This window comes from Ruegeria atlantica, from assembly GCF_013033965.1.
Taxonomy (GTDB): domain Bacteria; phylum Pseudomonadota; class Alphaproteobacteria; order Rhodobacterales; family Rhodobacteraceae; genus Ruegeria; species Ruegeria atlantica_D.
In genome coordinates this window covers 57,672-159,661 of sequence record NZ_WQFE01000013.1, presented here as the reverse complement: position 1 = coordinate 159,661, position 101,990 = coordinate 57,672, and the positions used below count along the sequence as shown (strand labels likewise).

The window sequence follows — 101,990 nt, the reverse complement described above, 5'->3', positions numbered from 1 at the left end:
TCGACCTATATCTCAGTTGCTGCAGTAGCAGCTCGCATAGTCGACGTTCGCCGCGGCTGCAAAATCAGATGCTAGGCAAATTCACACCTCGCGGACTTTGCAGGCATCGGGATACCTCAACATAATTGAACAGGACCACCGTTTCACTAAAAGGCGAACCCCGCCCGATGCTCGGTATCAAAAGCTTCGCTGCGGTGGCAGCAACCTTGGCGGGTATCGAGACCGCTGACATGATCCGCAAAGGACAGCCTGGATTCTCGTCAAGCGAGTTCCGTCAATTTGCGATGCTCGCTGGATAAACCCAACAAATTTGAGCGATAGCTTCGGTTAATACTCGAGTTTGCGACATATCCCCTGCATTACCATGAATGCTGACATCGGCTTTTAGGGGGATGTCAACGCAATGATTGTCGTTTCACCGGGTCGGATTTCCGCTTCGACACCCTCCTGTGTTCCTTCAACCTCGACGAGATATCGCCCCGGTGGAAGGGACAGATCCGGTGCGCCGATGAGGGTTGTGAACACTTCGCCATCATGGGCGGTCACTCGAACCGCAGGGCGGGCTGCCTGTTCAAGCGCATGTGCCAGATTGTCAGCACCATCGGCATCCCAATATTCGCCGCCGCCAGCCTTTGCCCAAGCTTCAAATTGCGCAGAAAGAACGGGATCATCTATTTGGAAGCCAATGATGTCGATACGGGTAGTAATGCCTTCTGAACGCAATCGGGCGATGATGGCACCCGGATCCCCATCACAGGTTTCTTCACCATCCGACAGTACAACGATCCTTTTGACTGAGTCGAAATCTGCCAAGTCCTCGGCGGCGGCTTCCAACGCCATCGCGATCGGTGTGCGCGCCAGGTTTTGCGGCCTAATCCCGTTTATTGCACCCAATGTTGCCTGTGGCGACCCCGGGGGGGCGACAAGCGCGGTTTCGCACTGATCCGGTGTCATGCCAAACAGCCGCAGACCGACCGAAACGCGGCTTTGTTGCAATCCACTTAGCAGGGTTTCAAGGGCTGATTGAGCGATCTGGTAGCGCGGGCGCCCATCAAGACGTTTCAGCATGGAGCCGGAGTTATCGAGCAGGATCATCAGCGCATTGCCAGAGGGTGCCGCTGACTCGCTGGTGTTTTCCTGCACCAACTCGACCCGCAGCACACCCGGCTCCAGAGGTTGGGCGGCTTCCAGCATGACGCGCAGGCGGTAAGGCTTGGCGACTTGCAGTCGCGCCCGCGCCCGTTCGAAAGCCGCGCTGAAATCGCCTTGCGAGGACACATAATCATAGTTGCCCCCGGCGATCATCGCCCAGGTTTCCATCAGGTCGCGTTCGCGCGAAGCCGAGGAATTGGCGTCTGCGCTTGCCGGGATTGCCATCGCTACAACAAACGGATGTGCAGCGGCCAGTCTGGACCAAAGCGACGGGTCCCGGTCTGTTGCAGCGTCGGTCATAAGAATGACGGCGCGGGCTCCATCATGGCTGGCAAGAATATCGGCGGCCTGAGCCAGAGTGGTCTCGGCCGCGCTGCTTTCGGCAATATCCGTGTAAGACGTTAGCCGCCTGAGCAACTCCTCCGGATTTCCGGTCAGATCACCCCCCAAAAGCGCTCCACCGAAGGGGAGAAATCCGACGAGGTCGCGCGAGGGGTCAGCCGCCTCGGCAATATCGAACAGCGCACGGCGCAATTGTGCTCGGTAAGGTTGGGTCGAGCCGCTGGTGTCATAGGCGACCACCAGCGCCTGACGTGGCTCGTAAATCCGCAGCAGATAGGTGCCGAGTGTTTCCAGTCGAGCGGTGAACTGGCCCGGTGTTTTGTCATCTCGCAGTACATCGAGAACGGCCCCATCCGGCGTTTTCAATTCGGGCCGCACGCCACCGCGACCAAAGGTATCCAGATCAAAGTGCACCAGCGCCGGGGCCTGTTCCACCGAAATCGCCCACCAATCGTCACGCTGGCCGCGCTGCACCGAAGAGCCCTGCCAAACGTCGGCTGGTAAAGGTCGGGCCGCATCCGGTGCCGCGCCTCCGGTGGCACGAGAAATGGGCGGGGCCCCGCTTCCCGTTGTAGCACTGACGCTGAATTCGCCCCATTCCCCCAGAACAGAAGGCATTTCCTTGCTGGACGGGGCCTCCCAGACCATCACTTTGTCCGGCAGATGCAAAGGAAGCGTACCATCGCCGCCTTTGATCGTCAGACGGAGGTAACGCGCGCTGAGCGGCTGCGAAAACGCCAGCCTACCCTGATGTCCCGCAGGCGTTTGAGGCGAAAACTGCCAGTTCCCGGCATCGAGCCAGGGGCCAAGCGGCCCCTCAAGGCTGATCGCGGCGGAAAGTTCAGTCGGAGACGCCAGACTGCCAGGCTCGGCAGCGGCCGAGAATTCCCAACCCAATGCCGTCAGACGCGCAGCGCGGGCGTGGTGAAACCCCAAGACAATGGTTGCTTCGGACACAGCGCGCAGGCTGTCGGGCTTATCATCCCCTCCGACCAGAAGATCCTGATCCCAGGGTCCATCGACATCCAGTTCCGGGCGAGTCCAGACAACATGCCCGCCGAGTCGGGGATCGGCCAGGTTGAACTCCGATAGGTTTGACGGAACAAAGCCGGGTTGCGCAACGGCCCGCAGCTCGGAAAGATGTATCCTGCCATCGTCTCGCCCACCCATCCGCCAGGCCGAAAGGGGGATCAGCCGCAGGTATTTGACCATGACCGGCGGTTTCAAAACAAAAGGTTGCTCGTCGGCGGTCGGGCTGAGTTGATCTGAGATCAATGGTGAAAAATTCTGGCCATCCAGTGAATGCTCGACCCTGAAATCGCGCAGCGTTCCCGTCTTGTTCAACCCGTTGCGGGCGGTCAGGATTAATCCGGCCAGCGGAACGGGATCGTCTCCGGCAAGGTTCACGGTCGCTCCGCTTTCAAAGGCTTCCGTGCCAAAGGAAAACGTCTCGATCGCTGGGGCTTCGCCGTCGATCAGAGCGTTTTGCATGCGCAATCCCGGAGCATTGTCCGGCAACGGATTGCCGGTGCCGTCGACCAACTGCCCACCCAATGCCGACGCGGCCAGGTTCAAACCGCCCCGAAGCGCAGGCGGAAGCGGAAAATCGGGCTGAGGCGCAACAGCGGGTGCTTGCGTGTCCGGTGTCAGAGTCATGCTGATCTTTCCGCGATTGCGACCCCAGTCCAGCCGCAGCCATAAGCGGACCTGTTCGGGCGGCAGATCGGGCGGCGCGACCAGTTCGGCGTGAAGCTGATTTGTGGTGCTATCGTGAGCGGGCGGACCTGCGAGACGCCATCCCGGTGCAGAGCTGTGCAGAGTGAGTTCGGGAGGGTTCTGCGCGTCAACGGTTTGCGACAGCGACAACGTAATGGGCAGGTGCTGGCTTTGGCCGGGCAGGAAGGCACGCGGCGAAGGCGGGGCCTGACCGATACTCAGTTCGATGTCCTCGGTGGGCTCTGCAACCGCCTGAGGCGGCCGAGAGCTGATGTTGGGTTGCAAATCGTAGCTGACCGCCACACCCGCGTCGCGCGCCTTTCCGGTCGGTGTTATTGCAATCAGATAGCTGTCGGCGGATGAGAGGGTGAAACTGTTGCAGGTCTCGTCGCCATCGTTCTCGCTGGTGGCGCGCAATTGCCCGTCAACTGCCGAGACCGCCACCGCAACGGTGTCCGGCATACCACAAAACCGCAGAGTGGTCGGTGCATTATCAATAACCAGACCATATAGGTCGATGCCCCCTCCGCCACCGACGTTTCCTTTCAGCCGGTTGTCCTTGGGCCAGTTCCAGATGATTGAGTCAGGCGTATCGTTCGGTTCTTGATCAAGCGCATCGGGAAATGGGTCCGCCGGTGACAGCATCAACCTGTAGTCATCCAACCCCGGCTGCGAACCTTTTGACGTCATTTCCACAAGGTAATCACCGGGATGGAACAGCGCCGTGTAATCCAGACGGTTTTTCCCGCCCGTCAGTTCTCGCTGCCACAAGGGGCCACCCGGGCCGATCAGACGGACCGAGATCGGCTCGGTAAAAGGCGGATCCAGTTCGATCCGCAACCGTTCGGGCGCACGAAGCGAAAATCGGAACCGGTCGGTATCCCCGGGTTCCAGAATGCCGCGCCTGCCGGTTCCAACCTCCAACAGATTCTCGGAACCGGTCTCGGCATTCGGTTCGACCTCGCTGCCCGGCAGCCGCGACCCTTGCGGCAATAGCCGCAGCGTATAGCGGCCTTGCCCGGCCAGTTCGATGAAGTAAGGACCGGGCGTGAGATACAGTGACGAAATTCGAAGCCGCGATGCGTGATCGGCCTGCCGCTCGGCAAAGACCTCGCCTCCGGCTGAATGGACTTTGAGGGTTCGCAAAGACAATCCATCCGCCTGAACGCGCCAAAGTTGCGCTGGTCCGGGGATGTCCACCGCAAAGAAATCCCGATCCCCGTACGGCAGTTTGCCGCTGCCCACGGTGTCCATCGCCAAGGGCGATGCAATCCCGGCCCGGTCATTGGGCTCGTGTTCAGCGCCGAAACGAGCAGCCTCTAACGTCAGACGTCTGACGGTGTATTGGGTCACTCCGTTTGCCGAAAGTTGCAGCATCAAAGGCGTCTCACCGGTCAGCGGCAAAAGCTTCTGACTGCCTCGGAAACTGCCTTGCTTCAAACTGGTGCCTTTGCCATCGGTCAGCTTCCAGTCGATCACAGCCTTGTGGTCTGACCTGATTTCCAGCGCAAAGTCGTTACCACTCTGCCCCAGATCGATCCAATCGCGATCCGGGTTGGCACCACGGCGGGTCAGATCGCCCGCAAGGAATCTGTTATCGATCAGCGGTTTCGCCTGTTCATGCTCATCGTTCGGCTCCTGCTCGCCGAACTCCAGCGGCGCGGGAACAAGCGAAGCGGCAATCGGGGTATCCTTGCCACGCAGGCAAAGGCGATAAGCGCCAGCGGGCAGGCCCTCCATCCGCCAGAGCGGAGCGATTTCGCCGCGCGCCAGAAGCTGGTCATCCTTGCGGTTCAGCAAGCGCAGCGGCGTCCAGGCCTTATGCGGTGCGTGAAGCGTCAGCCGGGACCGAGCTTCTGTTTCGAAATCGTGGCATGTTTCATCATTGCCTGCAGTAAGCCGCCACAGTTTTCCCGCACCCAGCGCTGCAGGCTCTGCACCACCGGTTTCTACGCGGAAGTTCACTTCATATTGCCCCAGGCCCGCTTTGTATGGGGCAATGCCAACAATGTACTCTCCGGGCAGCAGCATGCGCTCTGGCATGTCCGCGCTCTGGTCGCTCAGCATCGGCAAAAGGGCTGCGTCGCCAAGGTCGACGCGGCTGGTGATCCGCTGTTCCTCATCGCGGGTGATTGCGATCAACTGCAGTCGGGCACCGCTGTCTTCGGCACCGGACAGAGTTGCGGAAATGAGCGGCACGCTGCCGTCCGGAATGATCAATCGCCAGACATCCTGCCGACCATCCGCCATATCACCGATCAGTTGCTGAGAGACTGGGTCCAGATGGGGCGCGGCCAAAAGATAGGGGTCATCTTCAGATTGAGCCCGGATTGGGCTAACATGCGAAAACAGCATTACAGCTGAGATGGCAGCGATGAGTTTCTTCAAAAACATGTTTTCAAACCGGATCTGCGCTCTGGCCAAGCGTATCACAGGTTGGATTACGATCGCAGCGTTGATCACGTCCGCGCCGTCGGCGCTTGCAAACCCTGATTGGGGGCCCGACACAGACGCCAAGCAAAAACTACCGCCTGTGGTGGAACGCCCGGCCTCTGTTGAATATTCGCAGGTACTGGCCGGAATAGCGACGATCATGGAGAAGATGGCAGAACCGGAGACAGATCTGGTCACCCTTGGCCTGTCTCTTGGCAGCGACCCCGACGCCGCTTTCGAGTTTGCGCGGGACCGGTTGCGTACCGAGCCCTACACGGGCAGTTTGCGTGGGCCTCAGGCGGTGCTGGCAGCAGGCGGCGGCAATCCGCAGGACAAAGCTGAATTCCTGATGCACCTGCTTGAGACGATGGGTTTCGACGCCCGTATCGCCTCGGCCGAATTGCCTGTCGAGCTGGCGGCGCGCCGATTCTCGAGCGTCTGTCGTGATCGGACCTATTCACCCTGGCCAGCCCGAATGGCGGGATTGCAGGATCAGGCGGTGGCGCGGTTGCAGGCCCGGGCCAAGCGTGACTTCGACGCGCTAGAGACGGCACTTGCGGGCATCGTGCCCAGTTCGGTCGCGTCGACCATGTCATCGCATTCTCACTACTGGGTGCAAATGCGCGATGGTGAGGGATGGTGGGATTACGATCCGAGTTTCTCCGAAGCCCGCCCTGGCGAAGCTTTCGTTCAGCCAGTGGCGCTTTCACGCGGCGGCAAGAATCCTCATCGCGTGCGGATCTCGGTCAAGGTCGAGAGTTTGCGCAACGGGCAACTCAGAGAGACCTCGGTATTGTCGCAGGAATTTACTGCGCGCCAGATTGCGGGTGCCGCAATGCATCTCGGATTTGGCCCAGAGGCACCTGGCACCGGTGGTCTGGTCGCGGATAAACTGTCCGCCAGCCTTGGGATGCAGGCGGCGATGCGTCCGATTCTGCTGGTCGATGGTGAGCAGTTTCGCGGCAGTACCTTTGCGGCTCCCGGTCCTGCGGAACCCGGGCTGTTCGGGGAAAACCTACCGCCGCCAGTTACGGCGGTCTGGCTGGAACTGGAAAGCATCACGCCGGATGCTGCCCCACGAAAGGCACGGCGAATGATCGTCGATCTGGTCCCCGCATCGAGACGCGCCCTCGGCACTGTTCCAACGCCGGATGAACTGCTGACACCGGCGCCCGGGATACGCTACCCCGCCGCGCTTGAAAGCGTGCGGGATATCGTGGTTTCCCATGGCGGCCTTGATCCCCGGGCGACGGCTGAGCGTATGGCCCGAAGCATGCTGGCCTTGCCGGGTTTGATCGAGGATGCTGAACGCGGCCACCCCGATCCCATGCTATCACTCTGGATGGGATGGGTAAGAGCCGAGAGCTTTGCGGTGGCGTCTGAGGCTCTGACCCGCGCCTACCCCGCGGGCGAGGAATGCGCTTTTGTTGGCTGGCCTCGCGTGTTTCTGACCACGTTGGGGGTTGGCAATGCCGACGGTGGCGCAACGGGATCGCTTGACTGGGCGCTGGACGGGATTGATGTTGCGGGCCCGCAGGGGGAGCCTGATCCGGTCGCCGCCTGGCGGCTGAGACTTTGGCACGGCACTGTCCAATCGGCGCTGGAAACCACGATCGGCGAAATACTCACTCCGGATAGCGAAGCGGTGGTCCAAAGTACCAGCCTGTTGCTGGAAGGCCCATTGATGGCCCTGGATTCCGAGGCCGCCGGGCAGTTGGCCGGGCAAAGCTTTGCCGCTGCCCGGGATCTGGCAGACGGACGCATTCTGGTATCGGACAACGGATCGCAACACCCGCCGGTCTGGTGGCGCGTTGACCCGCAAAGCGGGGCAGCCGATGCGCGAATGGGTGAAGGCGGGAATGTCTACAACTGGGCCACCGGACACAGCGGAGCGGCCTATTCCCGGATGGGCATCTACTATCTCGACGAAGCATCGTTGCGATCTTGGCGGCTCAACCCGCGCGGCGACATAGATGCCCAGATACGGCGGATTGAACGAATGCTGGCCCGAGAACGCGCCGCCGCCCGTAATGCGCAGGCCGCCCAGAGCAAGGCAAACAACGAGTATTCGCTGCTTCTTAGATTGGTGGCAATTCCGATATCCTTCATGACCGGCTACGTGGTCGGCAGTTCCGTGCTTCAGGGCGTCCATCTGGCGCTTTACGGAGAGGTGTATAATCCATGAATGGCAGGCGAACCTGAGGCAATCTTTCGGCCAAAGACGCTCATTCCACCGTCAGGGAAATGTCTAACATTTTTTCAAACCGAGGGTCGGTTCATGAATTCTTTCAAAAGCGCACAATACACTGCGGGCTTGGCCAACACGCAGGGCCGTTGAGCTTGCCATATTCGATTACATCAATGGCTTCTATAATCCACGACGACACTCAGCACTCGGTTGGAAAAGCCCGGTCGCAAGCGAACGGAAAGTGGCCTAAAAGAGCACTTGGAGCAGCACTGAAACGGGCCAGGTCCAAAAACGCTCGACGCAGGGCACGGAGTTCGCTGAGAGTTCTGTTCTCATCCACCTTTATCTGGACCGAGTAGTTGACTGCATCTGCCGAGAGTACGGCGGAAAGTCTGCGGTCTCCATTCATGTCTATTCGTAACGCATAAAAGGCAACGTGGAGAAGACATCTTATTTTTGGAAACTTCGCACGAACTTTGACCAGCCGCTTTGTCCGTAGCCTGTGAATCTGAGTAATAATTCTTGCCGCGAATGCATGAACGGTCGATTTCCACACGGCATAGCGGCGAGGTAATTGATGCAGTCTAGTAGATTTTATTGGTACTTGTAACGGCACGCCAGTTTTCCGTTGGTGGCCTGTCCAATAGGCTTTGGGCACGGACCATCATTGCGGCGGAGGCGGGATCCCCGTTGCGCGCCTGGTTTGCGGCCTCGAATGAGGCTACAGCCTTTTCGAACCGCCCAGCCCGATAATGTGCAAGACCCTGTTCATAGAGCTCTATCCAAGCGAGGGATCCAACAAACCCATCCTCCATTGCGATCAGCTCATAAACCACCAGTTCTTCGGTACGTCCAAACACAGTAAGCGTGTCCAGCTCGCGGACTACTATCGAGCCGGCCGCCTGGCGCCGCGTCTCCGACCCGATCAGGATCACTGTGCCATAGTCTTTGTTGGCGCCTTCCAGTCGGCTGGCAACGTTCACAACATCGCCAATCGCGGTGTAATTCAACCGCTGCTCTGAACCGATATTTCCAACCAAAGCCTCACCGCTGTTCAACCCGATCCTGACGCGTAGGGGGTTGCCAGCCTCATCTGTAATACCGGACGCGCCCAGAGCGGCGACAAGGTCCAACGCCGCACGGCAGGCGTTTTCAGCGTGGTTGGTATCTTTACGCGGCGCGCCCCAAAACGCCATCACAGCATCGCCAATGAATTTATCGATCGTCCCACCGTTTTGTGTAATGGCCGCGGAGGAAGCGCTGAAGAAAGGCTCCATCAATTGGATAATCTTAGGGCCAAGTTTTTCCGACAGACCAGTGAAACCCGTAACATCGCAAAACAAAACGGAGATCTGTTTCAATTCTCCACCCGGCTGTATCTTGATGCCCTCAGCGACCAGCATACGAACCAGATCAGTGGGCACGTATTTCCGGAATGCGGACAGACCGGCCGCCATATTGGCCGTTGCCGCAGAAAGATTGGCAAGCTCAGACAGTTTGGAGGGTCTGCGTTCAATCTGTTCGACGTCAAAGCGCTCAATTTTACCAAGGTCTTCAGCGATGTGCGCCAACGGATTTGCCACAACTCTGCGGATCAGCCAGATTGCCAATCCGGTTGCGATAACCACCGCAACGATCAAAATGTAGATCAGGTTAACCAGAGTTTCATCGATGCCCGAGAGAAAGGCCGCTTCAGGTATGACCGTGGCAACGCGCCAGCCGTAAAACCCTAGGGGCGTCAGCGCCACCGCATAAGGCACACCGTCAATGACGATACGTTTCGTCAAAGTGCCCGGGGCGTTCCCTTCTGGGTCAGCCAACAGCTTTTCACCTGAGATCATGGCAACTTCATAAAGCTTGCCCTCACCCATGCGCGCAGGGGTAATCTCATCCGCTTCGGCGTCAGGTACCGCAATGACCTTTCCATCGGCGTTCAGAATAAATGCCGCTCCGAATTCGCCGGGTGCAAGCGTGGCAAGAAAGCGTGACAAACGATCCGTTTCGATCGCAACAGCCAGTACGCCTTGCCGCGTTCGGTTAACGTCAATCGGACCGACGAAGGCGTAAACGGTTTTTTCGCTTTCCGGAAGCTCGCGCGCTTCAATCCATCCGGAGGAGTTGAGGTCTATAAAGTTATTAAACCAGGCATGTTCGCGTGGATCATAGGATGTTTCGGTAAAGGATCGCTCTTCGAACTGGATGTCCCCGGGAATGAAGATGTAGCGGTCTTTCCGCAGCATTCGATCCCGGATATCTTCGTCGATTTCAATCATCTCAAGCCCGCCGTCGCCCAAACGATGTGATGCGAAGAAATCCCCGTCGGGCCAGCCGAAGAAAATCCAAGAGATATTCGGCTGCGCCTGTAATTGTGACAGAAAGACAAATTCTCGCTTGTCCGCCTGTCGAGTGGCGATGACGTTCTGAACAAAGATCGTGCGAACCGCTGCCCAAGCGGCTTCGGCCGATCTGAGGGTCACACCCACCTCAGTGCGGACGGTGTTTGCGATCTGGCCGTTGATTTCAGCCGCAAGCATACGGCTATTGGCGCGCGCTGTTGTCCACCACAGGGAATGGACGATAAATGTCGACACCCCGATAGACACAGCCACCAGAATTGACACAGCGATGCCCACGCTAAATCTCAACTAAATCTCCGACAACAAAGTCATTTACTGCAGTTTGAATTGAGATTGCCGTAAGGGCAAAGCTTTCTTGGTTTCAGTCCCGAATCTCACGTATCTGTTAGGTGCAAGCCAAGGGCGCCACGGGCCTGAAAAGACATTTCCGACACACGCGCGAGGTTCTGTTGCAATGATTTGGGCACGCCGAGCAGTTTCAGCAATCGCTCGGGAGTTAGGCTGCGAGCTCAGCGAACTGCCGAGAGGGACAGAGTCCGGGCGTGAATTGCCCCTTGCGGATCATGTGCGCAATCTCGGTGCCTGCTAGCGTTGCCGATGCTGAGACGAAAGTCTTGACACCCAGCATCCCCGCGAAGAACTTTGTCGCAGCCGGTTTGTTCGGCGCTGGGAAGGCATGAAATCAAGCGTTTTGCCGTATTTGTCGACTGCTCGATAGGGATAAACCGACGAGCCCTTCACCTTGATATAAGTTTCATCCATTCGCCAGGATCGGTCACACGATCCCTTCCGTCTGCGTGCCGTATCAGCAATGGCACCGGAGTATCGTGTCACCCAACGGTTCAGCGTGGTGTGATCTACAGATATGCCTCGTTCACCCATAATCTCTTCCAGGTCTCGGTATGAAACTCCATAGCGCAGATAGAAGAAGACAGCATGTAGGATCACATCCTTTGGGAAGTGCGCACCTTGGAAAGAAACCATCTTCTCTGCACTCCCAAGTTGCAACTCGGGTCGCCGATATCACAAGGGCTTAAACTCAAACAGAGAGCTCAGGAAATTTGCAACAGAGCCTTCAGAACTTATGCGACATAACTGATTGACGCCCCATTCGGCTCGACCGCTCATTCAGCGGTCTGAATGCAAAGGCCGCGGCGGCAAAAAAGGTCGGGCGGTGGCGGGATTCGAAAGCTTCGATGAGTGCAAATTTCAACAAAGCGGCGGGTGGGAAACAAATTGTGATTAGAAATTAAACAATTACGGACCAGTTTTATGGTAGACTAGGATGAACTTAGCGCGCTGGGACGAAGGAGTACGAAACCTAGAGGAATTGTTGAGATGGAGATTTTCGAGCAGTTTGCAGAAGAGTATGGGCGGACCAAGCTCATCGAAATGACATTGCAGGACTATTTGCTGGAATGTCGAGAAGACCCAACGATGCGGGCTACCGCAGCCGAACGGATGGTCGCTGCGATTGGTGAGCCAGAGCTTATCGATACCAGTCAGGAAGCTCGGCTTAGTCGCATATTTCTTAATCGAACAATTAAGCAATACGAACCCTTCCAGGACATATACGGCGTCGAGGAAACTATCGAGCGTATCGTTGGCTTTTTCCGCCATGCCAGCCAGGGCCTCGAGGAACGCAAGCAAATCCTCTATCTGCTGGGGCCGGTTGGCGGAGGCAAGTCAACGCTGGCCGAGATACTCAAAAACCTGATGGAGCGGCAGCCGATCTATGTGCTGCGGGCCGGTGACGAGCTTAGCCCAATCTTTGAATCGCCGCTTGGCCTATTTGACCGCGCGCGGATGGGAGATTTGCTGGAGAGCAAGTACAATATCCCCAAACGGCTGTTGAACGGGTTGATTTCGCCTTGGGCCGTCAAGCGTTTACAAGAGTTTGACGGCGATATTTCCAAGTTTTCGGTTGTCAAACTCTATCCGTCGAAATTGCGCCAGATTTGCGTTGCGAAGACTGAACCAGGCGATGAGAACAACCAGGATATTTCTTCGCTTGTCGGGAAGCTGGACATACGCAAGCTGGAGGAATTCAGCCAGAACGACCCGGACGCTTATTCTTATTCCGGTGCTTTGAATCGCACCACGCAGGGATTGATGGAGTTCGTGGAGATGTTCAAGGCGCCGATCAAGGTGCTGCATCCGCTGCTGACCGCCACACAGGAGGGGTCATATGCGGGCACAGAGAACATCGGTGCCTTCCCCTTCCAGGGTGTCATCGTTGCGCATTCGAACGAAGCGGAATGGCAGCAGTTCAAGAACAACAAGAACAACGAGGCTTTCCTGGACCGGATCAGTCTGGTCAAGGTGCCCTATTGCCTGCGTGCCTCGGATGAAACCCGTATTTACGAGAAGTTGCTTGAGGAAAGCAGTCTGGGCGAATCCCCATGTGCGCCGGAAACGCTGTCCATCCTGAGCCAGTTCAGCGTTCTGACGCGGTTGAAAGAGCATGAAAACTCGCCGACATTTTCCAAGCTCCGCGTCTATGATGGTGAAACCCTGAAGGATACCGATCCCAAGGCGCGGTCAGTGCAGGAATATCGGGATGCCGCCGGAGTGGACGAAGGGATGACGGGCACATCTACCCGCTTTGCGTTTAAGGTACTGTCCGAGACCTTCAACCACGATACCGAAGAAGTCGGTGCCGATCCTGTTCATCTGCTCTATGTTCTTGAGCAGGCGGTGAAACGCGAACAATTCCCCGACGAGGTTGAAAGCCGGTACCTGTCTTTCATGAAAGACGATTTGGCACCGCGCTATGCGGATTTCATCGGCAATGAGGTCCAAAAAGCCTATCTGGAATCTTATTCTGACTTTGGCCAGAACCTTTTCGACAGATACATTGCCTACGCTGATGCCTGGATTGAAGATCAGGATTTCAAGGATCCAGATACCGGCCAGATCCTCAATCGCGGTGTTCTGGAACAGGAACTTGAAAAGATCGAAAAACCGGCCGGGATTTCCAACCCCAAGGATTTCCGAAACGAAGTAGTCAAATTTGTGCTGCGCGCGCGGGCTAACAATCGCGGTCGTAACCCTGACTGGCGCAAGTATGAAAAGCTGAGACGCGTGATTGAAAAGCGCATGTTCGGTCAGATTCAGGACCTTCTGCCTGTCATCAGCTTTGGTGCCAAGCGGGACAAGGAAACCGAAGCCAAGCATAACGAGTTTATTGATCGCATGATCGGCCGCGGCTACACGCGCCGTCAGGTCAGGCGCCTGGTTGAATGGTACATGCGGGTCAACAAGGCAGGATGAGGAGTCTATGCTCAAATGGCCCATTTCATCGATCGAAGGCTAAACCCCAAGGATAAGAACCTTGGGAACCGAAGGCGGTTTCTGCGCCGGGTTCGCTCTGCCGTCAAAAAGGCGGTTGACGAAAGCGTCCGGCGCCGGAAAATCGCCGATGTCGGCCAGCAGGAGAACGTCTCAGTACCGTCAGATGGGATCGGAGAACCGCATTTTCAGCATGATAGCAAAGGTGGCTTCAGACACCGGGTTCTAACCGGAAATAAGACGTTCAAAGCGGGTGACCGGCTCAAGAAACCTCCATTGGGTCAGGGCGGTCAGGGTGGACGAGAAGGGGCGCCCGACGGGGAGGGCGAGGACGAGTTTATGTTCGTTTTGTCGCGGGACGAATTTCTTTCCCTGTTCTTTGAGGATCTCGAACTGCCCGACATGGTCAAACGCAGTCTGAAAGAGGTTCCCGTCTCTAAACCGCATCGCATGGGCTATACTGCCGCCGGGACGCCCGCCAACCTCAGCGTATCGCGAACGATGCGCAATGCGTTCGGGCGACGTCTTGCAATGCGGCGCCCAACAAACACTGAGATACAGGCTCTTACACAACAGGTTGCAGAGCTTGAGGCGCTTGAAAATCCAGATGAGGCGCGAAAGGCCGAAAGGCAGTTGCTGCGCGAGCAGCTCGACAAGTTGCTACGGCGCCGCAAGATCATTCCCTACATTGACCCGCTGGACGTGCGTTACAAGTATTTTGAGATGCGCCCCGAGCCAGCGGCAAATGCGGTGATGTTTTGCCTGATGGATGTTTCGGCCTCGATGGGAGAGCGAGAGAAGAGCCTTGCCAAGCAGTTCTTCGTACTGCTGCATCTTTTCCTCAAGCAACGCTACGACAAGATCGAGCTTGTATTCATCCGCCACACCCAGGTTGCCGCTGAAGTTGATGAAGACACCTTTTTTCACTCCCGCCAAACCGGCGGCACGGTCGTGAGCAGCGCGCTCAACGAGATGAAAAAGATTATCGAAGCCCGCTATCCGGCTGCACTGTGGAATATCTATGCCGCGCAAGCATCAGATGGTGAGAACTTCAGCGGAGATTCGCAACTGTGCGCCGACCTCTTGAACAGTGAACTGATGAAGTGTTGCCAATATTTCGCCTATACGGAAATCGTCGACGAGACCGAAGCCAATCTGATGAACAGCGAAGATAATGGCATGGAACTGTGGCGCTCGTACCGGCAGGTCGCAGAGGCCTGGCCGAACTTCGCCATGAAACGGATCGCGCGTGCCAGTGATATCTACCCGGTTCTGCACGAACTGTTTGCACGCAAAACGAACGGAGTTTCCAATGGCTGATCGGGCCGAAGCGACCGTGCCACTGTTTGACGGTGCGGAATGGGATTTCGATACCATCCAGCGCAGCTATGACGCGATCGAGCGCGTGGCGATTGATGATCTCGAACTTGACGTCTACCCGAACCAGATCGAAATCATCTCGTATCAGCAAATGCTGGATGCTTATTCGTCGACCGGGATGCCGCTCATGTATCGGCACTGGTCTTTTGGGAAGCGTTTCGTTCACGAAGAAAAAGCCTACCGCAAAGGCGCAAACGGTCTTGCCTATGAGATCGTAATCAATTCCGACCCCTGTATCTCGTACTGTCTCGAAGACAATACGATGGCACTGCAGGTCCTTGTGATCGCTCATGCGGCCTTTGGGCATAATCATTTCTTCAAGAACAATCACCTGTTTCGCCAGTGGAGCGATGCGCAGGGTATTCTCGACTACCTCGACTACGCACGTGGATTTATTGCCCAATGCGAAGAACAGCACGGGGAACGCGAGGTTGAGAAATTACTCGACGCGGCGCACGCGCTCATGCCGTCGAGCGTTTTCCGGCACCGGCGTCCACCCCACTCATCGCTCACGGATGAGAGAACCCGACAGCGTGAGCGGCGCATCGAAGAGGAACGAGCGGTACATTACCTGTGGGACGCCTTTGATCATCCTACACAGTCGTCGAAAACTGACGAAGAGGCGCGGAAACGCAAGCGTGAAATGGGGTTGCCGGAAGAAAACCTGCTCTATTTCGTCGAACGTCACAGCCCGGTTCTGGAATCCTGGCAGCGTGAAGTTCTGCGCATCGTCCGTAACATCGCGCAGTATTTCTACCCGCAGCGCCAGACCAAAGTGATGAACGAAGGGTGCGCCTGCTTTGTCCACTATTACATCACCAACCAATTGCACCGCTCTGGCCTGCTCACGGATGGCGCTATGCTCGAAATATTGCACAGTCATACAAATGTGTTGACGCAGCCCGACTTTGACGCCCCGAACGCAATGGGGATCAACCCTTATGCGCTGGGTTTCGCGATGATGCAGGATATTAAGCGCATCTGCACCGACCCAACCGAGGAGGACCGGGAATGGTTCCCCGACATAGCCGGCAGCGGCGCGTGGCGTGAAATATTAAAGGATGCCTGGGCCAATTATCGGGACGAGAGTTTCGTTCAGCAGTACCTCAGCCCCAATATCATGCGCCGGTTCCGCATGTTTTCGTTGACCGATGACGGGGGAAAGCCCTTCTACACAGTTGACGCAATTCATGACGAGCGCGGATATCACCAGGTACGTGACACCCTGGCGCGGGGTTTCGACGTTGCGGAACACGATCCCGATATTCAGATCGTCGATGTGGACTTGATGGGGGATCGCCACCTCAGGCTGCATCACTCTCTGCGCAATGGTGTGCCGCTGGACAAAATAGCCAGTGATGCGACTTTAGGACATCTGCGGCAAATCTGGGGCTTCGACGCGGCGTTCGAAGACTAGCAACGATTGTGTCGGGCCGTGTTGCATAGGCCAGAATTGAGGCGGTATTGCCCTATATTTGCAGTGCTTGAACGATGATACCGGGTCAGTGAAACCGCCCCGGTTTTTCTTCGATTTATAAATGTTAACTTTTTGCCAACTCCGGCGCCTTAAACGCATGCGGAGTGTTATATGAGTTCAGATCGATCTGAGATCCAGATACAGTTCATCGCCTTCGATAGCACAAACCCTGAGTTCATCCAAAAACTCGATGCAGTTCGAGATTTGCTGACCGCGAATGGCGGCTTCTGAAACCCGAAGCCGCATATCCGTATCGTCGCCTCTAGAGCCCTGAGATATCCACGTAGACTACGTAATCAGCCACTTTACCCTCTTTTAGGCCAAGGCGTGTAGCAAACGGGACTTCATGCTCACTGTTATCTTTGCGTGTGTAGTGGACTGTTCCGTCACAGAATACCGTGTTGCCGCTCGACCAGATGCCGGTGATTGTGTGCCGCATGGCCAAGATGGTTTGAAAGAACGCTTTGTTGGCCTGATGGACAGGTTCGCGCCCCAAAATCGGATCGAAATTCCCGAGGCGGAATGTGACATCTTCGGCTACAAATCCGACAACGTCGTCTGCGTTCATTGCATCGACGGCTGTATAGAGTTCGGCAACCAGTGTGGCGTGTGGTGAGTTGCGTTCATTGGTGATCTGCATTTTTGTTCTCCTTGACAGATGTTTTGTGTGTTGTGACGTTTATTGGCATTCCGGCCTGCGTTTTGAGAGAAAGACGCCGGAGTTGGTCAAAGCGGATGTGCCCGTTGGTGATGGCCAGCCCAAGAAAGAGAACCGCGAGCGCTACAACCAACGTGAGGCGGATTGGTTCACCAAAGGCCAAAGCCCCGAAGCCAATCCCGAAAAGAGTGGCGAAGTATCCAACCTGGGCAAATCTGACGCCATCCGTGCGCCGCTGCACCTCGAAGGTCAGCACGTAGCTGAGTGCGGTGATCAGTCCGATTCCGATGATAGCAACAATCGGGCCAAGACCTAACAAGCCGGGCGAGATCTGACCGCTGACAAGGACCGGCAAACCGATCACCAGCAGTTGCAGACCCAGAGTTCCGGTCGCCAGCGCCGTGGGATCACCGTCCGGCGGGTAGGCACGGCTGCGAAAGACATTGCCCATTGCCAGCAGAAGCGGGCCGGCCATCGCAACAGCAATCCAGTGCGGCGCGACACCCGACAGGTCGAAGCCGCTATGAGTAGCAAAGCTGATGCCAACCAGCCCGATCAGAATCCCGACTAGGCGATATGTCGGCAACATCCGCTTTTCGACCAAAGCCGTGATCGTAAATGTGAAGAGGGGTGAGAGCGTGACCAGTGCCGAATAGAAACCGGTGGATACGTATCCCAGCACAGTATAGCCAATCAGGGCTGGCCCGCTGATGCCAAGGATGCCTGCCCCCAAGTAATAGGCCAGATACCTGCGATGCAGCACGGGATGTTTGCCGGTGACCATCCCGATGGTGAACAGAACCAGACTTGCGACCAAGAGCTGCCAGAACAAGGCAAGTTGTGGCGCGATGCCCGCAATTGCCACAAACTTGGTCAAGGTAAAACTAACCCCGACAAGTGCGCCGATGGCAATGATCAGCGCTGTCGGTGGAAGAACTCTGACAAAGCGGGGCATCATGCGGCTCCTTTTGTTGGTGCCGCAATGATGAAGTCTGGTTCTGGCCCGACCGGGATGATGCCGCTTGGGTTGATGTGACGATGGCTGAGAAAGTAATGCGCGCGAATATGCTGCATATCGATCGTTTCAATCACGCCAGGAAGTTGAGCGAAATCCGTCAGGTAGCGCGAAAGGACCGGGTAATCGATGATCCGTTTCCGGTCGATCCTGAAATGCGTTACATAGACGGGATCGAACCGCAGGAGTGTTGGGAACAGCTTCAGGTCAACTTCGGTCGGCATTGCGCCAGCCAGAAAACACCGCGTGTTCAGCAGCGCGTCGATATTGTCCAGCGCTGCATAGAGCTGATGGATCGCCTCGTCATAGGCTTCTTGCGTTGTGGCGAAGCCGGCACGATAGACGCCGTTGCGAATGGGAGCGTGGATTACATCCGCCAGCCGGTCGATCTCAGCGGCGAATTCGGCCGGATAGAGGTCTGGTCCAGTTGCGTCCATGAAGGCGGTGTTGAGCATTCGCATGATATCAGCGGAGTCGGTGCTGACAATCTGGCCGCTGTGCGTGTCCAACAGCAGCGGGACCGTAATCGCTCCGGTATGGGCCGGCGCGGCGCGCTGATAGACCTGATAGAGGTATCGGTCACGTGGTACACCGGTCGTCTCATCAAAGTCGGTTTGGTCGATGACCCAGCCGTCCTCGGATATCACCGGGTCCATCCAGGTGATGCCGATGGCCTGGCGCAGCCCCTTGAGCGCCAGCACCAGATCGACGCCATGACACCACGGGCATGCCTTCGACATATAGAGGTGATAGCGGCCAGAAGTGCCCGGAAAATCTGCCCTAACATCCGGGCTGATCCAGCCACGAAACGGGCTGGGCAACCGGTGAAAACGCCCATCTGATCGCTTAGGCTTGTCGCGCAGTATTCCGTTGATGAGCATTTTGGGCATGGCCGCCTCCATCCAATAGGTGTCGAAGACGACTTATAGTGTTTCCAAGGGTGAGATAATTGGCTAATCGGTGTACGCTAGGGTGAGGAAAAGTTGACCATATGAGGGCAATATGATCGAAATCGGCGCCATCCCCGTATTTGTGGCTGTGGCCGAAAGCGGTGGCTTTGCCGCAGCTGCGCGGCGATTGGGGATCACGAAGTCAGCCGTCAGCAAGCGGATTGGCGGGCTGGAAGCACACCTTGGCACCCAGTTGTTTCACCGCTCGACGCGCAGCATATCGTTGACAGAAGCCGGGGAAATCTACCTGACCCATGCTGTTCTGGCGCTTGGATCGGCACAGGAAGCGGAGGACGCGGTTGCTGCCCTACAGGGTCAACCGGTCGGGCATTTGAGGATAAGCGCGCCTATGTCCTTCGGGCGGCTGCATATTGCGCCGCTCCTCACCGAGTTTCTGGCCATCTATCCCGATATCACGTTGGACCTGACCATGGATGACCGGGTTGTCGATCTGGTCGATGCCGGGCTGGATATGGCCATCCGGGCCGGAACTCTGCCCGACTCTGCCCTGATCGCGCGTCGACTGGCTCCGATCCATAGCGTCCTTGTCGCCGCACCGGAGTACTTGTCGCGGCAGGGTGATCCGCGGCAACCAGAAGATCTATTGACGCATAACTGCCTGCATTACGCCTATTCACGTGATCCGATGGAATGGGTGTTCCAAGGTCCGCATGGTGAAGTGCGGACGCGCACTACGGGCACCCTGCGCATTAACAACAGCGAGACGCTGTGTACCGCTTTGCTTGACGGGCTGGGAATTGGGCGGTTGCCAACATTCGTGGCAGGTTCCCATGTGGCCGCTGGCCGTCTGGTCCGGGTCTTGTCGGAGTACGCATTGCCGGAACAGGCACTTTATGCCGTATTCCCCGAGCGCCAACATATGCCAATGAAAGTGCGCGCCTTTGTGGATTTCCTTGCCGAACGGATTGGGAAGGACAGGCCATTTTGGGATACCGAGGCGGGGCTGGGGGGCTGATCTCGAATCTAAAGCTGTACATGACCATCGATCAATTCGACGACCTGAGGGGCGCTAAACACAGCGGCGCGGTGCCGGGTCAGTATCTTTTTCCAAAGCCTACCGGTTGCGGGGGTGACTGCGCGCCTTGCGTTCATTCCCGCGTTTGTAGTTGCCGGTGACGCGGGTCATTTCCAGCTGTTTGACCGCGAAGTCCAGACTGTCCAAGTCTTGTAAAAACCACTCTGTCTTGGACGGGAGCCGCCAGGGTGACGTGGTCCACATCTTCCAAGGATATCGAATTCATCAGTTCTCCAATATCGACCAGCTTTGTTTAACATCCGGCATCTGTTGCGATTTTGTTGATGAAACGCGAGATTTTGGCGGTCTGGCCTTAAATTGTGCCGTAGGCAATAAGTACTGTCATTACCACGCTCCCGCGTATCAGACTGAAATGCTAGCCTGCGGTGCAGAAACTTCTCACCGTGGCCTTTGATTTCAATTAAAGATACTTGGCAGACATGGTTCTGCGGCACGTCGAAATCTGCCATAGGTGCTTTAACACCCAGCGGCCAATCGTTTGGCCACGACCAAATGTCGAAACGGTGTATGAAACACTTAGCTCTATGCAGAGTAAGAATGTCCGTTCGCGAAAGCGGTTGCATTGCCGCTTGTATATGTCTGTACCAAGTTTGGATCTGATCAAAGGGTGGCCAACTGGATCTGTTGCAAACTTTGACCATTGAGGCTCGGGAACGAAGAGGCCGAATGATCGCTGGTGAATTTCTGCCGAAGGATAGCTCATGATTTCATTCAAAGGTGCGTAGTATCCAGAAGATATGATCCTTTTCGCAGTGTTCTACTATGTCCGATACGGTGTTTCCTTTTGAGATTTGGAAGAAATCTTGCTCGAGCGAGTCATATCGGTCGATCACACCACTCTGAACCGCTGGGTGACACGGTATTCCGATGTAATTGCAAGAATGGCGCGGCATCGAATAGCGCCTTGTGATCGCTCTTGGAGAATGGATGAAACTTATATCAAGGTTAAAGACGCGAGAGTTTACCTATATCGAGCCATCGACAAACATGGAAAGCCCCTTGATTTTGTGCTCTCACGGCGTCGGACCACACCTGCAGCAACAAAGTTCTTCGCCAGAATGTTGGAGACAAATAGATTGCCGAGGAAGATTGTTGTCGACAAAAGCGGCGCAAACACAGCTGGTATCAAAGCCGTCAACATGTTGCTGAAAGCCTTTGGCTGCCCGATCCCGCTCGAAATGGTGAGGCGGAAATTTTTGAACATTATCGTTGAGCAGGACCACCGTTTCTTAAGACGGCGCACTCGACCGATGCTGGGGCTCAAAGCCTTCGCTTCAGCAGTTGCAACGCTGGCCGGAATCGAAGTCGCGAAATGATCCGCAAAGGTCAGCTCACGCCCGTACTCCGTCCGTTTCAGCAGTTCGCACAACTGGCAGGGTAAACTGTTTAATTCTTCAATGATGCTTTGCCATCTAAAAAGTTCGCTACAGAACCCAGTTGGCTCGGCCCTTAAGTTAACATTCTTAGATTATCCGCTTAAATTTTGAGGCCGGAGTTCGCTATCCTGAAGCGCGACTTCCATTATCATTCTAAGACCTAAAAGTAGGAGATACGCATCGGTGGCAATTTTTTACAACAGTTTCTTTAGGATCATCGTAAAATTGCCAGTTGGCGAGATTCAAAATTGTTGGTCCCATAAATCGCAGCTGCATTCCTCTAAGAATTCTGATTAGTGCTCTTGCTGAACAATGGGACGAACACATAGCCATTCCCATCAACAGTGCGATTTTTTCATTGGTTGACGGGTCCAACGTGATTGTTTGTGCATGATCAGCCTGTGTTCCATCGGGATGATGGTTTCCCCTTTGGCTATGTCTGCAGCGCGTCGGCTCAGGGTCAGTTGTGTCGCAATTTTTGGCACGAGCAGAGTCGGCGTCGAACCGGAAACACAAATCCCGCGAGCTCAGAAAACAGCTGAAGTCTCCAGACTGCGGCGCTTGAGAACTTTTGTTTTGGATCTTCCAGGTCGCGATATGAAACGCCATTTTGAACGTAGAAACTAACCGCAAACAGGATCAAATCCCCCGGAAACTGCGCGCCCTTAAAGGTAATCATGAACAGGCATTCCACGTGATATGACTGGTGGTCATTCACGCGCTGACTTTGCCAACGGCAATAGTCCAATCTTTGCTAGCGAACGGCCCCGCCCCGCTTTCGCATGGTCAGGCCAATTCGTTTGCGTGGCACATCAACGTCAACAACGGTCACTTTGACCACCTGGCCCGTTTTTACCACCTCGTGAGGGTCTTTCACAAAACGGTCGGCAAGTTGACTCACATGGACAAGGCCGTCCTGATGCACCCCAATGTCCACAAAGGCACCAAACGCGGCCACGTTGGTTACTGTCCCTTCCAGCACCAAACCTAGTTTAAGATCGGTAATCTCTTCGACGCCATCGGTAAAAGACGCGGTCACGAAACTGGGGCGCGGATCACGACCGGGCTTTTCCAACTCTGAAAAGATATCTTGAACAGTTGGAAGGCCAAAATTGTCATCCACGAACCGCTCTGCGCGCAATCCTTTCAAGGCACCATCGTTCCCCATAATTTGTCGGATATCGCGACCACAAGCAGATACGATCTGTTTCGCAACTTCATATGCTTCGGGATGTACCGAGGACGCATCCAATGGTTCTACGCCATCGCGTATCCTCAAAAATCCTGCACATTGTTGGTAGGCGCGCGGGCCAAGACGCGCGACATTCAGCAACTCTTTGCGGGATTGGAATGCTCCATTTAAATCCCGATGCACGACAATGGCTTCCGCAAGACCGGGTCCAAGACCAGAGACATGTGAAAGGAGGGGGGCGGAGGCGGTATTCAGATCCACGCCCACAGCGTTCACAACGTCTTCGATCACGGAAGCCAGTGACTGAGACAGGCGATGTTGGTCAACGTCATGCTGGTATTGTCCGACGCCAATGGACTTGGGTTCGATCTTTACCAGTTCTGCCAATGGATCCTGCAAGCGGCGGGCAATTGAAACAGCACCACGCAGCGATACGTCCAGATCCGGGAATTCTCGTGCCGCCAATTCGGATGCTGAATACACCGAAGCTCCGGCCTCGGACACGATAACCTTGGTTGGGTTTTTGGCGGTCTTCGGAAGCAACCTAAGAGTGTCAGCAACCAACTTCTCGGTTTCGCGGCTCGCCGTGCCGTTGCCGATTGCGACGAGTTCTATTTTATGGGCCGAGATCAGATTCAGGATTGCCGCTTGGGATCCGCGTAGATCGTTCTTGGGTTGGAAAGGATACAAGGTGTCTGTTGCGATCACCTTGCCGGTGGCATCAACGACAGCGGCTTTGACGCCGGTGCGAATTCCTGGATCCAAACCCAAGGTCGCTCGCGCCCCGGCCGGTGCGGCGAATAGCAAATCTTTGAGGTTGCGTGAAAATACATGGATTGCGTCTTCTTGCGCACGGCTGCGCAATTCGGCCATTAGCTCGACCATCATCGAAAGGGACAATTTGACCCGCCAAGTCCAGCCGGCAACCTTTCGCAGCCATTTGTCACCGGGCGCATCGCTTCGTGTCTGCAGATGAGCAGCCACCATAGCTTCAACGCGTGCGGCACCAGCCTCGGGTTCGGGGGCGATGTCCAACGTTACAATGCCTTCCTTCGAAGCTCGCAACATTGCCAGAGCACGGTGCGATGGCGTCTTGGCCCATAGCTCTGTGTGATCGAAATAGTCACTGAATTTGGCACCTTCCTGCTGTTTCCCCTCGATTACTTTTGAGGTCAGCAATGCCTCGCGTTGCATGAAGCTGCGTAGCTCACCTAACAAGGTGACATTTTCGGTCAGCCGCTCAGTGATAACATCCCGAGCGCCATTTAGTGCGTCTTTTGTCGTGGGAACCGGCTCGCTGATGTAACCCTGCGCCAGATCTTCAGGATCGGCGGAACGGTCCGCCAGGATTGCGTCGGCAAGTGGTTCAAGCCCGTTTTCGCGCGCAATCATCGCCTTGGTCCGACGCTTGGGTTTATAGGGCAGGTAAATGTCTTCCAATTGCGCCTTGGTTTCGGCACGCGCGATGGATTTCGTTAGATCGTCCGTCAACTTGCCCTGATCTTTGATCGAGCTCAGGATTGTTTCGCGCCGCACCTCCAGCTCGCGCAGATAGGTCAGGCGGTCGGACAAAGTCCGAAGTTGAGTGTCATCCAGTCCGCCTGTCACTTCTTTGCGGTAGCGCGCCACGAACGGAACAGTGGCCCCGTCGTCCAGCAATTTGACCGCTGCACCGACCTGTTCCGGACGGGCGTTGATTTCGGTGGCGATGGTGCGGGCGATGCGGTCCAAGGGGGCCTCCTGAATTCATTTGGGAGGAACTTCTTAGCCAGCTGTACCGTCAAGGGAAAGAGTAGATCGAAGTCGTTACACTTGTTCGGCCAAAACCAACAGATCTTCGTGCAGCGTTTTTGCGATCTCTACGCAACCACGCGCTGTGTTTCGCGCGCGTGCAGCGAAACGTCTTTGTGACGGCAGGCGTGCGCCCTGATCGATGATATCGGCAAACAAACGTTCCGCACGTTCATCATTCGCAGCGGCGCGGCCACCGCTGAACTGGGTGGGGTCAAAGGCCAAAACGATCTCGCCGTGATAGGGCGCACCACCTTGGCCTTCGGCAAACTCCATGCTTTCCAGGCTGGTCAGGTCGTCGATCAACGGCCCGGCCAACAGCTCGATCATGATCGATAGGGCCGACCCTTTGTAGCTGCCGAAGGTCAGCATCGCGCCCTCCATCGCGGCTTGCGGGTCGGTTGTGGGGTTGCCTGCCTTGTCGATTGCGACTCCGTCGGGCAATAGTTTGCCTGCCCGGCGATAAAGTTCGATCTCGCCGCGGGCAAAGGCGCTGGTGGCAAAATCAAACGTGAACGGATCTTTGCCCTGACGCGGCCAGCTGAAGGCCAAAGGGTTTGTCCCAAGACTGCCCCGGGTTCCACCGGCGGGCGCGACCCAACTGTGGCTGGGCACCATCGCCATTGCGGCCAAACCTTCGGAGGACGGACGCTCCACTTCGGGCCAGAGGGCAGAGAAGTGAAAACAACGGTTGATTGCCATTGCAGCGATGCCGTGGGTGCGGGTTTTGTCGATCAGCACAGGCAGTGCTTCGCAAAAAGCCAACAAAGACATGCCGCCCCGTGCATCGACACGAACAATAGCGTTGTCCGAGGGTGCAACGATCGGGGCTACGTTTCCATCAATCTTACCGGCCTTCATGGTGTCAATGCACATGAACAGGCGGAATAACCCATGAGATTGGCAATCGTCGATCTGACAAGTTGTCAGCATATCAGTGATGGCAGCTGCGTGTTCCGGGCCAAATCCCGACTTGGCCAGGATGGACAGGCTAAGGTCCCGGATCTCGTCCAATGTCAGTGTGACCGTGTCGCTCATGCCGCGCATCTCCCTTGTTTGAGGTTGGACAAGGGATAGCGTGGCACTGTGGACATTGGAAACCCCCGGTATTTTCCGGGTCAGGGATCAGCCCTGTGCTTCGGATTGCAGATAGGCAATCACATTCAGGATATCGGCTTCCTTTTTCAGGCCACGAAACTGCATCTTGTTTCCAGGAACTGTGCCTTTGGGATCCGCCAGAAAGGCTGTCAGGGTTTCCGGAGTCCAGACGATACCCGACTGCTGCAAGGGGGCCGAGAACTTGAATCCGTCAGCCTGCCCCGCCGTAGCGCCGATGACGCGGTGAAGCGACGGGCCGACCGTATGGCGGTTTTCATCCAACTTGTGGCAAGCGCTGCATTTGCGAAACACTTTCTTGCCTGCTTTGACATCACCTTCGATAGCAACGGCGGCAGTGACGGCCGTGGCTGCGGCTTCAACTTCGGCTTTCTTGTCGTCCAGGTTAAACATCAGGCGCGCCGTGACAGGTACGGTCCGGGTGATGCTTGGCAGATCAGCCAGCTCCATCAACTTGTCCACGCCCGCGTTGACCCCGGCATCCTCGGTGCTGATGAACACCATGTCATTTGTTGAAACCATGACTAACGTTTCAGAAAGGCGCGCCACAAACATCTCAGCATCAAATGTGACATCTGTGCCTGCCAGCGAAAGCATTGCCTCGACGTCGACAATCGTTGTTTCGCCAACATTCAGGGTCGTTACGTCTGTCATGTCGAACTGAGCCGTCAGCGATGCGCTACCGGCTTTGCGGAACACATATTCAACCATGCGTTCGTTGCGAATGTCGATATTGGTTTCGACAGATGATAGGTCAATTTCAATATCGGCTTTGCCATCCGGGCCAACTTGGCCAGAGAGAATTGTGAAGGAATTAACCTCACCCACGGTATCTTTTTTGATCGATCCATAGGCCAGATGCGAACCTTCGGGGACCAACGTCCAGGTTTGGGCCACAACTGGGGTTGCAACAATTGCCGACGCAATCGTGACTGCCTTCAACAGAAGTTTCATTTCTTTCCTCCTCGGGTTATGTCAGTCCTGACCCCGCGGGTCCGGTCCGTGGAAAGCAAACACACACAAGTCGCGATTTATTCGATGAGCCCCGAAATTAACTCCGAACAAGCCGTGCGCGGCGCAATCCAGACGCATTCCAAGCGGGTCTGGCGGTTTGGTCTTGCGCTTTCGGGCGCATCGGATGTGGCCGATGACCTTTTGCAGTCGACATGCGTGCGCGCGTTGGAGCGGCACCATCAGGTTACGTCACTTGAACGGTTGGACAGTTGGCTGATGACGATCTGCCGTTCAATCTGGCTGAACGAGGTGCGCGCCCGTTCGGTACGCAAGGCGCAGGCGCTGTCAGTGACACCCGAAGCCGAATTAATTGCGACAGGACCGGATTCAGAAACGAATATTTTCGCTGCTGAAGTGTTTACACAAGTGATGCAGTTGCCAGAAGCGCAGCGGGAAACGGTTATGCTTGTATTTGTAGAAGGGTATAGCTACCGCGAAACCGCCGCGTTGCTGGAGGTGCCAATAGGGACTATCATGAGCCGGTTGTCTAACGCCCGGCAGAAACTGAAAAACGTGATGCAGCACGATGCGGCAGATGCCGTTCGACGGAGTGGCAAATGAAGTTTTCCGACGAGACGCTAAAGGCGTATCTGGAAGGCAATGCGAATGTGGCTGAGGCCGCAGCGATTGAGGCGGCGGTTGAAACCGATCCTGCGCTGGAACAACGCCTCATGGGTTTGGACCCTCTGGCGCCTGTGGTTCATTCTGTGTTCGAGAATATTCCCGCCGACGCCCCGCAGATTGAATTGCCGGAGTCGGTACCGGTTTATGCTGCTCAGACTTCGGGCGGTCTTTGGAGATTGATGGCAGTTGCCGCGTCGGTGGCCGTAGTGGCGGTGTCGGCGACCTTCTGGGCGACGCGCCCGGAACCGATGGGGTGGGCGGAACAGGCAGCAATCTATCAGTCGCTGTACTCGCCGGACACGATTGCTTCGTTGGATAGTTCACCGGCCGCGCTTGATGCGCAGTTTGCGCAGGCCGAAGCGCAGCTTGGGAGGTCATTGAATCAAGATGCCTTGGAAGTTTTGCCTGGGCTGGAATTGAAGCGCGCTCAGATTCTGTCCTTCAAAGGGAAACCTCTGATTCAGGTCGTATTTGCAGATGATCAGGGACAACCGTTGGCCTTTTGCGTGATCCGGCAGGGCGAGGGTGCGCCGGCAAAGGATGTCAAACTAGCTGCGATAAGCGGGGTTGCAACCGCGACATGGGCGCAGGATGGCTATGGTTACATGCTGATCGGCAGCAGCGAACAGACCGATCTGCAACAGCAACTGGACATTCTGACTGCAACATTCGCAGGGTGACCGACGGACAGGGCTGAATACGCCTTGTGAACCATCCAAAATGCCCGAATTATAGAGGGCATGACGACGAAACCTGTGATGCCAGACCCGGATGAGGACGCCGATGCGATTGGTCCTCCCAGCATCTATGACACCGATCCGCCCGAGGATGATGATCTTTGGTTCCTCCCGCCGGATGAGGGCATTGCCCAAGAAGAATATCTGCCCCCAGGGCCGACGGTCGACCGCCGCCTGTTGTTTGATCCAAGAGAATGGCGTGCGGCGCAGGCCGAATTGTCCTACGAACTGGCCGAACTGGCGGTGACATTCGGGGCGCTAGACGAACGATTACGCGCAGGGCCGGCGGGATGGGGTCAACGGCTGGCGCTCATGGATGTGTCCGATCTGGGCTGGTGGACGGGTGACCGGATCGGTGTCGACCGGCTTGCCTTGTGGGTCGGATTGCGGATTGGGGCGACCAGCGATGATGTTCAGGCTATGTTTCGGGCGGGCTGGGCTGTGCGCCGCCTGACATCAGGGGCCGGGCCAGCAGAGGGCGGCTGGGCAGTTGGCCTGACCGCATTTCTTGATCGCATAGCTCAGGGGATCGAAGATACGCCAGAGGCAATTGCTGATTTGGCCGAGGTTATGCAGAACGCAGAAGGTTTGCATCCCGTCACGCAGGCAGCGATCGGATTTCATGCCTGGCGCGCCCTGTCGGAAGGCAACGGTCATGACACCGAGGCCGCGATCATTGCAGCGCGCCACGCCGCGTCGATGGGACGAGGCGGGGCGATCTTCATGCCGCTCGCTTTGTCGGGTCCGGGCGCACTGCGAGGAGTTGGTGAACCGCAGGAGAAACTTTCGGCCTGGGTCAGGGGGGCAGGGCAGGCGATTCTGGCTGCTTTATTGCACCTGGACCGGATCAACGCCTGGGAACGGCGCGCTCGTGAGGCAACAAGTGACCTGAGCGGCCGCACGCCGCCGCGCCTGATCGACGCTCTGACGGCATGGCCCATGGTGTCGGCGCCACTTGCCGAAGAATTGACGCAGGCCTCGCGCGCTGCGGCGCAACGAAATATTGACCGGTTTATGAGCCGGGGATTGATCCGCGAGGTGACGGGGCAGGGGCGCTACCGCGTTTGGACCGCTGCGCTATAACCTTTGGACGACTAGCAATCCACCCAGATGGCTGGACAGGAAACCCTTCTGGAGTGGATTGGGGGGGATCTAACAACCAACGTGGTCGTTCAGCAATAATAACCCGATGTTTCTGCCAGAAGGCGGATTTTGTCGCATATCTTGTAGAAACCTAACTAAGCGTCAAACTGGTCACGATTATCCCGCGATCTCAGCAAGTACGCGAAAGCCCGGGTTCATCCAGCTTTCGGTTCGGCTCAATAGCCGGAAATGTCACGCGAGTATTCGTGATAGATTCCGGGACCAAAAATGGAATTGATCGCCAGTTCGCGTTTGGGAAGCAGATCCTCGGAAAACACCCGAGCGGCCTCAAAGACTTCCGGCGTCAGAAAGCGCAGACCGTCAGGGAGCTTACCCAGCGTCGATGTCGGATCATTGGTTGCAAGGTTATACTCCCAAACTCCAAACGACGGGATCGACATCTGATAGTTCAGGACCTGCGGAAAAATCTCGGACAAGACCCGCATCAGCAAGGGGATTTCCAGTCCTACGAGAAATCCAATGGACGAGATGAAAGTGAATATGCCCGCCGTGTAGAACCACGGCGCGTAAGGAAAGAGTATGAACAGCAATACGCTGCACAGAGCGTCTTTCGAAGGGGTTGGATTGTAAAGTGCAGTTGAATCGAAGAAATCAGCTATAAGGTGTATATCTAACGAGACTAAACAGCGTCCACAAAAATTAAATGCTTCAATTGCACAAACAATTGTGACATCTCTAATTTATTGTTTTAAATAGTAAATATGGCCAAAATTATGCCCGAGATTGTTTTTCGTGTCGTGGCAAAAATACACAACCAGCAGGAGATCATCCTTGAGCCTCGTTGTTCGTGCAAACTTTTGTATAGGCCCTGGCCAGCACCTTGTGAAGCACGCAATTGGGGCCTGGTTCGGGAAACGAGCGGTGAGCACGTCTGATCTCTTCTGGCCGAATGGGACTGGGTCAAGAGAAGCCCTGACAGGCAAAGGAGTGAAGCCCAACATTCTTCGGCGAAAATCACGCGATATATTTGTCTGATACGACAAGCGCTGCTCGTTCTCGAACGATGAACTGCGTTACCTCTCCGAACTCAATGGAACGTCCACCTTGAATTCTGGCGGGTCGGAAAGTCGAGATTCTCAGGATACGGCGGAATCTGGATCCCAACGCATGTGTTAGTCATTTCTGCTGAGGCAGTGTTTACAACTATTTAGGCGCCAATCGATAAAATATACCGCTATAATTGAAAGAATCGAAACATTATGTTATTAACAAAACGCGGCGAGAAGGGCTGATTTGCCCTTAATCCCCTAGTGCCGCGTGAATTAATCTACATCCTATTGGTGCTTGCATGGGCGTTTATGACGTTACACTGCGCCAAGACATCGATCCACCTTTTGGTGCCTTTAGCCTGCCGCATTGGGCGCAGGGCCAGGAAGTGCGCGCTCGGGATATTTCGAAGGACCGCAACTGGGCGCGGTTGTCGTATGGCGTTCGAATCGGAAGACCGCTTCCGGCGGCGCATCGTTGCTTCCCGGATGATCCGGCGTCGGACGCAATTGATGCGTCTAAGGACGAACGCGCGGCTTCCCTTCACCGGCAAATCCGGATCGGCGGGTCGGACCCACATGCGGTTGCGGATGCCATAAAAACGCTCTCGTCAAAGGGTTTGATAACCGAAATACGCCCGGTTCAGGCGCAGGTCTTTCAGCGTTCCCCATCAAAGGACCCGGCTGCGGCAGTAAGCGGAAAACCCGGCAGTTGGGCGCTTGAGGCGGTTGATGCCGATGTCGCATTGGCGACGATGCCCGGTGATCCGGATATCCGTGTCGCCGTGCTCGACAGTGGTATTTCGCGCGACCATAAGGAGTTTCGTGGCAAGGTCAGCGGCGGTTACGACTTTGTCACGCTTGGGGCAGAGGACTGGTCGCATCCCGGAATGGGCACCCTGATTGGCGATATCCGGCACCGCGATTCAAACTGGGATGACGATGGGGGGCATGGCAGCCACGTGGCCGGTACCATTGGCGCATTGGGCCTTGATATGCCGGTGGGTGCCGCGGGACTTTGTTCGCTTATGGCCTACCGTGTGTTGGGCACCGCGATTGAGAATGGTTCGAAAGTTGGAGTCGGAACACCGGGCGACATAGACGCCGCTGTAAAGGAAGCAACTGACAGGGGTGCACATGTCATCAACCTGTCGCTTGGTCTGGGCGCCTCGTCCGGGTTGGCCCCACATGCACGGGTGATCCGGTACGCGCGGATGCGCAATGTCGTGACCGTCGCGGCATCTGGGAATCATGGGACCAGCAGCCCGGTGTATCCCGGTGCAGTTCCCGGCGTGATCACAGTAGGCGCAATCGATCCGTTCGGGCGCGTGACGGCCTTTTCCGGTTGGGGTCCGCATCTGGATATCACAGCACCGGGCTCGTCGATCTATTCCGCCGATCTCGATAACGGTTACCGGTTCCGAGACGGAACTTCGCACGCCGCGCCGTTTGTCAGCGCTACCGCCGCCCTGATCATATCTCTGGGACGGGCGCGGCGCGTCACCTTCAAGGAAAGCACAATCCGGAGGTTGATCCGCGACAGTGCACAGGTCGAGGGCCGCCCCACCGATCCGAGGCGCGGGGCGGGTGTCCTAAATATGGCACGAGCACTCAAGGCAGCCGGGGAACTGATTGATGACCATCGACGGGCCCGCGAGGACCCTGAACCGCCCTGGCCGTTCGGCTTTGGGCCAAAGGAATTTGCCGCAAGCAACATGCGCTCATAACTGGGTGAAAGGATTTACATATGGCCTACAGACCTTCCCATATCAGAAAGCAAATGGCGGCAAACCAACGGAAAAAGGAAGTCGACAAAGTCGAAGCCGCCATCCTGTCTGACGTAGCGCAAATCAAGAAAGATCTTGATGACAATGAATACGGTACGCCGGTGCGCGTCCGTGTCCTGATCATGGACGATGTCGCGGACGGTGCCCTTCGACGCAAGGTGATGACAGCCGCGCGCGAGGGGGTCAGATCTGAAAATGCGCAAGGATTTCTGATCGAAGAACCAAACATCGTGGCGAGCATCGCGTTTGAACTGATGGAGGGTAAAACCTTTGCGGAATTGATGAAGGAACCCGACGCTGCCATGACCAAACGCGCGGCCGGTATCTTCAAACGTGACCGAGAGGATTATTTCAAGGACATTATCGCCGACACGCTCGAGGCACGCGGCATTCGGGCCGAAGCCAAAACGATAGATCGGGTATTTGACACGCTTGAGGCGTCCGGCATTGGTCCGGGCGATGCGGGATTTAAAGGCGAGGTACTGGATGCGCTTGGGCGCGAGAACGACTATGTGCCGTCCGACCTGACCAAGCCTGTCAAACCGGCTGAAGTAAGAAAAATGGTCGCCAGGGTTGTCTCTTTGAAACCAGGAAGGGCCGATGAGATTGCGGATGAGCTAATCGCTGCGGGGATCAACAACCCGATGGTGATCCAGAATCGAGCAATTAAAGCGGCACTGCCATCGACCACGTATCACCGTTTTCTGACGATCACAAAAAACGCGATTTCGGCCAATGGCGGGGCCTCCTTTCTGGCCAGCTACGGCTTTGACGATCTTGCCGGTGCAGCGATGTATTCGGTGCTTGCCGCCGAGGCCAAACCGGCTGAGGTAGATCGTGAAACGCTGCGTGCAGGTGTTGAAGAGTTCTTTCGTCAAAACCAGGCCGATCTGTACAAGGATCAGATCGCAGTGGTCTTTGCGGCGCGTTACATCGAGGCGGATACCAACCGGATCAATGCAGCCTACATGTTGCTGACCGAGCGGAATGTGCCACTCAACGATCCGGATTTCGCGGAAAAACTGGTTGAAAGCCTGCCTGAGTTGCGAATTTACGAAAGCTACGAGCCGCTGTTCTCAACCCTTCGCGATGACGGATTGTCCGCGCCGGTCGAAGATTTTGGCGGGCCATTACCTCCTGGGCTGAAACGCTCGGCGATTTCGCTGCTGAGCGACCTGAACGTCGACCCGAACGCACCTGACAACGACTGGGCGCGGGCGGCATTGTCCATTGCCGGGGCCGGGGGTGGTTTTGGCAGCGGAGGCATCTCGTTCGGGGGGTTGATCGGCGGGCTGGCTTCGCCACCCGGATTGCCGCCTATCCGTATGCGAAGGTTCGAGGATGAGTTCACAGCTGGGATCGACGCCGATCGTATCCGCACCATGGCCAAAGCCTACTACATCTATCAGTTCGACCGCCTTGGCATAATCGACATGGTCGAAGAACTGGTCGCGCGGCAACACAGCTTTGCTTACGACCTTGGCAATTCACCCGCGAATGCGTTGCTGTCGCATTACCGGCAGGTCTATCGCATCGTTTATCCGGCTGCCGAAGACCGGCGTCGGACCTTCTCGATGGTCTTTGAGGAAGGCTCGCGCGGGGAAGCTGCCCGCAATCTGCTGGGCGCCATCGGTGAGGCGGGAATTGATCTGCAACGTGTTAACAACGCGGGTGCCTATTTCAGCGAGGACAGCAATCGCGGTTATTCGTACGCCAAGTTCCGCTTTGTGCGGGCTGGTTTGAATCTGCAGCGCTTCCTGTCCGATGTAGGCGGCTATCACATGCCCGACCTTGTGGAACGGTGCTGGCACCAGATGCATTTCTGCTTCTCGATCCTTGAACGGCCCGAAGTGCAGCAATATTGGGGTGGCCGTTTCAACTCGGGTCTTTGGGCCGTGGTTGAAGGCCTTCTCAACGAAGCCATCGGTGATGACCGCGAGGATCGCCGCATGGTTTATGGCACCCAGTTGACCGATCGCGGCCGCACTCTGGCGGTGTACGGGTTCGATCTGTTTGCCTGGCTGGCGGACAATGCGTCGACGTTGCAGACCGCGCCGGACGCGGAAATCGAACGTGGCCTTGAGATCCTGCAGAACTGGCTGGCGGCCTTCCGACGGCCCGATACCGTGGGCGACTGGATCGACGACGATGACTTCTATGACGGACGCGAAGAGGCTCCGATGGATGTCGGAGACGAATATGCCGCCGAGGCCGAAGAAGCGGCCTTGCAAGACGCTGACATGCTTTAAGCGCGAAAGGACATAGTCATGATGACTGAAGCTCGAACGGGCGACGCCAATCAAGCGGTTGTGGATCGTGTGCGTGCGGACCTGAAGCGCTACTTGTCAGAGAACACGACTTTCCTGTCCATGCCGCGCGACAAACAGGTTGAGATGTATCGTGAGATGCTCAGCAGCGGCGTTGCGCTGGCCCAGAAAAAGGTGAAAGGGCAGGGCGGTCCTGCCCGAGCGTTCGCGGCGGGCGACGATCTGGACCCTACCGGCATCAGGGATGTCCCTGGCTTAGCCTCTGAATTTATGGGGGAAATTGATTTCGTCGGCTTTGTTTCAGATTTGATCACCGGGACCTACGATTCTATCGTGGATTCCACGATCAAGCAGTCGCAAAGCATGGTCGACATGTTCAAACAACTCAGCAAACCGCTGGGCGCAATTGCCCGCGACGATATTTCGTCTCTGGATGCACAGGCGGAAATGGCAACCTCGGATCCCCTGCGGTTCACGATGGGGCCGGACGGGGACCTGACAGATTCCAACTCGGGTATGGCGGTCGATACGTCCAACGACGAAATCCAGAAGCTGATGTTCGAGGCCCGCCTGAAGCTGGCCAAAGAACGCCGCTTGCAGCTGCGCGAGGTGATGTTGCAGATCAACAACCGCCTTGTCGTAACAGAAGGTATCATCCGGGCCGGCCTCGTCTTTAACGTCCGCTCGACCGAAGTGGGGCAGGGCAAGGAAAAATCCACCGATATTCAGCAAAAAGGCGGTCAGGGCGGCGGCAGCTTCTTTGGCCTGTTTGGTGGCGGTGGATCCAAGAAATCGACCAAGATCACCGTCTCGTCGCGGGAACTGGTCACCAACACCGAACTGAACGCGCAGATCACGGGTTTCGTCGAGGTCAAGTTCAAGAGCGATTACTTCAAGCTCGACAACTTCGCGGATCTTTTCGGCGACGAAAGCACCAAGGCGTTGATTGCCGAGAAACAGGGTGCGCAGCAGGACGCAGCGGGCCAGCCGGCCTGAGGGAGCGTGAGACATGGACATACAGAAAACCGGTATCAAATCAGGCGCGCCGCGTCCGTTTGTTCCGCATCACGGCGCCGGGGACGACCCGTTTGCCGATCTGGCGAAGGCGCTTCCGGCCCGGCCCGTCGTATCGGGTCAGTCATCGGCAATCGCGCAGAAGATCAGCGCTTTTGCGGCAGAAACCGGCAATGGCGTATGGCCCAACCTGCCGCGTGCCGACATTGCCGCCCGCCTTGCGGTCCTACAGGGCAAGCCGCACAATATTCGCCAATACCGGCTGAACGTCTGTGGCCCCGCTGCGGTCATGCACTTGTTTGCAACCCGCAATTTCGAGGGTTTTGTCGACCTTGTGACCGGGCTTTATAACACCGGGACCGGAACCTTTGGCAGCCTGAAGGTAAAATCTGATGGTTTGGAAGGGCTGGAGCCGCTGAAGTTCAAGGCCGACCCGTTTCCGCCCAGCCTGTTGCTGGACTGGATGGTGTTGGCCAGCCTGCGTCGGACCAGCAACGACGATTTCGACGGCACACCAGAAGAGGCATGGGACGCGATCTCTTGGCCCTCGGACATGGTGGCCTGGCTGAAATCTGGAATTGGGTTCAGCTCGGTGGACGATCAGACCACGACGACCTTCATTCTCAATGAAAGCGTTGATCATCTCAAGGAACTCAAAGTTACAGCGGACGACCAGCCGGTCCTGTTCATCAATGTCAGCCTGCTTCTGGAAAAAGAGGGTAAGAAGGGCAAGCAATCCGCGAAAAAGTTGTCCCAGTCTTATGTTCCGTCGCAGGGGGTTCTGGGCAAAATCGGCGCCAAGGGCGCAAGCCTTGTGGCCGATCACTGGGTGCCCTTGCTGGCACCCATCACCGACGACACCAAGCCTGTCAAAGTCTGGAGTTGGGGTGCGAACAAAGAGTTTCCGCCCGCAAATGATCCGATCTGGAAAGAGGCTTACTTCGGCGCGGTGGTCGCGAAAGCATGACGCATCGCCCGCATATCGCGCTTCGGCTGAAGCGAGGGTCATCGTCCCGCTTTGACCCGGATGCCGATATCGAAAGCGGGCTTGAACGGCGCTGGGGCGTGGACGTCAGCGTGGACAGCAGATTGGAGGGCGAGATGTCACGATATGGGGGCGATTTTGAGGCGATGCTCGCGGATCTTGGCCCGACGTCAGCCAGCAGGGCGGGCGCTTTAAGCACGCGCACCGGAAGACAGCGGGTCATGCGGCGCATACGAAAGCCTCAACCCGAACTGGCCAGTGGCATGGCGTTGATGGTTGCCCGAATGCACGAGGTTTGCAAACGCGATCCCCGGATTCCGGGGGCACCGTCCACACGGACCCTGACTCGCGTTCTGTCTCATTGTTTGGATCAGGCGCAGGGACGTTCGGGCGCGTCACTGGCGGCCGAGCTGAACGGTCGGATCAAGGGTGGCGGCACCCCAATCGGAGGTGCGGGCGCGCTAGAAGCGTCGATCAACCGCGCAGCGGCGGCCATGGCACAGCCGGGATCGACGGCGCGCGCTCAGGCAATCCCGTTTCTTGCGGCCCTGTTGCCAATGGTCAAAAGCCTTTTGCCGACGCTCATTCCGATGCTTGCGCCAATGCTGGGCAATCTTCTGGGCGGGCTGACCGGCGGCAAAAGCATCGCCAGCACCGCTTCGGCGCGGCAATTGGGTCGAACCGGCGGCATTGATGTCAGTTATGGGTTGGCGGCGGACGGAACTTACAGCTCGGAACTGGCGCTGGATTCGATCGTGAAGGTCATTATGGATCTGATACCTCAGCTGGCGCCTGTCTTTGCCAAGATGATTTCGGACGCGGCGCCAGGGGTCACAGGTCAAATCGTAAAAGGGCTTGTGCCCAAGCAGCAGCCCCAGCCGCAGGTTATTTTACAACCGGTTCCGGTGGCCGCTCCAGCACCCGGCCCGGCGGCTGCGCCAGCAGAACACGTTCCAACGCCTGCCGCCCCGGATGGTGCGCCGTTGCTGGCGCAAGGCATGGACGCTTCTGCGCTGGCCGGTTTGCTGGGCGGGGCGGGCGGTAAAATCGACCCCTCAATGATCACCGGTTTGCTCAAAAACATTAAACCCGAGCATATTACCGGCCTGATACAGGGTGTTGCCGGAAACGCCGGTGGTATCAATCAATTGCTGGGCGGCCCAGGGCACGAACTGGTCAAATCCGTGGTCGAGCGGTTGCCCATTGAAAAAATGTTCGACGGCAAAGCCTGGATACCGCAGATCAATCACGATCAATTCGTGTCGACCCTGCCATGGGAACGGGTGCTGTCGCTGAGCGACGCGGAAGGGGCCGTTGGTCAGCTGTTTGTTCCGGGCCGCAAGATGATCAAGGCGGACCGGCGCATTAAGCTGGCATTGCCCAAGCAAACCAAGACAGACTTGGGTGACGGCAAATCGAGCTGGATGTTTGCAGCGGATCGCCCGGCGAAAATACCTGTTTCGGTCACGGCAGGCCCCGAGCGGCTGAGCAGCCCGTTTCTGGACATTCGCGTATCCTGCGACGGCACTCCGAAAACCGGCCTGAAACGATGTGTCTTCAGACTTGCACCCTTGGAGGCAGGGGCCAGCGCGTCCTCGACAATTGAAATCGAGCCAGAAGTTCTGACCGCCGCGGCCCGGCATTCAGGAAAGATCTGTGTGTCTGTGAGGCTGGTGCAGAAGAACGGAAAAGGTACTGAGGCCAGCTTTATTGGCAATGAAATCCGCCTGTGCGCCCATACAAGCGCGCCACACCGACTGTTCCTGATCGGGGCGGCCCCTGCACGGATGTCCGATGTACTTGCTGACATACCGGCGTTGAAAAGAAATGTGCCGTCGGATGCGCGCACCACCGCCACCCATGTTAGCTATGGTATGCGCTTCGTGGCGCCCGGCGCGGTTGCTGGTCTGGCCCGTCATACACCACTCACCGGAACACCGGGCGGCGCAGGGGATCACTTGTCAGGCGCTCTTGAGGTCACGCCATCGGGGTTTGCCGATCTTGCGCGTCGCCTATCGCCCGACACGGTCACGGCGGATGTCATGGCCGCAATCGATGCGGCTATGTCCATGGACCCGGCTTTGCGGATGCGGCTTGGTGCCGAAGCGGTTGAACGCTTGCCGGCGGGCAAACAGCCGCTGGTGGTGGAGACAGTATTGCAGGCGGCACCGGCCTATCTTGTTTCTTTCGATGATGTCGATGAAAACGGCAACCCGGCGCGTCGGACAGTCCGAAAGATCGATGTGCCGATTCCAGCCGGGATCAGGATCAATGACTAAGCTGCCGCGCCTGTCGGACACGCTTGCGGCCATGCTGGAGGATGCGGACCCCGGCGCGCCTGGGCTCAGCCTGGAAGAAGTACGGTTGCGCTTGCCGATGGAGCTTTCGGCGCGGCGCGACAACGGGGTGCTGCAATTGAACAGCGCACCAACGGATCAGCATTATCGCACCAGCTTCATGCCAGTGCTTCACCAGTTCAGGGTCAATATCCGCTATTCGGATGCGCCCTCACAGAAGGAGGACCCCGGCGATTGAATGGCGACCGCTCATCCTGGGACCTTCGGGAATTCGTCGAAAGCCTCGCCGACGAACTGGAGAGGGTGCATCAGGTTGCGCGGGTGAAGGCGATGCAGCGCAAGCGGCTTTATACGGTCGAGGATATGGGTCTGTCGCTCAATGTATTTGCCGAATACGACGGGGATCGCGTCCGATTTCGCACCGCCAAACCGGGGGAAGAGGGTGCTTCGAAGATGGATCTCAAACTGGGGTCGATTACCGACAAGATTGTGGCCGAGACCACCACCGACGAGGCGCTTGCTCCAAAAACCCCTATCGAAGACGTGGAGAAGGCCGCCATCAAACCGGACGAGGCGAAGCGGCTGAAACGGTATGGCGTGGACTCGAAAGAAGACTTGAACCGGCTGGCCCGCAGAGGCGTTCGGGTGGATGGAGTGGATTTTGTGGATCTTGCGCGCCGGATGGAACAGGCAAGCGCACCGCGCCGCCGTCCACGGCCCGAACGTGTGGTCCGGTTTCGCAAGGGCCTGGGCGTCAGCCTTGCGGTGTTTGGGGCCGATCTGGACGAAGTCGATCTGGAAAGCGTCAGGCTGGACGGGCGTTTGACCCGGGCAAAGTCCAGCGCACGCATGATGACCGTGGAAAATGTGCCCGACGGCGCGCGCGAGTTGGAATTCAGGACGCTCGGGCACGAGCGGCTGCGGCTGAAACTGACCTGAATGGGAGGGACCTGAGATGACACGTTACACAAACGGATTGTTTGGCAGACCTCATGGGCCGGACCCGTTGGAAGCCTTCGACTCGCTTTACAAGAGAGAGAAATCCAACCGCCTCATGGGGCGTTATGGGACCCGGCGTCCTGCTTTGAATACGCCCGAACTTCAGGCGGAAAACGCTGCTCCGGTCGCAGAGCAAAGCGCGCCCGCTCCGGTAGCCCGCGTCTTTCTGAAGGAACGCGTGATCAAAAGCTGGGACAGCGATCTGCCAGTCCCCGAACCGTTGAAAGAGGTTCCGCCGGAACCGCCTCAGCGGGAAGAGCCATCGGCAGAGGCCCCTGAAGCAGAAGCCCCCGCCGTACCAGCCGCTCCAGAAACAGCGCCGCCCGCAGATGACGAAATCCCGCTTGTCGAAGCAGGCAGCTTCTCGGTTCAGGACGTCGGTACGATGCCAGATGATGCCGATCTTACGGACGATGTCGACCACATCATCGAACCGCGGCGTCCGGCCAGCGAGGACACAATGCGCGACGCGGCCATCGATGACTTTCTGTCCATGATCGACAAGTATTACAAACCCGCACCGCCGCCCAAACCGGACGACGTGATCGAGGGTGAGGTTGTCGATGTCGATCCGGTTGACGTGGTCGCGGACGTCGCCGAAATGAGCGGCAAGGAAACGGAAAAAGAGGTTCTGCCAGACATCACACCGATCTCACTACCAGCGGTCGTTCCCGACGTGGCTGTTCAAGAAGGCGTTTCTCGCAGCACCGATGCCATTTCTGCCATAAGTCTTGGGCTTGCGGTCTTCCAGGAATTCAAGGCCGAATTCACCAAGGGAGATGTCTCGGTTTCCGCCACCCCGTCGCGATACATCCACCCCAATACACAGCCGGACAGCAGATTCCTTGAGGTCGTCACCGATTTCACCTTTGATGCCTATCACCCACGTGTCGGATTTTCCGATCCGAAGTTCAAGATCCGTATCCGAACCGAAATCGACGGCCACGATATACGCCACGCAAAGATCAGCTTTGTCGCTTCCGAGTCTGACGACCTGATTGCGTCTTCGTTCAGCGTGAATTTCACGGCCACGGCGCTCAGTCTTCCAAAAGAAGCCATGTGCAAGATCAGATATGACTTCACGGGCAACTGGGATCCGAAAGGCACGGGGGATTACGACTTTAACGGCATGATCGACCTGTGGGCCGACGGCTCGGTACATATCGAGCAGATGGTTTCCGAATTCGACAGCCCGACATTCAGCAGCAAGAAAATAAAGGCCGTGCGCATAGTGTCGCTGAAGCAGGTGTCGGTCAAGAAATTGCCCGGCAAGGTCCGGTCCACGCGCAATCACACCATTCTCTTTGAAAAGCCAAAGCAATCGACCCTGTCAGACGATCAGGCGCGTGCGCTTAAGACATTTGTCGACGGCATACCAAAGGGCGATATCGAGCTGGTGCGAGCGGGGCGGGTTCCAATTGTTGTCGATGGATTTGCGTCAACCAAAGGCTCGGTTTCTGATAACCAGAAACTCGCCCGCGACCGCAGGGACACGGTGGTTAGTTTTCTGAACGATCATATCGGGTCCGGAGCGGTCTTCACCGGCAAATCACACGGCGAACTCGATGCGGATGGTCCTGACGACGAGGAGTCTGCCGAACATCGCAAGGTGACGGTGCGTATATTCACATTTAAGGATGAATGAGTTCTGTCGCGCAGTTTTTTCCACCTGAACACACTACTGAGCGTTTGCGCGTTAGCCCGCCGGATCCGAGACCTGCTGAAACGGCGTGAGTTTCACTTAAAATGCCCACCATCGATCTCGCCACATCAACTTATTTCGACTGATGATTGGTCCCGCTCAGGACACACCAATCATTAACGCGGGGGCCGGCGTGGGATTTAGGGAAGAAGGGTTCAAGGCGGGTCAATTTTTCATCGCTCAACCAGAAAAGATCAGACAACTTTACTGCTTTATCTGCGGTTAAACGCTCAGCGCCGCGATAATCAATGCATCCTGAGACGATACAAGAACAACGGCCTCAGGTGTCAGACAGCTGGACAGTCGCACTCGGATCAAAAAAACGTTGTGTGTTTTCAAACGGCAAAGCTCCGCCGTATTCGGCCTGTCGAGCACAACCAATTAACTAACGCCGTCGGGTTGAGCTACCTTGGGTTGTGCTGGGGCGAGTCGCATATCGACACGCCTTTCATCCATCAAATCTAAAAGCGAGGTTCACATGGTTACTACTTTGGCTGCGGGTGATATTGCGTTTACAGGGTTCAATTCCGACAATCCCGACGAGTTCACATTTGTTGCTTTGACCGACATCGAAGCCGGAACCGAGATCAAGTTCACTGACAACGGTTGGTTCGCAGCTGGCGGGTTCCGCAGCAACGAGGGGGTCTTTGTCTGGACCGCCCCGGCAAACATTGCTGCGGGTACGGTGATAAACCCCGCATTTACCGGGCCAAACTTCTCGGCTAGCGGCGATCAGATCCACGCTTATCAAGGTGACGACGACACGCCCAGCTTTGTCGCATCTGTTCATTTCAATGGGGACGGATATGAGCCCGACGCAACATCGTCAAATACGTCTGCGCTGCCCCTAGGGCTAACCGTCGGAACCAGCGCAATTGCCCTCACCGAAATCGACAACGGCGTTTATAACGGCCCGCTTACCGGTACAAAGGCCGAGCTACAGGCAGCCATCAACGATCCCGATAACTGGACAACCAGCAATACCAGGATTGATGATGTCGAACCAGCGGGGTTCACAGTCACAGATGCTGCGCCCTCGCCATCGGTCATTATCAACGATCTGGATCTTGCAGCCGATGAAGGGGGTATGGCGGATACATATGAAGTCACGTTGTCCGTCGCGCCCGATCAGCCTGTCACGGTCACAATAGCCGCAGGAGCTGATCTTGACGTTGTGCCAACCGAACTGGTGTTTGACGCGACCAATTTTGACCAGCCTCAACAAGTCGCCGTCACCGCCGTTGACGACGATCTGCCCGAAGGGGCCGAGGTCGTGGACATTCAGCACACGGTCACCTCGGACGATCCCGCCTTCGACGGTATTCTGGCCCCTGTTGTCGAGGTGTCCATCTCGGCCAGCGACATTGAAATCGTTTCGATCTACGAAATCCAGGGCGCAGGCCATGTGTCTGAATTTGTTCTGGCAGATGGCCAAACAGCTGCCGATTTCTTCGCGAACTTGCCCGCCGGACCATCGAGCGTTCTGGGCGATATGGTTAAAACCAGCGGTATCGTCACCGCGGTGGATTCCAACGGGTTCTATCTGCAAGACCCGGATGGCGACGGCAACGATGCGACGTCGGATGCGATTTTCGTGTTCACGGGATCAAGCCCGACCGTTTCGGTAGGTGACGCCATTTCTGTGGGCGGGACCGTTGCCGAGTTCTTTCCCGGCGGCACCGGCAGCCGCAATCTGCCGACCACACAACTGACCAATGTTTTTGACCTAGAGGTGCAGTCATCGGGTAATGAACTGCCCGATGCGGTTCTGATTGGCAATGACCCGGGTGAGCGTTCTGTTCCCAATCAAAGCATCGACGATGATGCGTTTGCCTCGTTCGATCCAACCCAGGATGGCATCGATTTCTTCGAAAGTCTGGAAGGGATGCGCGTGACCGCCACCGATCTGCAGGCCGTCAGCGGAACCAGCCGGTTCGGCGAAATCTTTGCGGTGGCCGATCAGGGAAGTGGCGCGACGGGTCTTTCAGAGCGTGGAACGCTCAATATCTCACCAGACGACTTCAACCCGGAAAAAATTCAGATCGACGAAGACAGCGGAATTTTCGATTTCGACTTTCCGACCGTGAATGTCGGTGATCACCTTGGCGACGTCACCGGTGTGGTTAGCTATAGTTTCGGAAACTTCGAAATCCTACCAACCGAGGACTTTACACCTAATATCCGGTCAGCCGGGTTGGAGCAGGAAACCACCACTCTTGAAGGGTCCGCCAACGAGTTGACGATTGCCACATACAATGTGCTCAATCTTGACCCGAACGACAACGACGGCGATCAGGACGTTGCCGACGGCCGGTTTGCAGCCATTGCCGAGCAGATAACCAACAACCTCAACAGCCCTGACATCATTGGTCTGCAAGAGGTGCAGGATAACTCGGGTTCGGACAATGACGGAACCGTCTCGGCGTCGGAAACCCTGGCGGAACTGGCCGCGGCGATCCTGGCAGCCGGTGGTCCGGCTTATGAGGTTATAGACAACACCTTTATTGGGGACGGCACATCCGGCGGGCAACCCGGTGGCAATATCCGCACGGCATTTCTGTACAACCCTGAACGTGTCTCGCTGGTGGAAGGGTCCGTGCAGACCATAGGAGGGCAGGGTGAAGGCGAAGCCTTTGAAGGTGCGCGCCTGCCGCTGGTTGCTGACTTTGTTTTCAACGGCGAAACCGTCACCGTGGTCAACAATCACTTTTCATCCAAAGGTGGTTCTGCGCCCATTCTGGGGACCGAACAGGACTTTGCCGCCCGACAGGAAGACGTTGACGTGAACGGCAGCCTGGATGAGCGCCAGGCCCAGAGCCAGGCCGTTCAGGATTTCATCAATGGTCTCGGCGATGGCGCCAACGCGGTTGTGCTGGGTGACTTCAATGAATTCGAGTTTGTCTCACCTGTGGCCGACCTTGAGACCAATACCAACCTCGTCAACCTGACAAACGATATCCCCGAGGACGAGCGCTATAGCTTTGAATTTCAGGGCAACAGCCAGTCGTTGGATCATATTCTGGTGTCCGAGGATCTGCATTCCGGGGCTCAGGTTGATATCGTCCACGTAAACTCGGAGTTCGCCGCAACCAGCGCGCGTGCTTCGGATCACGATCCCATGGTGACAAGCCTGTTCATACCACAGACCCAGAGTTTGGCGGTGGAGTTCGAAGCAGGTCGCTGGTTCACAACCAAGGCCTTTGAAAGCATCGATGGCGAAGTTGTGGATGTCGACCGGCTTGGTCCGGTGCGCAGCAGCCTGACGTTTTCGGATGTGGGTATCAAAGTGGATGCGGTTGATCCAACCAATTTCGAATTGGTTGCGATCAAGCATGGTGCGATTGGCGTGTTCTCATTCGACGACTCGTTGTTTGGCCGCGATGCCGCATCGGTCGACGGTGACGAAAGCCTCAGAATTGCGCTGGAGGACACGGATCTGGAAGCGGTGGAGTTCATCTTTAGCTTTGGCGACAGCCACGGCAGCGGTGAAGTCGAGGTTGCCTTCTACGATGACGGTGTTTTGGTTGGTACCTTGGTGGCGGATGCTGACGATGGTGATTTCTCTGGATCGCTGGGGCGCACGACGTTTGATGCTGTCGAGCTGTCGGCGGTGGATGACACCATGTTTACAGTCGACGAATTTGCGTTCGAGGTGATCGACCAGAACCTGATTGCATAAGACAATGCCACACGGTGTTACCCCGGTAGCACCGTGTTGCTTACCATGGGTAGGGTTAACGTACCACGTGACCTGAGAGTTCAGTCCTGTGAGATCCTCTGACACGCCACGCAGCTGCTACTGCGACGATGGTCAAGGGCTTAAAGAGTGTTACGGAACCTCCAGATCGAGGTTATCAGGCATAAGAACAGAGTTTCGACGTCGTCAATTTGGCTTTGACCAATGCCTCAGCAAACGTCACGGCACAAACAACACCATCAACCACCGGCAGGCCAAATTCCTTTGATAAATTCGACATCAGGTCTGTCATGCCGGCGCAACCCAATACAATTGCCTCAGCTCTGTCTTCATCAATCGCAGCCCGAATTTCAGCCTTGATTTTGTCGACAGTGTTCGGGTCGTTTTCCTCTAGTTTCAAAACCGGCACGTCAGATGCGCGAACCCGTACACAGCGGCGGTCCAGACCATAGCGAAGTAAATTCGATTCTAACCCTGCAAGCGAGCGGGACAATGTAGTGATGACACTGAATTTCGGACTGATCATCGATGCCGCATGGTATGCCGCCTCGCCTACACCAATGACCGGTGCCGATGTGACACAGCGTACCGCGTCAACACCTGTGTCATCAAAACAAGCCACGACAATGGCATCCGCATCCGGGTGTTTATTTACAACGTCAAGCAACCCAGGCACACAGGTTGACACATCCAGGTAGCCTTGGATGCTGGCCGGTCCGTCTTGCGAGTTTGCGGCAACAATTTCGGTATCGGAATCCGCGACTGCTCGGGCCGCAGCTTCGATCTTTCGGGTCATTGAACTGGTGGTGTTGGGATTGACGACAAGCAGTTTCACAACATCCTCACACTTCTCCGCCAAGATAGGCAGCTTTGATCCGTGGGTCAGTCAGAAGTTCCTTTGAGTTTCCCGAAATGACGACATTCCCGGTTGTCAGCGCATACGCACGATGCGAGATCGACAGCGCCATGCGCGAGTTTTGTTCGACCAGCAGAACGGAGACGCCCTCATCCCGGTTGATGGCCACTATCGAACGCGCAATATCCTGCACCAATTTCGGCGCGATGCCCAACGACGGCTCATCCAGCAACAACAGGCGCGGTTTCGCCATCAACGCTCGTCCGATGACCATCATCTGCTGCTCACCGCCTGAAAGCGTTCCAGCGGATTGGGAAAAGCGTTCCTTCAGGCGCGGGAACCGTTCCAGTACTGATTCAAGCGTGTGCTGAATGCCTGCCTTATCTGACCGCGTGAACGCGCCCATCAACAGATTGTCCTTCACGGTCATATATGGAAACACCCGGCGCCCTTCCGGCACCATGGCGATGCCCTTGGAGACGATTTCAGCCGGGTTGGCACCGTCAATCTGTTCACCTTCGAAGGCAACCGAGCCGGACTTGACTTTGGCCAAGCCGGTAATTGCGCGCAAAATTGAACTTTTGCCGGCCCCATTAGCGCCAATCAGGGCAACAGTCTCGCCCTGTTCCAGATCAATCGACACACCCTTCAGTGCATAGACGTGATCGTAATAGAGTTCGACATCCTTGAATTCCAACATCTTTGCCATGGTTCAGATCCCGATCTCATCATCTGCGCTGCCCAGATAGGCTTCGATGACTTTTTCGTTGTTCTGGATCTCCACAGGCGTACCCTCGGCGATCATCTCGCCAAAATTCAGCACCACAATCCGGTCGGAGATATTCATCACCGCGGGCATGTCGTGTTCCACCAACAGGACTGTGACACCCCGGTCATCCCGGACCTTGCGGACCAGATTGACCATTTTCATGGTCTCGTCATGGTTCATCCCGGCAAAAGGCTCGTCTAACAGCAGTACCTTTGGGTCGGTGGCCAATCCAATGGCAATTCCCAGCGCCCTAAGATTACCCTGCGGCAGGTTCGAGGCCTGCTCATTGGCGATCTCCGTCATGCCAAGAAATTCGATCAGGTCGTCGGCATATTGGCCAAAGCTGTCGACATCTTCGTGCGCTGTTTTTGTGCCCCAGAAATAGCCAGCCAGTGAGGCACGGGCGCGTAGATGCTGGGCGACGATAATGCTTTCGCGCACGGTCATCGATTTGAAGATGGTCGTTTCCTGAAACGTACGGACTACACCTTTGCGTGCCACCACGTGCGGTTTCAGATTTGAGATTCTCTCACCATTGAACAGCACCTCGCCGGTTGTCGTCGGAAGGAAAGAGGAAATCATCTTGAACAAGGTACTTTTACCTGCCCCGTTTGGCCCGATCACCGAGAGGATTTCGTTTTCATTGACGTTGAAGGAGATGTCGTTGTTGGCGGTCAGTCCGCCGAACTTCTTGGTAACATGGCGCACTTCCAGAAGGTGGCTCATTTGTCTGACTCCTTCTTGCCAGGCAGCCGCAGGCTGAGCAGGCCGTTAGGTAGGAACAGCATCAGGATGATCAACATGCTGGAATAGGCCAGCAACTGGAAGCGGCCGAGCTCGAATAGGAGGTCCCAGCCAAAGTACAGAACCAGCGTGCCCAGCATCGGACCAAAGACGTAACCCAACCCGCCAAGGAAGCAGTTCAGCATGAAGTTCACGCTGTCGGCGACCTGAAAGCTGGAAGGGTAAACCGACTGTGCGATTGAGCCGAACATCGCCCCACCGATACCACCCAGAAAGGACGAAATCGCAAAGACAATGACCCGGACATACGAGATATTGACGCCAATAGAGCTTGCCAGTTCTTCGTTTTGTTGCATCGACCGGCACAGATGGCCAAGCCGCGAATTCACCAGCCGGTACATGGCGGCGAAGGTCAGAACCATCAGCACGCAGGCGGTGTAGTAGAATGCCAGTCTAGGGTTCTCAAGCGTCGCGAAATCCGGGATCACGGTCAGTCCCAATATCGACACGCCACCGGGCAACGGAATCGAGGTGATCCCCTTTGCCCCGTTCGTGACTGGTAAAGCCAGCGCAGTCAGTGTGACCACTTGAGTCAACACCAGCGAGATCATCGCAAAATAGACCCCGCGCAACCGCAGGATTGGCAATCCAATCACCACCGCCACAGCTGCGGCGAACACACCGGCCAAAGGCAGCGACAACCAGAAGGATATCCCAACCTTGGTCACAAGAATGGCCGAGACATAGGCCCCGATCAGTGCAAAAGCACCCTGACCGATATTGATGCGCCCGATGTAGAATGTCAGCCAGACACCTGCACTGGCGATGGACAACAAGGCCACCGAAGTCAGCGTGTAGTACAAATCGGACCGTCCGGAGGCGGCGACAAAGCCGGGTACTGCGACGAAGATCGTCAGCAGGAACACCACCAAACCGGCCCATTGGATCATATTGAGCTTCGGCACGATGTTATCCCCACGGCTTGCCCATCAGCCCCTGCGGGCGGATGGCAAGGAAAATCATCAACGAGATAAAGATCAGCAGATAGGTAATGTCGCCGTACTGCGAGAGAACGGCAAGACCGATGGCTTCTAGAAAACCAAGAATGATCCCGCCCGCGATTGCGCCAGAGATTACGCCTGCGCCCCCGATCATCACCATCATGAAGGCTTTGATCGATGTCGGCCCTCCCATCCCCAGATTGACCCCGGTGATGGTCACCAATAGCCCGCCGACCAAACCAGCCAGCATCGCACCCAGGGCAAAACCGATCATGGAATAGCGGTCAACATTGACCCCCATCAACTGCGCAGCTGTACGGTCCTGTGCCAACGCGCGCAGCGCTCGACCGGTTTTGGAATATTGCATGAACAGGATGAATGAAACGATGGAAAGGATGGCCAAAACGCAGATCAAAATGCGGTCATAGGGCATGATCAGCCGGAAGTCCCAATTGAAGACCCCATCGACGATCTTGGGAACGCCGCGCTGTTTCTCACCAAAGACCAGCAGGATTATCGCGTCGAACAGAAAAGCCAGGCCAGCCGCCAACAGCATCGTGCTTTCCTCGCGTGAAGATCGTCGGATGACGGGTGCAAACAAAAAACGCTCAATCAAAGCGCCTAGCACTGCCAAGGTGATGCAGGATGCCAGCAGCGCCAGCACAAACGGCCAGCCCAATTGGCCGTAGAACGTATAAGTGACAAAGCCTCCGAGAACATACATCTGCCCATGCGCAAAATTCAGTACATTCATCAGGGCGAAGATGAGCGTCAATCCAAGGGCGATCATCGCGTATTGCGCGCCCAGATAGATGCCATTTGCTAGTATCTGTTCCATAGGTGTCCCGCGTAAGGTTCGGGTATCCCGGGCTGAAAATCAGCCCGGGAGAGTGAGTGGCTCGTTAGATTTTGCCCTGGTTGGGAGTATTGCCTCAGTCGACTTCAGCGACAAAGAGCGTTTCAAACTCTCCGTCCTGATAGACATTTACGACCAGTGGAACCGCAATCTGACGTTTCTGGCCAAACGAGGTTGTGCCAACATAGCGCATCTTGGCGTCGCCCTTCATGAAGGGATTGGGTGCCTCGAACGTATCCATCGTGGCCTGGAACGCAGTGACGTCTTCGATGCCGGCCGGGTTCGCATTCAACGTCGCCAGAATATACTCTAGCGCGTAGACCTTGGTGTTCGACTCGTCGTTATATTCGCCGAACATATCGGTATAGCGTTTGACGAATTCCTTCATGTCATCCGATGCGATTTCAGGCGTTGATGCGCCGCCAACCGAAATGAACCCGTTGGCCAGATCTCCTGCCCCTTCGCGCAGAACCGTCGCATCCTGCGCAGTTTCGGTAGATATGATGCCCTGGAACCCAAGCTCACGCGCGGAACGGATCAGCTGTGGCGCATTGGCCGGGGAAACGCCGGACAAAACCAGCAAATCAGGCTGCGTGCGCATGACCGGGGTCAGAACCGGCGTGAAGTCCGTGGTGTCCACCTGATAGGTCACATTGTCCGAAACAACTTCAAGCCCCAACGCTTTGGCTGCTTCGACACCACCATCCCGTTGGCTCAGCGGATCGGACTCGTTCGCGGCGACGAAAGCGACGGACTTCACGCCCTTTTCGTCCTTGAGATACTTATAGATTGCGGGACCTGATTGATAGTTCGCAACCATTCCCAAAACGGCGTTCGACGCGGGGGCCGAGTACAGCTCTTTCGGGAATGCATAAGGGAAATACATAATCCCTTGGGCTTCGGCGACTGGCCGCACCGCTGCGGCACCGTCGTCTACGTTGGGACCGACCACATAGTGGATGCCTTCCTGCGCCATCTTTTCCATACCGGCGATTGCGCGTTTGGGGTCTTTTTGGTCGTCAAACGAAACGATTTCGATATCGTAGGTGGTATCGCCGATCTTGTATCCGCCGGACTCGTTTATCCAGTCGGCACGTGCCTCCATCGAACGTTGATTTGAGATGCCCCAGGCAGCCGCCGGACCAGACGTAACGCCAACAAAGCCAATCTTCAGAACCGGATTTTCGGCCCAAGCCGTCGATCCAAGGACGGATGCCGCCAACGCTAAAGCAACAGAAGATTTCATCAGATTTCTGCGTTTCATTTTTTCCTCCCTACTGAGGTCTCGGCGCCTCTTTCGGGCGCTTGCAAAAACAGACGGTGTCATCGGTCGATTCCCGGTGAACAGGTCAAGTTCTGCATTGTTAACAATTTATGTCAACGTTTTTTGTTGGCGCAACTATTGATATTGTCAACATCATTTCGATATATTGTCATAAGAAAACCTTGCAGATATTAACAATTTTCAGGCCAATTCCACTGGTATGGAACGAGATGACAAACGAAGCTGAAAACAAGCTCGGCACCTTGCGAGCCGATCCAGACGAACAAATGATCGTCGACCGGATTTACTCAGCTGTCATGGAACAAAAGCTTGCGCCCAGAACCAAGCTGAGCGAATTGGCATTGTGTGAGACGTTTGGTGTTGGCCGAATGCGTGTGCGCCGCGCGTTGCTGTTGCTCAGCAGTCAGGGGATCGTCGACCTGCAATCCAATCGTGGCGCCTATGTAGCCTGCCCCAGTGCTGATGAAGCCCGCGAGGTTTTTGTTGCCCGCCTTATGATTGAAACCGGGATCGTGCGGGAACTGGCAAGCAGCATTGGCGAAAATGGTGTAAAAAGCCTGCGCGCCCATGTCGAGAAGGAAGACGTCGCCCGCAAAAGCGATGACCGAACCGAAATTATCCGCCTTTCAGGTGCCTTTCATGTCGAATTGGCAAGGTGCAATGAGAACTCGGTTCTGACCCGAGTTGTACGCGAATTGGTAACCCGAACTTCTTTGATTGTCGCGCTATTCGGCACAAATCAGGCCTCAACGTGCCCGGATGATGAGCATGCATCGATTATTGACGCTATCGTCAGCCGAGATCCGCAATCCGCTGAAGAAGCAATTCGCCATCACCTCTTGCACGTTCAAAATAGCCTAGATTTGGAGCAGACGCGAAAAGCGGAACCGGACCTGGTGAAGATCCTAACCGGGCGTATGTAATTAGAGTCTGTTCCGGCTGAGTGCGGAATGACACGTTAAGGGCAGAGGGTTCAGTTGCGAAGTTGTTGGCCATACGAAATGAACCACCTGCCTTGAAAGCTTTAATGGGCTATGAAACGCCTGCTGCAACGGCGAGTTAAGGGTTTCGGCAACATTTCCAGGCGGGTCATCGCAGAAACGCTGCAATCATGCGGCTGCGACAAACGGGCGGGCGGCACTGAGTTAGGATCAATGGTTGCAGAAAAGGCCCCAATAGTCGCGTCAATAATCGCTATCCCTATTCCGAATACCGAGAATTCGAAGACATCGGTCTATGGGACGTTTGCGTTTGTTGGTAGCCGGCATTTTCTGTGGTTGTACCGCAAACGTTGCTAAGTGTCTTTGGGAAGTCGTCCAGCCTCAATCCAGCCTAAACCCGATTTTCATCGCAACCTGGAAGTGAGCAACCTCACTATCCGTTATGTGACCCCGGATTTCTGAAACTTCAAACCAATCAAGGTTCTTTACAGTTTCACCCGCCTTGGAGATGCCCGACCTGATAGCCTCATCTATGGAGTCCGTTGACGTGCCGACGACATCGATCTTCTTGTAGATTGCATTGGTCATTTACCTTCTCCTTAAGCTGCATTGGTTTTTTGGGAACAGGCCTCATGGCCGATAAGCGCTTTTTAGGTACCTCCTCATTTTGGCAAAGACACCAGTTGCTTAGGCCCCTTTCAAGCAGGGTCTTGCGGAGTGTTGGCTTCTCTGTTGCACGCCACACAGGTGGTATTTCTGCGCGTCGTTGAGTCATTTGGGCGTCGCGGATAGAAGAAGTGAACCAGCTCGGCGACATTCGATCAAGTCAGAGAATTTAGTGAAATCAGTCAATCACGGTGCGCAAGTTAACCACGCCCCGCCCAAAACACTGGTATCGAAATGTGAGCGATGCCTGAGCCGCAATTTCTGCGAACTCTGGGGGTAGGGGGATAACGGACCCAAATTCAAGACAGAGCACATCTGAGGCAAGCTCACCTAATGGCGGTCCATCAGATGCAAAACCGCCTTCCGGTTGGCATCGGATGTCACCACTGTTTCTACTGAAGTTTGACACCCATCTGTTTCGCAAATGAACAAGGAGGTATGATTGTCGCCGCCCCGGTTCAATCGACCTTTACAACCATTTTCCCAAAATTTTTCCCGGCCAGCAGCTGGTTCAACGCTGCCGGAGCATTTTCGAGTCCTTCGACTACATGTTCTTTGTAGGTTATTGAGCCGTCCTTAAGCCAGCCTGTCATGTCCCGCACGAACTCGCTGTAGACCTCTGGGCCGAAATTGTCGAAAATGATGAAGCCCTGCATCCTGACCTTCATCCGCAACAGAGTACCCATAATTACCGGGCCCATATCCGGCCCGTCCGGCAAGCCCGGTAGGTTGTACCAGGACACGACGCCGCAGACGGGAACGCGTGCGAACGGATTCAATAGCGGTAGGACCGCATACAGCACTTTGCCGCCGACATTCTCAAAGTAGACATCAATGCCATCGGGGCAGGCGTCTTGCAATTGAGCCCCCAGATCAGCCGCGCGATGGTCAATACATGCGTCGAATCCAAGGTTTTTTACGACGTGTTCGCATTTTTCCGGGCCACCCGCGATACCCACCACGCGGCAGCCCTTTAGCTTGGCGATCTGACCCACGGTTGCCCCGACCGGACCAGCCGCAGCCGCGACGACAACAGTTTCCCCGGCCTTTGGTTCACCAATCTTCAGCAACCCAGCGTAAGCCGTGTAGCCGGGCATCCCCAAAATGCCCAAAGCCCAGGAGGGATTGTCTGGTGTTTTGCCAAGATTGACGACCTGCTCTCCAGTTGAGATTGCATAATCCTGCCAGCCGCTCATGTTGAGAACGTAGTCCCCGGCCTCGTATCCGTCCAGATTCGAAGCCACTACCTGCCCCACAACCTGAGCCGTCATAACTCCGCCGATCGGAACGGGTTCGGCGTAGGATTTTGCGTCGTTCATGCGACCCCGCATATAGGGGTCTAGAGACAAGTACACCGTGCGGACCAGCATTTCTTTGTCGCCGGGTGTCGGAATGTCGGTGATTTCAAGCCGCAGCGTTTTATCGTCCGGTTGTCCGTTGGGGCGTTCAGCAAGAACTATACGACGGTTGGTGTCGGATGCTTGGGGCATTGAGACCTCCTGAATACTGAGCGTGGCGCAGCGCAACCAAACAAGATTGTCTCACGCTGTCCAGTCAAAAAACCTCGCCCATTGACGCAATTTCCGATTGAGCGAATTCCATTGCAAAAGTTCACCGTCGACGACCGAAGCAACACAGATCCCCAAAAGAGCGGGCAACCTGCGAGTCGTGCAAGTTTTGTTCGGACACGCCAAATTGGAAAGCACCGTTCTGCATCTTGGCGTCGAATTCATGGCTCCCTACGATCAGCCAAGACGACATGAGCTGAGCTTATCAAATGAAGCAAATTGAAGTAACGTATTCGAATTAACAGCAGGTCGGGTTTCTACGATGGAAAAAGTGCTGGGATTTGGCGGGTTTTTCTTCAGAGCAGAGGATCCTCCCGCGTTGGCGGAATGGTACCGTGACCACTTGGGAATTGATCTTGTACCCAATGACTATGAAACGCCCTGTTGGAAGCAGGAAGCAGGTGAAACTGTGTTTGCCCCGTTCGAAAAGGTGACCGAGTACTTCGGAGATCAGGAAAAGGCGTTCATGTTGAATTTTCGTGTTCGCGACATCGAAAAAATGATTGCGCAGCTGGAATCTGAAGGTATCGAAGTGCGTCGCGATCCAGATTCTCCATATCCGAATGGCAAGTTTGCGTGGCTCAATGACCCGGAAGGGAATCCGATTGAGCTTTGGGAGCCCGCGTAGTCTTTGGGCCTACTAGATTCGCTGCCCCGACCCTGTCGGCGTGATTAAACCGCTTGGGTTTTATTGGTGCACAATGAGTGCATTTTTTCAGGTTAAAGACGATCAGATAGCGTTCCTTCTGACCAACGTGTGTTTCAATTGCAGAACCACGATATCGCGCCAACACCAAAATTGGTTCATTGTCGGATTTGCATGTGCTCGCACGTCCTTGCAGCATGTAACTAAAGGACGGAGGCAAAAATGATTTATGCAATCACGATCTATGGGGAGGCAGGTGTGTTTGAGGCGCTGCCCAAAGACCGCCAAGACGAGGTAATGTCGGGCCACGGCGCGCTGCAAACGGCGTTAAAGGATCGGGGAGAGTTTGTTTCGATAAAGCTGATGCCGCCTACCTCTGCAGTGATGGTCGAGCCGGCAACCAGCGAGGGCACCGCGCCGCTGATCACCGACGGTCCGTTTGCCGAGACGAAGGAGAATTTCCTTGGCTTCTACGCCGCCGATTTCAAAGATCTTGATGAGGCTTTGGAATACGCAAAGATGATTTCCTCGCCTGTTGCGCGGCTGGAAGTACGACCTGTGGCTTGGGCCGGGGGGGTCATTTCATCGGAGTAGGCCATGTCGGACTGGCTGGAAGCCACATTTGCACAGCAACGCCCGCGTGCCATTGCGGCACTGACGCGGGTGTTTCGCGATATCGACACGGCTGAAGAAGCTTTTGCTGAAGCCTGTCTGAAGGCGTTAACGGTTTGGCCCAAGGATGGCGCGCCTCGTGATCCGTTGGCATGGCTTCTGACAACTGCCCGCAATGCGGGCCTCGACCATGTACGCAAATCCCAACGCCGCGCCGCAATCTTGTCTCGCCACTCAGAGGAGTTTCAACCGGTGCCCACCGAAACACCTGACCCTGATGAGGTGCGCGACGATGTCTTGCGACTGCTGTTCATTTGCTGCCATCCGGAATTGGATCGACGGGATCAGATTGCCATCGCCTTACGGGTAGTCGTGGGGTTGAGCGTCGAAGAGATTGCCAGTGGATTCCTGGTCAAACCTAAGACAATGGAACAACGGATCACCCGTGCCAAAAAGAAGATTGCGAACAACCCGGTTGCTTTTGAAACGCCCAGCCCGGCAGAGAGGGGCGCGCGGCTGGGAGAAGTTTCCCTAATGGTCTACCTGATGTTCAGCGAAGGGTGGTCGACTTCGGCCGGTCCCAAGCAGATGAAGCTTACATTGTGTGAAGAGGCCATCCGCCTCGCCCGACTGCTTGTGGCTTTGTTCCCGGCCATGGGTGAGCAGTCCGCCTTGTTGGCGTTGCTGTTGCTCCAGCACGCCCGGCGGCGGGCCCGGATCGATGCAGATGGAAAGCTTGTCGCGTTGGACGATCAGGATCGCGATCTTTGGGACCGTTCGGACATCGCCGAGGCAACGGGTCTTTTGCAAAAAGCCCAACGTATTGGTCATCGCGGGGTCTATATCATTCAGGCCGCGATAGCTGCGGCTCACGCCCGCGCGGCCTCATCTGAAGACGCCGACTGGGCCTTGATTGAGAGCCACTACGCCGCCCTTCATGTGCTGCAGCCGACCCCTGTGGTCAAACTCAACCAGATTGCTGCACAGGCCAAGTTGCACGGCCCGCAATACGCGTTGAACGCGATGGCGCCACTGGAAAATGATCTGTCCGCCTATCGCTGGTATCACGCAATGCGGGGTGGGCTTTTGCAGGAAACGGGCGATCACAAGGCGGCCATCGCCGCCTTTGAAACCGTGATGACGCTTGCTCCCACGACCCTTGAACGTGATGCCGTCACGGAAAAAATCAGGCTCAGTCAAAAAGAATTGCGCGGCATGTAGGGAAGGCCGCACCTCGCGCGTCCTTGGATCAGACCCGTATGTGGCGGGCACAACCAAGGGAGACATTTATGAGTATTCTAGAGATGACAACTGTCGGAAATTCCGGATGGATCGGGCATTCCGGACCGGATCAGGGCAAAGCCAAAGCCTTTTATCAGGATGTGCTGGGCTGGACCATCAACGACATGCCGATGCAGGACGGATCAAGCTATTCTGCCGCTGTTGTTGGCGAGACCGCCATCGGTGGCTTTTCCCCCATGCCCGAGGATAACGGAAGCTGGACGATCTTTTTCACAGTGGCCGATGTGGATGCGAGTGTTGAAAAGGCGCAAACCAAGGGTGCTGCAGTTGTTCAACCCGCGATGGATATGCCGGGGGTCGGGCGCATGGCGACGCTAACCGACCCGCAGGGTGCGCGGTTCGCACTGATTACCTATGAAAGCATGGCGTCCTAAGCGACGCCCAAAAGGAGGGATCAGATGGAACAATTGCCTGAAATTGCACTGGCTGTGACAGCGGTCTTTGTATTGATGAGCATTCCGATGGCAATTGCGGTCGGTGTGCGCCGCTCTAAGACCGGAATACTTTTGCTCCACGGTGAGGATGATGACCTGCTGCGCCTGATGAGGGCGCATGGGAACTTCATCGAATATGTCCCGCTTGCCGTGCTTGCCCTCGCGGGTGCCGAGATTGTAGGGACTCCACCCTGGCTCATAGCGGTCTGTGGTGGAGTTCTGCTGCTTGCCCGCCTCATCCACTACTTCAGTCTGCGTGCTTCAGCGGAAAGCAAAGGACGCGCAATTGGGGCGGCCCTGACGACTTTGACTATGATGGTGCTGGCATTGGCGATCCTGTGGCAACTCGGCACAACCGCCTGATGCCGGTGGATGAAAACCTAAACACTCGTGTGCGCGATGCCTTGGCCGCGCATGCGGGGATTTCCGAAAAGCGGATGATGGGTGGCCAGTGTTTCTTTTTGAACGGCAACATGCTCTGCGGCGCGCGGCGTCACAATGACGGGGTCGGGCGGTTCATGTTCCGGGTTGGAAAGGCGAACGAACGCAAGGCGCTGAAGGATCCAACCGCCGAGACGGTGATCCATGGAACCCGCAAGTTGGGGGGCTTTGTACATGTTGAAGAGGGCGCCTGCGATGACGTGGCATTGCAACGCTGGTTAAAACTTTGCCTCGAACATGCCGCAGCCCTTCCTGCGAAAGACTAAACGGAGGATATAATGGCAACATTTGAGAGTTTCTCTCCCGAGGCGCTTGGTTTCCTCAAGGACCTGAAAGCCAATAACACAAAGGAATGGTTCGCAGCGAACAAAACAACCTACGAGACCCAGTTAAAAGCCCCCAGCAAGCAGTTCTCCGACGAAATGGCTGCGGCCTTGCAGGACCTGATTGGACAGGGCCACAGCGGTAAAATCTTTCGCATTTATCGTGATGTTCGATTTTCCAAGGACAAGACACCCTACAACGCGCACCTGCATCTTGCGTTCATACCGCAAGGGAATGCGGTTCAGCCACCGATGTGGTTCTTTGGGCTTTCGCCCGAAAAACTGTCCCTGGGCTGTGGGGTATTTCAGTATGACAGACAAGCTCTGGACGCGTTCCGCACGGCTATGGCCGGTCCGGAAGGCGCAGAGCTGATCCGGCTCACCGAAGAAATGCGGCAGAGTGGTTTCCGGATCGAGGACCCAGAGTTGAAACGTGTTCCATCTGGCTTTGACAAAGATCATCCTCATGAAGAGGCGTTGCGGCGCAAGGGGTTTACCGTTTGGATAGACGCGGGGGGGTCTGCCTTTGTTTTCGAACCGAACCTCATAGAAAGAACGTCCGCGTTGTTCGGGCAACTCATGCCGGTGTTTCAACTTCTTTCCAGAGTCATGTAGTCTCGGGTTTGCCCGCCCTGCCTAAGTTCTCCCCGGTGCCAATCTTTTCAACCGGAGCTTGTATCGCTTCATACTCTCGGACAAAGGCGCCAGTACTTTAAGACTTTGACGAGTGCTTTAAACACGCTTGCTGCGTTCCGTGATCACCAACTCGCTGCATTTTTCGCCGATCATAATGGATGGAGCGTTTGTGTTTCCGCTGACGATGTCGGGCATGATAGATGCATCTGCCACCCGCAGGCCCCGGACACCGTGCACGCGCAAGTGGGGATCGACAACCGCGAGGTCGTCTATGCCCATTTTGCAGGTTGAGGTTGGGTGGTAGATCGTCTGGGCCATGTTGCGGGCTGCTTCGAGGTGGTCTTCATCGGTTTCAATCGCGCCAGACGGAACATGTTCGCGCACGATGAAGGGAGAAAGGGCATTGGTTTTGGTCATGGCACGGGCAAATTTCACGGCTCGGATGGCGCAAAGCTGATCACCGGTTGTCGACAAATAGTTCGGAACGATCTTTGGGTAGTCGTGTGCATTTGGCGACGTGATATGGATATGTCCACGGCTTTCCGGCCGTAGCTGGCAGACCGAGGAGGTAAAACCTGAGAACGGGTGCATTTCGATCCCCGGTTTGTCAGCGGACAGCGGCTGAAAGTGGAACTGGATGTCGGGGGTGTCCAGCCCATCCATGGATTTGGCGAAGATGGCCACCTGACTGGCGCCCAGACTCATCGGGCCAGTGCGGCGCAAGGCGTATTCAATGCCGATGCCCGCGCGGTGAAAAATATTATTGATGGCGTCGTTCAGAGTTGGAACGTTGACCTCGTAAACAAGGCGGATTTGCAGGTGATCCTGAAGATGTTCACCTACGCCCGGCAACGCGTGACGAAGGTCGACCCCTGCCGCGCGCAGAACGTCCGGATTGCCGATACCCGACACTTCCAGCAGCTGAGGCGAGCCAATGGCTCCGGCGGACAGGATCACTTCGCCGCCGGGGTTCAACATGGCTTTTTGGGGAGTACCCTTGCGATCATAGGTAACCCCCGTCACCTGTTTTGACGCATCCGCAGCAAACACAAGGCCGGTTGCGTGGGCGTGCGTGATGACCTCAAGGTTCCGACGTTTTCCCTTGATCGGTGTTAGAAACGCCTTGGCCGAAGAGCAACGGAATCCTTTGCGCGCGGTTTGGTGGAAATAGCCAGCTCCCTCCTGCTTCTCGCCGTTATAGTCCTCGGTGCGCGGAACGCCCATTTCCACAGCGGCATCGATGAAGGCTTCGGAAATAGGAGATTTGGCGCGGATCAGCGACACGGACAGTTCGCCATCTTTCCCATGCAGCTCAGGGGCGGCATCTTCGTGACATTCCGACCGCTTGAACAATGGCAGCACATCATCCCACGACCAGCCGGTATTACCGAGTTGCGCCCAGCGGTCATAATCCTCTTTTTGGCCACGGACATAAAGCAAGCCGTTGATCGAGGATGATCCGCCAAGGGTCTTTCCGCGCGGCCAGTCCAGTGCACGACCGTTTAGTCCCGGATCGGGCTCGGCCTTATAGCACCAGTCGGTGTTCGGATCGTGAAGGGTCTTGAAATACCCGACCGGGATGTGAATCCAGGGATTGATGTCTTTTCCCCCGGCCTCAAGGAGCAGAACCCTGACATTCGGATCCGCGGACAATCTGTTTGCGATGACGCAACCAGCAGAGCCTGCGCCAACAATGATGTAATCAAAAGACATGTTACACCAGGTCAGGTTTTGCCGGAGCTACGTACGGAAGGCGTGCGCGTGCTTTTGTATCTGCTGCGCCTGCATTGCGGATATAGCGCTCGTCATCATCGTTGCGGACGGTGTAGACATAGGTCGGATCACCCTCGGTCACCTTGTGAATGGCAAGGCGGCGCACTTGGCTGGCGCGGATCGTTTCGTACAAATCATCGGGGTTCCAGCCCTCGAATAGTATCACCTCAAGCTCGGCGCGGATTTCAGCGCAATCGGGATCGTTCGCGCGGTTGTTCACTTCGTTGGGATCATCGTCGACGTTATAGAGCAGCGTTTCCACCCCTTCGAGCCACATTAGTTTCCACGGGCCTTTCTTTACCATTCTGCTGGGTCCGGTGGATCCGTCTGCGGCAAACTCCGAGATCACAACATCTGACAGGCTGGTGGTATCGCCATTCAGGGCAGGGACCAAAGATTGCCCGTCGATGGGCGCTGCATACTCCTCGAATGAGCCGCCAGCAGCCAGGTCCGTCAGTGTGGGCAGTAGGTCAACAAGCGAAATATTCTCCTTCACCCGAGACGGTTTGAAGCGGTCCGGCGCGTAGACGATGAAGGGAACGCTGGAAGCCCATTCGAAGAAATGCTGTTTGAACCACATGCCGCGCTCGCCCATCATCTCGCCATGATCGGCAGTCAGGATGACAATGGTGTTGTCGATCTGGCCGGTCTTTTCCAGAACGTCTATAAGGCGTCCAACCTTTTCATCGATATACGAGATCATTCCGTAATAGCCGTGACGCGCTTTGCGACGATCTTCGGGCGTGACTGTGAACTCGTGCCGGGACTGGCAATAGTGCAGGTTGCGGCTGAGATGATCCATCTCGTTCAGCTCCAGCGGTGCAACCGCCGGGTATTCGATTTCGTCATGATCATAGAGGTCCCAATACTCCTGCCCGATCACGAAGGGCGAGTGCGGCGACGTGAAGGACACTGTCAGCATAAAGGGGCGATCGTCGCCTTTTCGTGCAAGATCATACAAGGCCTGAGTGCCGTGATATTCGACCTCATCATCGTAGTCCATCTGCATGGTTCGGATCGCCGGGCCACTTTCCAGGATGGGGGCCATTGTCAGGTTGGTGGGTTTGTATTCACGTCCTTTGGACCAATCCACCGTCCAGGCGAAATTGGCCGGATAAATTTCAGTTGTGTGGCGTTTGTCGTAGCCGTGCAGTTGATCGGGGCCGACAAAATGCATTTTGCCTGACATTTCGACCCGGTAGCCCATGCTGCGTAGATAGTGCGCGAATGTCGGAATGTCGGCGTGGAATTCGCTGGCGTTGTCATACATGCCGATCGAAAAGGGTAGCTTTCCCGCGTGCATTGATGCGCGGGACGGGCCGCACATGGGCAGGTTGCAATAGCAATTTTCAAACACCACTCCATTTTCTGCAAGCCGGTCAATGTTGGGCGCTTTGACGGTCTTGTTACCATGGGCCGCGAGTGCGTTTGCTGCGAGTTGATCCGCCTGAATGAAAAGGATGTTTGGACGTGCCATATTCGGTTCCTGAGAAAAAGGAAGATTAGTCCCGGGCGGCTGAAAGAGGGGAGGGCCGCCCGGGGTGCCGAAGTTGTTACTGGATTAACATCCCCAACTTTTCGGCGGTGTCGCTAAATGTCTGAACCTGACCTTCGACAAAGGTTTTAGTTTCGTCCGGTGACAGAATTGTGGGCACAGAGCCCAACTTTTCGGTGGTCTCAACCCAACTTTCGTCAGCCGAGATCGCGCCGAGAACTTCTACCCACTTTGCCACGACATCTTCGGGCAGGTCCTTGGGGCCCCAGACGCCGGTCCAACCGACGACATTTTCGAGGTTCGGATGGCCAAGCTCTTGGGCCGTCGGAGTGTCCGGAATTGCGGAGAAGCGTTCAGGCGTTGTGGTCAGCAAGGGGCGAATTTGATCGGATTCGATGGCGCCGGATAGCCCCGAGAGATTGTGGAAAATCAGGTCGGCATGCCCGCCCACAACGGCTGCCGTTGCCTTGCCGCCCCCTTTGAAAGGAACATGGATCAGCGCTTCGGAATCGACGCCCAAGTCGTCCAGCATGATGAGCATGGCCATATGCAGAAGCGTACCTACACCTGCGGATGCATATGAAAGGCGTTCGCCACTTTCGATCGCGGCTTTCAGTTCATCAAAGTTTTGATAAGGAGAGTCCGCGCTGACACCCAATACAAACGGGTTCTTTTCGATCAAGCCCAGAAACGTGAAGTCGTCCCACTTGTATGGGATCGTACGATTGATTGCAGGGACGGTAGCCTGAGAGCCTACGCGCGCCATCAGCAGCGTGTAGCCATCGGGGCGCGATTTTGCGACCTGAGTCGAGCCGACGACTCCGCCAGCACCGGTTTTGTTGACGACCAGAATGTTCTCGCCCAGGTAGTCGGGCGCCTCGGTGCTGAGGGTGCGGGCCGCCAAATCGGCCGCGCCGCCGGGGCCATAAGGTACCACCAAAGTCACTGGTTTGCTTGGATAATCCTGCGCCGACGCTCCCATCGGGATTGCGAGCAAGGCAAAGCTGCTCAACGCGGCGGTTATTGTGGTTCTGAGTGTCATTTGTTGCGTCTCCCTGAATCGAATGAGACTCATCATAATAAAATACTTGCAGTAAGTAAATAATTAAGTAAAGATACATTAAGGAGGAGCAAAATGGCAGGTTGGTCACAGGAAGAAATCGGCCGCGGGAACCGACAGCGGGTTCTTGGTGAAATCCTGGGATCAGGAACCATTTCGCGTACGCAAATCGCGGACAACCTCGCGCTCAACGCTGCGAGTGTTTCAAGGATAACGCGTGAATTGATCGAAGCGCGCCTGGTTCAGGAGGTCGGCGTGTCCCGGCCGGAGGGTCGCAGGGGACCAAGAACGAAAAAGCTCACCATGGATCGCGCGGGCGGTTATGTGATCGGCATCGGCATCAATGCGTATCAACAGGTGGTCACGCTCGCCGATCTGTCGAACAACCGCATTGCGTCATGGGATGCGGGCGGTGCGGGGCTGACTGATGGAACCAGTTTCATCAAGGCATGCTGCAAGAGGGCCGGGACGCTGATTGAAAAGCACGTTCCTGAACGGGATCGCCTTTTCGGTGTGGGCCTAACAATTGCAGGTAATCTGGACAAAGCCCGTGGCACCGTCATCTCAGCTCCTACGCTTGGGTGGGTCGAAGAAACCGATGTCTGTGAGATTGTAAGAGAAGAACTCGGGGTTCCGGTGGTGCTGGAAACGCCAAGCGCAGCGATCTGTCAGTCAGAGGTAACCTTTGGTGTGGCGCGCAACATCGAAAATGTCGCTGTGATCTACTGTGCGCTTGGATTTGGCATTGGGTTGCAGGTAAACGGAGAGCCTTACAGTGGGATTGGTCGGGTTGGCGGTGTGTTGACTGAAGCCAAAACCACCGATGGGGTCGGCTCAAACGCTCCTGTTTCTTTGACCGATCTGTGCGGTGGTAAGGCGTTGTTGCGCCAGTTGCTGACACCAGAAGTTTTTGATGCGCTGTCTGATCAGGAAAAAGCCCAGAAAATCTGGGATGTCGTTTCTTTGGCGGATGAGCCGGATGAAAATTACAGATCGGCGCTGGAGGAGTTTGGAGCCAGGGCAGCAAACTGCTTTTCTTTAAGTCTAACGGTTTTACAGCCGGAACTGGTTTTGCTTGCAGGCCCGTTGGCGCAATCGCCGTACTATTTGGAGGGATTCCGTAAGCAGATTGAAAATCTGAAGGCTGATCTTCAAGTGCCTATCAAGATCAAATCCAGCGAAATGACCCACATGGGCGCGGCGCGGTTGCTGTCGTTGAATGAAAACATCGCAAACGCTGAACTTGACCTGAATCTGCTTAAGGGAGGACGCTGACCGTGGATCAATCAAAGAAAAAAGACCTGTTTGCAGGGGCATTGTTTCTTGTCCTGGGGATTCTGACACTGATCGTGCTCATTCCCGTAGGCGTTGATTCACCGGGTTCCGTGGAGATTTCCGCCTTGTCCCCGGAATTTTGGCCAAGGGTGATAGCCATGGCGGTGGTTGTTGTCGCCCTGTGTCTTCTGGCCGAGTCTTACTTTTTGAAAGTTCCAAACCTTGATGAGGATGAAGACGCGGAAGCCGATGCCGCCTATAAGCTGGACACGCTTCCGGGAACATTGCGAACGGTCATTCTGATCTTTGCTTTGTTTCTGTTCTACTTTGCGTTGACGACCTTGGGAGTGGTCGCAAGCTCGATCGTTCTGATGCTTGCCATGATGCTCTTTTTCGGCGAGCGAAAATGGTACTACATCGTCCCGATCAGCATCATTTTGCCCATTCTTCTGTACCTTTTCTTTCTGCACATCGCGGGTGTGCCAATGCCGCTTGGCATTTTCGAAACGTTAGGCTGAGGAGGAGCTGAGCATGATCGAGAATATTTCCACGGCCTTTCAGCTGTTCCTGAGCCTCGAGAACATTCTGGTGATTGGAATTGGCGTCCTGATCGGGACCATAATCGGAGCGATTCCAGGGATGACCACACCGATGGGTGTCGCGCTGGCCCTGCCATTCACGTTCACGATGCAGCCTGTAACCGGCATCCTGCTGTTGCTTGGTGTGTACAAGGGCGGCTTATACGGAGGGTCGTTAACAGCCATCCTGATCAAAACGCCCGGAACGCCGGCTGCGTCCTGTACTATTCTGGATGGTTATCCGCTGGCACAAAAGGGGCAGGCGCGAAAAGCGTTGGATATTGCGCTTTACGCATCCTGTGTGGCGGACCTGATTTCTAATATTGCTCTGATCATGTTCGCGGGATTTCTGGCAACGTTCGCTTTGCGCTTTGGCCCGCCCGAGTTCTTCACTCTGATCGTCTTTTCCCTGACGATCATCGCAGGTGTCGCAGGTCCCAGCCTGACCAAAGGTATCCTGTCTGCCTGTCTGGGGCTGATGCTGGCCACTGTTGGGCTAGATCTGATCTATGGCACGAACCGGTTCATCTTCGGTAACTACGAGCTGATGTCCGGGCTGAACTTTATTCCGGTTCTGATCGGTCTGTTTGCCATCCCCGAAATCCTTGATCGCGCAACGCGACGTGCCCGGCCTGCAGGCGCGCAGCGTCAGGAACTGGGCAACGGCGCAAGTTTTGCCGAATTCCGTAAAACCCTGAAATCAGTGATCCGTGGCAGCTTCATCGGCGTTATTCTGGGCGCAATTCCCGGCATCGGTGGCGCTCCTGCGGCTTTCCTGAGCTACAGCGAGGCGCGTCGGAACTCGAAAAACCCCGAAAATTTCGGCAAAGGTGAGCCCGAAGGCGTCGCAGCCGCCGAAGCAGGGAACAATGGCGTGGCCGGAGCAACCATGATTCCGCTGCTGGCGCTGGGTGTTCCTGGCGACGTGATCACGGCAGTGATCCTGGGGGCGTTTATGATCCACGGCCTGCGTCCTGGTCCCATCCTCTTTGCTGAAAACCTGCCGATGATCTATGCACTGTTCATGGGGATCCTGCTCAGCTCGGCTTATTTGTTCATCGTAGGCAAGGTCGCCATCAAAACCTTCAGCCGCGTAGCGCTCATCCCGAACCGTATCCTCTACCCGATTGTATTCACGTTGTGCGTCTATGGTGCTTATGCGGTGAACAATAACCTGTTCGACATCCTGGTAATGCTGTGCATGGGGCTGGTGGGTTTCACGATGCTGCGGCTTGAAATACCGGTTGCTCCGTTTCTGATTGCCTTCGTCTTGGGGCCACTGCTTGAGGATAACTTCCGTCAGTCCTTGCTGTTGTCAGATGGCAGCCTGTCGATCTTTGTCAGAAACGCGATTTGCTGGTTGTTCTGGCTGTTGACGGCATTGTCGATATTCGTGCTGGTTCGATCCCGCATCCGTGCATCGCAAACGGGTCAGGCCTCTGTGCTGACAACCGGCGGTTAATTCCGAAAACGAGGACAACGACCATGGTTAATGCGGACAGGGTTGGACTTGGGCGCTTTGCGTACAGCTTTGCAGTGATCTCGGACACGCATGTCAATCCGGACGAAGACACATGCAATTCTCCGTTTCCCGTAAATGCCCGGGCCAATCGACGCTTTCGCTATGTTGTCGCGGATATCAATCGCAGAGACGTGGAATTTGTCGTTCATCTCGGAGATCTGCTGCATCCTGTTCCCGAAACCGGCGCGCTGTATGCTCAAGCCGCCGATGCCTATCGCGCGATCGTGTCCGATCTGAAGGTGCCGATCCACGTTCTTCCGGGCAACCACGACATCGGTGACACGCCCATCTGTGGGGGACCCGCCAGCCCGACCACGCCTGAAATGATTGAGGCGTGGAAAGGTGAGTTTGGGGCACATTTTCACAGTTTCGAATGGGGTGGGGTGCGTTTTGTTCTGCTAAACGCGCAGTTGATCAATTCCGGACTTCAGGCTGAGGCGGATCAGAAGCATTGGGTTGAGACCGAGCTTGCGGCAGCGCATGGCCAGCGCGTCATGTTGATGCTGCATCACCCGGCCTATCTGTGTTATCCCGACGAGCCGGATCATTATGACAACACCGATCAGCCCGGCAGGGGATGGCTGTTGGCGCTGCTAGAAGAATATGGCGTTGAGGCCATGTTCTCGGGCCACGCGCATAACTTCTGGTATGATCGCTACGCCGAGACAGATTTTTACCTGGCTCCGGCAACCAGCTTCGTTCGGCAGGACTACTCGGAAATGCTGCGCGCGATCCCACCTGAAGACAGCGAGTTTGGCCGCAATGACGCAGCCAAACTTGGCTACTTTGTCGTGAATGTTTACGAAAATGGCCACGTCACAAAATTTGTGCGTACAAACGGAGCGGAGCTTGCGCCCGATGAAAAACCGGCTGGTGACCCGCTGCAATTGGCACCGGAACCAAGGGAAAACGTCCTGCCATTGATCGGCTTTGACCTTCGTAAGAATTGGGCGGAAATTTCGGAGGTGCCCCCCAGCGGAGGCCTGGATGAATTCGATCGCAAACCTGTGCGCAATGACTATCATCTCTTGGCGCTGCAAGAGATGGGTGTCCGGGACATCCGTATCCCGATACATGATCTGCTGGACTCATCCCGCCGCGCCCGGCTTGATATTCTGAAACATCTTGGGTTCCGAATTACTCTGCTGGGATTTGGCGTCCCGGAAAAACATCTGGATCTGATTGCATCCCAGTCCGCCAATCTGACGGACTGGGAAATCACATTGAATTGGGGCGATGTCGCGAAGTCGGCAGGGACTCTGGCCAAGGCCCATGCAAAAACTGGCCTACCGATCTACATCTCACGGATGCGGACCAAAGGTGATATCAGGTCCGAAGGTACGTATTTCCATGTCATCAATCACGGGTTCAACACTGATGATGCCGATCAGCTTGCGATCCTCGCTGGGCTGCCCAAATCTTGCGGCGTGATCGGGGCCGTATTTCGACTCGGCAATGCCGATCCGGTCTACCCGAGTTTGGAAGGCGCGGACGGAGCTGTTGCCATTCATGGCTTGAAGGCGTCTGTGCATTTGCGGGTCGCCGGTGACAACCCTGCCGTCCCGCATTTGGATGATGACGCAACGGTCGCGCGGGTTGTTGAAGCAATGGACATCCGGCCAAAGCTTCAGAACACACGGGTTTTTTGCGATACCTTGGTCGATGTAGATCGGGGTTACTTCGTGCGAAACGGAGCCATTGATCGTTGTAACAACCCGAGGCCACTGCTGGAAGCTGTCCGCGCGCGGCACGCCCGAAACGTCTGAACGCCCCAGGATTTTGCCAAACTCTGATGCGCCGGATCAGCTGGCCCAAAAAAGGTTTTGATCAGAATAGCCTCATCGAGCGATTCTGGTGCTGGGCATTGCTTGTACAGTCGCGATGACGATGGTCGGATACGCTGACGACCATGTCGCAGAGTGTTGGCTTAGTTGTTGTCAGGATCACCATTGGATCGCGGATCTTTGTACCGGTTCAGATCCAGCACGCCCGCTTGGACAGGGTCGCTTCGCAGAAACATGTCCATCACCTTGTCGCTGGTGTCCCAAAAATCAGGACTTGTCCTGCGCAGCCCATAAGCCGTTATGAATTTGATCCATTCCGCCTGCGACTGCACTGATTTGAGGTCGGATACAAAGGACGCCAGTTGTGCTTCTTGAAGTTGAAAGTAGAAATTAGGATAGCTTCCGACCACACCCTGCAGGATGGTCAGGACGTCGGCTCGCGGATTCCGGCGATCCTTTTCTTCAAACAGGAACGCCACGTTGTAATGGGCTTTGTCGTGCAGCAGCGAAAAGATAGCTGTGGAGCCGTCTTCTTTGTCTACCAAAAGCAGGGACACGTCTGACAAATACTTAACCCATTCGCCGGTTTGATCGGCGATAGTGCTCAAGTCGTTTAGAACATCTGAATGACCATTCGAACAGTCGGCATCATTGCACCTGTTGATCGTGTCCTTGACAGGCCAAAGACCGTTGCCGCGATTTAAGAGTTCCAACAGAAACTCTTGTTTCGGTGCGCCCGTTCCAAAATCTATTCCAGTCGGAAAACTGTTATCGACGCGACGCCGATGCCAATAAGTGTGCAGCTCAGCCAATGCCCCTTGGTACCAGGTTTCGTGCATCTCTTGTCTGTCGCCGCGCGGCATGAAGTTCAGGAAGTTGTCCTCGCTCTCCATCCGCAATTCGTCCATGTACAACCGCGTTGAAAGCTGGTGTTCGACACGGCCAAAGACGTCATAACCGGCAACCAGATCGTAGTAGATACGTTCGAACACCGGGAAATCAATGACCCAGGCCGTTTCAGGGATACCACCGTGGAACCCGGTCATGGCAGAGGCATTGTCGAAATGGCGAAACACAGTAATCAGCGCTTGGGGATTGGTGCCGTCGCCATCCCAGATCGCATCATATCCAAATCCGGTCTGATACGCCGTGCTGTTGCGATATCGGGCATCGCGAAACTCAAGGTACTTGATCTGGTTTTCGTGGGACATTCCCTGAAGATCTCCAAGGAATCTTCCATCCAACTCAGCCACCGGCAGTTCCAGAAAGGCAGCCCCTTCCGCCAAAAAGCTGGGGTCTGTGACGGACAGATCGGCATCGGGGTCAAGGAAACTGACCCAGAACCGGTCCTCGATTACGTCGACGGCAGTTTCACCGTGGCATACCGGACCGCGGATGAAGCTGCGCACAAAAAACAACGCATCGTCCAAAAGAAACTGGTAACGACTGCGGGCCGGGATCTTGGCAAATGTACTGAACGGGTTGCCGCCTTCGTCTTCACCATATGCCGGCAGCTCGGCTAAAGACCAAGGTGGATCAAGAAACAACTGCTGGTATCGTGTCAGACGGTCCGGACCAAAACTGTACACCAGATGATCTTTGTGCACGATCGTCTCGTCGAATGGTTACAGGCGATAATAGAACGGCTCAGCGCCGGGATCATCGAAGGGGCGGCGCGTTGCGATGATTTCGATTTTTGATCCCGGTGGGCTGGCGGAACGCACCAGCTGAAAGAATTGTCTTGGCTCGCCAGCTGGAAAGTGGAGGCGCGCCAGAAACAGATGTTCGTAAAGATATCTGCCCATCAATTGATGGCGCAGGTCGGAGGCGTTCAGAAATGCCTCCCACTCTGCGATCTGAATTTGGATATTCTCGGGGATTTCAGGTGCAGCCGATGGCAATGGCGCTCCGCTTTGGATCCATGACATAAGCATTTGGTATTCAATGTCATTGAGCGGAGCCGTTGCATAGGGCATTCCCGCCTTTGGATTTGCCGAGCTGAAGGCATCGAATTCTTGCGTAGTAGGGCAGGCCAGAGGGCGATCAATCGACAGTCCAAGCTCGGTTGGGACAGGTGCATTAGCCTTCAAAGGTGACTGCCTGCCTAGCTCTAGGTAGCGTTCCAACACCGTTCCGGCTTCACCAGTCGTTTCGGACGACGGAAGAACGGGGTAAAACCCAAGCGCGCGCCATCCGGGAACTGTCTGTGCGTCGATACCAAGCCGTGTCGTTTGCGCATCTTTTAGCCGTTCAGTGTGATAAACCGCCTCTTTACTAGCGCCTCGCAATAGACCGGCAGGGGATGTCAGCTTGAGTTGGCAGGGTGCGTCATAGCAGCTGTGACACACCACACAGCGGTGGTTCAGGATCTTCTGAACGTTGGTCCAGTCGCCATTTTCGCGCGTGGCGTCTGAGGTTGCACCGGATGCGGTTGTATCTGACTGGGCCGTACACTGATCAGTAGACAAAAGTGCAAAAGCCACTGCAAACACAAAGGTCAAAAAACGCCCATTTCGTAGTGTTTGCAGCATAGTTGCCTCCTCATCGGAATGGTCCGTTTTCAATGACCATCATGACAAGCCCAAGGGCTTTGGCAAGTTTATACTACTGAATTCACGTCGTTTGTCGCGTTTCTTGAACTTTTTCGCTGGCGCGCGGCCAAGCATGTTTGCCGGTGCTCAATTGGCTATCGGCGTCAGACCGTTGCGCCCTTGATACGGATCGCCGATCCTACGCTACCAGCGCAAAGGCCGATGACAATTGCGATCAACAGTTCAACCGTATCGACCTTGGCAAACGACCCATGGGCAAAAATCAAGGTCGCCAGCACCCCGACAATGCCACCCATCAATGCGCCCAGCCATATGCGGCGCGTCATCATTCCCAGGGCCAGCCCAAGGATACCCGGCAGACTGATGATGTTGGCCCCGATTGTTCCCAGAATTTCCAGCATGGCGTGTCCCTTTTCAGTCTGCTCGTGTGCTCAGGAATGATTTGATGTCATCGCCGTCATCTGCGGCCTGTTTTTGCAATATACCAGACGCTTTGCTGGCAAGGGTTTCGGTCACTTCCTGATACCGTTCCTGATAGCCTGGCGGCAGGCTGTGGGCGATGCCCTGGTGGCAATCAATGCAGGTCATGTTTTCATCAATGGCGCGCTGGTGCTCAGAGGCGGCGCGTGTTTCTTGCAACGTGAAATCCATGTAATCGAAGTTGTGGCAGTTCCGGCACTCGCGGCTGTCGGATGCCTTCATCTTCTTCCAGACAGCAGTCGCCATACTCAAACGATGTTCTTCGTATTTTTCGGGCGTGCTGATTGTGCCTGCCAGCTCGTGATAAACGTCCTTGACCGCCATGATCTTGGCTTTGATCTTGTGGTTCCATTCGTGCGGCACGTGGCAATCGGAACAGATCGCGCGCACGCCGGAATGGTTGTTGTAGTGGATCGTCTCACGATACTCGCCCAGATTGGTTTCCATCGTATGGCACGAGGTACAGAACTCTTCGGTGTTGGTCAGTTCAAGCGTCCAGTGGAAGCCGCCCCAGAACAGGATACCAGCCAGAAAGCCCGCAAGGATCAGAAAACCCGAGCTGAAGGCCACCGCCGGGGTCCAGATCCAGTTCCAGAGGCGGCCAATCCAACCGCGTTTTTCAGGAGAGTCTGCCATATCGGTGCTCCTTTCATTCTTGCGTTGGATTAGTTGCCCGAGGACGGTTGAAAGACGTTGTCAACCAATGGCGGTGCGTCCGCTTGCGGAACGTGACACTGGTTGCAGAAGTAACGGGTGCCTGCGATGTGATCCAACTCGTTGCCGTCGCGATCAAGGTAGTGGGTCATCGACAATGTCGGCGCGTTACGTTCCCCTGCTTTAGTCCAGTCGTGGCAAGACAGGCACTGATTGGTGCGTGTGTCGATCTGGTACTGCTCAACCGAGTGCGGGATCAATGGTGGCTGCTGTCGATAATTTCGCTGCATGCGGCCTTCGACGGTTTTGTGGATCTGATCCAGGGGGATTAGTTCATCCACGTCGGCTCCACGCAGGGATTCAACTTGAGCTGATTGCGCAAGGGCGAACCCACCAAGGAGCACAACGGGGATAAGGGCTAATAAGCCTGTACGGATTGGCTGGTTCATCTTGGCACTCCCTTAGATAGGTCTGGCTGCGCGCGGATCAGGCGCGGAAACTGGATCAAAAGGTGCGGCGACCTCGTCGTCGAACCGGTGAGTAAAATTGAAAACGTTGACTGCGCATACGTCGATGCAACGACCGCAGGTGGTGCAGTCTGGAGACAGGATCAGAGGCGTGGAACCTGGGCTGCCCTTAAGCGCAGGGGATATGACCTGATTTTCAGGGCAAACGGCATAGCAATCCATGCAATCATCGCAAGCTGCACGGTTCGCAGCGCTAACTCGCAACAGGCCTTTTGCGCCAATCAGCCCGTAGAATGCACCAACCGGACAGATGTGACCGCACCAGCCGTGCCGCGAAACAAACAGGTCGAACACGAAGATGGCTATGGTCATGGCCCATACGAACCCGGCGCCGAATATCAGGCTGCGATGCAGCATGGTGATCGGGTTGACCAGCTCCCATGCAATCACGCCTGTTGCGCCCGAGACGATCAGGACAGTGGCCAGTACCCAAAGGCGGGTGCTGCGTTTGGGTTGCCAGCCTTTCGGCATGTCCAAACGTCTGTGCGCCCAGTTGGCTGCATCCGTAACTGGGTTGATCGGACAAACCCATGAACAATAGACACGCCCACCAATCAGAGCGTAGGCGACCAGAACGATCATTCCGCCAATCAGGGCTGTCAGTTCCGGCCAATGCCCGGCGATCATGCTTTGCAACAGGATAAGCGGATCTGTTAGCGGCAGCACGCCCAGTGTCAAAGATCCGGCAAGCGTGCCTTGCACGATCCAGATTCCGAACCAAGGCCCCAATAGGAACACAGCCAGAAAGAGCAATTGGCTTGTGCGGCGCAGCAGCAGGAATTTGTGGGCATGAAACCATCCTTTTTCCTGGATGGCTTCCATTCCGACCGGCATATGCGTACGCGCACTCATTGCCCGACCCCCGGTAAATCGTATGCGGGGGCGAACCCACCCGGTGCGGCGAGGTTGTCGGTGCCCGGTCCGGGCAGTCGGTCTGGCAGGTCGATGAGGCCTTCGACAAGGGGGCCACCCTTGGCCTCTTTCTCTTCCCAGCCTTTGCGGTAGTGATCGGCACTGCCGCCGCGGGCCAAACGCGCAGGCAGAACCTTGATCGCGGCCTCTGGCAGAACACAGCTTTTCTCGCACATGCCGCAGCCTGTGCAGTGGTCCGCATGAACTGTCGGGATGAACATTGCGTGGCGGCCTGAACGTTCATTATGGGCCGTTTCCAGCGTGATCGCCTCATCAATCACCGGACAGACCCGATAACAGACATCGCAGCGCAGGCCGAGGAAGTTCAGACAGTTCTCCTGATCGACAAGGACAGCGACGCCCATTTTAGCATCGTCGATATTATCGAGAGACGGGTCCAATGCTCCAGTGGGGCATGCAGCAACGCATGGGATGTCGTCGCACATTTCGCATGGCACATCCCTTGCTGTGAAATAAGGAGTCCCAGTTGCGACTGCATCCACCCCGAGTTCTGCCAATTTCAGTGTATCGTAGGGGCAGTCTCGCACACACAGACCACAGCGGATGCAAGCGGACAGAAATTCCCTTTCCGGTAATGCGCTGGGGGGGCGTAACGCCTCCGCCGGCAATGCGCGAGCATCGCGCGCCAGCCAGGCCAATAATGACCCGGCAACCACGCAGCCACCCGACGCACGCGCCGCATCCTGCAGGAAGCGACGCCTTTGCGGGGAAAGAGGTTTACCTTCAAAGGGCATGGGGACGACCTTTGCCTCGCTTGTCCGTTACGCGCGCTCGACCTTACAGGCGCATTTCTTGTAGTCGGTCTCCTTCGACAGGGGGCAGGTCGCATCCAGTGTCAGCTTGTTGGTGAGCTGATGCTCGTCGAACCACGGCATGAACACCAATCCACGTGGAACTTTGTTTCGGCCGCGGGTTTCGACCCGGCTGGTGACTTCGCCCCTGCGGGTCGACAGAACAATCTCTTGCCCACGGCGCAGACCGCGATCCTTGGCGTCCTGCGGATGCATGTAGACGACGGCCGACGGAAACGCGCGGTGCAGTTCGGGCACCCGGCGGGTCATCGAGCCCGAGTGCCAGTGTTCCAGCACGCGACCAGTGGACAGCCACAAATCATACTCTTCGTCCGGAACCTCGGCGGCAGGTTCGTAAGGCGCAAAGATGATTTTTGCCTTGCCATCCTTGTGGCCGTAGAATTCCACACCCGCGCCTTCGGACACATAAGGATCATAGCCTTCGCGGAAGCGATAGAGCGTTTCCTTTCCGTCCACGACCGGCCAGCGCATACCGCGCGCCTGATGGTACATCTCGAACGGAGCCAGATCATGCGCGTGGCCGCGCCCGAAATCGGCATATTCTTCGAACAGGCCTTTCTGGACGTAAAAGCCGAAATGTTCGGCATCGTCGTTGTGGAACCCTTCTGCCGTCTCGGACAGCGGGAACTTGTCAACGGTTCCATTGGCATAGAGCACATCGTACATGGTCTTGCCACGATGCTCGGGCATCTTGGCCAGAAGTTCCTCGCCCCAAACCTCTTCGACGGTGAAGCGCTTCGAGAACTCCATCAACTGCCACAGGTCCGATTTCGCCTCACCCGGTGCTTGTACCTGCTGGCGCCAGAACTGGGTACGGCGCTCGGCGTTGCCATAGGCGCCTTCTTTCTCAACCCACATGGCTGTGGGAAGGATCAGGTCCGCCGAAACCGCGGTGACCGTTGGGTAAGGGTCCGAGACTGTGATGAAGTTTTCCGGGTTGCGGTAACCAGGATAGCCTTCTTCGTTGATATTGGGGGCGGCCTGCATGTTGTTGTTGCACTGCACCCAATAAGCGTTCAATTCGCCATCCTTCAGTTTGCGGTGCTGCAACACGGCGTGGAATCCGGGCTTGGGTGGAATGGTGCCTTCGGGAATGTTCCACGCGGTTTCACAGATTTGTCGATGTTCGTCGTTTGCCACGACCATGTCCGCCGGCAAGCGGTGGGCAAATGTGCCGACCTCGCGCGCAGTACCGCAGGCGGACGGCTGACCGGTCAGCGAGAAGGGCGAGTTGCCGGGTTCGGAGATTTTACCCACCAGCAGGTGCACGTTGTACATCAGCGAGTTCACCCACGACCCGCGAGTATGCTGGTTGAAACCCATTGTCCACAGGCTCATCACCTTACGGTTGGGGTCGGCATATTGCTGGGCCAGTTTCTCCAGCTTGTCTGCGGGAACGCCTGACAGTTCAGAGGTGTACTCCAGCGTGTAGGGTTCGACAGCTTTGGCGTACTCTTCGAAGCTGATTGGTTCCATTTTGCCCGAATTCGGGTTTTCAGCTTCCTGCTGCAGCGCGTTGGTATCGCGCAGGCCATAGCCGATGTCAGTGGCGGTTTTGGTGATGTTGACGTGTTTCTTGACGAACTCTTCATTCACCGCGCCATTCTGAATGATGTAGTTGGCGATGTAGTTCAGGATCGCCAGATCAGTCTGCGGTTCAAAAACGATGCCATTGTCGGCCAGCTCGAACGAGCGATGCTCGAAGGTCGACAGCACGTGTACTTCACAGCCCGGCTTGGTCAGGCGGGTATCGGTCAGGCGCGACCACAAGATGGGGTGCATCTCGGCCATGTTTGATCCCCAAAGTACAAATGTATCCGCGTGCTCAAAGTCGTCGTAACAACCCATCGGCTCATCAATGCCGAAGGTGCGCATGAAACCCACAACGGCTGACGCCATGCAGTGCCGTGCATTGGGGTCGATATTGTTCGACCGGAACCCGGCTTTCATCAGTTTGGAGGCCGCATAGCCTTCCCAAACCGTCCATTGACCGGATCCGAACATGCCAACGCTGGTTGGGCCTTTCTTGGCAAGCGCCTCTTTCCATTTTGCGGCCATGACATCGAAGGCTTCGTCCCAGCTTACGGGCTCGAATTCTCCGTTTTTGTCGTATTCGCCATTGGTTTTGCGCAGCAACGGCGTGGTCAGGCGGTCCTTGCCGTACATGATCTTGGACAGGAAATAGCCCTTGATGCAATTCAGCCCTCGGTTCACAGGCGCGTCGGGATCACCTTGTGTTGCGACCACACGGCCTTCTTTGGTGCCGACCAGAACTGAGCAGCCCGTACCGCAGAACCGGCAGGCCGCTTTGTCCCAGCGGATATCCGGTACCCCGGCCTGAGCTTTGGCTTCACCCGCAGCCAGCGGGATACCAGCGGCAGAGGCTGTTGCTGCGGCCGCTGAGGCCTTGAGAAAAGTCCGGCGAGATTCAGAATGTGTCATAGCGTGGGCCTCCGGCTGGTGGATGGGCTTGGGGCATCGGGCTGCGGATGGGCGTCCGCGAGATCCTCGAAATGGTGATAAGTCAGTGTCAGTGAGATAACGCCCGGGATCTGGTGCAGGTCCATGATGACCTCGGACGCAAGACGGGATGGCGTGTCTTCGACAACAACAACAAAACGGCCATCTTCCGTTTGGGCGTGAATTTCGACACCGGGCGTTTCCGTCATCACGTGCGCTGCTGCGCTGGCGTGATCAGGTGCGACATGAGCAAGACAACCGCAGATGTTCATTGTGTGGTTTCCATTTGTGGTTGAGGTGGGCGTTCCAGCGTGATGGCGTCGACGGGACACAAGCTTGGGCAAATCCCGCAGCCATTGCAGGCTTCAAAGTCCAGCGCAGGTTCTGCGCGCCCACCGGTCGTCAGTTTGAATCGGATGGCGTTTTGCTCGCAATTGTCCTGGCAGATGCGGCAACTGACGCCGATCATGGATAAACAATCGTCCGCCTTGAGAGCGGCGCGCCATTGCCAGTCTGGCAGATGGTCAGTCTGTAGCGCCTCGGTCGGGCATATCTGAGCGCATTCGCCGCAGAAAGTGCAGGGATTGTCGGTGGGTTGAAATCGGGGGTACCCGTCGGTCCCGATGATAATAACATCTTCGGGGCAAGTATCTGCGCACTTACCGCATTTACTGCATAGATCAACAAAGCACCGCTCTACAGAGCCTGGTGGCCTGGCGATACTGCCGTCCCCTGGTCTGATTTTGGCGCTGAGAAACGCGCGTCGGCTGGTCATTTGTTGCATTGCATGCGACCTGGCTACACTCGATTCCTAAGATCGAGTGTACCGCATACAGTGATCTGCGGGGTGCTTTTTTGATTTAGGTCATTTTGCTGCTTAAATATTACTCTTTTGGGAAACTTTAATTTTTGAGACGAAGGGCCCCCTTTTTTGATCAGCGCCTGGGCCTTGCGGTTCGGATCAACAACAAAAAGACAAATACAGATCCCAGAGACGTTGTGACAATGCCCACTGGCAGCTCCTGCGGGGCAAGCAACAGGCGGCTGAGGATGTCCGAACCTGTCAGCAAAGCGGCTCCGACAACGGCGGCTGTTGGCACAAGCTGGCTGTGCAAAGGCCCCGCAATGCCGCGCGCGATGTGGGGGACCATCAGGCCGACAAACCCGATCACACCAGCAACGGATACGAATACAGCGGTCGCGAGGGCAGCCACAAAGAACATCCGGAACCGTAACCCCTGAACGGGCACTCCCAACGTGGAAGCCGTCAAATCGCCGGTTAACAGCGCATCAAGCCAGCGGCTTCGATACATCGCATACGCAAGGATCAACACCAAACCGGCGCAGACAAGCGGGAACGTCTCCCACCGGGCAAGACCCAGACCCCCAAGCATCCAGAAGATGACTGAATGGGCCGCGCGGCTGTCGCCCGCAAAAATGAGGTAGTTGGTAATAGCTGAAAACAAGAACGAAACCGCAAGCCCCGCTAGGATCAGTTTCTCTGGCGCGCTTGTGCGCAGACCGTGGACCAGAGCCAACACAATGCCTGATGCGACTAGCCCGCCGAAAAACGCGGCCAGCGGTAGGGTCCAAAAACCCAGCACATCTCCGGTCACCGTTATGACAAAGACTGCCCCTGCAGCCGCGCCAGAGGACAAGCCGAACAGAAACGGGTCTGCCAGATCGTTGCGTGTGGTGGTTTGCAGGACAACACCGACGATGCCCAGCCCGGCACCGATCACGGCGGCGAACAACGCGCGCGGCAATCGCAGGTCAAACACGATGCGGTGCAGCGGGGACATCTCCCCCTCCACCAACCCTGTGCCCAACAGGACACCGGCCAGTGCGTCAGAGGCGGGAATGGACGTGGTTCCGTAGATAGTCGAAGTCAGCAAAAGGGCGGCCAGTACAGCCGCCCCCAGCAGGAGTGTCAGGCCAAGTCGGCCCATATCAGTTCAGACCCGGGTGCATAGCCTTGGCCATTTTCGAGATTGCTTCGATATTTGCCGGTCCGGGTGTCAGTTCTTCGTAGCGCAGACCGATCCAGCGTTCGTTTTTGACGGCATCCGTCTGAGACATTACAGGGTGGTCCTGCAGGAACTTGAATGTGTCCGCTGCGCCATTTCCGGTTTGATAGTCCAGCAGAACCAGAAATTCCGGGTTCGAAGCGGCCACAGCCTCCCACGAGGAACGTCCCCAACTGGTATCCATATCATGGGTGACGTTCTCGCCTCCGGCGGCGGCAATCATCGCGTCGGGAATGGCGAACTTACCGGCTGTAAACGGGGCATCGGCGGGGCCGTCCAGCAGGAAAACGCGGGGCTTCGGCAACTCGGTTGTCTGCGCCTCGATCGCGGCCAGTTCTTCTTTCCAGCCTGAAACCAGTTTTTCGGCATTTTCTTCAACATGCATGACTTTGCCCAGGCGCAGGACGTCATTGAACAACAGGTCCATGCTGGCTTCAGGCCGGTCCTTGTCCAGATGCACGCAGCTTTCCGTCAGGATCATCGTTTTGATGCCAAACGGCGCAAGCGTGTCAGGGGTCACGTCGCCGCCCGGCTTCATGCCATAGTACCAGCCCGCAAAGAACAGATCGGGCTCGACCGCGACCAGATTTTCGACCGTCGGATATTTGGGGGCCAGTTCCGGTATGTCGCCACGCAGAGTGTCAAATTCGGGGCTGGTTTTGTACCAGCCGGTGATGCCGGTCAGGCCAACGATCTTCTCCTGCAAACCCAGCGCAAAGGCCATGTTGGTCATGTTCATGTCGTGGACGACCAGCCGCTCGGGTTGGGTTTCAAAAACCAAAGGTTCACCGCAATTGTCGACGGTGATCTCGTGCGCTGTTGCGGTACTGGCAAGGCCGCTGATAAGTGCCGCGCACCAGAGTGTTTTGCTCATGTTGTTTTTCCTAGTTTGAAGTAGTGGTTCTTCTGATATCCAGTGCCGGGATCACGCGGCCTTCGTGCTGAAAGCTCAGGAAATCGACACCAAACGTTTCACGGACCCTTTCGGGTGTCAGCACCTCGTGCACAAGGCCGAAACCGGTCAGGCGCGTGGATTTCATCAAGGCGACATGGGTGGCAAATTCCGGGATCATGACCAGATCATGGACGATCATAACCACTGTTATGCCAAGCTCCGCCACCAGTGATAGCATGCGTCCCTTTGCGTCTGGGTCCAGATGGTTTGTTGGTTCATCCAGAAACAAAAGCGAAGGATTTTGCGCCAAAGCCCGCGCGATATGGGCTCGCTGACGCTCTCCGCCGGATAACATGCCCATCCGCTTGTCAGCCAGCGCGCCCAGGCCGGTCAGGTTCAGGATGCGATCAAGCTCTGCGGTGTGCTCTTTGGCAGATCGATCGGCGCGGATCGGGATTTGCCCAAGGGCCACATAGTCGCGCAGAAACAGGCGTCCGTCTGGCGACTCCTGCTGACTGACCACGGCGATCGTTCGGGCACGGTCCATGGCCGAAAGATGCCGAAGGCTGCGTCCTTTTACCAGCACGTCGCCCAGTACGATCTCTTCTGCACCGCTCAACAGGTTCAGCAGCGTAGTTTTGCCCGCTCCGTTTGGACCGGCAATTGCCAGGATAGCCCCTTCATCAAGTTCGAAGTCGACATCTTTCAACAAAGCGTCGCCATTCAGGGCGTAGTACTCCAACGCGCGCGCCTCAAGGAATGTTCCGCAGGTCATGCGCTTGTCTCCACTATCAGCCGTGGCAGGCGCGCAAGGGTTTTCTCAAGAAGGGCGGGCGGGCGTTGCGTTGCGTTGGTCCAGCCATCCTCGCTGTCACGGTACTGATGCGCGAAATCGGCAAGGGCGTCCACGTCATGAACCGACTGGATGCCGCCGAAGAGATATTGCGCCTTACCCAAAGCCTGAAACCCAACGGTCGTTGGTCTACCGCAGCCGGCCATGCAGGAGACCTTGCGAATACAAAACGCTGCCGGAAGTTTGCCATCCAGCGTTGCTCGCAATGAGTCCGCCTGGTCAGCGCCTTCGCAGGTCTCGCAAATCAGAAGAAAATGATCAGGACTGTTCGACATGGCACACTCCGCTCGTCTCCAAGCGCGGAAAGGAGGTGCCAATGATGTCATCACGTCTAAGACGTTTCATAAAGCCTCCTTCCAGGACGCCCCGCCCCGGGTTGGTTGAACATTGGATGGTAGGTCTCCTGACTTGCGGGTCGTGGCTTGGCCATCCTTCCCGACCCATTAGGGTCAGTGGATATTTGGCGTCGCTCACCGCTTACAGTTGCGGGGGCAGTCACGGACTTGGGGCCGTTTGGCATCCTCACCGTATTCCCTTTTCATCCCTTGGCGAACCACAGGGAACCATCGTGGGCGATGCTTGCCCGAGATCCAATTTTGGGTCAAGCGATAATCTGTAACCGCCCATGAACAGGGGTCATTTGTCATTCGCCAATAATCTGACTACGCTGCGCCGCAGAAAAGTAAGGAACACGATGAAGTGTCCTGGCTCCTAGGGCCGACTATTCAATTGATGACAAGACGAACGCGCATTCAAAAACAAGCCGGACGAGATGAAAATTCAGGAAAATCGAACTTATTCTCAGTTAAAGGTGGGCGACAAGGCTCAGGTTACACGGCTGTGTACTGTGGACGATTTGTATGCGTTTGCCTCGGCCTCGGGCGACCACAACCCGCTAAATCTGGCGGCCTATGACGGAGATGGGGATGGGTCCCTCGAGGCTGTTGCACCTGCTTTGTGGCCCGCTGGTTTAGTGGCCGCAGTGATAGGAAACATATTGCCGGGGGCTGGTACACAAACACGTCACGCAAACCTGAGTTTCCATGCCCCGGTTTTAGCGGGCGACGAACTGACCGCCTTTGTTTCTGTTACTGAAAAGCGTGAAGATGGCGATCTGCTCTGTTCCGCAGAAGTGCGCCGGGTCGGGGACAACGCATTGATTTTGAAAGGTACCGTACAGGTCACGCCTCCGTCACGGCATATGACCTTCGACTCGGTCGAAGTTCCGGGACTAGTTGTTCAACGGCACCAGCACTTCGATGCTTTGTTGGAAAAGGTACGTCCTCTGGACCCAATGCTCACAGTGATCGTCGCCCCGGAAGAGGCGAATTCGCTGGGCGGGGCATTGCTTGCGTTGGAAAACAACATCATCACTCCGATTTTGGTAGGCGACCCAGCTAAGATTTCTACCGCTGCGGCCCAGCTTGGGGCGGATTTGTCCGGAGTTGAAGTCGTTGAAGCAAAGGGCCACGAAGTGGCTGCCCAACGTGCGGTCGGCTTGGTCGTCGATGGTAAAGCCCGAATGCTGATGAAAGGTCACTTGCATACGGATGTCCTGCTGCGCGCCATTTTGCGTCGGGAAAATGGGCTGAGGACTGGGCGACGGTTGTCGCATGTATTCGTCATGGACGTGCCGGGCATGTCGCGGCCCATCATGGTAACCGATGCGGCGGTGAGCATCGCACCGGACCTCGAAACTAAGGCCGACATCGTTCAGAACGCCATCCATCTTGCGCATTCCATCGGCATCGAGATGCCGAAAGTTGGTGTCTTGTCGGCGGTCGAAACGATCAACCCGCACTTGCCGTCGTCGGTCGATGCGGCTCTGTTGTCGAAGATGGCCGAGCGTGGACAGATCACTGGCGGGCTGGTCGATGGCCCCTTGGCCATGGACAACGCAGTTGATCTGAATGCCGCGCGGACAAAGGGCATCACCTCGCAGGTTGCGGGTGTCGCAGATATTCTGGTTGTTCCGAATATTGAGGCTGGCAACATGGTTGCTAAACAGCTCACATATATCTCTCACGCTGAGGCCGCCGGCATTGTGGTCGGTGCTGCAGTGCCAATTATCCTGACGTCTCGGGCGGATGATGACGCGTCCCGGTTGGCGTCATGCGCCGTTGCGGCGCTGCATGCAATTGCGAATGAAGGCAAAATCCATGGCTGAACATGTTCTGGCGTTGAATGCCGGGTCGTCTTCGTTGAAGTTTGCGCTGTACGAATTGGTCGAGGATCGCCGCCCCAGCATGCGCTGGCGCGGTCAGATCGAGAGGTTGGGGGATGCCCCACGTCTGTTGGCCCAATCGGCGGGGGGGCGGTCGGTCGATCGACAGCTTTCCGGGGCGAAAACCCATGACGAAGCAATCAATGCGTTTCTCGAACTTACCCGCGAATACCTACCGGACATTCAAGTCCGGGCCATCGGTCACCGCGTCGTTCACGGCGGACCGGTTTTTTCCGAACCCGTCGTGGTGGATGATCGCGTATTTGACACGCTAAGCGGGTTTATTCCCTTCGCACCTTTGCACCAACCCTACAGCCTTGCCGGTATCAAGGCTGCCGCTGCGGCTTTTCCTGGTACTACTCAGGTTGCGTGTTTCGATACCGCCTTTCACCGGACACACCCGTGGGTGAATGATACCTTCGCTCTCCCTCAGCGCTTTTACGAGAAGGGTGTGCGCAGATACGGGTTTCACGGGTTGAGTTACGACTACGTCTCGCAAAAGCTGAAGGAAATCGCGCCGGGTCTTTACGATGGCCGTGTGGTCATTGCGCACTTGGGTAATGGCGCGTCGATGTGTGCCGTGTCGGGCGGGAGGGCCGTGGCCTCGACCATGGGGTTTTCGGCGTTGGACGGTTTGCCCATGGGCACCCGCAGCGGGCAACTGGACCCGGGCGTTGTTCTTTACATGATGCAGCAAGAGGGGATGGAGGCCGACGAAATCGCTGAGCTTCTTTATCGAAAGTCCGGCTTGCTGGGACTGTCCGGCATGTCGTCAGACATGCGCACCTTGTTGGCTGCCGACACTCAGGAGGCGCGAAAAGCGATTGATTATTATGTTTTCCGCATCCGCCGGGAACTGGGTGCCTTGTCCGCTGCTTTGGAAGGTATCGATGCTTTGGTCTTTACTGGAGGCATTGGTGAAAACGCCGCCCGTATCCGTCAAATGGTCTGCGAAGGAATGCGGTGGATCGGGATTGAATTGGACCCTAACCGAAATGCGGACAACGGCACAGTTCTGTCGACCGATTTCAGCCGCGTACGCATTCTTGCCATTCCCACGAACGAAGAGATGGTGATCGCGCGCGCTGCCGCCAGATTGGCTTGAGTGTTACTGATCCGGTTTGTTCCGCCTGCGCCGCGCATATCTGAGCAGGACGCCCAGAATTGTGCTAACAACGTCAGGCGACAGCATCCCGATCGGATCCCGTTTGAGACCGACGATCGTGTTGCGTGCCTCGGCAAAGCTGTCCCGAACTTCGTCTTCGATGTCGTGCAGCGCCATATCCCGCAATTCGACGGCTGCCGAGGTATCGCTTTCGGGGGTCATGGAGTTTGCAACCAGCGCGAGGAGCACGGCCAGAACAAGGTTTACCCCAGCCACTATGACCGCCGCCAGCGACTTAGACATCGTCTCGGACAGCCAAAAGAACCCGGCAACGTTCAGCATGATGACCGCAAACCCCACGGCGAACCCGGCAGCGGCATAAAAACCCGAGCGTTTTGCCGCGACGGCTAGTTGCCGTTGTGCAATCAGCCGTTCGGCCCGCAGAATGATCGAAATGTTACGTGAAATGCGGCTCATGGTCAGACTCCTAGCGGGAACGGCCTAGAAGATAGCCAAGCGTAAAAATCCCAAGGGCGAACAGGACCGGCCTTTTGTGAGGAAACTCCTCAAGCTCTGTCATGACCTCTTCCAGTTGCGTTGACCACTCATCCAGACTTTCGACGATTCCGTCCGATATCGATTTGTGTGGATCGGCTTGTTTGTCGCCGTTCGACGCTGAGGCACCTGTTTGCGCACTGGAATGCTCGGCCAACTGCCGCCGCAAATCTGCGACTTCGGCTTCTAACTGTGCTTTGGTTACCATCACTCGGATCCTTCGATGGTCGCGCGACAATGAGTCTTGCGACTTTTTCCTTTGTCCTCGGCCATGTTAATTCGATTTTTTGAATTCGGGAAAGGGTGTTATCCCGATACAGCAAACAGTGCCCGGATTGAATGGGTCTGTGCGTCGACCGGTACACTGTGCGCCACCAAATTCGCTAACCGTTTGTCAATAGTCCGATACGAGCAGGAAATCTGGATCAGCGTCTTCTTCAATCGTTGAAAAGCGCGGGATAGGGTCCTCGAAGACATTATCGGTTCGATCATCGTTCACAGTCGACACTTCACCGATCAGGCAGTCGCCCTGTTCAGCCCAGAAGGCGTGCCATATGCCCGGCATCAGAGTCACGCTCTGACCGGGTTTCAATCTAAGTAATTCACCGGGCTGAATAGTGACAGGGCAGCTGTCGCTTGGAACAGTCACCGGGTTATCCCGGTCAATACCACCGTCCGGGTCCGAGGCATAAATCTCCATGATCAGATCACCGCCGCCCCGGTTGATAATGTCTTCGGCCTTGATGATGTGGCGATGCATAGGGGACAGTTGTTTTTCACGAGAAATCAAAAGTTTCTCTGCATAAAGCATGCCGCGGCCATTGTTTAGATCCTGCACGTCGCCATTGCGAAGTGTAAACAGGAACAGGCCGAGCTCATCAAACCGCCCCTGACCATAATCGGTAATGTCCCACCCAAGGCCGCGATCACGGATGCCCTGCGCCTGCGCGCTGCGCATCTGTTCCGGCGACCAATCGGCGAACGGAGGCAGTACGGCCCCGAACGAGCGGATGAATGCCTCGGCTTCGGATTTGATGTGGTTGATGTCTGATCTTTTCATCTGGGTCCCTCAACGGGTCAAAGTTCATGCGCCCAAGGCGGATTTGCCCCGGCGCGGGAAACGGTGATGGCAGCGACGTCTGCGCCCTTGGCTAACGCCGCTCGCAGATCGTCCACGCCCAGTGTCTGCAGGTTAGCCTTGCTCAATCGGCCGGCACGATGCAACTCGGCCAGAACGCCGGCGTTGAACGTGTCTCCGGCGCCCACAGTATCAACGACTTTGACCGCTTTGACAGGCACAGACGTTTCGGACCCGTTCGCCAGAAATCCCGACGCCCCGTCACTGCCGCGCGTTACGATGACCACCGAAGGACCTGCTTGGAGCAGCAGAGGGACTTTCTCGGCCAGTGTTTCAGGGCCCGGAACGATCCAATCCAGATCCTCATCTGAGACTTTCACGATGTCGGATAGCGCGATCATGCGGTTCAACCGCGTACGATACCGTGTTTGATCCTTGATAAAGCCGGGCCGAATGTTTGGGTCCAGCATGACCGCTCGGTTTGATCCGTGACGCTCCAGCAAGGCTGCGTAGGCGTCCGCGCAGGGCTCACACGCGAGACTGATTCCTCCAAAATACAGGGCGGATACGGCGGGCAGCTGTTTTGGCATGTCCTCGGGAGTCAACATGCGTCCAGCCGAGTTTTCGTCGACAAAGCTATAGGTGGCATGGCCGTCTTTTAGCTGGACAAAGGCCAGTGTCGTCGGGCGGTCCGATTGGATCACATGGCTCGCGTCCACGTGGCTGGCCCGCAGTGCGTCCGTCAGTTGCTGTCCGAACATATCCGACGACAGTCCGGTCAAAAGACCAACAGGTGCCCCCAACCGACCCAGCGCAACAGCCGTGTTGAAGACGGCGCCGCCGGAATGGGGTACGAAACCGCGCGACCCAGAGACGGTCGGCTCGGCGATCATGTCGATCAGGGCTTCACCGCAGCACAGAATCATGCCGTGGTCCTTTCTGCAATGAACTCAGGCGGCCAGTTTACCGCGCGAGCGCACTTTTACAGAAATTGTTAGCGCCAACAATGCCAAATTCATCCTGTTCTGAAACGTAGAGGTTCATTGAGCGACGCAGATCGCTGAACCGGCCACCGGCATTAAAGGCATCCCGGAATTCATCTTTGAACAGCCACCGGTTTTTCTCGGCGACACCACCCACAAGGAAAACACCTCCCGTTGGCATGTAGGCGACGGCCAGGTCGCCCATAATGGCGCCGAGGTGGGCTTTAAACATATGCGCTGTTTTGACTGCAATTTGGTCGGATTCCGCCAGTGCATCCTGCAGGATATTCTTGGCACTGCGCTTCGCCGCATCGGTCTGTCCAGCCGCCATGCCAGCGGCTTGGTACAGGATGGGAAGGCCAGTCCCGCTGAGGAACATTTCTGCTTCGAGCACCAGACTGTCATCAAAGAAGCACTCGGGCGCGATGTGGCGCGCAGCCTTAAAGATTTCGACTTCGTCCTCGTGCCGGGGCGAAAGGCCGACATGGCCACCTTCGCCCGATGCGGTATGGTATCGCCCTTCGGAGTACAACAACGCGCCGACGCCAAGGCCAGTACCTGGGCCTACCACCAATCGCGTTCCAGTTGGTGGTGTATCTGCCCCTTGCAAGACCTCAACATGGTCGCCGGTGATTTCAGCGACTGACCAAGCCGCAGCGGTGAAGTCATTGATAACGAAAGTATGTTGCGCGCCGGTTGCTGTGCCGATGTCGCTCTCGGACAGGTCCAGATGCGCATTTGTCAGGCGGATTGTCCCATCTTTGACGGGTCCGGCACCGGCCGCAACGACGGCGCGTGGATCGGTGCCAATCTCATCCCGCAGGCTGTGAAACGCATCCAGAAGCTCTGGCAACGACCCGGTTGGGTGTTTGCGAAGGTCAGTCAGCTCTCCGTTCGAAATGACACCCAGTCGTGTGTTTGTGCCGCCGATATCCGCAACAAGATTCCAATGCTCGTGCATGGTTCCGGCAGGTTGAGCCATTGGCAGGGAAACAGACCCACCGGACAACGCGGATTTCAACGCCTTGTAAGAGGCTTTGGGCGTCCGTTTGAGCGTGTCGAAATCGACATCAACCAACCCGAACCGTTTTTCATAACCAAAGGACCATTCGTAATTGTCCAGCAGAGACCAGATGAAGTAGCCTTTGACCGGAACGCCTTCGTCCAGCGCATTTTGAACGGCACCAAGGTGCTGGTTGAGGTAGTCAATGCGGTCATCATCCTGTTGACGTTCGGGGCTGGCCATGCCGTTTTCGGTTACATAGATCGGCAGATCACCTGTGTAATCGCGCATCGTCCGTGTAACGAAGCGGGTCAGGGCGTCGGGCTCGATCTCCCACCCCATCTGGGTTTTGGGCAGCGGTCCGGGAACTTCTTTCAGGCTTGGCCAGGACGTATCAGCAGGCGCGATTAGTTTACGGGTGTAATAGTTCAAGCCGCACCAATCGACAGGCGTGCCGATGGTTTCAAAGTCGTTCTCCCAGCCAGAAGGAAGGTGAGGCTCCAACCCGTCCAGCACGTTTTGCGGATAGGATTTGTTGAAAACGGCGCTTAGGAAAAACCGGTTGTATATCCCGTCATAAAGGTCCGCAGCCTTGCCCGCATCAGGGCTGTCATCGGCGGGCTCGGCCCATTCCAGATTGAACACAGCGCCCAGGTTGGACATCCCCAACCCGCGCATCGCCTCGATTGCGCAACCATGAGCCAGCAGAACATGGTGCATCGCGCGAGCCGTGGCGCGGATGTCGCGCATTCCGGGCGCGTGATGTCCTTCGAAATGGCTCAGCCAGCTGACACACCACGGCTCATTGATTGGGGCGACGTTGTACATACGGTCGCCGATGCGGCCCATGATGACCTCGGTGAAATCGGCAAACCAGCTTGCGATATCCCTGTTGCGCCAGCCGCCCAGATCAGCAAGCGGAGAAGGCAACTCCCAATGATAAAGGGTCGCACAGGGCCGAATGCCGCGTTCCAAAAGGGCGTCGGCGAGCCGGTCGTAATAGTCGAGGCCTGCCTGATTAACGGGACCACGTCCTTCAGGCAAAACGCGCGCCCAGCTAGTCGAGAATCGGTAGCAATCAAAACCTGCATCCCGCACCAAGTCGAAGTCCTGTGGAAAACGGTTCAGGTGGTCACAGGCCAGATCTCCATTTTCGTTTCGCACCACGTTTCCGGGTGAAGCCGCAAAACTATCCCAATGGGTTTTCCCCGCGCCACCCTGAGCGTGTCCTTCTATTTGATAAGCCGAGGTTGCGACACCAAAGAGGAAGTCTTTGGGGAAGTCCGAACGAGTATATTTCATTTTCAGAACCTGTTGGGAGCGGGGCCGGTCGAGCCGCCAACTACCAGCTCAGCCTCCAGCAATCTAGTTTTAACCGGATCTTCCGGAGATTTGATGCGTTCGATCAGCATTTCCGCTGCCATTTCTCCGGCTTGACGCACAGATGACCGCGTGGCCGTGAAAATTGGCACATCCTGACCGTTCTTCAGGTAAGATAGGTCGTCGTCATGGGCGATGACCGAAACGTCTTTGCCCATCTTCAATCCCGCTTCGTTAAGCGCACGGCGCACTCCGATAGCGGATATCATAGAGGCGGTCAGGATTGCCGTCGGAGGGTCATCCAGACGCAGCATATCGCGTGTTTCATGGTGGCCATAGACTTCGGTCATCTCGGCGCTGCGCATCAAATCGGGATCGGGTGAGAGGCCTGCGTTGCGAAGCGCCTCAAGATACCCGTCGCGGCGACGTTGAGCGAAATCCATATCCTCAAGCCCGTTGATCAGGGCAATCCTGCGATGCCCAAGGTCGATCAAAAACCGTGTGGCGCGCAGGAATGAGCTTTTGTTGTTTACGTCGATCCAGTCATAAGGCACGTCAACCCCGGTTGATCTGCCATGTACTATGAATGGCACTCCCATTCGATTCAGGACCTCAATTCGGTGTTCATTGACCTTGGGGCCTTGCAAAACAATGCCATCAACCGCGCCGCGCTGAAAAAGACTGCGATAAGCTTCTTCAATCGAAGTGTCATCCGCATTGGTGAACATCATGTCATATCCATGATCCGAATACTTGCGTGCCGCACCGGCAACAAAGTCGCCAAAGATTGGGTTGACCATTTCATGCTGGGACGAGCTGGGAATCACATGCCCAATCACCATCGACCGTCCGGTTGCTAATCCCTTGGCTCGGCTGTTGGGACGATAGCCGTGCTTGGCAGCAGCGGCCTGGACGCGCAGGCGCGTATCCTCGTTCACCTCAGGGTATCCGTTCAGCGCGCGGCTGACCGTAGTTTGAGATAATCCAAGGATTTCTGAGAGCTGCTTTAGATTCATGTCTTTTCAAAGCGCCTTCAAATTTTGTCATTCCCAGGTTTCGGACGCTTCGTCGCCCGACCGTCGCAGTTTGCTGACACTGCTCTAAATATTAATAATAGCGGCGCCAGTAAACAGATTATTGACAAAAATTGAATGTTAGCGGATAAAGTGCATCATTCAAAGCGCTTTGAAAAAGTCTCAAAGGCGCGCGCAAAGTTGGGAGGAAGCTTCATGAAACACTCGCTTTATGCAGGCGCGGCCACGTTCGCCCTCATGGCGGGCGCGGCACATGCCGACAAGGTCACCGTGTTCGGCCCATGGTTGGGGCCTGATCAGGAAAATGTTGAAAAGGTCCTGGACGGCTTTGCCGCAGCGACCGGGCATGAGTACACCTACGTCGGCTCGGACAGCTTTGAGCAGCAGATCAGAATTGATGCCGAAGCCGGATCAGCGCCAAATGTTGCGGTGTTTCCTCAACCTGGCTTGGCGGCGGACATGGCCAAGGCAGGTTTTCTGACTCCGTTGAGCGAAGGAACCGCGGATTGGATTCGTGACAACTATGCCGCGGGCCAGTCCTGGGTTGATTTGGGAACCTATGAGGGTCCGGACGGGCAGGATCATCTTTATGGCTTCTTCTACAAGGTCGACGTGAAGTCGCTGGTTTGGTTCGTGCCGGAAAACTTCGAAGACGCCGGTTATGAGATCCCGACCACGATGGAAGAGCTAAAGACGCTGACCGATCAGATCGTCGCCGATGGCGAAACGCCATGGTGCATCGGCCTGGGATCCGGCGGCGCAACCGGCTGGCCCGCGACCGATTGGGTCGAGGATATGATGCTGCGTACACTGCCGCCCGAGGATTACGATGCCTGGGTCGCCAACGAATTGAAGTTTAACGATCCAAAGGTTGTTGCCGCGATTGAAGAATTCGGTGCGTTTGCGCGCAACGATGATTATGTGGCCGGTGGAGCCGGTGCGGTTGCAACGACTGATTTCCGCGACAGCCCGAAGGGCATGTTCAGCTCGCCTCCACAGTGCTACATGCACCGTCAGGCTTCATTCATTCCGGCTTTCTTCCCTGAAGGCACGGTTGTGGGCGAAGATGCTGACTTCTTCTACTTCCCGGCCTATGAGGGCAAGGATCTCGGCAGCCCGGTCCTTGGGGCCGGCACAGTCTGGGCGATCACCAATGACAGCCCGGGCGCGCATGCGCTGATGAAATACCTCGAGACACCCGAGGCGCACGAAGCCTGGATGGCTCTGACCGGGTTCCTGACGCCGCACAAAGGCGTCGATACCTCGGTCTTCTCAGACCCAACGCTGAAGAAGATGAACGACATTCTTCTGGGGGCCACCACCTTCCGGTTTGACGGTTCCGACCTGATGCCGGGCGGCGTGGGTGCAGGCACCTTCTGGACTGGAATGGTCGACTATACGGGCGGAACTCCTGCCCAGGATGTCGCCGACGAAATCCAGTCCTCGTGGGACGCGCTGGACTAAAGCGTCTGAGATAGGGCAATCCGCACAGCCGGGTTGCCCGAACCTACCGTCGCAAGGGAGAGCGGCATGCATCCGGCATTTCAAGGCCTGCTGACCATCGCCATCGGCGTGTCAGGTTGTGTGGGCTATTTCTATCTATCCAATCAGTTTCTGGACAGAGTTCTGTTCCCGCCTCGGGGGCCGAATGCTGGCCGCAACATCAACCGCGCGAACATGATCCGGCCTTGGTTGTTCCTGTTTCCAGCACTTGCCGCTTTGGGCCTGTATCTGGCCTATCCGGTCGTCGAAACCCTACGCCTGTCGCTGACGGATCGCGTTCCCGGCGGTGGCTACAAGTGGGTCGGGCTGGATAACTATATCCAGATGGCCAAGGAGCCCAAGTTTTGGGAAGCGATGCGCAACAACATGTTCTGGCTGATCATTGTGCCTGCAATGTCGACGGCGTTTGGCCTGTTGGTGGCGCAGCTGACCGACCGCATTCGTTGGGGGAATCTGGCCAAGTCGCTGATCTTTATGCCTATGGCGATCTCGTTCGTGGGGGCATCGGTTATCTGGAAGCTGGTCTATGACACCCGTCCGGCCGAGCAAGACCAGATTGGAATGCTGAACGCGCTCTATATTTTCTTTGGCGGGACCGAGCCACAGACGTGGCTGACGATACCGTTCTGGAACAGCTTTTTGCTGATGGTTGTCCTGATCTGGATTCAAACTGGTTTTGCCATGGTCATCCTGTCAGCCGCCCTGCGTGGTATCCCCGAAGAAACGATCGAGGCCGCAATTTTGGATGGCGCTAACCCGTTTCAGATCTTTTTTCGGATCAAGGTACCGCAGATCAAAACCACCATCCTTGTCGTCTGGACCACCATCACAATCACCGTGCTCAAGGTCTTCGACATCGTTTTTGCCATGACCAATGGCCAGTGGGAGACGCAGGTTTTGGCCAACTACATGTATGACAAGCTATTTCGGGCGAACGATTGGGGCGTGGGTTCGGCGTCGGCCATGGTGATCATGCTCTTGGTGGCTCCGATCCTTGTTTGGAACGTGCGCAACGCGCGGAAAGAGATGGAATAGGGTCATGAGCGATATTGCAGGAACCAAACCCGCCCTTCGCTGGGTCGTCCATGCCTCGGTCATCTTTTTGGTGGTGCTGTGGGTTGTGCCGACTCTGGGTCTTTTGATCTCGTCCTTCCGGACAACGGATCAAATCGCAACCAGCGGCTGGTGGCGGTCGCTGTTTCCGTCCGAGCAGAACCTGACACTGCGTAGCGCTGCCCCGGAAACCCAAGTTCTGGAAAACGGGATGTACGTGATCGAAGGCAATCTGTTTGACGGAGGAACTAAAGCGACAATCTCAAAATGGGGGATCAGCTCTCGTGCGGTTGATGCCTTTGCTCCGGGAGATACAGCAGAGTTGCGGAAGGGTGGAACAATCACGGTAGAATCCGCGGGAAACTACCGGATGGAGAACCCGGAAGAGTTCACTGGCAGCCGTGGGTCGCGGGTTTTTGTGACAGCGGAACTGCCACCTGAGTTTACCTTGGACAATTATCACAAGGTTCTTCTGGCGGAGGATAGTACCGACAGTATGGGGCGCGCGTTTTTCAACACGCTGACCGTGACGATTCCAGCAACCATCATTCCAATTCTCGTGGCAGCTTTTGCGGCTTACGCGCTGGCCTGGATGGATTTCCCCGGGCGCGCGTTGCTTATTGCGGCTGTCGTTGGCCTGTTGGTTGTCCCACTGCAGCTGGCCCTGATCCCGTTACTTAAATTCCACCTGAATATCGGCATTGGCAAAGGGTATCTGGGGGTCTGGATGGCGCATACCGGCTTCGGGATGCCGCTGGCGATCTACCTGTTGCGCAACTACATGGCGGGTCTGCCCCGCGACCTGATTGAAAACGCACGGGTCGATGGCGCGACCGAGTTTCAGATTTTTACCAAACTGATCTTGCCACTCAGTTTTCCTGCGTTGGCGTCATTCGCGATTTTCCAGTTCCTCTGGACATGGAATGACCTGCTGGTTGCCAAAGTGTTCCTAATCGATGCATCCGGCCAAACCACAGTCATGACCAACCGTATCGTCGAACTTTTGGGCACACGCGGTGGCAATTGGGAAATCCTTGCCACAGCGGCCTTTGTTTCGATCATCGTCCCGTTGATCGTCTTTTTCGCAATGCAAAAATACCTGGTCCGCGGTCTGTTGGCCGGGTCCGTTAAGTAGAGGCGTCTGATGAACGTGCAGAACACCGTGAAACTTGAAACAGCAACCAAAGCATCTGCCGACTGGTGGCGGGGCGGAGTGATTTATCAGATCTACCCGCGCAGCTTTCAGGATAGCAACGGCGACGGGATTGGAGATCTTAAAGGGATCACTCAGCGGCTGGGTTATATCGCGTCGCTTGGCGTCGATGCCATCTGGATCTCGCCCTTCTTCAAATCACCGATGAAAGACTTCGGATACGACGTCAGCGACTATCGTGATGTCGATCCCATGTTCGGCACGATGGAAGATTTCAAAGGCCTATTGGAGCAGGCACATTCAATCGGTCTGAAGGTAATGATTGACCTTGTGTTGTCACACACGTCGGATCAGCATCCTTGGTTCAAGGAAAGCCGCTCTACTCGTGAGAATGCCAAGTCTGACTGGTACGTTTGGGCTGACCCAAAGCCTGACGGAACGCCACCAAACAATTGGCTGTCCATCTTTGGTGGTTCCGCGTGGCAATGGGATTCCCGGCGTCTGCAGTATTACCTGCACAACTTTTTGACGTCCCAACCGGACCTGAACTTCCATTGCCCAGACGTGCAGGATGCATTGCTGGACGTTGCGCGGTTCTGGCTGGACACGGGTGTGGATGGTTTTCGCCTGGACACGATCAATTTCTACTTTCACGACAAACAACTGCGCGACAATCCCGGCCTGCCGATGGATGAGCGTAACGCATCGATTGCGCCGATGGTGAATCCTTACAACCATCAGGATCACCTCTATTCGAAAAGCCAGCCTGAAAACCTCGCGTTCCTTGAACGTTTGCGTGCGCTGACGGACGAATACGAAGGTCGCGCTTGTCTGGGTGAGGTCGGCGATGCGCAACGTGGTCTTGAGATCATGGGGGAATACACCAGCGGCGATAAACGCATGCATATGTGCTATGCCTTTGAGTTTCTCGAAAAACGCGCTTTGACTGCTACTTACGCCAAGCAAGTGTTTGATCAGTTGGAAATGAAGGCTGGCGATGCATGGCCATGCTGGGCATTCTCGAACCACGATGTCCAGCGCCACGCGACACGGTGGGCGCTGGACGATGCGGCCATCCGTCAGCACGCGGTGCTGATGATGTGCCTCCGCGGATCGGCTTGCCTGTATCAGGGCGAAGAACTCGGTCTGCCCGAGGCAGACGTGCCATTTGAACATCTACAAGACCCTTACGGCATAGAATTCTGGCCGGAATTCAAGGGCCGCGATGGTTGTCGTACCCCGATGGTATGGACCGCGCAGGACGAACAGTCGGGTTTCAGTACCGGTGCCCCTTGGTTGCCCGTCAGCCAATCTCAGGCCGAGCGTGCCGTAGACCGATTGGAGCAAGAGCCAAATTCGATGCTACACCACTATCGCCGAGCGATCGCGCTGCGCCATGCGCATTCCGCATTGATGTCCGGTCGGCAGCGCGAGATGGCTCAGTCTGGGTCAATTCTGACGTTCCTCCGCGAGGACGGCACCGAGCAGATCTTCTGCGCATTCAATCTGGGCGATGACACTGCTGATGTAACTTTGCCCGAAGGTAACTGGCAGGCAATCGGGCAGGAGTTGGGCGGCGTCGAGGGTGCCGGGACAATGGCCCTCGGCGCTGGCCAATTCTGCATAATGCTGCGTGAAAAGGAGTAAGCCATGTCTGAACTCAATCTCACGGACGTGGCAAAGACCTATGGCAACGTCGATGTGCTCAAGAACATCAATCTGGATATTGAACGCGGCGAACTGATTGTCTTTGTTGGACCTTCTGGCTGTGGCAAGTCCACATTGCTGCGTATGATTGCGGGGCTCGAGAAAATCTCGGGCGGGACACTTGAGATCGAAGGCCAGGTGATGAACGACGTGCCACCCGCGCAACGGGGTATTGCAATGGTTTTCCAAAGCTATGCCCTGTATCCACACATGACTGTGCGCGAGAATATGGCTTTTGCGTTGAAGATTGCCAAAATGCCGTCGGCCGAGGTTGACGCCGCTGTTGAGCGCGCCGCCCGTATCCTGCAGCTGGAGCCGTTTCTGGACCGGCTTCCCAAGGCCCTATCCGGTGGTCAGCGGCAGAGGGTTGCAATCGGCCGGGCGATCGTGCGCGATCCCAAGGTCTATCTGTTCGATGAACCGCTTTCCAATCTTGACGCGGCGCTGCGCGTTGCAACCCGTATCGAAATCGCGCGTCTGAAAGAGGCAATGCCCGACAGCACGATGGTCTACGTCACGCACGATCAGGTCGAGGCGATGACCCTGGCCAGTAGGATCGTCGTCCTGGCCAACAAGGGGATCGCGCAGGTCGGTACGCCGCTTGAACTGTATGAAACACCCGACAATGAGTTTGTTGCGCAATTCATTGGCTCGCCTGCAATGAACCTTCTGCCGGGGATCGTTACGCAAACTGGCGAGCAAACCGTCATTAAGCTGGATGGTGGGGGTACCGCAGTGTCCAGCATCCCGACAGGTGCGGGCGATGAAGGCAAACAGGTGAATATCGGTGTGCGCCCCGAAGATCTTTATTCAGTTGAAAGCAATCCGATTATGGAAGGGATTGTGGACTTTACCGAAGCACTTGGCGAAGTCACGCTGCTGTATTTTGCCGCTAAAGACGGTGAAGATGCCACAATCGCAAAACTGCCGGGGGTTCAAAGAAACATGCGGGGGCAAACCGTTGCCGTTTCAGCGGATCCGGACAAGGTTCACCTGTTTCACCAAGGTCTGTCTATGAGGAAACAACACTAGCCCGCACCCATTGAAACAAAAGGTGCTGAATAAATTGGGGATGCACTACGACCTGCTGTTCATAACTTTGCCGCGCCTGGGTGCGGATTGGCGGGTGTTTGCGCTCTGAACGTTCGTCGGATCTCGGTTTCAAAAGGTGCGCAGAGTCACGTTTCCTTATTTTTTGAATTTAGACCTGAAATCCATTCCTTGACCTGTCGAATATCTGCGTCAGCTCCTTGCGAGGTGGTGCCAATATCAGCGATTTTAGTCTCATAATGTCACTATAAATCAAATCGATAACTACCCGTAGTCGCTGGATTAAATTGCGATCAGGACATACGAAATTTCCAATCATGCACTTTTGGCCTGACAACGCTTGCGCAAAGTTCTAGCGTGGCAACCATAATAACAAAACAACACTGTCCAATAACGGGAGAATCTAAATATGGTTGAACGGAATACTCTTTCTAGGCGCTCGGTCCTGAAAGGCGCGGGTGCGGCTGCACTGGCAGCGCCGCTTTACAGCAAAAGCGCGCTGGCATCTTCGGGTGAGATCAACATTCTGATGTGGTCGGACTATCTTCCGCCCGCCTTCCTGCAAGAGTTTGAAACTCTGACTGGAATCAAGGTGAACTACACCGGCATTGGGTCGAACGAAGAAATCATCAACAAGATGAAGGCTACAAAAGGCCAGGGCTTCGACATCGTATCGCCGACCAACAACCGCTCACTGCAGTGGCAACCGCTGGAGCTGTTGCAACCGTTCGATATGAACAAGGTTCCGATTGATCTGGTGAATCCTGCGATGGCGGCGATTGGCACGGATGCCTGGAACTTTGGTGACAGCGGCGTACACTGGCTGCCGCATATCTGGGGCACCGAAGGCATCGCATATCGCACGGACCTGTGGCTGCCCGAGGGCGACGCACCGTCCTATGGCGATGTCTGGTCCGAAGAGAACGCAGGCAAAACCATGGGCCGCGCGCATTCGATGATGCTGGGAGCAGGGCTCTATATGGAACGCGCTGGCGAAATGGAGCCGGGTTCTGTCTGGGCCGCTTATGGCGACGAAGACACCATGCGCAAGGTTTGGGGCCAGATCACCGACTGGTGTATCGAGCGCAAGAACCGGATCAAACTGATCTGGAACGACGCCGATACCCAAAAGAACGGTCTGCTGAACGAAGGCGTTGTTGTCGGCCAGACATGGGACGGCCCGCCGCTGGCCCTGAAATCGGCTGGTGAGCCGGTGCACTATCAGGCACCGGTCGAGGGCGCGATGGCTTGGGTCGACGGTATGGCGATGCCGACCGGTGCTGCCAATATCGATCAGGTCTACGCCTTCATCGACTTTGCCTATCAGGCAAAACCGGCCGGCGTGGCGATTGACAGCCACGGCTACAACTCACCGGTTCTGGGTGCCGACCAGTATTCTGGCGATACCTACAAGAAGAACTTTGCCGAGGCCTATCCGGGCGACTCGCTGGCAAACCTGAATCCGTGGCCTGCTGAGGCTCCGTGGTATGCTGAAACCCGGACCGAATTCGTCAACAAATTCAAGAGCGCCTGATCGCTTTGAAACCCTGCCCTCCGCCAAAGCGCGGAGGGCAATGAACCCGCACGCTTTGACCGCGTGACGGATGCATATGGGGCGCGTTGGGGAACAGCGCCAAACGGAGATAACAAAAATGAGTGCAGGGGTCGGTGTAGATCTGGAGAACCTGTGGATTCGTTTCGGTGACTTTGTCGCCGTCAGGGATGCAAATGTGAATATCAACGGGGGCGACTTCTTTTCGTTCCTTGGGCCGTCGGGCTGCGGTAAGACGACAATCCTGCGCGCAGTATCGGGTTTTCTGGACCCAAGCGAGGGCAAAGTTCTGATTGGCGGCAAGGACATGCGCGGCATTGGTCCGAACAAAAGACCCACTGCGCTGATCTTCCAGAACCTGGCGCTATTCCCGTTGATGAAGGTTTGGGAAAACATCACATTCTCTCTGGAGATCAAAGGGGCCAGCACTGCGGAACGCCGTAAGCGCGCGGATGAGCTTTTGGACATGATCGCGCTGCCGGGGCAGGGCGACAAGCTGCCCAGTGAACTGTCGGGTGGTCAGCGTCAGCGTGTGGCAATTGCTCGCGCGCTTTGCGCCGAACCGGATGTGCTGTTGCTGGACGAACCGCTGTCGGCGCTGGACCTTAAGCTGCGCCAACACATGCGAACCGAATTGCGCGAGATTCAACAGCGGGTCGGTATTACCTTCATCTATATTACCCACGATCAGGGCGAGGCCCTGACAATGTCTGACAATATAGCCGTCATGCGCGCCGGGGTGATCGACCAGATTGCGGATGGCAAGACCATATACAACGATCCAAACACCGCCTTCGCGGCCTCGTTTGTGGGCGAAAACAACGTGTTTCGCGGCAAGATCAAGCAGGTCATGGGGAATGAGGCGTTGATTTCAACCAACCGTTCCGGTGATCTGGTAGCCCGCATTTCGACCGCCAATCAGGGCAAGTTGAATGAGGGTGATGATGCCATGATGTTCATTCGCCCCGAGGCGTTCGCGATTGCCGCGGATGGGGCGACCGGAGACCATTTTGTCACCGCTCGGGTGAATCATGAGGAGTTTGAGGGTAACGTCTTCAATATCTTCACCGAAGGCGATGGCGGCAAGGAAATTAAGGTGTCGCTGCCGAACCTCGGCCAATCTTTCGAGGATCACACCGGCCAGAACATCACGTTGGAATACGAGACCCGCAATGCGGTTCTGGTTCCGGCTGGTGAATTGGCGGCGGAATAAGGGAGCTAGAAAATGCCAGGCTTCCTAAAAGAATTCTTCAACCGAAATGGCACCAGCATGGGGCTGGCGATCTTGGGTCTGGTCCTGTTCTGGACCATCGGCCTGATCATCCTGCCTCAATTGTCGATGCTGGACTTTTCTTTCCGTCCGAACTTGCCGCCGCCTGAGATCGGCGGGCCCAAGGACGTTTACACGTTGGAGAATTACAAGTACCTGATCTATGGCCCCGAGGGCGGCAGCCAATCCTACAACTCCGTCGACTTGCGGGTCTTTTTCCGTACTCTGTTGGCAGCGGTCTGTGTGACGATTTTCAATCTGATCCTCTGCTATCCGATTGCCTACTATCTGGGTCAGTCCAAGGGCAGCCACATTCGCATCTTTGCGATCATGCTGATCATCCCTTACTGGATTAACGAGATCCTGCGCGCCTTTGCGCTCCGCATCATCTTCGGGGAAACCGGTGTTTTGAACACGTTGTTCATGGGGCTGGGTATCTGGGACACGCCGTTTGACTTCATCCGCAATGACATCGCGCTCTATGCCGGTTTAGGCTATGCCTACATTTTGCTGATGATCTTCCCGATGTACAACGTGATCGAAAGCCTTGACGGAAACCAGATTGAGGCGGCGCGTGACCTAGGCGCACCCTGGTGGCGGATTCACTGGCGGGTGGTCATTCCCTATGCCAAGCCGGGCATCAGCTCGGGCTGTACAATGGTCTTCATGCTGAGCGCTGGTGCGCTGGCTGCACCCCAGATTTTGGGCGGGCCATCCAGCTTGTGGTTCACGCAGCTGATCTATCAGCAATTCAACGACAACAATGACTGGCCGCAAGGTGCCGCCTACGCCATCGTGCTTCTGGTGACCTGTATCCTGTTCGTGCTGGCGATGATGCGCCTGTTCAAGGTGAATATGGGGGATATCGGGAAATGAACAATTCCTTCCTCCGCATAAGCATCTGGGTCTATCTGGCCATTTTCTTCCTGTACCTGCTTGGCCCGCTGGTGATCATGTCGGTCACGGCATTCAACTCTTCGGCTTTCCCGAGAATGACGCCGTGGGAATGCCTGACCTTTCAGTGGTTTGGAGAGCTGTTTCAGGATCAACGTATCCTGAACGGCATCAAAAACTCGCTGATCATTGGCGCCGGAACAGTAGTGCTGTCTGTGGCAATGGGTCTGGCCGGGGCGCTGATGCTGACCCAGATCTGGCCCAAGTTGCGCGCGACCTACTACACCATCATCATCGCACCGATCCTGATCCCGGGTGTTGTTCTGGGCATCTCGACGCTGGTGTTTTGGGATCGGATCAACCGGATGCTGGGTCTGGGTGCCGATAGTTTTCTGTCCAACGGTATCTTCCTGACAGTGATCGGTCAGTCCACTTTCATCGCCAGCTACTGCATGCTGGTGCTGGTGGCGCGTCTGCAACGTTATGACATCGCCCTGACCGAAGCGGCGCTGGATCTTGGTGCCAGCCATGCACAGGCCTTCCGCAAGATCCTGCTGCCGTTCATGCGCCCGGCGATTGCGTCGGCGGCGGTGCTGGCGTTTCTCGCTTCGTTCGAGAACTACAACACCACCACCTTCACCTTTGGTGAGTACCCGACGCTGACGATCGAGCTGGCCCAAAAGGTCCGCTATGGCATCACGCCGGCGATCTCTGCGCTGGCCTTCATTATCGTGGCATTGACGGTCTTCTTTGCCTTGTTGAATGAGGCCAAGCTAAAGCGTCAGGAACTGGTGGCCGTAGCCCGTAAGAAAGCCACGGTTGAAGAGCTTGCGGGTAAAATCAAGCTGCCCAGCTTCTTTGCTGGAAACATGGCGGCCGTTCTGTTGGTTGTGTTTGCAGTGGCGACGATAACTGTCGTTGGCACCGCGACGGCCTACAACCCGGGCCAGTGCATCGCCAATGTCAAAGAGCAAAAACGCCTGGAGGCTGAACAGCGCATCCAAGAGCTGCGCAAGCAGCGCGAGGAGCAGCGCAAAAAGCGTGAGGCAGAAGCAGCCGAACAGGGTGACGCACAGCAATCCGCGCCAAAACCTTCCAACAACAGTGGTTTTGGAAACGTCTTTGCGCCGAATGCTCTGGGTGGCGACGCCGAGGAGGAGAGTTCAGATACTGAAACTCCGCCTTCGAACAATGGTGGTTTCGGGGGGGCGTTCGACCCTAACAGCCTGCAGAACGACCAGTAGGTTCCGAAGCTAAACCCAAGACTTGCGCCCGGAGAGGTTATTCCTCTTCGGGCGCATCTTTTTGCGTGACGGCCACGCTACAGGAGTCGATGACGTCACCATTCCATACGACCGGTTGGGCATTGTAATTTATCAGGAAAACATGCGTTGCTGTCTCGCGACGGCGCAGCCCCATGGGCATCGGATGCAGGGCAACGTCGGTTTCGCGCGCGGCCATTTCGACGATCCGATCCCACAACGTATCATCCGGGAAGCCTGCCAGGTACCAAAGACCGTCGTCTCCCGACAGTGTGGGTGTTCCATCCCTGAATCTCAACAGATTGGGGGCTGATCCTGATACCCTGTCGATCCAATGCCGAGCCGCACCACCACCTTCAACTTCGCGCTGTATGTTAGGTGGCAAGGTTTCGACCAGATCAACGTTGCAATTTAAGCCGCGTAGACCGGGGCGCGGGTTTTGAATCTGGAAATCACTGGTAATCGCGCCGCTGCGTGGGCCAAGAACAACCAGTTCACAGGAATCTCTCAGACGACGCTCCAGATCACCGCCCAACGTCGCCAGACCCGGAGCGAGGATGAATTTGTATCCGTTGCATGGAAGGGAGACCGGCGAGATAAAGTCAACGGACAAGCCTGCGCACCGCAAGGCGCGATACGCTGAAAAGATCAACCGGAAATAGTCGAACCCCGCACCCTGAGGCTGTGTCGCCCACGCCCAGTCCGAGTCGTAGTCGAATACGATGGCCACTTGGGCCTGAACCTGAACGATGCCGCCCAATTTTGACAATTCGTCTGCTGTTTGTTTCACCTCGGTCAATGCCGGGGCAGGGCTGTTGTTGGGGGTTAGCAGACCTGCGTGCATTTGCTCCTGCGCGAAAGGGGCTTGCCGCCAGCGGAAATAGCTGACGACCTCGGCCCCGTGCGCAACGGCCTCAAGCGACCACAACTGCACCATTCCGGGTAAAGGTGCCGGATTGTATGGTGCCCAATTCACGGGGCCGGGTTGCTGTTCCATCACCCACCACCGCCCACGTCCGACTGCGCGATAGAGATCGTGGTGAAAGGCCTGCATGTCCGGGTCGCCCTGCTGAAGAAAGGCGGTTTTGTGGTCTTCATCCGCTTCGAGCCGATCAGAGAGGAAGCCAATTGGATAGCTGTCCCATGTGGCGATATCCAGATCTTCTCCGACCTTGAAATGATCGAAGTCCAGAACCCGCCCCATGTAGTTGTGCAGCAAAGGCGCGTCCGTCAATGTGCGCAGTGCATCCACCTGAGCCTTGTTGTAAGCCACGACCTGATCAGAGCTAAAGCGCCGGAACGCCAATACGTGTGCCGGGTTGGGTTCGGTTACTGTTCGGTTCGGCAGATCAATCTGGTCGAAATCTCCATATTCCATCGCCCAGAATATGTTGCCCCATGCCTCGTTCAGCGCATCTATGCTGCCGTACCGATCTTTGAGCCAACCCCGAAAGGCAGTCAGAGCGGCAGTGCTATAACTGATGGTTGTGTCATGGCAGCCGTATTCATTGTCGATCTGCCAGGCCGCAACATGCGGGTTTCGCCCATAGCGCTCGCCCATGATCCGGGCGATGCGGACGGATTCCTGAAGATAGCCGGGATGGCTGAAACAATAATGTCGGCGCGATCCGAACTTGCGGGCGTTTCCATTTGCATCAACGGCCAGCATGTCTGGGTGTTTTTCAAGCATCCAGCGTGGAGGCGTCGCCGTTGGGGTCCC

80 protein-coding genes, 8 pseudogenes and 1 riboswitch (1 of these 89 only partly in view) are annotated in these 101,990 nt (G+C 56.1%); of the genes and pseudogenes, 43 read left to right on the top strand and 45 right to left on the bottom strand.

The window, feature by feature from the left end; genetic code table 11:
* Window positions 1–118: 118 nt before the first annotated feature.
* Window positions 119–299, top strand: a pseudogene (locus GOW16_RS19965) (DDE-type integrase/transposase/recombinase); the annotation flags it as partial.
* Window positions 300–384: 85 nt separating this feature from the next.
* Here the strand turns inward: GOW16_RS19965 and GOW16_RS19960 are convergent.
* Window positions 385–5,604, bottom strand: a complete 5,220-nt coding sequence (locus tag GOW16_RS19960; protein WP_170418930.1) for a VWA domain-containing protein — start codon at window positions 5,602–5,604, stop codon at window positions 385–387.
* Here GOW16_RS19960 and GOW16_RS19955 point away from each other — a divergent pair.
* Both GOW16_RS19955 and GOW16_RS22680 read left to right on the top strand, forming a co-directional pair.
* Window positions 5,585–7,828 (top strand): transglutaminase domain-containing protein, encoded by a 2,244-nt coding sequence (locus tag GOW16_RS19955; RefSeq protein ID WP_170418928.1) that lies wholly within the window; start codon window positions 5,585–5,587, stop codon window positions 7,826–7,828. The two genes, GOW16_RS19960 and GOW16_RS19955, sit on opposite strands and share 20 nt — an antisense overlap.
* 130 nt (window positions 7,829–7,958) lie before the next feature.
* Window positions 7,959–8,081, top strand: a pseudogene (locus GOW16_RS22680) (IS3 family transposase); the annotation flags it as partial.
* A gap of 334 nt (window positions 8,082–8,415) precedes the next feature.
* On the opposite strand, the gene GOW16_RS19950 reads toward GOW16_RS22680, so the two are convergent.
* Both GOW16_RS19950 and GOW16_RS19945 read right to left on the bottom strand, forming a co-directional pair.
* On the bottom strand, window positions 8,416–10,476 hold the full coding sequence (locus GOW16_RS19950) for an adenylate/guanylate cyclase domain-containing protein (protein ID WP_217354691.1): 2,061 nt from the start codon (window positions 10,474–10,476) through the stop codon (window positions 8,416–8,418).
* Window positions 10,477–10,684: 208 nt separating this feature from the next.
* Window positions 10,685–11,172: pseudogene (locus tag GOW16_RS19945) on the bottom strand (IS6 family transposase).
* Between the two features lie 354 nt (window positions 11,173–11,526).
* Here GOW16_RS19945 and GOW16_RS19940 point away from each other — a divergent pair.
* The 3 genes from GOW16_RS19940 to GOW16_RS19930 are packed head-to-tail and all read left to right on the top strand — an operon-like array spanning window position 11,527 to window position 16,276.
* Window positions 11,527–13,461: a PrkA family serine protein kinase gene (locus GOW16_RS19940; protein WP_170418926.1), complete on the top strand. Its 1,935-nt coding sequence runs from the start codon at window positions 11,527–11,529 to the stop codon at window positions 13,459–13,461.
* A 15-nt stretch (window positions 13,462–13,476) separates the two neighbouring features.
* Window positions 13,477–14,799, top strand: coding sequence for a YeaH/YhbH family protein (locus tag GOW16_RS19935; RefSeq protein ID WP_170418924.1), 1,323 nt, complete (start codon window positions 13,477–13,479; stop codon window positions 14,797–14,799).
* Window positions 14,792–16,276 (top strand): SpoVR family protein, encoded by a 1,485-nt coding sequence (locus GOW16_RS19930; RefSeq protein WP_170418922.1) that lies wholly within the window; start codon window positions 14,792–14,794, stop codon window positions 16,274–16,276. Before GOW16_RS19935 ends, GOW16_RS19930 begins: the two co-directional genes overlap by 8 nt.
* Before the next feature lie 177 nt (window positions 16,277–16,453).
* Here the strand turns inward: GOW16_RS19930 and GOW16_RS23015 are convergent, their stop codons facing one another.
* Genes GOW16_RS23015 through GOW16_RS19915 form a run of 4 tightly spaced genes read right to left on the bottom strand, consistent with a single transcriptional unit; the run spans window position 16,454 to window position 18,899 of the window.
* Window positions 16,454–16,582, bottom strand: coding sequence for a hypothetical protein (locus tag GOW16_RS23015; RefSeq protein ID WP_302478096.1), 129 nt, complete (start codon window positions 16,580–16,582; stop codon window positions 16,454–16,456).
* Window positions 16,583–16,598: 16 nt separating this feature from the next.
* Window positions 16,599–16,976, bottom strand: coding sequence for a nuclear transport factor 2 family protein (locus GOW16_RS19925; protein WP_170418920.1), 378 nt, complete (start codon window positions 16,974–16,976; stop codon window positions 16,599–16,601).
* A complete protein-coding gene (locus GOW16_RS19920) occupies window positions 16,960–17,949 on the bottom strand; it encodes a DMT family transporter (protein WP_170418918.1) in 990 nt (329 codons plus the stop codon). The genes GOW16_RS19925 and GOW16_RS19920 overlap by 17 nt, the downstream gene beginning before the upstream one ends.
* Window positions 17,949–18,899 carry a glutathione S-transferase family protein gene (locus GOW16_RS19915; RefSeq protein ID WP_170418916.1) on the bottom strand — a complete coding sequence of 317 codons (951 nt, stop codon included), beginning with the start codon at window positions 18,897–18,899 and terminating at the stop codon, window positions 17,949–17,951. Before GOW16_RS19915 ends, GOW16_RS19920 begins: the two co-directional genes overlap by 1 nt.
* Before the next feature lie 112 nt (window positions 18,900–19,011).
* Here GOW16_RS19915 and GOW16_RS19910 point away from each other — a divergent pair, with 112 nt between their 5' ends.
* Window positions 19,012–19,935: a LysR family transcriptional regulator gene (locus GOW16_RS19910; RefSeq protein ID WP_170418914.1), complete on the top strand. Its 924-nt coding sequence runs from the start codon at window positions 19,012–19,014 to the stop codon at window positions 19,933–19,935.
* Between the two features lie 818 nt (window positions 19,936–20,753).
* Window positions 20,754–21,397, top strand: a pseudogene (locus tag GOW16_RS19905) (IS6 family transposase).
* Window positions 21,398–21,972: 575 nt separating this feature from the next.
* Here GOW16_RS19905 and GOW16_RS22875 read toward each other — a convergent pair.
* From GOW16_RS22875 to GOW16_RS19890, 4 genes and pseudogenes are all read right to left on the bottom strand, one after another.
* Window positions 21,973–22,071, bottom strand: a pseudogene (locus tag GOW16_RS22875) (IS6 family transposase); the annotation flags it as partial.
* 75 nt (window positions 22,072–22,146) lie between these two features.
* Complete coding sequence (locus tag GOW16_RS19900) at window positions 22,147–24,315, bottom strand: Tex family protein (RefSeq protein ID WP_170418912.1); 2,169 nt, start codon at window positions 24,313–24,315, stop codon at window positions 22,147–22,149.
* Between the two features lie 75 nt (window positions 24,316–24,390).
* Window positions 24,391–25,413, bottom strand: coding sequence for an Ldh family oxidoreductase (locus GOW16_RS19895; RefSeq protein ID WP_170418910.1), 1,023 nt, complete (start codon window positions 25,411–25,413; stop codon window positions 24,391–24,393).
* 87 nt (window positions 25,414–25,500) lie between these two features.
* Window positions 25,501–26,445 carry a c-type cytochrome gene (locus tag GOW16_RS19890; protein ID WP_170418907.1) on the bottom strand — a complete coding sequence of 315 codons (945 nt, stop codon included), beginning with the start codon at window positions 26,443–26,445 and terminating at the stop codon, window positions 25,501–25,503.
* A gap of 84 nt (window positions 26,446–26,529) precedes the next feature.
* Here GOW16_RS19890 and GOW16_RS19885 point away from each other — a divergent pair, with 84 nt between their 5' ends.
* The 3 genes from GOW16_RS19885 to GOW16_RS19875 are packed head-to-tail and all read left to right on the top strand — an operon-like array spanning window position 26,530 to window position 28,949.
* Entirely contained in the window at window positions 26,530–27,066 is a 537-nt protein-coding gene (locus tag GOW16_RS19885) for an RNA polymerase sigma factor (RefSeq protein ID WP_170418904.1), read from the top strand.
* The gene (locus GOW16_RS19880; RefSeq protein ID WP_170418901.1) at window positions 27,063–27,809 is read left to right on the top strand and encodes a hypothetical protein; all 747 of its coding nucleotides are present in this window, start codon (window positions 27,063–27,065) and stop codon (window positions 27,807–27,809) included. The genes GOW16_RS19885 and GOW16_RS19880 overlap by 4 nt, the downstream gene beginning before the upstream one ends.
* A gap of 60 nt (window positions 27,810–27,869) precedes the next feature.
* Window positions 27,870–28,949 carry a helix-turn-helix domain-containing protein gene (locus tag GOW16_RS19875; protein ID WP_170418898.1) on the top strand — a complete coding sequence of 360 codons (1,080 nt, stop codon included), beginning with the start codon at window positions 27,870–27,872 and terminating at the stop codon, window positions 28,947–28,949.
* Between the two features lie 236 nt (window positions 28,950–29,185).
* On the opposite strand, the gene GOW16_RS19870 is transcribed toward GOW16_RS19875, so the two are convergent.
* Window positions 29,186–29,560 carry a hypothetical protein gene (locus GOW16_RS19870; RefSeq protein ID WP_170418895.1) on the bottom strand — a complete coding sequence of 125 codons (375 nt, stop codon included), beginning with the start codon at window positions 29,558–29,560 and terminating at the stop codon, window positions 29,186–29,188.
* Between the two features lie 758 nt (window positions 29,561–30,318).
* Between GOW16_RS19870 and GOW16_RS19865 the strand changes: the two genes are divergently transcribed.
* The 8 genes from GOW16_RS19865 to GOW16_RS19830 are packed head-to-tail and all read left to right on the top strand — an operon-like array spanning window position 30,319 to window position 41,010.
* Window positions 30,319–31,743 (top strand): S8 family peptidase, encoded by a 1,425-nt coding sequence (locus tag GOW16_RS19865; protein WP_170418892.1) that lies wholly within the window; start codon window positions 30,319–30,321, stop codon window positions 31,741–31,743.
* A gap of 20 nt (window positions 31,744–31,763) precedes the next feature.
* Window positions 31,764–34,052, top strand: a complete 2,289-nt coding sequence (locus GOW16_RS19860; protein ID WP_170418889.1) for a hypothetical protein — start codon at window positions 31,764–31,766, stop codon at window positions 34,050–34,052.
* Window positions 34,053–34,070: 18 nt separating this feature from the next.
* Window positions 34,071–35,066 carry a hypothetical protein gene (locus GOW16_RS19855; RefSeq protein WP_170418886.1) on the top strand — a complete coding sequence of 332 codons (996 nt, stop codon included), beginning with the start codon at window positions 34,071–34,073 and terminating at the stop codon, window positions 35,064–35,066.
* A gap of 13 nt (window positions 35,067–35,079) precedes the next feature.
* Window positions 35,080–36,051: a hypothetical protein gene (locus GOW16_RS19850; protein WP_170418883.1), complete on the top strand. Its 972-nt coding sequence runs from the start codon at window positions 35,080–35,082 to the stop codon at window positions 36,049–36,051.
* Window positions 36,048–38,348, top strand: coding sequence for a hypothetical protein (locus GOW16_RS19845; RefSeq protein ID WP_170418880.1), 2,301 nt, complete (start codon window positions 36,048–36,050; stop codon window positions 38,346–38,348). The genes GOW16_RS19850 and GOW16_RS19845 overlap by 4 nt, the downstream gene beginning before the upstream one ends.
* Window positions 38,341–38,604, top strand: a complete 264-nt coding sequence (locus GOW16_RS19840; RefSeq protein ID WP_170418877.1) for a hypothetical protein — start codon at window positions 38,341–38,343, stop codon at window positions 38,602–38,604. The genes GOW16_RS19845 and GOW16_RS19840 overlap by 8 nt, the downstream gene beginning before the upstream one ends.
* Window positions 38,601–39,305 carry a hypothetical protein gene (locus GOW16_RS19835; RefSeq protein WP_170418873.1) on the top strand — a complete coding sequence of 235 codons (705 nt, stop codon included), beginning with the start codon at window positions 38,601–38,603 and terminating at the stop codon, window positions 39,303–39,305. Before GOW16_RS19840 ends, GOW16_RS19835 begins: the two co-directional genes overlap by 4 nt.
* Window positions 39,306–39,321: 16 nt before the next feature.
* Window positions 39,322–41,010 (top strand): hypothetical protein, encoded by a 1,689-nt coding sequence (locus tag GOW16_RS19830; protein ID WP_170418870.1) that lies wholly within the window; start codon window positions 39,322–39,324, stop codon window positions 41,008–41,010.
* A gap of 114 nt (window positions 41,011–41,124) precedes the next feature.
* Here GOW16_RS19830 and GOW16_RS22870 read toward each other — a convergent pair.
* Window positions 41,125–41,269 (bottom strand): annotated as a pseudogene (locus tag GOW16_RS22870) (IS5/IS1182 family transposase); the annotation flags it as partial.
* A 276-nt stretch (window positions 41,270–41,545) separates the two neighbouring features.
* On the opposite strand from GOW16_RS22870, the gene GOW16_RS19825 reads away from it, so the two are divergent.
* Window positions 41,546–44,746, top strand: coding sequence for an endonuclease/exonuclease/phosphatase family protein (locus GOW16_RS19825; protein WP_217354690.1), 3,201 nt, complete (start codon window positions 41,546–41,548; stop codon window positions 44,744–44,746).
* A gap of 175 nt (window positions 44,747–44,921) precedes the next feature.
* Here GOW16_RS19825 and GOW16_RS19820 read toward each other — a convergent pair whose 3' ends face one another.
* The 6 genes from GOW16_RS19820 to GOW16_RS19795 all read right to left on the bottom strand — a co-directional run bounded on the left by GOW16_RS19820 (window position 44,922) and on the right by GOW16_RS19795 (window position 50,254).
* On the bottom strand, window positions 44,922–45,599 hold the full coding sequence (locus tag GOW16_RS19820) for an aspartate/glutamate racemase family protein (protein ID WP_170418867.1): 678 nt from the start codon (window positions 45,597–45,599) through the stop codon (window positions 44,922–44,924).
* A 7-nt stretch (window positions 45,600–45,606) separates the two neighbouring features.
* Window positions 45,607–46,329, bottom strand: a complete 723-nt coding sequence (locus tag GOW16_RS19815; RefSeq protein WP_170418863.1) for an ABC transporter ATP-binding protein — start codon at window positions 46,327–46,329, stop codon at window positions 45,607–45,609.
* Window positions 46,330–46,332: 3 nt separating this feature from the next.
* Window positions 46,333–47,115: an ABC transporter ATP-binding protein gene (locus tag GOW16_RS19810; RefSeq protein ID WP_170418860.1), complete on the bottom strand. Its 783-nt coding sequence runs from the start codon at window positions 47,113–47,115 to the stop codon at window positions 46,333–46,335.
* Entirely contained in the window at window positions 47,112–48,083 is a 972-nt protein-coding gene (locus tag GOW16_RS19805; protein ID WP_170418936.1) for a branched-chain amino acid ABC transporter permease, read from the bottom strand. The genes GOW16_RS19810 and GOW16_RS19805 overlap by 4 nt, the downstream gene beginning before the upstream one ends.
* A gap of 19 nt (window positions 48,084–48,102) precedes the next feature.
* A complete protein-coding gene (locus tag GOW16_RS19800) occupies window positions 48,103–48,972 on the bottom strand; it encodes a branched-chain amino acid ABC transporter permease (protein WP_170418857.1) in 870 nt (289 codons plus the stop codon).
* Window positions 48,973–49,066: 94 nt separating this feature from the next.
* Entirely contained in the window at window positions 49,067–50,254 is a 1,188-nt protein-coding gene (locus GOW16_RS19795; protein WP_170418853.1) for an ABC transporter substrate-binding protein, read from the bottom strand.
* A gap of 230 nt (window positions 50,255–50,484) precedes the next feature.
* Here GOW16_RS19795 and GOW16_RS19790 point away from each other — a divergent pair, with 230 nt between their 5' ends.
* Complete coding sequence (locus tag GOW16_RS19790) at window positions 50,485–51,198, top strand: GntR family transcriptional regulator (RefSeq protein ID WP_170418850.1); 714 nt, start codon at window positions 50,485–50,487, stop codon at window positions 51,196–51,198.
* Window positions 51,199–51,597: 399 nt separating this feature from the next.
* Here GOW16_RS19790 and GOW16_RS19785 read toward each other — a convergent pair whose 3' ends face one another.
* Both GOW16_RS19785 and GOW16_RS19780 read right to left on the bottom strand, forming a co-directional pair.
* Window positions 51,598–51,804: a dodecin gene (locus GOW16_RS19785; protein WP_170418848.1), complete on the bottom strand. Its 207-nt coding sequence runs from the start codon at window positions 51,802–51,804 to the stop codon at window positions 51,598–51,600.
* Between the two features lie 536 nt (window positions 51,805–52,340).
* Window positions 52,341–53,372: an NADP-dependent oxidoreductase gene (locus tag GOW16_RS19780; protein ID WP_170418845.1), complete on the bottom strand. Its 1,032-nt coding sequence runs from the start codon at window positions 53,370–53,372 to the stop codon at window positions 52,341–52,343.
* Between the two features lie 340 nt (window positions 53,373–53,712).
* Between GOW16_RS19780 and GOW16_RS19775 the strand changes: the two genes are divergently transcribed.
* The 7 genes from GOW16_RS19775 (at window position 53,713) to GOW16_RS19745 (ending at window position 57,823) form a co-directional block, all read left to right on the top strand.
* The gene (locus tag GOW16_RS19775) at window positions 53,713–54,078 is read left to right on the top strand and encodes a VOC family protein (protein ID WP_170418842.1); all 366 of its coding nucleotides are present in this window, start codon (window positions 53,713–53,715) and stop codon (window positions 54,076–54,078) included.
* A 240-nt stretch (window positions 54,079–54,318) separates the two neighbouring features.
* Entirely contained in the window at window positions 54,319–54,690 is a 372-nt protein-coding gene (locus GOW16_RS19770) for a YciI family protein (protein ID WP_170378147.1), read from the top strand.
* A gap of 3 nt (window positions 54,691–54,693) precedes the next feature.
* Complete coding sequence (locus GOW16_RS19765) at window positions 54,694–55,929, top strand: RNA polymerase sigma factor (RefSeq protein ID WP_170418839.1); 1,236 nt, start codon at window positions 54,694–54,696, stop codon at window positions 55,927–55,929.
* A 68-nt stretch (window positions 55,930–55,997) separates the two neighbouring features.
* Window positions 55,998–56,384 (top strand): VOC family protein, encoded by a 387-nt coding sequence (locus tag GOW16_RS19760; protein ID WP_170418835.1) that lies wholly within the window; start codon window positions 55,998–56,000, stop codon window positions 56,382–56,384.
* A gap of 24 nt (window positions 56,385–56,408) precedes the next feature.
* Entirely contained in the window at window positions 56,409–56,807 is a 399-nt protein-coding gene (locus GOW16_RS19755; RefSeq protein ID WP_170418832.1) for an MAPEG family protein, read from the top strand.
* Window positions 56,783–57,151, top strand: a complete 369-nt coding sequence (locus tag GOW16_RS19750; RefSeq protein ID WP_217354689.1) for a TfoX/Sxy family protein — start codon at window positions 56,783–56,785, stop codon at window positions 57,149–57,151. Before GOW16_RS19755 ends, GOW16_RS19750 begins: the two co-directional genes overlap by 25 nt.
* Window positions 57,152–57,163: 12 nt before the next feature.
* Entirely contained in the window at window positions 57,164–57,823 is a 660-nt protein-coding gene (locus GOW16_RS19745) for a DUF2461 domain-containing protein (protein ID WP_170418829.1), read from the top strand.
* Between the two features lie 117 nt (window positions 57,824–57,940).
* Here the strand turns inward: GOW16_RS19745 and GOW16_RS19740 are convergent, their stop codons facing one another.
* The 3 genes from GOW16_RS19740 to GOW16_RS19730 form a co-directional block, all read right to left on the bottom strand.
* Entirely contained in the window at window positions 57,941–59,557 is a 1,617-nt protein-coding gene (locus tag GOW16_RS19740) for a GMC family oxidoreductase (RefSeq protein ID WP_170418826.1), read from the bottom strand.
* Window position 59,558: 1 nt separating this feature from the next.
* Complete coding sequence (gene betC, locus GOW16_RS19735) at window positions 59,559–61,094, bottom strand: choline-sulfatase (protein WP_170418823.1); 1,536 nt, start codon at window positions 61,092–61,094, stop codon at window positions 59,559–59,561.
* A gap of 76 nt (window positions 61,095–61,170) precedes the next feature.
* Window positions 61,171–62,154: a Bug family tripartite tricarboxylate transporter substrate binding protein gene (locus GOW16_RS19730; RefSeq protein ID WP_170418820.1), complete on the bottom strand. Its 984-nt coding sequence runs from the start codon at window positions 62,152–62,154 to the stop codon at window positions 61,171–61,173.
* A 93-nt stretch (window positions 62,155–62,247) separates the two neighbouring features.
* Here GOW16_RS19730 and GOW16_RS19725 point away from each other — a divergent pair, with 93 nt between their 5' ends.
* The 4 genes from GOW16_RS19725 to GOW16_RS19710 are packed head-to-tail and all read left to right on the top strand — an operon-like array spanning window position 62,248 to window position 67,313.
* Window positions 62,248–63,447 (top strand): ROK family transcriptional regulator, encoded by a 1,200-nt coding sequence (locus tag GOW16_RS19725; protein ID WP_170418817.1) that lies wholly within the window; start codon window positions 62,248–62,250, stop codon window positions 63,445–63,447.
* Window positions 63,448–63,449: 2 nt separating this feature from the next.
* Window positions 63,450–63,965 (top strand): tripartite tricarboxylate transporter TctB family protein, encoded by a 516-nt coding sequence (locus tag GOW16_RS19720; protein ID WP_170418814.1) that lies wholly within the window; start codon window positions 63,450–63,452, stop codon window positions 63,963–63,965.
* A gap of 13 nt (window positions 63,966–63,978) precedes the next feature.
* Window positions 63,979–65,487, top strand: a complete 1,509-nt coding sequence (locus tag GOW16_RS19715) for a tripartite tricarboxylate transporter permease (protein WP_170418809.1) — start codon at window positions 63,979–63,981, stop codon at window positions 65,485–65,487.
* A 23-nt stretch (window positions 65,488–65,510) separates the two neighbouring features.
* Window positions 65,511–67,313: a metallophosphoesterase family protein gene (locus GOW16_RS19710; RefSeq protein ID WP_170418806.1), complete on the top strand. Its 1,803-nt coding sequence runs from the start codon at window positions 65,511–65,513 to the stop codon at window positions 67,311–67,313.
* A gap of 161 nt (window positions 67,314–67,474) precedes the next feature.
* Here GOW16_RS19710 and GOW16_RS22865 read toward each other — a convergent pair.
* The 13 genes and pseudogenes from GOW16_RS22865 to GOW16_RS19640 all read right to left on the bottom strand — a co-directional run bounded on the left by GOW16_RS22865 (window position 67,475) and on the right by GOW16_RS19640 (window position 79,799).
* Window positions 67,475–69,862: pseudogene (locus tag GOW16_RS22865) on the bottom strand (fatty acid cis/trans isomerase).
* A 164-nt stretch (window positions 69,863–70,026) separates the two neighbouring features.
* Complete coding sequence (locus GOW16_RS19695) at window positions 70,027–70,284, bottom strand: hypothetical protein (protein ID WP_170418796.1); 258 nt, start codon at window positions 70,282–70,284, stop codon at window positions 70,027–70,029.
* A gap of 13 nt (window positions 70,285–70,297) precedes the next feature.
* Complete coding sequence (locus GOW16_RS19690; protein WP_170418793.1) at window positions 70,298–70,999, bottom strand: NapC/NirT family cytochrome c; 702 nt, start codon at window positions 70,997–70,999, stop codon at window positions 70,298–70,300.
* Window positions 71,000–71,028: 29 nt separating this feature from the next.
* Complete coding sequence (locus GOW16_RS19685; RefSeq protein ID WP_170418790.1) at window positions 71,029–71,466, bottom strand: nitrate reductase cytochrome c-type subunit; 438 nt, start codon at window positions 71,464–71,466, stop codon at window positions 71,029–71,031.
* A 12-nt stretch (window positions 71,467–71,478) separates the two neighbouring features.
* Window positions 71,479–72,396, bottom strand: a complete 918-nt coding sequence (napH, locus tag GOW16_RS19680; protein WP_170418787.1) for a quinol dehydrogenase ferredoxin subunit NapH — start codon at window positions 72,394–72,396, stop codon at window positions 71,479–71,481.
* Window positions 72,393–73,211: a ferredoxin-type protein NapG gene (gene napG / locus GOW16_RS19675; RefSeq protein WP_170418784.1), complete on the bottom strand. Its 819-nt coding sequence runs from the start codon at window positions 73,209–73,211 to the stop codon at window positions 72,393–72,395. Before napG ends, napH begins: the two co-directional genes overlap by 4 nt.
* Before the next feature lie 27 nt (window positions 73,212–73,238).
* Window positions 73,239–75,731, bottom strand: a complete 2,493-nt coding sequence (gene napA, locus GOW16_RS19670; protein WP_170418781.1) for a nitrate reductase catalytic subunit NapA — start codon at window positions 75,729–75,731, stop codon at window positions 73,239–73,241.
* On the bottom strand, window positions 75,728–76,021 hold the full coding sequence (locus GOW16_RS19665) for a chaperone NapD (RefSeq protein WP_170418778.1): 294 nt from the start codon (window positions 76,019–76,021) through the stop codon (window positions 75,728–75,730). The genes napA and GOW16_RS19665 overlap by 4 nt, the downstream gene beginning before the upstream one ends.
* The gene (gene napF, locus GOW16_RS19660) at window positions 76,018–76,524 is read right to left on the bottom strand and encodes a ferredoxin-type protein NapF (RefSeq protein ID WP_254429855.1); all 507 of its coding nucleotides are present in this window, start codon (window positions 76,522–76,524) and stop codon (window positions 76,018–76,020) included. The genes GOW16_RS19665 and napF overlap by 4 nt, the downstream gene beginning before the upstream one ends.
* Before the next feature lie 160 nt (window positions 76,525–76,684).
* The gene (locus GOW16_RS19655) at window positions 76,685–77,698 is read right to left on the bottom strand and encodes a FecCD family ABC transporter permease (protein WP_170418770.1); all 1,014 of its coding nucleotides are present in this window, start codon (window positions 77,696–77,698) and stop codon (window positions 76,685–76,687) included.
* Between the two features lies 1 nt (window position 77,699).
* Entirely contained in the window at window positions 77,700–78,650 is a 951-nt protein-coding gene (locus GOW16_RS19650; RefSeq protein WP_170418767.1) for an ABC transporter substrate-binding protein, read from the bottom strand.
* Window positions 78,651–78,660: 10 nt separating this feature from the next.
* Window positions 78,661–79,446: an ABC transporter ATP-binding protein gene (locus GOW16_RS19645; protein ID WP_170418764.1), complete on the bottom strand. Its 786-nt coding sequence runs from the start codon at window positions 79,444–79,446 to the stop codon at window positions 78,661–78,663.
* Complete coding sequence (locus tag GOW16_RS19640) at window positions 79,443–79,799, bottom strand: DUF1636 family protein (protein WP_170418761.1); 357 nt, start codon at window positions 79,797–79,799, stop codon at window positions 79,443–79,445. The genes GOW16_RS19645 and GOW16_RS19640 overlap by 4 nt, the downstream gene beginning before the upstream one ends.
* Before the next feature lie 101 nt (window positions 79,800–79,900).
* Window positions 79,901–80,107, bottom strand: a riboswitch (cobalamin riboswitch).
* A 189-nt stretch (window positions 80,108–80,296) separates the two neighbouring features.
* Here GOW16_RS19640 and GOW16_RS19635 point away from each other — a divergent pair.
* Both GOW16_RS19635 and GOW16_RS19630 read left to right on the top strand, forming a co-directional pair.
* Window positions 80,297–81,691, top strand: a complete 1,395-nt coding sequence (locus GOW16_RS19635; protein ID WP_170418758.1) for a bifunctional enoyl-CoA hydratase/phosphate acetyltransferase — start codon at window positions 80,297–80,299, stop codon at window positions 81,689–81,691.
* Window positions 81,684–82,853 carry an acetate/propionate family kinase gene (locus GOW16_RS19630; RefSeq protein ID WP_170418756.1) on the top strand — a complete coding sequence of 390 codons (1,170 nt, stop codon included), beginning with the start codon at window positions 81,684–81,686 and terminating at the stop codon, window positions 82,851–82,853. Before GOW16_RS19635 ends, GOW16_RS19630 begins: the two co-directional genes overlap by 8 nt.
* A gap of 3 nt (window positions 82,854–82,856) precedes the next feature.
* Here GOW16_RS19630 and GOW16_RS19625 read toward each other — a convergent pair whose 3' ends face one another.
* The 7 genes and pseudogenes from GOW16_RS19625 to GOW16_RS19600 form a co-directional block, all read right to left on the bottom strand.
* Complete coding sequence (locus GOW16_RS19625) at window positions 82,857–83,330, bottom strand: phage holin family protein (protein ID WP_170418753.1); 474 nt, start codon at window positions 83,328–83,330, stop codon at window positions 82,857–82,859.
* A gap of 10 nt (window positions 83,331–83,340) precedes the next feature.
* On the bottom strand, window positions 83,341–83,616 hold the full coding sequence (locus GOW16_RS19620; RefSeq protein WP_170418750.1) for a hypothetical protein: 276 nt from the start codon (window positions 83,614–83,616) through the stop codon (window positions 83,341–83,343).
* A 186-nt stretch (window positions 83,617–83,802) separates the two neighbouring features.
* Complete coding sequence (locus tag GOW16_RS19615) at window positions 83,803–84,468, bottom strand: D-lyxose/D-mannose family sugar isomerase (protein WP_170418747.1); 666 nt, start codon at window positions 84,466–84,468, stop codon at window positions 83,803–83,805.
* 17 nt (window positions 84,469–84,485) lie between these two features.
* Window positions 84,486–85,412, bottom strand: a complete 927-nt coding sequence (locus tag GOW16_RS19610; protein ID WP_170418744.1) for a carbohydrate kinase family protein — start codon at window positions 85,410–85,412, stop codon at window positions 84,486–84,488.
* A gap of 37 nt (window positions 85,413–85,449) precedes the next feature.
* Window positions 85,450–86,430, bottom strand: a complete 981-nt coding sequence (locus GOW16_RS22860; RefSeq protein ID WP_254429854.1) for a glucokinase — start codon at window positions 86,428–86,430, stop codon at window positions 85,450–85,452.
* A 42-nt stretch (window positions 86,431–86,472) separates the two neighbouring features.
* Window positions 86,473–87,774: pseudogene (locus GOW16_RS22855) on the bottom strand (GH1 family beta-glucosidase); the annotation flags it as partial.
* A gap of 2 nt (window positions 87,775–87,776) precedes the next feature.
* Window positions 87,777–88,808 (bottom strand): LacI family DNA-binding transcriptional regulator, encoded by a 1,032-nt coding sequence (locus GOW16_RS19600; protein ID WP_170418738.1) that lies wholly within the window; start codon window positions 88,806–88,808, stop codon window positions 87,777–87,779.
* Between the two features lie 213 nt (window positions 88,809–89,021).
* Here GOW16_RS19600 and GOW16_RS19595 point away from each other — a divergent pair, with 213 nt between their 5' ends.
* The 9 genes from GOW16_RS19595 (at window position 89,022) to GOW16_RS19555 (ending at window position 100,252) form a co-directional block, all read left to right on the top strand.
* Window positions 89,022–90,290 carry an ABC transporter substrate-binding protein gene (locus GOW16_RS19595; protein ID WP_170418734.1) on the top strand — a complete coding sequence of 423 codons (1,269 nt, stop codon included), beginning with the start codon at window positions 89,022–89,024 and terminating at the stop codon, window positions 90,288–90,290.
* 66 nt (window positions 90,291–90,356) lie between these two features.
* Window positions 90,357–91,364 (top strand): carbohydrate ABC transporter permease, encoded by a 1,008-nt coding sequence (locus tag GOW16_RS19590; RefSeq protein WP_170418733.1) that lies wholly within the window; start codon window positions 90,357–90,359, stop codon window positions 91,362–91,364.
* Window positions 91,365–91,368: 4 nt separating this feature from the next.
* Window positions 91,369–92,517 (top strand): carbohydrate ABC transporter permease, encoded by a 1,149-nt coding sequence (locus GOW16_RS19585; RefSeq protein WP_170418731.1) that lies wholly within the window; start codon window positions 91,369–91,371, stop codon window positions 92,515–92,517.
* Window positions 92,518–92,526: 9 nt separating this feature from the next.
* The gene (locus tag GOW16_RS19580) at window positions 92,527–94,182 is read left to right on the top strand and encodes an alpha-glucosidase (protein ID WP_170418728.1); all 1,656 of its coding nucleotides are present in this window, start codon (window positions 92,527–92,529) and stop codon (window positions 94,180–94,182) included.
* A 3-nt stretch (window positions 94,183–94,185) separates the two neighbouring features.
* A complete protein-coding gene (locus GOW16_RS19575; RefSeq protein ID WP_170418725.1) occupies window positions 94,186–95,274 on the top strand; it encodes an ABC transporter ATP-binding protein in 1,089 nt (362 codons plus the stop codon).
* Window positions 95,275–95,701: 427 nt separating this feature from the next.
* Window positions 95,702–96,826 (top strand): extracellular solute-binding protein, encoded by a 1,125-nt coding sequence (locus tag GOW16_RS19570; protein WP_170418722.1) that lies wholly within the window; start codon window positions 95,702–95,704, stop codon window positions 96,824–96,826.
* 118 nt (window positions 96,827–96,944) lie between these two features.
* A complete protein-coding gene (locus GOW16_RS19565) occupies window positions 96,945–98,057 on the top strand; it encodes an ABC transporter ATP-binding protein (RefSeq protein WP_170418719.1) in 1,113 nt (370 codons plus the stop codon).
* 12 nt (window positions 98,058–98,069) lie between these two features.
* A complete protein-coding gene (locus tag GOW16_RS19560; protein ID WP_170418716.1) occupies window positions 98,070–98,990 on the top strand; it encodes an ABC transporter permease in 921 nt (306 codons plus the stop codon).
* Complete coding sequence (locus GOW16_RS19555) at window positions 98,987–100,252, top strand: ABC transporter permease (RefSeq protein ID WP_170418713.1); 1,266 nt, start codon at window positions 98,987–98,989, stop codon at window positions 100,250–100,252. Before GOW16_RS19560 ends, GOW16_RS19555 begins: the two co-directional genes overlap by 4 nt.
* A 37-nt stretch (window positions 100,253–100,289) precedes the next feature.
* On the opposite strand, the gene GOW16_RS19550 is transcribed toward GOW16_RS19555, so the two are convergent.
* On the bottom strand, window positions 100,290–101,990 hold the 3' portion of the coding sequence (locus GOW16_RS19550) for a beta-galactosidase (RefSeq protein ID WP_170418710.1). 216 nt of this gene lie beyond the right edge of the window; 1,701 of the gene's 1,917 nt are visible here — the last part of the coding sequence; the start codon falls outside the window, past its right edge; its stop codon occupies window positions 100,290–100,292.

Coding starts and splice junctions, on each gene's coding strand:
- GOW16_RS19595 (WP_170418734.1), top strand. CDS start 89,022: ATGAAACACTCGCTTTATGCAGGCGCGGCCACGTTCGCCCTCATGGCG.
- GOW16_RS19920 (WP_170418918.1), bottom strand. CDS start 17,949: ATGCCCCGCTTTGTCAGAGTTCTTCCACCGACAGCGCTGATCATTGCC.
- GOW16_RS19600 (WP_170418738.1), bottom strand. CDS start 88,808: ATGAATCTAAAGCAGCTCTCAGAAATCCTTGGATTATCTCAAACTACG.
- GOW16_RS19715 (WP_170418809.1), top strand. CDS start 63,979: ATGATCGAGAATATTTCCACGGCCTTTCAGCTGTTCCTGAGCCTCGAG.
- GOW16_RS19825 (WP_217354690.1), top strand. CDS start 41,546: ATGGTTACTACTTTGGCTGCGGGTGATATTGCGTTTACAGGGTTCAAT.
- GOW16_RS19745 (WP_170418829.1), top strand. CDS start 57,164: ATGGCAACATTTGAGAGTTTCTCTCCCGAGGCGCTTGGTTTCCTCAAG.
- GOW16_RS19640 (WP_170418761.1), bottom strand. CDS start 79,799: ATGTCGAACAGTCCTGATCATTTTCTTCTGATTTGCGAGACCTGCGAA.
- GOW16_RS19915 (WP_170418916.1), bottom strand. CDS start 18,899: ATGCCCAAAATGCTCATCAACGGAATACTGCGCGACAAGCCTAAGCGA.
- GOW16_RS19800 (WP_170418857.1), bottom strand. CDS start 48,972: ATGGAACAGATACTAGCAAATGGCATCTATCTGGGCGCGCAATACGCG.
- GOW16_RS19805 (WP_170418936.1), bottom strand. CDS start 48,083: ATGATCCAATGGGCCGGTTTGGTGGTGTTCCTGCTGACGATCTTCGTC.
- GOW16_RS19790 (WP_170418850.1), top strand. CDS start 50,485: ATGACAAACGAAGCTGAAAACAAGCTCGGCACCTTGCGAGCCGATCCA.
- GOW16_RS23015 (WP_302478096.1), bottom strand. CDS start 16,582: ATGCGGCTTCGGGTTTCAGAAGCCGCCATTCGCGGTCAGCAAATCTCG.
- GOW16_RS19850 (WP_170418883.1), top strand. CDS start 35,080: ATGGACATACAGAAAACCGGTATCAAATCAGGCGCGCCGCGTCCGTTT.
- GOW16_RS19895 (WP_170418910.1), bottom strand. CDS start 25,413: ATGAGCGACACGGTCACACTGACATTGGACGAGATCCGGGACCTTAGC.
- GOW16_RS19575 (WP_170418725.1), top strand. CDS start 94,186: ATGTCTGAACTCAATCTCACGGACGTGGCAAAGACCTATGGCAACGTC.
- GOW16_RS19590 (WP_170418733.1), top strand. CDS start 90,357: ATGCATCCGGCATTTCAAGGCCTGCTGACCATCGCCATCGGCGTGTCA.
- GOW16_RS19765 (WP_170418839.1), top strand. CDS start 54,694: ATGTCGGACTGGCTGGAAGCCACATTTGCACAGCAACGCCCGCGTGCC.
- GOW16_RS19845 (WP_170418880.1), top strand. CDS start 36,048: ATGACGCATCGCCCGCATATCGCGCTTCGGCTGAAGCGAGGGTCATCG.
- napG (WP_170418784.1), bottom strand. CDS start 73,211: ATGCCCTTTGAAGGTAAACCTCTTTCCCCGCAAAGGCGTCGCTTCCTG.
- GOW16_RS19650 (WP_170418767.1), bottom strand. CDS start 78,650: ATGAGCAAAACACTCTGGTGCGCGGCACTTATCAGCGGCCTTGCCAGT.
- GOW16_RS19890 (WP_170418907.1), bottom strand. CDS start 26,445: ATGAAACTTCTGTTGAAGGCAGTCACGATTGCGTCGGCAATTGTTGCA.
- GOW16_RS19935 (WP_170418924.1), top strand. CDS start 13,477: ATGGCCCATTTCATCGATCGAAGGCTAAACCCCAAGGATAAGAACCTT.
- GOW16_RS19560 (WP_170418716.1), top strand. CDS start 98,070: ATGCCAGGCTTCCTAAAAGAATTCTTCAACCGAAATGGCACCAGCATG.
- GOW16_RS19910 (WP_170418914.1), top strand. CDS start 19,012: ATGATCGAAATCGGCGCCATCCCCGTATTTGTGGCTGTGGCCGAAAGC.
- GOW16_RS19725 (WP_170418817.1), top strand. CDS start 62,248: ATGGCAGGTTGGTCACAGGAAGAAATCGGCCGCGGGAACCGACAGCGG.
- GOW16_RS19940 (WP_170418926.1), top strand. CDS start 11,527: ATGGAGATTTTCGAGCAGTTTGCAGAAGAGTATGGGCGGACCAAGCTC.
- napH (WP_170418787.1), bottom strand. CDS start 72,396: ATGAGTGCGCGTACGCATATGCCGGTCGGAATGGAAGCCATCCAGGAA.
- GOW16_RS19655 (WP_170418770.1), bottom strand. CDS start 77,698: ATGGGCCGACTTGGCCTGACACTCCTGCTGGGGGCGGCTGTACTGGCC.
- GOW16_RS19610 (WP_170418744.1), bottom strand. CDS start 85,412: ATGATTCTGTGCTGCGGTGAAGCCCTGATCGACATGATCGCCGAGCCG.
- GOW16_RS19690 (WP_170418793.1), bottom strand. CDS start 70,999: ATGGCAGACTCTCCTGAAAAACGCGGTTGGATTGGCCGCCTCTGGAAC.
- GOW16_RS19770 (WP_170378147.1), top strand. CDS start 54,319: ATGATTTATGCAATCACGATCTATGGGGAGGCAGGTGTGTTTGAGGCG.
- GOW16_RS19875 (WP_170418898.1), top strand. CDS start 27,870: ATGACGACGAAACCTGTGATGCCAGACCCGGATGAGGACGCCGATGCG.
- GOW16_RS19880 (WP_170418901.1), top strand. CDS start 27,063: ATGAAGTTTTCCGACGAGACGCTAAAGGCGTATCTGGAAGGCAATGCG.
- GOW16_RS19555 (WP_170418713.1), top strand. CDS start 98,987: ATGAACAATTCCTTCCTCCGCATAAGCATCTGGGTCTATCTGGCCATT.
- GOW16_RS19630 (WP_170418756.1), top strand. CDS start 81,684: ATGGCTGAACATGTTCTGGCGTTGAATGCCGGGTCGTCTTCGTTGAAG.
- GOW16_RS19740 (WP_170418826.1), bottom strand. CDS start 59,557: ATGTCTTTTGATTACATCATTGTTGGCGCAGGCTCTGCTGGTTGCGTC.
- GOW16_RS19615 (WP_170418747.1), bottom strand. CDS start 84,468: ATGAAAAGATCAGACATCAACCACATCAAATCCGAAGCCGAGGCATTC.
- GOW16_RS19860 (WP_170418889.1), top strand. CDS start 31,764: ATGGCCTACAGACCTTCCCATATCAGAAAGCAAATGGCGGCAAACCAA.
- GOW16_RS19710 (WP_170418806.1), top strand. CDS start 65,511: ATGGTTAATGCGGACAGGGTTGGACTTGGGCGCTTTGCGTACAGCTTT.
- GOW16_RS19855 (WP_170418886.1), top strand. CDS start 34,071: ATGATGACTGAAGCTCGAACGGGCGACGCCAATCAAGCGGTTGTGGAT.
- GOW16_RS19815 (WP_170418863.1), bottom strand. CDS start 46,329: ATGGCAAAGATGTTGGAATTCAAGGATGTCGAACTCTATTACGATCAC.
- GOW16_RS19810 (WP_170418860.1), bottom strand. CDS start 47,115: ATGAGCCACCTTCTGGAAGTGCGCCATGTTACCAAGAAGTTCGGCGGA.
- GOW16_RS19580 (WP_170418728.1), top strand. CDS start 92,527: ATGAACGTGCAGAACACCGTGAAACTTGAAACAGCAACCAAAGCATCT.
- napF (WP_254429855.1), bottom strand. CDS start 76,524: ATGACCAGCCGACGCGCGTTTCTCAGCGCCAAAATCAGACCAGGGGAC.
- betC (WP_170418823.1), bottom strand. CDS start 61,094: ATGGCACGTCCAAACATCCTTTTCATTCAGGCGGATCAACTCGCAGCA.
- GOW16_RS19755 (WP_170418832.1), top strand. CDS start 56,409: ATGGAACAATTGCCTGAAATTGCACTGGCTGTGACAGCGGTCTTTGTA.
- GOW16_RS19885 (WP_170418904.1), top strand. CDS start 26,530: ATGAGCCCCGAAATTAACTCCGAACAAGCCGTGCGCGGCGCAATCCAG.
- GOW16_RS19730 (WP_170418820.1), bottom strand. CDS start 62,154: ATGACACTCAGAACCACAATAACCGCCGCGTTGAGCAGCTTTGCCTTG.
- GOW16_RS19570 (WP_170418722.1), top strand. CDS start 95,702: ATGGTTGAACGGAATACTCTTTCTAGGCGCTCGGTCCTGAAAGGCGCG.
- GOW16_RS19585 (WP_170418731.1), top strand. CDS start 91,369: ATGAGCGATATTGCAGGAACCAAACCCGCCCTTCGCTGGGTCGTCCAT.
- GOW16_RS19695 (WP_170418796.1), bottom strand. CDS start 70,284: ATGCTGGAAATTCTGGGAACAATCGGGGCCAACATCATCAGTCTGCCG.
- GOW16_RS19620 (WP_170418750.1), bottom strand. CDS start 83,616: ATGGTAACCAAAGCACAGTTAGAAGCCGAAGTCGCAGATTTGCGGCGG.
- GOW16_RS19665 (WP_170418778.1), bottom strand. CDS start 76,021: ATGAACATCTGCGGTTGTCTTGCTCATGTCGCACCTGATCACGCCAGC.
- GOW16_RS22860 (WP_254429854.1), bottom strand. CDS start 86,430: ATGCACGAGCATTGGAATCTTGTTGCGGATATCGGCGGCACAAACACA.
- GOW16_RS19635 (WP_170418758.1), top strand. CDS start 80,297: ATGAAAATTCAGGAAAATCGAACTTATTCTCAGTTAAAGGTGGGCGAC.
- GOW16_RS19780 (WP_170418845.1), bottom strand. CDS start 53,372: ATGCCCCAAGCATCCGACACCAACCGTCGTATAGTTCTTGCTGAACGC.
- GOW16_RS19685 (WP_170418790.1), bottom strand. CDS start 71,466: ATGAACCAGCCAATCCGTACAGGCTTATTAGCCCTTATCCCCGTTGTG.
- GOW16_RS19785 (WP_170418848.1), bottom strand. CDS start 51,804: ATGACCAATGCAATCTACAAGAAGATCGATGTCGTCGGCACGTCAACG.
- GOW16_RS19775 (WP_170418842.1), top strand. CDS start 53,713: ATGGAAAAAGTGCTGGGATTTGGCGGGTTTTTCTTCAGAGCAGAGGAT.
- GOW16_RS19625 (WP_170418753.1), bottom strand. CDS start 83,330: ATGAGCCGCATTTCACGTAACATTTCGATCATTCTGCGGGCCGAACGG.
- GOW16_RS19645 (WP_170418764.1), bottom strand. CDS start 79,446: ATGACCTGCGGAACATTCCTTGAGGCGCGCGCGTTGGAGTACTACGCC.
- GOW16_RS19960 (WP_170418930.1), bottom strand. CDS start 5,604: ATGTTTTTGAAGAAACTCATCGCTGCCATCTCAGCTGTAATGCTGTTT.
- GOW16_RS19795 (WP_170418853.1), bottom strand. CDS start 50,254: ATGAAACGCAGAAATCTGATGAAATCTTCTGTTGCTTTAGCGTTGGCG.
- GOW16_RS19565 (WP_170418719.1), top strand. CDS start 96,945: ATGAGTGCAGGGGTCGGTGTAGATCTGGAGAACCTGTGGATTCGTTTC.
- GOW16_RS19760 (WP_170418835.1), top strand. CDS start 55,998: ATGAGTATTCTAGAGATGACAACTGTCGGAAATTCCGGATGGATCGGG.
- GOW16_RS19840 (WP_170418877.1), top strand. CDS start 38,341: ATGACTAAGCTGCCGCGCCTGTCGGACACGCTTGCGGCCATGCTGGAG.
- GOW16_RS19930 (WP_170418922.1), top strand. CDS start 14,792: ATGGCTGATCGGGCCGAAGCGACCGTGCCACTGTTTGACGGTGCGGAA.
- GOW16_RS19955 (WP_170418928.1), top strand. CDS start 5,585: ATGAGTTTCTTCAAAAACATGTTTTCAAACCGGATCTGCGCTCTGGCC.
- napA (WP_170418781.1), bottom strand. CDS start 75,731: ATGACACATTCTGAATCTCGCCGGACTTTTCTCAAGGCCTCAGCGGCC.
- GOW16_RS19865 (WP_170418892.1), top strand. CDS start 30,319: ATGGGCGTTTATGACGTTACACTGCGCCAAGACATCGATCCACCTTTT.
- GOW16_RS19830 (WP_170418870.1), top strand. CDS start 39,322: ATGACACGTTACACAAACGGATTGTTTGGCAGACCTCATGGGCCGGAC.
- GOW16_RS19925 (WP_170418920.1), bottom strand. CDS start 16,976: ATGCAGATCACCAATGAACGCAACTCACCACACGCCACACTGGTTGCC.